The sequence below is a fragment of the Devosia sp. Soil_C_22 genome, from assembly GCF_057657195.1.
Genome location: NZ_JBDGIY010000001.1, coordinates 1235772 through 1345857, shown reverse-complemented (window position 1 = coordinate 1345857; position 110086 = coordinate 1235772). Strand labels below are relative to the sequence as shown.

Below are 110086 nucleotides of genomic sequence, written 5' to 3'. Positions count from 1 at the left end.
GCCTGAGCGAAGACATCCTGCGCTTCATGACCATCCGCGTCGATGAGCTCGAGGAAGGCCCGTCGGCCATGATGCAGAAGCGCGACCGCGACGACGACCGCGGCGACCGTCCGGGTGGCCCGCGTGGCGATCGCGGCGGCTTCGACCGCGGCAGCCGTCCGCCGCGCCGGTTCTGATACTCGGAAGGATAGAGAAAAATGGCCATCAAAGACCTGACCACGACCACGGCCCGCCGTCCGTTCCAGCGCCGCCGCAAGACCTGCCCGTTCTCGGGCCCGAACGCGCCCAAGATCGACTACAAGGACGTCCGCCTGCTGCAGCGTTACGTTTCCGAGCGCGGCAAGATCGTCCCCTCCCGCATCACCGCGGTTTCCGCCCTGAAGCAGCGCGAACTGGCCAAGGCCATCAAGCGCGCCCGCTTCATCGGCATCATGCCCTACGCCGTTCAGTAACGGTCTACGGGATTGGCTGGGGTGGCCGGATAGCCGGCCGCTCCTAACTGCCTGCATGGCAGGACAGCAAAGGACAAAGACATGAAAGTCATTCTGCTCGAGCGTATCGGCAAGCACGGCCACATCGGTGACGAAGTGAGCGTGAAGGACGGTTTCGCCCGTAACTTCCTCCTCCCGACCGGCCGTGCTCTGCGCGCTACCGAAGCCAACCGCAAGCGCTTCGAGCGCGACCGCGAGGACATCGAGAAGCGCAACCAGGAGCGCCGCGAGGCCGCTGCCGGGATCGCCGAAGGCCTCAACGGACACACCGTGGTGATGATCCGCCAGGCCGGCGAAACCGGCCAGCTCTACGGCTCGGTCGCCTCGCGCGACGTCGCCGAGGCGCTGATCGCCGATGGTTTCAGCGTGACCCGCTCGCAGGTCGATCTCGCCACCCCGATCAAGACGGTCGGCGTGCACCAGGTGCCGCTGCACCTGCATGCCGAGGTTGCGGTCTCGATCACGGTCAACGTCGCCCGCTCGGAAGACGAGGCGACCCGCCAGGCCGCCGGTGAAGATCTCACCGCGATCAACTACGACGACGCCGCGGCCGAGGAATTCGCCGCCGGCCAGGCCGAGGCCGGCTCTGCCGCGGCCGACGCCTACGAGAGCGAAGAGTAAGCTTTCGCCATCAGCCGAAGTGCAAAGGGCCGGGAGCAATCCCGGCCCTTTTTCCGTCTTGACCGCATTGTGGCGAAGCCGTCACAGGTCTGCCACCAATTGCCGGCTACGCATTCTCCGCCAGTTGGCATCGTTATCATAAGCTGGCATCGCTTACTCATATTTGAGGAGCTTATTGCCATGAATCGTTTGTTCATCCTGTCTGCCGCCGCGAGCCTCATGACGGGTTCGGCGATGGCTGCAGACCTGATCATCCAGGAGCCGGTCGCCGACATAGCTGTGCCACCCAGCTTCTACGCCACCTTCTTTGCCGGCGGCTCCTTCGCGACCGGCGATACCTCCGTCACCGACGGCATTGGTCTCACCGTCGAAACCGAGCTCGACCCCGGCTTCATCATCGGCGGCGCCATCGGCACCACGGTGTACGAGAACCTGCGCGGTGAAGTCGAGTTCTCCTACATCCAGGCCGACGTCGACACTGTCGCCGGCGTTGCCATTCCGGATGACATCGATGCGACCAGCACCGGCTTCAACGTCCTCGCCAACCTCTGGTACGACTTCGAGAACGACACGGGCTTTACGCCCTATCTCGGCGCAGGCCTGGGATACGGCACGGTCGAGGTTTCGACTGACGGCCTGCCGGGCGACATCAACGCCAGCGGTTTCCTCTACCAGCTCGGCGCGGGCATAAAGATGGACGTCGCCGACAATATCGCGCTCGACCTGGGTTACCGCTATCGCGTGATGATGGATGCCGACACGGAAGTCGATGGCATCGTGGTTCCGGCCGGTGTCGACGTCACGACGGACGCGACCAATCACATCGTGCAGGCGGGCGTCAGCTTCAGCTTCTGACAAAACAGCGCATAGACCAGTTTGGGCCGGGAGCAATCCCGGCCCTTCTGCTTTTGCACTCAGCTGCGTTCGGCGAAAGCCTTGATGCCCGCCAGCCAGCTGGCGATCTGGCGGCCCAGTTGCGCATCGTCCAGCTGCCGCGCGGCGATCGGCGCGTTGATCGACTCCTCGGCCGAAACCAGCGTTGCCCCCTGCCCCGCCGCCTCGAACCGATAGACATGCACCGCCTCGAGCAGGCCGGGAACCGCCGTGGTCCAGGTGAGGAGACGGCCCGGCTCGACGATGGCGAAGCGCGACTGCACGGCAATGTCGCCGGTCGACCACGAAAAGCTGCCGCCAGGTGCGGCTGGGCCGACGCTGGCGATGTCATGGATATCAGAGCGAAATTCCGGCCACTTGGTCACGTCGGCCAGCGCGGCCCACACAAGATCCGGCGCGCGGTTGACGACGATGCTGCCACGGGCACGCACCGGCGCCGCCGGGTCCACCTCGCCGCGCTTGGCGCAAGCCTCAAAGCCCGGGATCTGTTCGCTCATCGGCTCATCTCCTATCGATACGCAATATCGATACATTGTATCGATATTGCGTATCTGTCAAAGGTCGACGTTCCGGGCGATAGTCGGCGGGCACAACGGACGGAGTCGGGAGTGGCCGGCCGCACATCTGATGCCTCCCTGGCGGAGACGATCGCGCTCCTGTGGAGCGACCACAGCCGGCCGGTCGGCCGCACCGGCCTCAGCGTCAGCGACTTCGTGGCGGCCGCAACCGAACTGGCGCGAGCGTCCGGCATCGATGCGCTATCAATGCGCGCCATCGCCGAAAAGCTCGGCGTGCGGACCATGGCCACGTATAATTTCGCCCCCGGCAAGGCGGCGTTGCTGGCGCTCATGGTCGACCATGCCTATCGCGACCTCTACCCCGGGGCGCTTCCGGCCGGCGATGGCTGGCGGACGCGACTGACGCACGTCGCCAGAGCCAATCGCGCGCTGCTCCTCGCCAATCCCTGGCTGCACGCGGCGCGGCCGGCGCGCTCGCTGATGGGGCCGCATGAGCTCATGAAGCACGAGGTCGAGCTCGGCGCGCTCGCCGAGATCGGCCTCACCGATGTCGAGATGGACCAGACCCTCGCGGCGATCCTCAACCACGCCGCCCATATCAGCGCGCTCGAATCGCAGCTGCGGGCCGAACGGCGCGGCAGCGGGCTCGAGGATCCGCAGTGGTGGGTTGAGGTGATGCCGCAGCTCGAGCGTTACGCCGATGCGCGCCGGTTTCCGCTGGCCGCCCGCATCGGCCGCGCCGCTACGGCGGCTCGTGACGGCGAGTTCTGGGGCGAAGAGGCGTTCAACTTCGGCCTCGAACGGCTGCTCGACGGCATCGAAGTGCTGATCCGCAGCCGCTAGGCGCCTACACCCGGCCGACGCCCATGCGTGCCAGCAGGTGATCGCGGCGGATGAACTGGTGCCAGAGCGCGGCGCCGACATGCGCCACCAGCAGCGCCAGCATCGCCTTGGTACCGACGCCATGCACGGCTCGCGGCAGCAGCGTGTTGAAGTCGGGCAGCAACCCGCCCGCGAGGATCACCGGCAGCGCGCCCGACAGCACGATCGTCGCGATGCCGCTGGCGGCCGACGCCAGCACGACCAGGTAGAGGCCGACATGCACGGCCCGTGCCGCCATCGCCTGCCAGCCGGGCAACCCGGATACGGCGCCGGGCCGACGGTCGGCGACCAGCCACCACACGATGCGCAGCAGCGTCAGCAACAGCACCCCTGCCCCGAGCGGCACGTGGGCACGCACCAACGCCAGCTTGGCCGCAGGATCGGCCTGGCCGGCCGCCAGGAGGCCGGTTGCGAACAGGGCAACGATCAATGCCGCGGTGAGCCAGTGGATGGCGATGGCGACATCGCCGTAGCGGGTGGCGGAACTCTTCAGAGCCATCACGATCTCCTTGTCTTTGGCTGCCCCGGCGGATTACATAGCACACTATGGATTTACATAGCAAGCTATGCATATGACCTATGATCGCGATGTCTCAGCCGGCTATCTCACTAACTGGGCGGCGCGGCTGTTCGCCCGGGCGCTGGAGCGGCGGCTGGGGGCCGGCGTCGGGCCGATGCCGGTGTTTTTCGCGCTGCAGGGCGGCAAGGCGCTGACGCAGAAGGAGCTGGCCGTCTCGGCGACGGTGGAACAGCCGACCATGGCCAACACGCTGGCCCGCATGGAGCGTGACGGACTGATCCAGCGCCGGCCCGATCCCAACGACAGGCGCAGCGCGCTCGTCAGCCTTACTCCGCTCGGCGTCGAGAGGGCGGAAGCCGCCTTCGAGCAGGCCGTCGCGCTCAACGCCGCCGCCATGTCGGTGCTCACACCGGCCGAGCGCGAACAGTATTATGACATGCTGCACCGCATCATTTCGGTGCTCGAGCGCGACGGGAACTGACCTCGGCGGCCAGGCGCCACGACTCGGATGCCGCGCGGCGTACGATTTGCAAACGCGGCGCCTTGGTTTCCCCCGCTTTCAACAGTACCCACAGGGCCTTCGAATCGTCACCGAGTCGTCGCAGTTTGATGACACGGCGCCGACCCGATGGCTGGTAAACCAATCCTTACCACTTTGGGGGACAGTCCGAGTCGCCATGGCCGACAACAACGTGCATCGCCTGCGTCCGGAAGACGAAAAGTCCTTCCGCATCGCGCCCCACAACGTGGAGGCGGAGCAGGCCCTGCTGGGCGCCATCCTGGTCAACAACGAGGCGTTCTACCGCGTCTCCGACTTCCTGCTCCCCGAGCATTTCTACGAGCCGATCCACCGCACCATCTACGAGGTGATGGGCAAGATCATCCGGGCCGGCAAGACCGCGACGCCGATCACCGCCAAGACCTATCTTGGTGACCAGCTCACCGCCGAAGTGACGATGCCGCAATACCTGGCGCGGCTCGCGGCGGAAGCCACCACCGTGCTCAACGCCGCCGATTACGGGCAGGCCATCTACGACCTCGCCATCCGCCGCGACCTGATCCAGATCGGCGAGGAGGTGGTGCAGACCGCCTATGATTCCGATGTCGAGACCACCGCCGGCAAGCAGATCGAAGAAGCCGAGAAGGCGCTCTTCGCCATTGCCGAAAAGGGCCGCGCCGATGGCGGTTTCCAGAGCTTTTCCACAGCGCTGACCGAAGCCATCAAGATGGCGGGCGAGGCCTACAGCCGCGACGGCTCGCTCTCTGGCACCGCCACCGGCCTCAACGATCTCGACCGGCTGATGGGCGGCCTGCAGCGAAGCGACCTGATCATCCTCGCGGCCCGTCCCGCCATGGGCAAGACCTCGCTCGCCACCAACATCGCCTTCCACGTGGCCAAGAGCCACAGGTCCGAAGTGCAGGCCGACGGGCGCATGAAGACCATCGATGGCGGCGCGGTCGGCTTCTTCTCGCTCGAAATGAGTGCCGAGCAGCTCGCCACCCGTATTCTCGCCGAGCAGGCCGAAATCTCGTCCTCCGATATCCGCCGCGGCAATATCCACGAGAGCCAGTTCAACCGGCTGGTCGATACGTCCAACCTGATGGCGCAGGTGCCACTGTTCATCGACGATACCGGCGGTATCTCGGTGGCCCAGCTCGCCGCCCGCGCCCGGCGTTTGAAGCGCCAGAAGGGCCTCGACCTCCTGATCGTCGATTACCTGCAGCTCCTCAGCGGTTCGTCCAAGCGCGCCAACGAGAACCGCGTGCAGGAGCTCACGGAAATCACCACCACGCTCAAGGCGCTGGCCAAGGAACTCGAAGTGCCGATCATCGCGCTCTCCCAGCTGTCGCGTCAGGTCGAGAACCGCGACGACAAGCATCCGCAGCTTGCCGATCTGCGCGAATCCGGCTCCATCGAGCAGGACGCCGACGTGGTGCTGTTCGTCTATCGCGAGGAGTACTACCTCAAGAACAAGGAGCCCAAGGAGGGCACTCCTGAGCATCTGGCGTGGCAGGGTGAAATGGAACAGGTGCACGGCCGCGCCGAAGTCATCATCGGCAAGCAGCGTCACGGCCCCACCGGCACCGTGCAGCTGAGCTTTGAGGCGCAGTTCACGCGCTTCGGCAACCTCGCGCGCGCCGACTACCTGCCCGAGAGGATGGAATAGTGATGGCAGCACCGGCCATTGCGACCGGCTATGGCGGCCGCCTGACCGTCGACCTGGGCGCGCTCAAGCGCAACTGGGTGGCGCTCGACAAGGTGAGCCGCGGCGCGCTGACCGGCGCGGTGGTGAAGGCCGATGCCTATGGCACCGGCATCGTCCAGTCCTCGCGCGCCTTCTACGAGGCCGGCGCGCGCTTCTTCTTCGTCGCGACGCCCGACGAGGGCATCGCCGTGCGCGCCGCCCTGCCCGAGGACAGCCATATCTTCATTCTCGACGGGCTGTTCCCCGGCGCCGCCGCGCTCTATGTCGGCGAGCGGCTGATGCCGTGCCTCGCCTCGATCCCCATGCTCGAGGAATGGCTGAAGGCCTGCCTCGAGTCCAACCAGGCCCTGCCGGCGGCGCTGCATTTCGACACCGGCATCAACCGGCTCGGCTTCCGGCTCAACGAGACCTCGATCGTCCGCCGTCTCATCGAGCAGGTCGGCTATGCGCCGCAGATGATCATGAGCCATCTCGCCTGCGCCGACGTGCCCGGGCACGAGAAGAACCGCACACAGCTGGCGCTGTTCACCTCGGTGATGGCGCAGTTCCCCGGCATTCCGGCCTCGCTCTCGAACTCGGCCGGGCTGATGACCAATCGCGAGAACCATTTCCAGATGGTCCGCCCAGGCATCGCGCTCTACGGCGGCCGCGCTGTCGCCGGCCGGCGCAACCCGATGGCTCCGGTGGTGACGCTGGAAGCGCCGATCCTGATGACCAAGGACGTCAAGACCGGCGAGACCGTCGGCTATGGCGCGCTGCAGACCATGTCGCGCGACAGCCGCCTCGCCATCGTCGCCATCGGCTATGCCGACGGCTTCTTCCGCGCGCTCAGTTCGTCGAACAACCATCGCGGCACCAACGTGGTGGTGCGCGGCCAGCTCTGCCCGGTCGTCGGCCGCGTCTCGATGGACATGATCGGCATCGACATCACCGACCTGCCGCAAATCCCCGCACCCGGCGAGATGGTCGAGATCATCGGCTCGCAGGTCACCGTCGACGATCACGGCGATGCCGCCGGCAGCATCGGCTACGAGATCCTCACCAGCCTCAAGGGCCGCTACACCCGGCACTATGCGGAAAGCGGCAGCACCGCAGGCTGAGTTTTGTTCTTGTTTTGTTCTTGACCTGAGATGGTCGTGGATGCTTCCCTGTCCGGCCCAGGAGAAGCACCATGTCCGTCGACCAGCTACCGCTATTCGCCCCGCCCGCCCCTGTCGCGAAAGTCGCGCGCCTGCCGCCGGGGCCCGGCCGCGATCCGACGTTCTTCGCCATATTGGTCGGTGACCGGCTCGACGCTGAACTCACGGCCCTCGCGGGTGCCGAGCGGCAACGCCGCGGCATCGCGGCGCCCCTGCTCGGCCCGGGCACGCGGCACATCTCGGTCACCGGCGTCGGCTATCATCAGGAGCTGACCGCCGACGATCTCGAGCTGGCAAGCGCGGCCGCCGATGCGGTCGCCTTCATGCCGTTCGCACTGCGGCTCGCCCGCCTGATGAGCTTCAAGCCTCGCCCCGGCGGACCATCGCCGCTGGTCCTCTTGCCGGAAGACGCCGCGCCGCTCGCCGAGCTCGAGCGGCAACTGCGCTGGGGCATGCTGGAACGCGGTTTTGAGCCCCGCTCGCTACCGATGACGCAATTCCACCTGACACTGCTCTACGACCGCGTACAGGTGCCCAAGACACGGCTGCCCAAACCGCTGCCTCTGCAGGTGGAGGGCTTCGCCCTGGTGCGCAGCCATTTTGGGCAGAGCCGATACGAGGTGCTTGGGAGGTGGCCCGCGAGGTAACCGAACTAGGGAGCTTGGAGGGGGTGGGCCAATGCTTCAGCCAGGGCATAGGCCCCACCCCACCCAGTTCCGCTAGGCCGCAAGCGGCCAAGCTCCACTACCCTCCCCATCAAGGGGAGGGACACCGCGCAAGAACCGAAGCCTCTAAGCCTGTACTGGGGTTCTCGCCGGCCTCTCAGTCGGCTCTCCCTCCCCCTTGTGGGGAGGGGGGACCCGCGAAGCGGGTGGGTGGGGGTGGCCCCGCGCACTGGACCTGCGGAACAATCTTATCCCCCCTCCCTCGCCACCCATCATATCCTCCCCCCGTCCGCTGCACCGAAGCGAGATCATGACGAGTGGTTGGTGCGGTGGAGATTGGGTGGGTTGGCAGTCGTGCCGGTCCAGGCCCAAAGCACGTCGGCACGATCCGGTTCGCCGGGGACGCCGCTAGCAACGCGAGGAGATGCTCGATGCGGAGCGGGCTCCAGGGTCGAGGCTGCCACGCACAAGGCAGCCGCAACGTCGTGGCGGTGGGGCGGATGCCAGCCGTTACGGCCTCGCACGATCAGAAGCGATGCGGCACGGGATGCGCCCGGGCCCACGTGCCATAAGCCCAAAACCCCGATCGGCCGGCGAGGCGTGAGCCTCAATTACATTGCGGACTAACCGCGAGGGCAAACGCCTCGCCGGCACGTCGCTTGGTTCTTTGACATCCTCCGGGGCCAATGGCCGCCGGATGCATCGGCGTGGCCAACAGTTCGTCACGGACCATGCCACTCCGCCTCCCTCCCCCTTGCGGGGAGGGATCGAGGGTGGGGGTGGTGCGGTGATCACCGATGGACCCCCACCCCCAACCCCTCCCCGCGAGGGGGAGGGGAGCCTGCCGGTTCATGTGCACGATCGAAAGCCAGAGCCTCGACTCTTCACCTCCCCCATTATGGGGGAGGCCGGGAGGGGGCTGTCTGCCTCAGTGACGCACCGAAACCATCGCGTAAAAACTTATCCCCACCCCATCGTTCGCTTTTTGTTCTTGCCTTCCCCGCTACACTGGGGCTAACTGCAGGCCAATTCCGGGGCACTCGATGGCGCGTACCAAAACCTCCTATGTCTGCCAGGCCTGCGGGGCTGTTTCGGCCCGCTGGCAGGGGCGGTGCGAGGCGTGCGGCGAGTGGAACACCATCGCCGAGGAAATCGTCGACTCAGGCGTCGGCGCCGGGCCGAAATCGGCGACCGCGGCCGGCCGGCCGATCGAGCTCCTGCCCCTCGCCGGCGAAACCGAGACGGCGTCGCGCGTCGTCACCGGCATTGGCGAGCTCGACCGGGTTACCGGCGGCGGCTTCGTCATGGGCTCGGCCGTGCTGGTCGGCGGCGATCCGGGCATCGGCAAGTCCACCCTGCTGCTGCAGGGTGCGGCGGCGCTGGCCAAGTCCGGCAAGCGCGTCGTCTACGTGTCGGGCGAAGAGGCCGTGGCGCAGGTGCGCCTGCGGGCCCAGCGCCTCGGGCTCGGCGACAGCCCGGTGCTGCTCGCCAGCGAGACCAATGTCGAGATCATCCTCGCCACGCTGCAGAACGGCCCTGCCCCCGACCTCATCATCATCGATTCGATCCAGACGCTGTGGACCGACCGGGTCGAGAGCGCCCCCGGAACCGTCACGCAGGTGCGCACCTCGGCGCAGGCGCTGACCCGTTTCGCCAAGAAGTCCGGCGCCGCCGTGGTGCTGGTCGGCCATGTAACCAAGGACGGGCAGATCGCCGGCCCGCGTGTCGTCGAGCACATGGTCGATGCCGTGCTCTATTTCGAGGGCGACGCCAGCCACACCTTCCGCATTCTGCGCGGGGTGAAGAACCGGTACGGCGCGACCGACGAGATCGGCGTGTTCGAGATGTCGACCGGCGGCCTGCGCGAAGTCGCCAACCCCTCGGCCTTATTCCTCGACCAGCGCGACAAGGACGCTGCCGGCTCCGCCGTGTTCGCCGGCATGGAGGGCACGCGCCCGGTGCTGTGCGAGATCCAGGCGCTCGTCGCCCCCTCGCCGCTCGGCACGCCGCGCCGCGCCGTGGTCGGGTGGGATTCGTCCCGCCTCTCCATGGTTCTCGCCGTGCTCGAGACGCGCTGCGGCGTGCGCATCGGGGCCAACGACATCTACCTCAATGTCGCGGGCGGGCTGAAGATCAACGAGCCGGCCGCCGACCTCGCGGTTGCTGCCGCGCTGATCTCGTCGCTGATGGGCTCGCCGCTGCCCTCCTCCAATGTCTATTTCGGCGAGATTTCGCTCACCGGCGGTGTTCGCCCGGTTGCCCACGCAGCGCTGCGGTTGCGCGAGGCACAAAAGCTCGGCTTTGCCGGGGCGGTCACCGGACGGCTGGGCAAAGGCGATGTACCATCGGGTATCGCGGTGGGCGAGTATGCCGAATTGGCCGACCTCATCGGCAAGATCGCGGCACGGGCGCAGCGGCATGCGGCGGAGTAGCCGATTGGCCACGCTCGCCGCTTTCCGTGGACATCGGCGCACGCGTGCCCCGGAGGCGACTTGGCTTTGCCGGAATTAGCGGCTAAACGGGATTTCCAAGCGGGTCCCCAGGGGCGGATTTCTACATGTTGACTGCATTCGACGTCGGCATCGGCGTGCTCGTGCTGATCTCGGCGATCCTGGCGACGGCCCGCGGGTTCACGCGCGAAATCCTGTCACTCGCCACCTGGGCCGGCTCGGCCGCGATCGCCGCCTACGCGTATTTCAACCACAAGGAAATCGCGCGCGGCTACATCCAGGAAGAGCTGGTCGCGGACATCGTGACGGTGGCCGGCGTGTTCATCGTCGCCCTGATCATCCTGCACCTGATCACCATGCGCATCGCCGATTTCGTCGTCGACAGCCGCATCGGCCCGCTCGATCGCACGCTGGGCTTCGTGTTCGGCGTGGCGCGCGGCATCCTGATCGCCATCGTGATCGTCGTCTTCGGCCTGTGGCTGATGCCGTCAAACCTGCCAGACTGGGCGGCCAATTCGCGGTCGCTGCCGATCCTGCGCGACCTGGGCGACCGGCTGATCGCAACGCTGCCGCCCGATCTCGAAAAGCAGGTCACCGACATCCTGCAGCGCGGCTCAGGCAGCGACGCAGACCTGCCCGACGAGACCACGCCGCCAAACGGGCTGCCGCCGGACAACAGCACCGACGTGCCGGAAGACGACTCGCCGCAGGACGCGGCCCCGGCGACGAGCATCTGATGAAATTCAGGTGACGACATTGCAAATCCGTGACAAGGACCGCACATCGCGGTCCTGTCTGTTTTCGGGCCGAGACATCGAGGTAGCGACGTGACCCAGTCCGCCAAGCCACTCAACGAATGGGAATATGACACGCTGCGCGAAGAGTGCGGAGTGTTCGGCATTCTGGGGCATCCCGAGGCCGCCACGCTCACCGCGCTCGGGCTCCACGCCCTGCAGCATCGCGGGCAGGAAGCGGCGGGCATCGTCAGCTTCGACGGCCGGCAGTTCCACTCCGAACGCCAGCTCGGCCTCGTCGGCGACCACTTCACCGATCCCGCCACGGTCAAGCGTCTCCCCGGCCACATGGCCATGGGGCATGTGCGCTACTCGACCACCGGCGAAACGATCCTCCGCAACGTGCAGCCGCTGTTTGCCGAGCTCGAAGTCGGCGGTATCGCCATTGCGCATAACGGCAACTTCACCAACGGCCTGACGCTGCGCCGCCAGCTCATCGCCCAGGGCGCCATCTGCCAGTCGACCTCGGACACCGAAGTCGTGCTGCATCTGATCGCCCGCTCGAAGAAGGTCGCTTCGTCCGACCGCTTCATCGATGCGCTGATGCATCTCGAAGGCGCCTTCGCGCTTGTTGCCATGACCCGCACCAAGCTGATCGGCGCACGCGACGCCAACGGCATCCGCCCGCTCGTCCTCGGCGATCTCGACGGCAAGCCGATCTTTGCGTCCGAGACCTGCGCGCTCGACATCATTGGCGCCAGGTTCGTGCGCGATGTCGAGAACGGCGAAGTGGTGATCTGCGAGATCCAGCCCGATGGCCGCTACACCATCGACTCGGTCAAGCCCTTCGCGCCGCGTCCCGAGCGCGTGTGCCTGTTCGAATACGTCTATTTCGCCCGTCCCGACTCGGTGGTCGCGGGCCGCCCGGTCTATGCGGCGCGCAAGAAGATGGGCTTCAACCTCGCCGGGGAAGCACCAGTCGAGGCCGATGTGGTCGTGCCGGTGCCCGATGGCGGTACCCCGGCGGCGATCGGCTTTGCGCAGGCGAGCGGCATCCCGTTCGAGCTCGGCATCATTCGCAACCATTATGTCGGCCGCACCTTCATCGAGCCGACCCAGTCGATCCGTGCCTTCGGCGTCAAGCTCAAGCACTCGGCCAACCGCGCCGAGATCGAGGGCAAGCGCGTCGTGCTGATCGACGATTCGATCGTGCGCGGCACCACTTCGGTGAAGATCGTGCAGATGATGCGCGATGCCGGCGCCCGCGAGGTCCACATGCGCGTCGCCTCGCCGATGATCTTCCACTCGGACTATTACGGCATCGACACGCCCGACCCCGAGCACCTGCTCGCCAACCAGCACGACTCGCTGGAATCGATGTGCCGCTATATCGGCGCCGACTCGCTCGCCTTCCTCTCCATTGACGGACTCTACGACGCCGTTGGCGGGATCAAGCGCGACGCGGCCAACCCGCAATTCACCGACCATCAGTTCACCGGCGACTACCCCACCGGCCTCACCGACCTCACCGGCCGCGGCAAGAGCGCTCCCAAGACGCTCTCGCTGATGAAGGAAGCGAGCTGAGCGGACAGGAAGGCGACGATCTCTCCTGCTCCCCTCCCCCCTTGAGGGGAGGGGTCGGGGGTGGGGGTCCATCGGTGATCCACCGCACCACCCCCTCCCTCATTCCCTCCCCTCAAGGGGGAGGGAGGCGATCGCCGCAAGGTCCGTGGCTACCGCGACACCTTTCCCCTTCCCGCACGCGGCCTCCCCCGCTAGAAGCGCGCGAGCCTAATCGGAACCGTTCAATGACCACCTCCCCCACCCTCGCCAACAAGATCGTCCTCGTCACCGGCGCCTCGCGCGGCATCGGCTACCAGGCGGCGCTGGAGGCGGCGCGGCGCGGGGCGCATGTGGTGGCGGTGGCGCGCACGGTGGGCGGGCTCGAGGAGCTCGATGACGAGATCCAGGCCGGCGGCGGTTCGGCGACGCTGGTGCCGGCCGACCTGCGCGATGGCGACGCCATCGACCGGCTCGGCCTCGCCATCTTCGAGCGCTGGGGCAAGCTCGACGGGCTCGTTGCCAATGCCGCCATGCTCGGCGTGCTGTCGCCGGTGGCGCATTTCGAGCCCAAGGATTTCGACAAGGTGATGGCGCTCAATGTCACCGCCAATTACCGGCTGATCCGCTCGGTGGATCTGCTGCTGCGCCAGGCCGAGGCCGGGCGCGCCGTGTTCGTCTCGTCCTCGTCCGCTCGCTCGGCCCGGGCCTTCTGGGGCCCTTATGCCGCCAGCAAGGCGGCGCTCGAAGCGCTGGTGAAATCCTACGCGGCCGAGACCGGCGGCGTCACCAGGGTCCGCGCCAACGTGTTCTATCCGGGCGCCGTGCGCACCGCGATGCGCGCCCAGGCCGTGCCGGGCGAGGACCCGAACTCGCTGCCCCCGCCGGCGGCAGTGGCGCCGCAGCTCATCGACATGATCGAGCCGGGCTTCGACCACAACCGCATGCTCTACGACTGGTCGGACAAGGCCCTGACCGCGCTCTGACAGGCCTTACGCTCGGTGTCATCCCCGCGAAAGCGGGGATCTTCGTTTGGCCGCACACTGCGAACAGAGATTCCCGCTTTCGCGGGAATGACCCGGTGGCTTCGAGCCAGCGGCTAGTTCAGCCGCGACACCAGCACCTTGTCGATGCGGCGGCCATCGAGGTCCATCACCTCGAAGCGCCAATGGCCGCGCTCGAACACCTCGCCCACCTGGGGCAGGTGGTTGAGCTCGGCGAGCACGTAGCCGGCGACCGTCTCGAACTTGGCATCCTTGGTGATCGGCACGCCGATCCGATCCTCGAACTCGTCGACCTGCATCCAGCCCGAAACGAGATAGGTGCCGTCGTCGCGGACGACGAAGGGCTTTTCGTCGCCCTCCTCCTCCTGGAAGGCGCCGGTGATCGCCTCGAGGATATCGCCGGGCGTGACGATGCCCTCGAAATGGCCGTACTCATCGAACACCAGGGCCATGTGCACCAGCGAGCCGCGGATGGCCTTGATCGCGTCGAGCGCGCTCGAGCGGTCCATCACCACGGGCGCCGGCCGCACCAGCGCGCGGATATCGACGGCCTCGCCGACCAGCAGCGCCTCGACCAGGTCCTTACGGACGATCACGCCGGTGATCTCGTCGACCCCGCCGTCCTGCACCGGCACGACCGAGTGGCGCATGACGCGCAGCCGCTCGAGGATTTCCTCCTGCGTATCGCTGAGGTCGATCACATCGACATCGAGACGCGGCGTCATCAACCCACGGGCGGAGCGGTCGGCCAACCGCATCACCCCCGAGATCATGTGGCGTTCCTCAGTCTCCAGCACGCCGGCGCTCTCGGCCTCGGCAATGATGGTCTTGACCTCCTCGTCGGTCACCTTCTCCTCGGCTTCGCCGGCCTGGCCGAGCAGGCGCAGCACCAGCTTGCCCGAAATATCGAGCAGCCACACGACCGGCGCCGCGATGGTCGCGATGAACGCCATGATCGGCGCGACCCGCGCGGCCACGCCCTCGGCGTCGCGCAAGGCAATCTGCTTGGGCACCAGTTCGCCGATGATCAGCGACAGGTAGGTGATGATGATGACGACGATACCGACGCCGAGCGGCATGGCGATGCCGGGCTCGATGCCGGCGCCGACCAGGGCCCCACCCAGGCGGTCGCCGAGCGTGGCGCCGGAGAAGGCGCCCGACAGCACGCCGACCAGGGTGATGCCGATCTGCACGGAGGAAAGGAACTTGCCGGGATCGTCCTGCAGTTTCAGCGCGACCTGGGCGCCGCGCTTGCCTTCGGCGGCGAGCACCTTGAGACGCGCCGGCCGCGAAGACACCACGGCCAGCTCACTCATCGCCAGGAGGCCGTTGACCACGGTCAGGATGGCGACAATCAGAATTTCGAGAAACAATGTCGTATCAATGTTGCGGCCCCGCACTCAGCATCGGGTCGCTCTGGACGGCGCGGAGTATAGCGGCGATCACGGGGCGCGCAATGCGCCGTGCGACTGTGTCGCAAGACGCGGCTCAGTCGTCCTTCTTGTCGAACGGATTCTTGCCGCCACGCAGCCACAGCCGGATCGGCGTACCGGGCAAGTCGAAGGCCTCGCGCAAGCCGTTGACGAGGTAGCGCTGATAGGCGGCCGGCACGACGTCGGGCCGCGAGGCAAAGATGATGAAGCTCGGCGGCCGAATCTTGGCTTGCGTCATGTAGCGCATCTTCAGCCGGCGACCGGAGACGGCCGGCGGCGGATGGCCTTCGATCATTGCGCCGAGCCAGCGGTTGAGCCTGGCGGTGGAGACGTGGCCGTTCCACCGTCGTTCGATGGCGAAGATCGCCTGCATCAGCTTGTCGAGATTGCGGCCCTGCAGGCCCGAGATGGTGACCAGCGGGATGCCCTTGAGCTGCGGCAGGTAGCGCTCGCACTGCTCGCGCAATTCGGCCAGCTTCTCGTTCTTGTCCTCGATGGTGTCCCACTTGTTGACCGCGATCACCATGGCGCGGCCCTCGCGCTCGACGAGATCGGCGAGCGCGAGGTCCTGCTTTTCGAACGGGATCTGCGCGTCGAGCAGCAGCACCACAACTTCGGCATACTGGATGGAGCGCAGGGAATCGCTCACTGCCAGCTTCTCGAGCTTTTTCTCGATGCGCGCCTTGCGCCGCATGCCGGCCGTGTCGACGAGGTTGATGACGCGGCCTTCGTATTCCCAAGGCACGAGGATCGAATCGCGGGTGATGCCCGCCTCGGGTCCGGTCAGAAGCCGCTCCTCGCCCACCATGCGGTTGATCAGCGTCGACTTGCCGGCATTCGGCCGCCCGATGATCGCGACGTTGAGATGGCGGCTGGGGTCCCAGCGCTTGGTCACCCCCTCTTCGGTCGATCCGTCATCCTCGGGCAGGTCGACGTTGACCTCGGGCATCTGGTCGAGCTCGGCCGGCAGCGCTTCGGCCGCAGCCTTCTCGGCAGCAGCATCGACCGCTTTGGACACGATGGCGTGGAGGTCGGCCAGACCCTGGCCATGCTCGGCCGAGATGGCGACAGGCTCGCCGAAGCCGAGGCTGTAGGCTTCCATCAGCCCAGGGTCGGCGGCCCGGCCCTCGGCCTTGTTGCCGATCAGGTGCACATCCTTGCCGGCGCGGCGCAGCACTTGGGCGAAGCGCTCGTCGAGCGGGGTCACCCCAGCCTTGGCGTCGATCATGAACAGAATGACGTCGGCGTCGCGGATGGCGATCTCGGTCTGCTGGCGCATCCGGTCCTCGAGGGAGCCGTCGGTGCGGTCCTCGTAGCCGGCGGTGTCGAGCACCTTGAAGTGCAGGTCGCCGATACGCCCGTCGGCCTCGCGGCGGTCACGAGTCACGCCGGGCGTGTCATCGACCAGCGCGATCTTGCGGCCCACCAGCCGGTTGAACAGCGTGGACTTTCCGACATTGGGGCGGCCGACAATGGCAACGGTTACGGTCAATGGCGGCCCCAATGGCTCAGGCGATACGGCTCAGTTGGCCGGCGCGGTTTCGGGGGCAGGCGCGTCGGCGGCCGGAGCGTCAGCGGCGGGCGCAGTGTCCATGGCCGGTGCATCGCCGACCGAGGGCTCGGCAGGCGCATCGGCAGGCGCCGCTGTGTCGGCATCGTCAGCCGGCGGTGTGGCGCCTTCGGCGATGAGCTGCGTCAGGTAGATCTGCAGGCGCTGCCGCTGCTGGCTGCTCGCCAGCGGATCGGCAATCACTTCCTCAAAGCTCGCACGCGCGCCGTCGAGATCGCCGGCCTTGTACTTGGCGAGCCCCAGAGACTCGCGGGCCGCGTTGCGCATCGCGCCGTTGCCGCTGATCAGCCCGCCGACACGCTGCTCGACCTGGGCAACGTCACCGCCATCGACCAGCAGGTTGCCGGCCAGCGCCAGGGCCAGTTCGCGCAGGTACTTGTTGCTCTCTGCCGTGGCGATCGCGTCATACGCGGCGACGGCCTCGGTGGCCTTGCCGTCCTTGGCGAGCAGCGCCGCAGAGCGGAAGCGCGCCAGCACCGGGTAACCGCCGTGGTTTGCCGCGATCACCTTGTTCAGGGCGTCCTGGGCGGCGGGGATGTCGCTGCCCTCGGCGAGTTCGAGCGCGCTGTAGAACTGGTCGGACGAGGCCGACGAATTGGAGTTCTGCCACCACTGCCAGCCTTCGTTTACCGCGACAGCGAGCACAATCACCACTGCGGCAGCGATCACCCAGACGCCGAAACGCCGCCACAGGTTGCGCATGCGATCGGAGCGGAGTTCCTCATCGATCTCGCGAATGATGTTGTCGTTGGACATGTCGCCTTAGGTAAAACAGGGCTGGAAATTGGCGCGCACCATATTCATGCGTACCCGCGAATGCAAACGCCGAGATTACGGGCTGCCGGGAGTTTCGGGCTCATGTCGCGACGGTTCGGGACGCGATACCACATACCAGGCGCAGCCGATGAAGATGGCGAGCACGAAGAGGTTCACCCACACGTCCGGCCGCGCGCCAATGAGGAAGGCTGCATAGCCCACGATCATGCCGATCACTGCCAGCACCTTACCGCGCCGTGGAATGGCCCGTTCGGTGCGCCAGGCAATGATCATCGGTCCGAAGCGCTTGTGCGCCAGCAGCCAGGTCTCGATGCGCTTGTTGGAGCGCGCAAAGCAGGCGGCAGCGAGGATCACGAAGATAGTCGTGGGCATCAGCGGCAGAAAGGCGCCGATGATGCCGAGGCCGAGCAGCACGAAGCCGGCGACGAGATAGGCAAAGCGGAGCGCGGCCGCCCGCGTTCCCGACCCTTCTTCGCCCGGCTCGCTTATTCCCACTCGATGGTGCCCGGCGGCTTGCTGGTCACGTCGTAGACGACCCGGTTGATGCCGCGCACCTCGTTGATGATGCGGGTGGCGGCGCGGCCGAGGAAGTTCATGTCGTAGGGGAAGAAATCCGCCGTCATGCCATCGACCGAGGTCACGGCACGCAGCGCGCAGACGAACTCGTACGTGCGGCCATCGCCCATCACGCCCACCGTCTGCACCGGCAGCAGCACGGCAAAAGCCTGCCAGATCTTGTCGTAGAGGCCGGCTTTCCGGATCTCGTCGAGGTAGATGGCGTCGGCGCGGCGGAGGATATCGAGCTTCTCGCGGGTCACGCCGCCCGGCAGGCGGATGGCGAGGCCGGGGCCCGGGAAGGGGTGGCGGCCGACGAAGCGCTCGGGGAGGCCCAGTTCGCGGCCCAGCGCGCGGACCTCGTCCTTGAACAGTTCGCGCAGCGGCTCGACAAGCTGCATATTCATGCGCTCGGGCAGGCCGCCGACATTGTGGTGCGACTTGATGGTGACCGAGGGGCCGCCGGAGAAGCTGACGCTCTCGATCACGTCCGGATAGAGCGTGCCCTGGGCGAGGAACTGGGCGCCGCCCATTTTCTTAGCTTCTTCCTCGAACACCTCGATGAACAGCCGGCCGATGGTCTTGCGCTTGGTCTCGGGGTCGGCCTCGCCTTCCAGCGCGCCGATAAATTTGTCAGCCGCATCAACGTGGACGAGCGGGATGTTGTAGTGGTCGCGGAACATCGAGACGACTTCGTCGGCCTCGTTCATGCGCATCAGGCCATGGTCAACGAAGACGCAGGTCAGCTGGTCGCCGATGGCCTCGTGGATGAGGATCGCGGCCACCGAACTATCGACGCCGCCGGAGAGCGCGCACAGCACCCTGCCCTGCCCGACCTGGGCGCGGATCTTCTCGATCGCGCGCTGGCGGTAGGCGTGCATGGTCCAGTCGGATTTCAGCCCGACGATGTTATGCACGAAGGCCTGCAGCAGCTTGCCGCCATCGGGCGTGTGCACCACCTCGGGGTGGAACATGGTGGTGTAGTAGCGCTTCTGCTCATTCACCGCGATGGCAAAGGGCGCATTCTCGGAGGTGCCGACGACCTTGAAGCCGGCCGGCAGCTCGGTGACGCGGTCGCCATGGCTCATCCACACCGGATAGCGGCCACCGACCTGCCAGAAGCCCTCGAACAGCGGCGAGGCTTCCTTGATCTCGACATCGGCCCGGCCGAACTCGCGGGCATGGCCGCCCTCGACCACGCCGCCCTGCTGCAATGCGAGCGTCTGCTGGCCATAGCAGATGGCGAGGATGGGGATGCCGCTGTCGAACACAGCCTGCGGGGCGCGGGGGCTGCCTTCGTCGGTTACCGAGGCAGGGCCACCGGAGAAGATTACGCCCTTGGGCTGCAGCCGCTCGAAGGCCTCGCCGGCGCTCTGGAACGGGTGGATTTCGCAGTAGACGCCGGTCTCGCGCAGGCGGCGCGCGATCAGCTGCGTCACCTGCGAGCCGAAATCGATGATGAGGATGGATTCAGCGGGTACGGCAGCGATGTCTTGCATGGGCCGGCAATAGAGAAGCGCCGCGGATTCCGCAAGTCTCCGCCGGTGGTGGAGCAGCTATGCGGCCCGAGGTCGGCGCGTTTGCCGACTGAATACCAGGCCGACGATATCACCGCGCTGACACTGCCGCGGTGGTCAGGCGGGAGCGGTGTTGGCCTTGGCCAGCTTGCCCACCAGGTTGGCGTTGAAGCTGGCATCGAGCGCCTGGCGCAGGTCGCCGTCGGTCTCCACTGCCGCGCGCAATCGCCGCTGGTCGAAGGCGAGGTAGCGCATGGGCCGCGCCGCCACCGCAGTGGCCGAGGCCACGCCGCCCGAAACGAAGCTCATCTCCCCCAGGAAGTCCCCTGGGCCGCAGACGGCGACGATGCGCCCGTCCCGCTCGATCTGGGCGACGCCGTCGGCGATGAACATCAGGTCGTGGACCGCCTCGCCTTCCATCGTCAGCTTTTCACCTGCCTCGATATGCCTCAGCCTGGCCAGGCGCAGCAGCCGCCGAACGGTACGACGTTCGATATTGGCCGGGATGATCGAGGCCAGCCGCTGCTCGTCCTCGCTGAACCTGTGGCGCTTGGCGTAGTACCAGAGGATCGCGAGCTGAATGACGTTCACGGCGACGAAGATCAACTCCCAGACCACGATGACCAGATCGACCTGGATGAAGGCCCGGTTGACGATGCGGATCACACCGGCGGAGATCGCGATGCCGCGCAGCCAGCCCATGTCGTTCATCATCATCGAGATGACGAGCAAAGCATAGGGTAAGTGCGTGAGGAAGTGGGCCGGGTCGAGCATCGCGGCCGCGAAGTCGGATATCGCCATTCTTTCCAACGCCCAAAGCAATCACACAGTTAGCAACCACGTCACTGCGATCGTCAATCGCTGGATGCTGTAGATCGGGCTAGTTGAGAAGGGCGATGGAGAGATTCAGGACGCTGGCGAAGCCGACCCAGGCGGCATAGGGCACGAATAGCCAGGCCGACAGCCGGTCCCGGCTCCAACGCTGGGCGATGAAGGCGAGGGTCAGGGCCAGGATGCCAAGGATCACCGCGAAGGCAAGCCAGGTCTGGTGCAGGCCGAACCAGAGCGGCGACCACATCCAGTTGAGCAACATCTGGCCGGCCCAGAGCTTCATGCCGCTACCGGTCGGCTCGGCAAGGAAGGTGCGCCAACCGGCTATGGCGATCAGCACATAAAGCGCGAACCAGACCGGCCCAAAAACCCCGTTGGGTGGGGTGAAGAATGGCTTTTCGAGCTCAGCGTACCAGCTGCCGGGAGCCGTCGCGATGCCAATCAGCGTGCCGACGCCGATGACGACGGCGAGAAATACCACCAGCGCGACAAGGGATCGCCGCGACTTCAGGTCGGACAGGGTCAGCGTGCTCATGCGGGTGCAACGCACCGATGCGGCACCGGTTCACTCGGTGAGCGTGCAATCGTGCTGCAAGTTCAACGGCAGCTTGCGACCTGCGCCATCGGAGGCAGCATAGACGAGCTCAACGGATTGCTCGTCGGCGGCCCATATCGGCGAGGCATTCGAAAAGAGCGGCGTGTCGCCCGCCAGGTCGACCGCGCAACCCCGGCGCGTCGCGCTGCCGTCGGCGGCGGTGAACTCGGCAACGATGCGGCGCATGCAACCGGCCTCGTCGCAATATTCGTTCACATGCAGGGCGGTGCGGCCCGAGGGCGAGGCGAAGCGGTGCTCGGTCTGCGGATCGGGGATCATGAACCAGGCGGCGGTGCCGGCGGCAAGCGCGATGACGATCGCGGCAGTGAGCAGCAGGCCGGCCGGCAGTTCCTTGCGCTCGAGCGCCATCACGCGGCCTTCTGCATGGCGATGAAGTAGAAGCCGTCGGTACCGGTGCTGTGGGGGGTCACCGCGACGCCGCCCTCGGGGGAGAAACGGGCGCGTAGCTTGGTGCCGGCGAAATGGCTCATCCACAGCTTGTTGCCGGCAACCGCGGTGAAATCCGGGTTGGCGGCGAGGAAGGCTGCCGCCTGCTGTGCATTCTCCTCGGGCAGCACCGAGCAGGTGATGTAGGCGAGCGTGCCGCCGGGACGGAGGAAAGTCGCGGCTTGAGCCAAGATCGCGCGCTGCTCCTCGACGCGTAGCGCCAGCTGGTCGGGCGTGAGCTTCCACTTTGCGGTCGGCTGGCGGCGCCAGGTGCCGGAGCCGGTGCACGGCGCATCAAGCACGACGCGATCGAGCTTGCCGACGAGATCGTCGAGAGCGCCTTCGCCGGGCTGGCGCACCTGCACATTGCGGACGCCGGCACGCTTCAACCGGTCGTAGATCGGGGCGAGCCGGGTGCGGTCGCTGTCATAGGCGAAGATCTGGCCGCGGTTCTGCATCGCGGCGGCCATGGCGAGGGTCTTGCCCCCTGCCCCGGCGCATAGGTCGAGCACCTGCTCGCCGCCGCGCGGGCTGGCGAGTGCCGCAACGATCTGGCTGCCGAAATCCTGCACCTCGAACCAGCCCTTGAGGTAGCCCTCTTCACTCTGGACGTTCGGCGTGCGGCTGTCACGCTCGCCGGCCGGGAAGCGCACGCCTTCGGTAAGCCGCATCTCGGTCTCGGGGGTAAAGCGGGAGAGCCCCCGCAGTACCTTGTCCCGTGCCGCCTTGAGCGTGTTGACGCGCAGGTCGAGCGGCGGCCGATCGGCGAGGGCGTTGGCTTCGGCGACCCAGTCGTCACCAAAACTGCCGGCAAGATGGCTGACCGTCCATTCCGGCACGTCGCCGCGCACGTGGCCGGGGGCGCCGGCGAGCGGATCGGCGGCGGTCAGGCGGACGGCCTCGTCGTCGGTAACCGGGGCCGGCGCAAAACGATCGCCGCCAAAACTGTCGTTGAGCCCCTCGACCGTCTCGCCCCACTCGCGCACGGCGACACTCAGCACCAACGCTCGCGGTTCGTCGGAGCCCATGGCCCAGGCGTGCGACAGGCGACGGCGCAGCGCATCGTAGACGAGATTGCCGATGGCGGCGCGGTCACCGGCGCCGGCGAAGCGATTGTTCAGCCCCCAGGCCTTCAGCGCCTCCGCCACCGGCCGCTTATGCGCGTCGATATCGGCGAGCACCTCGATGGCGGCGGCGATCCGGCCCGGCAGGCGCATCAGTTGCCGCCGCGATAGTTCGGGCTCTCGCGGGTGATCGACACGTCGTGCACGTGACTTTCCGACAGCGCAGCGCCCGAGATCTTCACGAAGGTGGCGTTGTCGCGGAAGTCCTGCAGGTTATGTGCGCCGGTATAGCCCATGGCGGCACGCAGGCCGCCGGCAAGCTGGTGCAGCACCGTGCCGGCCGGCCCCTTATACGGGACCTGGCCCTCGATGCCTTCAGGCACGAGTTTCAGGCTGTCATTCACTTCCTGCTGGAAGTAGCGGTCGGCCGAGCCGCGGGCCATGGCGCCTACCGAGCCCATGCCGCGATAGGACTTATAGGAGCGGCCCTGGTAGAGATAGACCTCACCGGGGCTCTCGTCGGTGCCGGCGAGGAGCGAGCCGACCATCACGCAAGACGCGCCGCCGGCCAAGGCCTTGGCCATATCTCCTGAGAACTTGATTCCGCCGTCGGCGATCACCGGCACGCCCTGCTTGGCGGCCTCTTCGGCGCAGGACATCACGGCCGCGAGCTGCGGCACGCCAACGCCGGCGACGATGCGGGTGGTGCAGATCGAGCCCGGGCCGATGCCCACCTTGACGGTGTCGGCACCGGCATCGATCAGCGCCTTGGTGGCTTCGCGGGTCGCGACGTTGCCGGCCACGATGCGGGTGGAGTTGCTCTCGCGCTTGATGCGCTCGACCGACGTCAATACGCCCGCCGAATGGCCGTGGGCGGTGTCGATGACGAGCAGGTCGACGCCGGCATCGATCAGCGCCAGCGAGCGCTCATAGCCGGCATCGCCCACACCGGTCGCGGCCGCGACGCGCAGGCGGCCCTGCGCGTCCTTGACGGCATTGGGGTTGAGCTGGGCCTTCTCGATGTCCTTGACGGTGATGAGCCCGACGCAGCGGCCATCCTCGTCAGTGACCAGCAGCTTTTCGATGCGGTGGGCGTGGAGCAGGCGCTTGGCCTCTTCCTTGCTCACCCCGTCGCGCACCGTGATGAGCTTCTCGTACGTCATCAGCTCGGAGATCGGCTGGTTCGGGTTCGAGGCGAAGCGTACGTCGCGGTTGGTCAGGATACCGACCAGCCGGCCGAGCCGGCGGCCGCCCTTGCCGCCATTCTCCACCACGGGAATGCCCGAGATGTTGTTGGCGCTCATCAGCGCCAGCGCATCGGCGAGAGTCGCTTCGGGACCGATGGTGATGGGGTTCACCACCATGCCGCTCTCGAAGCTTTTCACCGCCCGGACCTGCTCGGCCTGCACGGCGATGTCGAAATTCTTGTGGATCACCCCGATGCCGCCGGCCTGCGCCATGGCGATGGCCATGCGGCTCTCGGTGACCGTGTCCATGGCCGAGCTCAGGATGGGAATATTGAGCGAGATGTCCTTGGTCACCCGCGTGCGGATATCGACCTGGGTCGGCAGCACGTCGGAATGGGCAGGCTGCAGCAGCACGTCGTCAAACGTCAGCGCGCTTTCGCCGGTGATGGAGGTAATGATCTTCGCCAAGGGGTGGGCCCTTCCCTTCTGAGCATCAGAAAAACGGAAGCCCGCAGCGGGTACGACTCGACGTCCGACTGCGGGTTGGCGAGGGTCAATAGCACCGGGTCCCGAGGTTGGGAAGCGGCAATCGATGCCGCTTTGCTCATGGCTCGCATGCGCGCCGCAATGGGCGTAAGCTGACCTCGCGGACGCGCCTCACGGTGCGATTTTGGACACGCACCGGGGAGGGTGACGCCAGCCAAGCAACAGAACAGGAGGAGTAGATGGCTAGTCAGAACGGCAGACAAGCCGGGCCCCGGTGCATTGCGCTCGTGGGTCCATTCGCGAGCGGCAAGACCTCGCTGCTCGAGGCGATCCTGATGCGCACTGGGGCCATTACCCGGCAAGGCAATGCCAAGGACGGCAACATGGTTGGCGACGCCGCGCCCGAGGCTCGCGCCAATGCGATGAGCGTCGAGCTCAATGTCGCCGAGTGCGAGTACATGGGCGATCGCTACACCTTCCTCGATTGCCCGGGCTCGGTGGAATTCCAGTACGAGGCGCTGGCCGTGCTCGCCGGCGTCGACATGGCGGTGGTGGTGGCCGAGGCCGACCCCAAGAAGGTCGCCGCCCTGCAGCTGATCCTGCGCGATCTCGAAGCGCGCCAGCTGCCGCACCTCATCTACCTCAACAAGATCGACAAGCTGTCCGGCTCGGTTCGCGACGTGCTCGCCATGCTGCAGCCGGCGAGCAGCGTGCCGCTGGTGCTGCGGCAGTTGCCGATGGTGAAGGGCGGCGTCGTCACCGGATGCATCGACCTCGCGCTCGAGCGCGCGCATGTCTACCACGAGGCCAAGGAGAGCGAGATCGTCGCCCTGCCCGATGGCGAGCGCGCGGCGGAGGTGGACGCACGAACCGCCATGCTCGAGCAGATCGCCGACTATGACGACGTGCTGATGGAGCAGCTGCTCGAGGACGTGGCGCCGGAAACGAGCCTCGTGTTCAATGACCTGGTCGAGGAGATGCGCGCCGGCAAGATCGCGCCCGTGTTCATCGGCTCGGCCGAGCATGGCAACGGCATCACGCGGCTGCTCAAGGCCATTCGCCACGAAGCGCCAGCAGTCAGTGCCACGCGCGAGCGGCTGGGCCTCAAGGACGGCGCCGGTACCGTGGTGCAGGTGATGAAGACCATGCAGACCGCACGCTCGGGCAAGATGTGCATCGCCCGCGTGCTGTCAGGTTCGGTCAGCGACGGCATGAGCCTGCGTTCCGCCGATGGGCGCGAGGCCAAGGTATCGGGCCTGTTCCGCGTCATGGGCCAGGAAACGACCAAGCGCGACACGGCCCGCGAGGGCGAGACGGTCGCGCTCGGCAAGGTGGAAGCGGCGTGCACAGGCGACACGCTCTCGACCGGCATGGCCGCCGAGCTCGCCCCGCTGCCCGACAGCATGCCGATGATGTCGCTCGCCATCGCACCGCGCGAGCGCAAGGACGACGTCCGGCTCTCGACGGCGTTGCAGCGCATCCTCGAGGAAGACCCCTCGCTCCGCCTCGTGCATGTACCGGAAACCGGCGAGACGGTGCTCGAAGGCCATGGCGAGATGCATCTGCGCGTCGTCATCGAGCGGATCACCAAGCGATATGGCGTGCCGGTTACCACATCGACGCCGCGCATCGCCTATCGCGAGACCATCCGCAAGGCGGCCAACGTGCGCGGCCGGCACAAGAAGCAATCGGGCGGGCACGGACAGTTCGGCGACGTGGTGCTGACCATCAAGCCGATGCCGCGTGGCTCGGGTGTGGGGTTCGATGAGAAGATCACCGGCGGCGTGGTGCCGCGCCAGTATATCAGCTCGGTCGAGGCCGGCGTGCGCGAGTATTTCGACGCCGGCGGCCCCCTCGGCTTTCCGGTGGTCGATGTAGGCGTGACGCTGACCGACGGTTCCTACCACACGGTCGACAGCTCCGACATGGCGTTCCGGCAGGCGGCACAGATCGGCATGCGCGAAGGCATGCCGCAATGCGAGCCGGTGCTGCTGGAACCGGTCATGAACGTCACCGTCCGCTGCCCCACCGAAGCCACCGCGCGCATCAACGCCATCCTGCCCCGCCGCCGCGGCCAGATCATCGGCTCGGATGCGCGCGAAAACTGGCCCGGCTGGGACGAAATCCACGCCCTGGTCCCCGCCTCGGAGATGCAGGACCTGATCATCGAACTGCGGTCGGCCACCGCCGGCGTCGGCTCGTTCGTGCAGGAATTCGACCACCTGGCCGAAGTCGGTGGGCGACTGGCGGAGGAAGTGGCGAACAAATACGGGCGAATGGCGGTTTAGCCTCAAGACAACGCGTCCCGATGCCCATCAACGACGTCGGGATCGCCTCACCCGAGATCTCATGGGCGACGAAATACTGTCTTCGCACAGCACCCGTGATCCACGTTCCCGCACATTCATCATTCTTGCGGTTCACCGCATGTATGGCTAGCCTCATCGTAAACGAAGTGTTACTGACGATCCGTGGGGTGCGGTAAGCGTTCTTCTGATGAGTGAGGGTCTTAGATGAATATGTTCAAGGCTCTGCTGATTGCTGCAGGGTTATTTACGGCTTCGGCATCCGCCGCAAGCGCAGTTACGTATGCAAATCTGGTCGACTACAATCAGGGCTCGGGGATCACCGATCCCGGCCGGACGATTGAAAGCAACGCCTACGGAGCACCGAACGGGACGTTCCTCTCGCTCGGCCTCGGTGGATCAGCGGTGTTTTCTTTCGGCACCGCGTTCACCGGGCCGTCCGCGATCATCGAGATCACCAATGGTGATCGTTCCGGCTACGTGGAAACCGCCAGTGTCTATGGCGGTGTGAACTACGACCCGCTGGTGGGCGATGTCTCCAGCTTCGTATGGCTGGGCGACATCATCAACACGTCGGCCACGTCGATCGTGAACTTCATCGGCATCTACAACTTCCTCTACATCCTCGACACTTCCAGCGGCGCAGGCCGTGATGGCTTCGATATCGATTCCATCAGTGTCGCGGCGGTTCCGGTGCCGGCGGGTGTAGTGCTGCTCGGTTCCGGCCTCGTTGCCCTGGGGTGGCTCGGCCGCCGTCGCAAGCAGGCCATCGCCTGACCGGTTCGATCGCTGGCTCAAGCAAGAAAGGCCCGCTTCGGTGGGCCTTTTCTTTTGGCGGCGACCTACGGCAGCCGATCGCCGATTGCCGCCAGCCATACGGCGACCGCTGCCGCGCCAGCGTCCGGAAAGCCCTGCGCGCGCTCGCCGAGGTAGCTGGCCCGGCCTAGTTTCGGAAACATCGCGGTGGTAGCCGCAACGCCGCCGGTGGCGGCTGCAACGCCCTGGCGGAACGCCGCGGTGGCGGGCTGGCCGGCCGAAAGCGCTTGAGCCCATGCTTCGGCGGCCGGGCGCAGCGCATCGACCATGGTGCGGTCACCCTTGCGGGCGCCGCCCAGTTGCTCGACCGCATCGACGGCGGCCGTAAAGGCAGCGCACCAGTCGGTTGCGGTGGGATTGTCCCTGCCTTCCAGCACTTTCGCGGCACGAACCAATCCGACGGCGTAGAACGGGCCGGAGCTGCCCGCGATGGCACGGCGCAGGGCGTCGGCGACGGCCGCGAGCGCGCCGCTCGGCGTGTTGAAAGTGCCGTCCGGCAGCGCTCGGATGGCTTCGGCGCCGCGCACCATGGAGGAGCCGAGATCGCCATCGCCAGTCTTGCCGTCGAGATCGGCGAGCTCTGCCTCGGCCTCCACCAGCCTTGCGGCGATCGCCTCTGCGACGGCCCGGATGGTGGCCGACTGCGGGCCGGGCGTAGACTGGATTGCCGCGGCGGTCGTGCGCGGGGCAGTAATCACGCGCCGGCCGGCCGCGACGCGCCCACCACCGGCCCACGCCCGTGCCTCGGTGGGCGCATCGAGGGCGGCGAGCAATTCGTCGTCGAGCGCCAGCAGGCTGAGCGAGCAGCCGGGCATGTCGAGCGCCGAGAGGAACACGCCCGACCAGAGCCGTTCGACCACCAGGCCCCGCTGCCGCGCGTAGGCCAGCGCGTGGCGGGCGACGACGGCGAGCTCGATGGGCGGGGTGGCGCCGAGGCCGTTGACCAGCACGGCGACGCGTCGTCCGGCACCCAGCTGCTTGTCGAGCACGATCATGTCGACCATGCGCTCGACCAGGGCGTCAGCGCTTTCGAGCGGCAGGCGCCGCACGCCCTTTTCGCCGTGGATCCCGAGGCCGAGCTCGATCTCGCCATCTGCGAGCTCAAAGCCCGGTTTGCCGACAGCCGGGACGGTGCAGGCACCAAGCGCCACGCCGATGGTGCCCACGGCGTCGGCGGCACGACGCGCAAGCGCCGCGACCTCGGCGACCGAAGCTCCGTTGGCGGCCGCGTAGCCCGCAACCTTGTGGACGAAGATGGTGCCGGCAATGCCGCGGCGGCGCTCGGGCGCGACCGTATCGCGCAGGGCGACATCGTCGGCCACCACAACGATCTCGGTGGGGATGCCCTCGGCAGTGGCCATTTCGGCGGCAAGACCGAAGTTGAGGCGGTCGCCGGTGTAATTCTTGACGATCAGCACAGCGCCGCGCGGGCCGGCCACGGCCTTGATGCCGGCGAGGATGGCGTCGACGCTGGGTGAGGTGAAGACGTCGCCGGCAATCGCGCCGGCGAGCATGCCCTGCCCCACATAGCCGGCATGGCCGGGCTCGTGCCCGCTGCCGCCGCCGGAAAGCACGGCGACCGGCCAGTCGGCGAGCGCGCCGATGGGGTCGCGGACGACGACGTTCTCGCTGTCGAGCAGCGCCAGCCCGGGCGTGGTGTCGACCAGCCCCTCCAGCACCTCGCGCACCAGGTTGCGCGGCTCGTTGATCAGCTTCTTCATGACGGGGCCTCCTCCGGAACGCGCCAGCCCTAACCCGGACGGCAAGCCACCGGCAACCCAGCAAAAAGGCCCCGGGCGCCCCTCAACGCCCGAGGCCCGCCGACGATGCTAGCGCACCGTCAGGACTTCACTGCACCGGCGGTCAGCCCGGCGATGATGTGCCGTTGTGCGAGGAAGAACACGATGATGGTGGGCAGGATGGTGAGCGTGATGAACGCCAGGATCAGCTGCCAATCGGTCATGAACTCGCCCTTGTAGACCATGATGCCGAGCGGCCAGGGATAGTTCTTCTCCGAGTTCAGCATGATCAGCGGCAGGATGTAGCTGTTCCAGCTGCCCACGAAGGAGAGGATGCCGACCGTGGCGATGATCGGCCGAGCGAGCGGTAGCGACACGTGCCAGAAGAACCTCAGGTATCCGCAGCCATCGACGAAGGCGGCATCGAACAGTTCCGAGGGCATGCCGCGGAAATAGTTGCGGAACAGCAGGATGCTCATCCCCAGCCCGAAGGCCACCTGCGGCAGCACCACGCCCCAATAGGTATCGAGCAACCCCAGGTCGCGGATGCGGATGAAGAGCGGCAGAATGGCAGTGGCGGCCGGAAACATCAGGCCGAGCAGGAAGTAGTTGAGCAGCATGCGCGAGCCGAAGAAGCGCACATGGGCGAAGGCGAAGGCCGCCATCGCGCCGCAGGCGAGGGTCAGTGACACGGTGACGACGGCGATGAGCAGCGAATTGCCCATCTGCCGCCAGTAGCGATCACCGGTCAGGATGTCGGTATAGTTGGACCACATCCATTCGCGCGGCAGCCCGAAGGCGTTGCTGCGCAGATCGCCGAGCGTCTTGAAGCCACCAAGCGCGGTGGTGAGCAGCGGGATGATGACGATGGCCGCGACGATGATCATCGAGGCATAGAGGTAGGTCTGCGTGCCGGCATCGAGCCGGCGGCCCGACTCGAGCGCCTTGCGGCCCTGCACGGGCAGATCGTTGGGTGCGAGCGCGTCAGTCATGGCGCATGAATATCCTGCGGTAGGAGAAGGCGAGGGTCACGCAGATGATGAACAGCACCACGCCGACGGCGCTGCCGAAACCAACCTGCATGCGCATCACCCCGAAGGAATAAAGGAACGTGACCATTGTCTGGGTCGCGTTGAGCGGACCGCCACCGGTCAATGGCATGATCATGTCGAACAGCTGCAACGAGCCGACGACGGCGAAGAACAGCGACAGCCGCACGGTGGAGCCGAGCATGGGCAGCGTCACCTGGCTGAACTTCTGCCAGCCGGTGGCGCCGTCGATCTCGGCGGCTTCGAGCACTTCGCGGTCGATGGCCTGGAGGCCGGCGATGAACAGCATCATGTGGAAGCCGAAATACTTCCACACGATCACGCCCAGCACCGCAGCCATGGCGGTGCCCTTGTCGGCGAGCCAGAACGGGGCGTCCTGTCCGAAGGCTTCCCAGATGGAGGCGACGAGGCCGAATTCGCCGTCGTAGACGAAGCGCCAGATCATGCCGGCGGCGACGTCGGCGAGGACGTAGGGCAGGAAGAAGATCAAGCGGAAGCCGACAGCCCCCTTGACGTTCTTGGTCACGAGCGTCGCCAGCCACAGCGCCAGCGGCACCTGGATGCAGATCGAGATGAGGATGATCAGGCCGTTATTGATCAGCGCCGTACGGAAGGCGCCGTTCCTGAAGATCAGCTCGAAATTCTTGAGCCCGACCCACTCGGTGGGGAGGCTGTAGCCGTTCCAGTTGTACAGCGAATACCAGGCCGCCTCGCCCATGGGCAGGATCACGAAGATCGTGAACAGCAGCAGCGCGGGCGGCAGAAACAGGATCAGCACCGGGAGCTTGCCCTGCGCACCCATGCGCGCGGCCTTGCGGCGCGGCGCGGCTAGCGCAGTGGTGGCATCCGACGCGATCGGCAGGGTGGTGCTCATAAGCTCACCGAACCTCCCCTCGAGGTTGGCCGAAGATGGAAATAGCGGTGCCGCCGAGCCAGCACGGCCCGGCGGCGTCCATGGGCTGGACTACATTTCCATCGCGTGGGCGTCTTCGATCTGCTGCGAGCCTTCCTCGGGGGAGATTTCGCCCGAGATGATGCCCACCGCCATGTCGTTGACGACGCGGCCGACGTTCGGACCGAGGTCCTGATCGACATAGTTCTGGTGCCAGGTCGCCTTGGACATCTGGGCCACGGCATCCTGCATGCTCGGATCGGTCACGCCGGACTCGGCGCCCTTGATCACCGGCAGGTCACCGAGGGCAGCCATGCGCTTCATGTTGTCGACATTGGTCATGAACTTGACGAAGTCCTCGGTCTCGGGCGGGGCGGCGGCAGTCACCACCCAGCCGTTGAGGCCGCCGAAATCCTCGGTCACGAGACCCGCGCCGCCCGCGATGGTCGGGAAGGCGAAGCGGCCGATATTGTCCTGGGAAAGACCCTTGCCGTCGGTCGCATTGGCGGCCTGGCTGGTCGGGGTGGCCATGTTCTCAAAGCCGAGGATCATGGCGGCGCGGCCGTCGTCGAATACCGGCACGGTCTCGGGCCAGGTAGCGCCCTGCCAGCCATCCTGGCACGGCTCCATCTTGCCGAGGTCGGCGAGCTTCTGGCCGGCCTTGATGAACGGCTCGGCCATGAAGCCGCCGTTCTCGCCGTTCTTGGCTGCATCGAACCCGGCCTGGCCGGCTTCGCGCATGCTCAGATAGCTCCAGTAGAAGTGGATCGGCCACTTGTCGCCGCCACCGCAGGCCAGCGGGGTGATGCCGGCATCCTTGAGCTTCTGTATGGCACTGGTGAAATCGTCCCAGGTCTTGATGGCGGTGCCATCGACACCGGCCTGCTCGAACAGCGCCTTGTTGTACCAGAACGAGACCACGCCGCTCTTGAACGGGGCGGCCCAGACCTTGCCGTCGAAGGTCATGCCGGAGATGGCGCCCTGGCTCAGCTCGTTGCGCCACTCGCCGTTATTGGCGTCGAGCGCGGCATCGATGGCGCGGATCTTGCCGGTCTCGGACTGCTCTTTCAGCACGCCGCCGCCCCAGGTGTAGAACAGCGAAGGCGGATCGTTCGACTGCAGGAGCGTGGGCAGCTTGGCCTTGAACGCCTCGTTCTCGAGGAACTGCAGCTCGACCGTGATGCCGGCATGCGCGGCTTCATACTGGGTGGCGATATCCTCCATCACGGCCAGCCGGTCCGGATTGGTTTCCAGATGCAGCCACTTGATGGTGGAGTCCGCCAGGGCTCCGGAGGCCCCCATGGCCAGAACCGATGCGCCCAGCGCCAAAACGGCACGGCGCGCAAGATGTACGTACCTCATTGCAATTCCTCCCAAACCGCCGGCAGCCTCGGCTTCCGCGCGTTCCCTAGCTTTTCGAAGATGCCGCGGCTTCCTCCTCCTCGGCAGGCTGGGATGTTAGAGTAGCCCACAGGGGTGTCAAGCTGTCGCACCCCGAGGCCGCGCACGAATGCGTGCGCAAGCGCAGTTACCCCGGGCAATCGCTGCTGTTTTCGGCAGTCGTGGAAGTATGGAGGCCGAAACGCTATTCTGCTCCCGGCTCCTATGAGGAACAGGTTGCAGGTTCGTCGCGGGCAGCAGTCAGTCCGGCTGATTGCGCCGAACGATCTTCATTATCAGGAGGATCACGCCAGCCACGAGCAGAACAACGCCGACCGTGCCCAGCCAGGTCACGCCAACACTGAAGCCATATCCCGCCAGTATCAGGCCGAAAACCACCAAAGCCAGACCGGCAAGCTTCTTCACCAGAAGCGCCGACTTATCATCCGCAATTGCCATAACAGGCCGCTCCCGCAACTCGGCCGCGATTAAGCTACTCGCCATCGCGCAAGTTGCCAAGCACTGTGGCGCAATCGGCTGCTCAGGCAGACGACTACCGCAAGGACTTAGGGAGGATTGGCTGGGGAACCTGGATTCGAACCAAGATTAACGGAGTCAGAGTCCGTAGCGAAAGCCCGGTTTTCCGGGCCTTTCACCCCGCCATGTTGCATCCATGTTGCGTCGAAAGTCAGACCGCGAACAGTTTCGCCTCGGCGGCGGCCATCGCGTCCTGCTCGTCGGCGGCTGGGAACAGGTGGCCGTAGACGTCAAATGTGACCGTGATCGACGAGTGGCCCATGCGGCTCTGCACCGCCTTGGCGCCTAGCTCGAGGCCGCCGTCGACTTGCCGGTTGATGCACCATGAGGCGTACCAATGCCGCAGGGCATGGAAGCCGGAATACTTCGGCTTCATCACCGGCTGGCCCTGCTCGTCGACCTTGTGGCTGGCGACCACGACGCCGGCCGCCTCCCACGTAGGCCACAGCCCGCGCTGCAGCATGTTCTGGTGGAATTCGACGCCGCCCTCGGTGTTGGGGAACACCAAGTCCAGATCCCCCTTGGGGCACGCCAATTTCCATTCCTTGAGCGTGTTGACCACCAGCGGGGTGAGCGCCACGTCGCGATGGCCCGAGCCCGTCTTGGGCTCGCCGATATCGCGGTAGCGATCGGCTCGCTGGCTGACCGACAGTTGCTTCTTCACGAGATCGACGTCCGACCAGCGCAGGCCGCGCAGCTCCGACGCGCGCAGGCCAGTGAAAACGGCGGTGATCAGCAGCGGCCGATAGCGACCATCGGCGGCGCGAACGAAGGCGGCGATCTCTTCCATAGTCGGGATATCGATCCCGTACTTGAGCCGCTGTTTCTGGCGCGCTTCCTTGCTGGCCGACTTGGTCTTTTTCATCAGCCGCACCGGGTTCGCCATGGCGGCGCCATCCTCGATCGCGTTGGCGATCAGCGAGCCGAGGCTCACGGTCGCGCGCTTGATCATCGCCGCGGATCGGCCGCCCTCGGCCAGGTCGTCCTGCCATGCGCGGATCATCGGCACGGTCAGCTTGTTGAGCTTGGTGGCTCCGATGAATGGCACGATGTGAATGTCGAGATGCTGGCGGCGCTGGTCGATGGTCGTCCGCTCCAGCCCCTCTTTTTCGCCGGCCTTGATCCAGTTCGCGCCCGCCACCTTGACGGTGATGGTCTGGCCGTCGGCGACGTGGGTGCCCTGACCGACCTCGACGGTGGTCTTGGCAGCGAAGCTGTCGGCGTCCTTTTTCTTGGCGAACGACTTGTGGCGGCGCTTGCCGGCGGCGTCGACGTAATCAACGGCCCACGCCTCTTTTTCGATACCGCCGGTGGTGGTCCACTTCCGCTTACGAACGCTCATTGCAGACTCTCCTCACCATCCTTGGCATCGCCGGTAGGCTTGGCAACCGCCCAACCTAGGTGACGGAGGTACTGCGCCACGCGGTTGAGAGGACCGTCGAGGGCCGCAAGCATCTTGTTGGCGAGTTCTTCTGCGCGTTTCTCGCCGAGCACGTCGATGATGGTCATTTCTCGTTCGATCCGGTCAACGTCAGGAAGGGGGAAAAACGACAAATATGCCATCGCCTCCCATTCGGCGGCCTGTCGCTCTGCAGCATCTGTTGGCAGGCTCATCGCAGCCAGCAGGCGCCCAACCACGATTTCGGGGTTGCGTCCGCTCTCATTGGACGTGACCTCGCGTAGCCGCCGCAAGGCGTCAAAGCGCTCTTGTTGGGTGCGTCTCAACTCGGTGTGAAGCCACTGGTTGGCGTTATCCGTCACCCAGCGATAAGCATCCAGTCGGGCGATGATCTCGGCATTCATGGAACGCTTGTTGCCAGCCGCCCACTCTCGTATTTCGTCGCGCATGCCCCTGGGCAGCCGGAGGACAAACTTCTCCATGTCGGCTGCAGCTTCCTCGGGCTGCTCTTCCCGCGCCGACTTCGCCATCTCCGTTTTCCCCACTATCCGATTTCTGTGGTGGCACAATGCCATCCCATCGCTTGACCGCGATAGTGGCACTATGCCATATGATTTGCAACGGCTCCGATCGGAGGCGGGTTTTTCCCACTTATCTCTACCGCTTAGCGGTTGGGTATAGCGGTGACAAATCGGCCCTTACCATTTTCGAAGTCGGACAAAACAGGTACATAAGGCGTACCAAACTGGATCGCGATCAACGCGGCCAGGTCCAAGGGAAAAGCGTACCACCGACAGCAGTTCGGGGGCGTCCTTGATCGAGCGGGTAGCGCCGGACGGATGGAGAGACAGTGGTCAAGAATGACAGAAAGGTCATTTAAACCTTGAACTCGAAAATCTCTGAACCTCTGGACTTGGTGTGGGGAGCATCCGCAATAGCGGCGGTGCTCAACCTCAAATCCCGACGCAAAGTCTTCTATATGCTCGAGACCGGCAAGATCCCCGGAATGAAGGTCGGCCGCGAGTGGGTCGCCTCCCGGGAGGCCCTGCGCAAGCATTTTGAAAGCCTCAGCGATGAGGCCGCTGCGTAATGACCTTGAAATCGTCGGGGACGTCCAAGCTCTTGTCGAAGTCCGGCAAGAGGAAGCGAGCGGCTGCCGATAGCGATACCGGCATCCTCAGAAAAACACCACAATGGCGGTGGAACCACGCCAACATGGACGCCCGGCGCGCCCATGGTGTCGTCCGCACGGCCATCCGGAATGGCACGCTGAAACGCGAGCCGTGCCGCGTCTGTGGCAGCCTGCGAACCGACTTTCACCACCCCTTCCATGACTACCGCCGCCCGCTGGTCGGTCTCTTCTTGTGCCGAAAGCACCACAAGGAGGCCGAGGCCGCCGAGCGCGAACAGCCAGGGCCGAAATGACCAGCAAGCTCATCGCCACCTTGAAGAAGAACAGCATCGAGCAGTTGCATGTCAGCATCGACCATTACGCCGGCCATGAGATCGTCAACCAGCGCGTCTGGTTCAAATCCGGCGAGGAATGGCGGCCCGGCAAGCAGGGATTGGCCGTTCGTGTCGAGCAGCTTCCCGAACTGATTGAGGCCCTGCAGAGGGCAGCGCGGGAGGCTGGAGTATGAAGGCTGTCTTTCGCGGGGATCGGAGCGGCAAGGCCAAGGGCAAACAGTCCTTCGTCATGCTGACCCATCAGGTGTTCCACAGCCCTGCCTATCGGCACATCGACTGTCATGGCAAGGCGCTCTACGTCGAGCTGCGATCTCGGTATAACGGCCACAATAACGGGCGGATCGCGTTCTCCGCCCGCGACGCGGGTGATGCGCTGAACATCAGCAAGTCTGCCGCCAATCGGGCCTTCCTGCAGTTGGTCGATCACCTGCTCATTGAGCGCCAGGGCGGCGGCACCCTGCTCGGTCGGCTGGCGAACGAGTGGGCGCTCACTGAGGTGAGAAACGACGTCACGAACGAGCCGCCCTCCAAAGCCTTTCTTCAATGGCGACCGACAACGCCGCCGGCGAGGCGCTCGAAAAAACAGAAGCCCGTCCCGCCGGTGGGAAGCAACGTCCCACTCGTGGGACACAACGGTAACGGGCTACCGCAAACACTGGATTTGCGTCCCTCTTGTGGGACGCAAGAGCTGGAAATGGCCGAAACCCCGTCCCACGGGCGGGACACATATAGATATCTACCAGTCCACAGCGATAGCGCGCCCTCGCGCAGCGCCTCCACACAGCAAGCAAGCGAGGGGGCGCGGGCCAGCAGCACGAATCCATCGGATGAGGGCTTGCGGCCTCTCGCCGACGCGCTTGCCGGTTTGAGGGCGGGGTTCGAGCGGCGGGGAAAGGCGTGACTATGTCCGACCTCGTGCTCTTTCCTCAATCGCGCAGGCTAGGTCGAGCTCGGCACGTCGCAATGATCTGGCTTCGTCGCCGGACAGTCCGCGAGCGCGACATCTACTGGCGCCGCATCGTTGCCGACGAGGAACGCATCCTTCGCCGCCTGGGCTTCGCCGACGCCATCGTCGAGCGCGCCCTCGGGGATCTAGCCGCTGCCGTAAATCACGAAATCGGGCTCGTCGAGGCAGGTTCGCCCCGCCGGGCAGACGTCACCCCTGACAATCCTCCCGGAGCAGCCTGATGAACTATAGAGCCGCCAATCGCAAGAACGCCAACCATGTCTTCCGGGACACAAAACCGAAGGGCGACCAACAGCGGCAGACGGTCCTGCTGGTCATAACCGCGTGGAAGGTCGACATTGATCACGTGACACGTGATATCGAGCGCCTGTCGGTGCTGATGGGGCCAGAAGCCAGCGTCAAGCGCGCCATGCACGCGAACCGGATGATATCGTTCGTGGTCATTACCACCGACACTTCGGCAAAACTAAAGGCGCACCTCGCCGACGCAGCTTTGCAGATGGGCCTGATCGAGAGCCTGTGGGTCATGCCCGCAAGCGACGCTATCGCCAGCCTTCACCCCTTAGACGCCCTCGATCACCACGTGCAGGCCGCATGGCAGCAGGTCCACGACCACAATAATCCGCCTAGACGCCCGTCGAAAACCGAGATCATCCAAAGGCATGTGCGACCAGGCGGCGACCTCGCAGCGGCAGTGCGCGCCGGCATGCAGAGGAAGTTCCCGAGTTGAACACCTTCCCCGGCATTGTCTTTACCAGCGCCCCCGGCGGCTATCGGCTGAAACTGACAGCCCGTGCCGATCTGGCCCGGGATCGACTTCGCCTTCCGCGGAATTCCGCGGATGTGGCAGTGATCGAGACCGCAAGCCGAGAAATGGCTCAGCGTCTCCGCCGAGTGCTGGAACAGGTCTTTTGCCCGTCCGGCGGCGCTGGCCTGTTTCCCAGCATCACCGCCGTAGACGATGCTGTCGGTCGGTGCCGCAGAATGGGGTTCACCAGCCATAGAGCAGGCGAAGAACCCAAGCAAAGGCGCCCCGTGGTCGGATGGCGTCAGCCGATAATCGAGCGGCGCCGCGTTCCCGATCCGAGCATGACGCGGGCCACGCTGTTGCACGAATTGGAGCAGAACCCCGACGCCCGCTGGGCCGGCTACCAGCGCGCGGACATTTCCATGCGCGAGTTGATCGGCGGGCTGGCCGGCGTGAGGAGGCGGACCGAGGTGCAGACGCAGGCCGCAGCCGAATTCCGCAACCTGGCGGAGCGCGCGCAGCTCGGCGCGGGCAAGGCGACCGACTATAGCGACGTGCGGGTCGACGTCAGCGCCCATGCCGGCAACCCCGTGGCCGATATCGGACAGGAGGCGCGCGAGAAGTACGGCCGGGCGCGCAAGCGGCTTGGGGATCTAGCTTCGCTGGCCGAACGCATCATCGTCGACGGAGACTCGATATCGGAGACTGCCGAACGGCTGGGCCTCGGGAAGGGCGGCGCGGCGCGCGACAAGATCACTCGCGCCGCGCTGAAGGCTACCGACGTCCTCGCGGCCGAGTTCGGGTTCGTTGCCAAGGGCAAGCCGGGTAACGGCATCACGCAATGGACCGATGGCAGCCAGCAGATGTTTACGGCAAATGGCACTGCCACGGTCATCTCGACGCGGCGCCATGCCATCCCGTGAGCGGTAATTATTCTCTTGGCGGTATCGGCGCCAACCGAGCGATGCGCGCCGGTTGGACGTAGATCGTAAATACGATCTGTTCGACAACATCCATAAGCACCTCCAGGTCTGCTGCTGGAGGTGTGTAACCGCGATGCATCGCGGCGTGGCCCAGTTCCAGCACCGAACTTTGAAGTACTTCCCGTTGGCCCGCGCCCAAATAGCCCGCGTCGAAGAATGCCCTCACGTTCGCCGCGAAGGAGCGATGGTCGCCAACCTTGTCGATCATAATGTGCTCGACGAGCGCTCGTATTCCCAGTGCAGCGAGTTTGGGGAGAGAATTTTGAAGCGCCACGTAGATCTCCTCGAGCGTAGTGCGAATGGGATGCTCTCCCAGCCAAAACGGCCCATCGAAGCCGCCAAGCCAATCCGGCCGACGACGGGCGTACGCAGGAGGTAGAAATTCGACCCTAACTATTGGATCACCGTCCCCATCGGTATCCTCGGAGAACGTGCTATCGTGCCTGAAATGTATAGTTCCGCACCCGGCACACTGCAGGACGTAGTATCTGTCCCAGCCCCCGATATATCGCCCAGCATCGACCTCTTCGTCCCAGCTAGTCTCGTGTTGGTTCAACACGATGTGCGATCGGACGCCGCCGCAGCGGTTGCAGTGCGACTCCGAGGGGAGTTTCCCATGAGTTCGTGGCGGTTGTCGTAGTGGCACCATGCTCGGCCTCCAGCCTCAAAAGTGAACCACGTCGGAAGCAATCGTATCGACAAAGCGGAGGTGGTCTGTGCCTTGTACGGTCGCATCGAGTGAGACAATGCCATGCACATCAAGCTGACGGTACTGTGCCGCTACAAACCGTTTCGCAACGGCCGGGATATCCGCCTCGGCGATCTCGCCTTCCAGCACAGCGAGGATGATGCTCTGGATCGCATCCATCCTAATGTCGCGCGGCACGTGCGCAGGCACCGCCGTCTTGGCCGCTGCGAATAGCGCGTTCTTGCCCAGGGCGACCTCTAGGGCTTCGCCAATGACCGCGAGTGTCGGAGACCTCCGGCGCGCCTTGACCCGAATTAGGTACTGACGCTGGTAATCACGCCGCTTCTCAGGGTGTGCCAGCCACCAGCGTTTGATGATGGCTTCGGCTTTCCCGGGATTCCTCTCACGCCAACGCCGGCACGTCTCCGTGTTGGCCTCCGGATGCGCTTCGTCGTACTTGCGCCGGCTCTCGCGAACGCGGTCGGGGTGTCGCTCGCGATAACGCTTCGCCGCAAGACGTCGCCGTACCTTGTCGGCCGCGATCTTGTCTTCTTCGACCATCGAGGTATTTCCTCTGGTCAATCAACCAGTCGGCTGCCTGCCATCCAGCAGTTGCACAAATCGGCGTCCGCGCGAGGTGATGTGAGTTTTATCTGGTCCGGCCATCACGTAGCGCTTGTCCCAAAGCACTTTGAATGCCTCGTAATCCACCGCACACGGGCCGCTCGCATCTATCCGGCGCAACTCAGCCAATGCGGCTTCGGGTAGGTCGTTCTCCATACCGATCTTTATACGCCGAGTCGCGCCGCGACCGTCGCCGATCACACACGTTGGCGAACATCGACCAGCCCGTCACCCTCGCATGCGGGGCACGATGTGCTGCCGACATATCCACTGCCCTGACAGACTGAGCATGGGCCCCAATCGTCGTTGCTCAACCGGGAGCCATAGACGCCCCGGCATCGCGTGCCGTCATAGAACTGGCTGCAGCGCTCGTTGATCATGGCGACGCTATGTTGGTGGTGCCCACAGACCTCGCAGACGGCTACTGGCTGACGCATAACCTGCTCCCATTGTTCAAATCGCGTTGACAAATCAGGCAGCATAGGACACAAATCAGGTGTGGTCGCGTTGCTCGACCGGACAAAAGCCCCTGCCCTAACCGGCGGGCTTTTGCATTTCAGGACAAAGGCGGCCAATGCGGCGGCCATTCGTGCTGATTGTCGGCAAGCACATCGACCACACCGTCCCATCCCGGCGTCAGGCCAATGTCCCGTTCCACCAACGCTAGCGCCTCTCTGATGGGCATAGCCTGGCTCCAGTAGGTCAGGTGGGGCATGTGTAGCTGGACGCTCTTGGCACCGTCCCTGCCCACCACCAGTCGTAGCAAGGGTCGAGTGTCGCCGTTGTCCTCGCCGTCCGCCATCCAGCGCAGCGCATAGTTCTTCATGGTAGTAGCTCCAAACCACCCGATGCGGGCGACATCGGCAAGACTTGCCAAATCAGGCAGAGACTGGCACAAAGTAGCTATTGTGGCGCTTAGCGCCTACAAGGCCGTCACACTGCCCTCGCTCCAGCGGGGGCTTTTCTATTTCAGCCCGACAAGTTCGCGATCATAGGAACCTGATCCGGCCCCGCAGCCCCCTTGGCAGCTTCCAAAGCATCGAACAACACGGGCTGATCGTCATCACCGGCGAGTTGCATCGCCGTTCCGCTGATCCGAAAGCGGCCGCAGACCGGGCAATCGTATTCCACGAAGTCGCCGGTAGATGGCACTCGGGTGTCCGGTGCGCCCGAGATTGGGCATGCGTTAGTGATCTTCATCCTCTTCATCCCCGTCGATGGGATCGTACATCCGATAGATCCAGGTCTCGTCTTCAACCTCATCGTAGACCTTGGCTCGTAGAGTTCCTGGGTAGCCGTAATCTTCACAGCAGAGGTCATCGCTGCCGGTCACCTGCTTTCCTGCTTCCACGGGGTCGTCGGCCTCGGTCCTCACTTGGGTGATAGGCAATCCGGTTGGGGTTACGACCTCAACAACGAAGGCTTTCATGGCATGCTCGTCAATCGGTGTGTGCGTTAGCCGGGTCTGAGGACTGAACCCAGGTCGCAAAGCCCGGTTCCGATGCTCGAGCGCTAACATGGATTCAGCCGGAGAATCCGATGCCGATCAAGCCGCCCAACCAGCGTGGTACTGCTCGCAAGGCAATTGTCCGCCGCGGCGGACAAACCACCAGCGAGCGCGGTTATGGCTGGCTCTGGCAGCAATTGCGCCGGCGTGTGCTCGCGGAGGAGCCGCTGTGCCGCATGTGCTGGGAAGGCGGTGGCCTCGTCGTGCCGGCCCAGGAAATCGACCACATCGACGGGAACAGCCACAACAACGAGCGCGACAACCTGCGCCCGCTGTGCACCGCCTGCCACCTGCAGCGCACGGCTCGTGATCAGGCCTTCGGCAACGTTATGTGGCGGCCCGACTGGCTCAAGCCCTCGACCATCCCTCTGGTCATAGTCTGTGGCCCACCAGCCAGCGGCAAGAGCCACTACGTGCACCTGCACCGAAGCGTCAGGGACCTCGTCATAGATCTCGACGTGATCGCTGCCGGCATGGCAGCCAGCACGCTGCACGGGTGGGATCGGGGCATGTACCTGCGGCCCGCCATCCGCAAGCGCAACGAGATGCTTGGCGACATCGGGCGAGACACCGCGCGCTGGCCAGCCGCCTGGCTGATCGTCAGTGAGGCGAAGGCAGAACATAGGCAATGGTGGGCAGACACCCTCGAGCCTGACCGCATCGTGGTGATGGAGACATCGCCTGAGCTGTGCAGACAACGCGTGGTCGAGGATCCGCTGCGCCCGAGGGACAGGACGCAAGAGGCCATCACGCGCTGGTGGCAAGACTACAGCCGGCGAAGGGGCGACGTGATCGTCACAACCACATCCGCAGGAGCGGGCTAGGCCGCGGGCAAATCAGTCGTTTCGGGCTGCGAATGTCGCGGGCGGGTATGCTTCGACCAGCGCGGCCTTGAGCGGGCCAGGCTTCATATACTTCAATAGGCGAAATTGGGTCAGAAGCTCGCCGAAATCCTTTGAGACTGGAGAGAGCCCGTTCAACGCAGCGAGGACTAGCTCGTCGCTATTGAGCTGACTACGTAGCAGGTTTCCGTATTGAGTTTTTTCCTGCGGCGTCAAAACGCGGTCTCGGCGTAATCGATCGAGCATCGTGTACATGACCCGGAAGTAGGGCGCCAAGCCGGTCTCGGCCTGCTGAAAAATGTGTTCCTGATACCATGTCTTCAAAGCGTCGACTGCTGTAGCCTGTGACGCTCGGTCGTCAATGGTAATCTCGTCCTGCAAACTTTCTACCGCCAAAGCGAAGGCGGCCAGTGATGCTGCCGGCGGGGTCGTTATCAACCGATCATCGTATTTGTACCTGACCCCCTCACGGAGTTCTCTCATCAGCTTGAGCAGCTCGAAGAAGGAGGACTCGAATCTATGGCGATGGTTCTCCTCGGTCGCCTGCTTCAACTCCCTGCGCTGATGGGAAAGCGTCAGCACAATAGCCACGAAGGCCGCTCCGCTGAACATGGCGTTGAGGGCACCGAACGTGTCACCCCAAGGTCCCGGCTCGATATTGCTCTGTGACAAGAAGGCGGCCAATTCGGTTCCCCAGAGCGCGACTGCCAACCACAGGCCAACGGCCGCTATGGCGACCGACGTCACAAGTATCCACCGCATGTTCTCTCCCCCATGGCTGAAGCTAAGGGGTGGGCGGCTCAAAAGTCCAGAGCGACCCGTCTCCTGACCGGCGGGCCAAGCAAAAATATGCGCGTGCACTTTAAGGTCCGCGTCCAGGAAAAACTCACATGCAACGTGGTCCCAAGGCCCAGTTGCCTTCTGAGAAGAAGGCGAAGGGCACGTATCAGCCTGTGCGTGATGGCGGTCGGGTCGAAGTCATCGAACCGATGTCGACGCCGCAGCAGCCCGACTGGCTGACAGCCGAGGCGCAGGAAGTCTGGCTCGACGATGTCGGCCGGGTTCGCCTTGCCACCGAGGCGGATAGCAGCTTGTTCTCGAACTACTGCTCGCTGCAGGGCGCCATTGTCACCGCGATCCGCAAAGGCGAGACTCCGCCGATCGCAGCCTTCACCGAGGTGCGCAAGATGCAGGAAGTCCTCGGCATTGGTGGTGCTCGCAGCCGCGTCGGCGTGAAGCCGGAGAGCGGCAAAACCGGTAACGTGTTCGGCCGGAATGGCGCTCAGAACCGGTAGCGATACCGGACACGCGCGAGACTACGTCGCCATCGCCGAGCGGTATGCCCGGGATGTGGTCGCCGGCAGGATCGTGGCGTGCAAGTGGGTCAAGCTCGCATGCAGGCGACACCTTCGGGACCTGAAGCGCCCGAGGAAGTGGGGGTACTACTTCGACGTCTGGCACGGCAACGACGTCTGCGACTTCATCGAGAAGCTGCCGCACTGGGAAGGCCGGTGGAAGACCGAGACGATCTTCCTCGAGCCGCCGCAGATTTTCATTCTCACCACCATCTTCGGGTGGCGGCGCGTCGAAGACGGCGGGCGCCGCTTCTCGGTCGTCTACATCGAGATGGCGCGCAAGGGCGCCAAGTCGACGTTGACGGCCGGGGTGTCGCTCTACTGCCTCTGCTGCGAGGACGAGCCGGGCGCGCAGGTCATCATCGGCGCCACGACCAACGCGCAGGCGCAGAAGGTGTTCATGCCGGCGCAGCGCATGGTGCGCCAGACGCAGGACCTGCAGGATGCCTTCGGCCTGACGGCCTGGTCGAAGTCGATCACGTGCTCGGTGAACGCCGGGTACATCCAGACCATTAACTCTAAAGGCTCGACGCAGGACGGTCATAACCCGCACCTCGGCGTGCTCGACGAGTTGCACGCTCATCGGGATCGGTCGCTGTTCGATGTCATCGCGTCGGCGCGTGGCGCGCGATCGAACCGGCTGCTGTGGATCATCACTACCGCGGGCTTTGACACCAACGGCGTCTGCTACGAGCAGCGGACCTACCTGACCAAGATCCTCGAGGAAGTGTTCGAGGCCGAACACTACTTCGGCGTCATCTTCACGCTCGACGAGGAAGAGCTCGACGATAAGGGCAAGGTCGTCCGGCCGGCCGATGACCCGTTCGATGAGAAGGTCTGGATCAAGGCCAACCCGATGCTGGGCGTGACGCCGAGCCTCAAGGACATGCGCGAAGGCGCGGCCGAGGCAAAGGCGTCGCCGGCTAGCGAGGGAAACTTCAAGACCAAGAACCTCAACATCTGGCTGAACGGCGTGTCGCGATGGTTGCCGATGGCGAAGTGGAACCAGTGCGCCGACCCGTCGCTCGACTGGTCGGACTTCGAAGGGCTTGATTGCTGGGTCGGCGGCGACTTGGCGGACAAGGACGACATCACGGCGCTGGTGCTGGCGGCATTCGACGCCAAGGGCCGGCTGATCTTCAAGCCGAAGTTCTATCTGCCCGAGGCGGTGCTCGATGACCCGAAGCACGCCCAGGGCAAGGGGCCGGCTCCATACCGCACCTGGCACAAGCAAGGCCATCTGCAGCTGACGCCCGGCGACTGGGTCGACCATGGCGTCGTCGAAGACCAGGTCGTCGAATGGATCGAGCGGTTCGGCGTGCGGCGCTGCACCTTCGACCAGTTCGCCGCAGCGCAGGCCATGGCCAGCCGGCTCAACGAAGATCACAGCGACGGGTCGAAGCCCATCGCGGAAATTCTGCACAAGAAGGCCGCGTCGGTCACCGATCCGGCCAAGGAGCTCGAGGCGCGCGTGAAGAGCGGCCCCGATCGGCTCCGGCACGACGGCAACCCGGTGATGAACTGGATGGCCTCCAATGTCGTCGTCAGCCGCCGGCGCGACGAAACCATCCTGCCGATCAAGGAGTCGGAGATGAGCCCGAACAAGATTGACGGCATCGACGGGCTGATCAACGCCATCGCACCTGCCGTCGCCGCCGCTGCCGAGGTCACCCACGATCTAGGCGACTATCTCGCCGGCATGAGGCACATGGCATGAATCCTCTGAGCTGGCTTTGGGGCTGGGCGTCCAACCCGAAACTGTCCGGTCGCGATGACAAGGAGACTATGGCGGCCTATGCGAACCGGGCATCGCTGCGGCCATCAATCGACCAGACGCTGTCATTGTCGACCGCCTGGGCGTGCATCCGCCTGCTGTCGGAAACCTCCGGCACCCTGCCGCTGCCGCTCTATCGCCGCATCGACCAGAACTCGCGGGTCGTGGCCGATAGCCATCCGCTGTACGGCCTGCTCCATGACAGCCCCAATGGCTGGCAAACGGCGGCGGAATACTGGGAAGGGGTGGTCGCGTCGGTCTGCGGCTGGGGAAATTCCTACTCCGAGCAGAAGTTCATCGGCGATCGGCTGGTGGCCCTGGAGCCGTTGCCGCCGATCACTGGTGTCACCCGCGATGACAATGGGCAGTTGCGCTATCGCGGCACCGACAGGGGCAAGCGCTTCGACCTGCCGGCCGCCAAGGTGTTTCACGTCCGCGGGTTCGGCTTTGGCGGCGACGTGGGCCTGTCCCCGGTGCGGTACGGCTGGCAGACCCTGCGGGGGGCGATCGCTGCCGAGGATGCCGCGGTGCAGTTCATGGAAGGCGGCCTGCAGGTTGCCGGCTTCGCCAAGGAAGGGCCAACCACCAAGTCTAGCAGCGAGCAACGCAAGGAGCTGATGGACCTGTTCGCGGCCTTCATGGGCTCGAAAGCGAGCGGCAAGGTGATGCCGTTGCCGAATGGCTGGGACTATCAGCAGCTCACCATGAACCCCGAGGACGCGCAGCTGATCGAGGCGCGTGGCTTCTCGGTGGAGCAGGTCTGCCGCATCTATCGTGTGCCGCCCTTCATGGTCGGCCATACACAGAACTCGACCAGCTGGGGCACCGGCCTCGAGCAGCAGAACATCGGCTTCCTGACCTATTCGCTGCGCCCCTACCTGGTGCGCATCGAGCAGGCCGTGAAGAAGCAGCTGCTGAAGCCGGCCGACCGACTGAACCACTATGCCGAGTTCGTGCTCGAGGGCCTGCTGCGGGCCGACAGCTCCGGCCGTGCGGCCCTGTACGCCTCAGGCGGCCAGAATGGCTGGATGACCCGCGATGAGATGCGGCGCCGCGAGAACCTGCCGCCGATGCCTGGCGGCGACGTCCTCACGGTGCAGTCCAATCTCGTGCCTCTCGATCAGCTCGGCTCCGGGGCCGCTACACCCGGCGAGCAGGTGCGCTCGGCGTTTTCTGCGTGGCTCGGCCTCGAGGATCTCGCGGCTTCCATCAAGCAACTGGCGGATGCCTCGCGCCGCCCCGGATCGGAGAACGATCAATGAAAATGAAGCACGCCATGATGGCGGTCCGCGACTTCGACCTCGAGGTGAAGGATGTCGGCGACGACGGCAAGTTCTCGGGTTACGGCTCGGTGTTCGGCGTCGTCGACAGCTACCAGGAGGTTGTCGCCAAGGGCGCCTTCAAGGAAAGCCTGCGCGAGATCAAGGCCAAGGGCCGGCCGGTCCCTGTGCTGTGGCAGCACCGCTCCGACAACCCGATCGGCGTGTGGGACAAGCTGGGCGAGGACGACCGCGGTCTTTACGGCGAGGGGCACCTCCTCGCCGATGCTGTATCGCAGGCCAAGGAAGCGCACGCGCTGCTGAAGGCCGGTGCCGTCTCAGGCCTTTCGATCGGCTACTGGGTGCGCAACTCGTCCTATGACGAAAAGACCGGTATCCGGACGCTGACCAAGCTCGACCTGGTCGAGATCAGCCTTGTCACTTTCCCCGCCAACGACGCCGCGCGCGTCGATGCGGTCAAGATGAAGCTGGCCCATGGCACGCTTCCCACTCTTCCCGAGTTCGAGGGCATCCTGCGTGAGGCAGGGTTCTCGAAATCGCAGGCCGCGGTGATCGCCAACCGCGGCTTGAAGCATCTGCTCGATCGGAGCGAGTCCGAGGGCGCCGGCGATGTGGAGGCCACAAAGGGGCTCATCGAGCACCTCGGCCAGTTCAAACTCCCCTCGCTCTGAAGGAGCATCAAATGAAGAAGTTTCTGATCCTCGGCCTCGCGGCCGTGGCGATGCACGCGACTGCCCATGAGTTCGGCCGCAAGAATGGCGGTGGCGGCGGCGACGACATCGACATGAAGACCCTCGCCGCCAACCTCAAGACGGCGACTGACGAAGTGAAGAGCTTCGCCGAGAAGGCCCAGACCGAGATGAAGAACCTCGGCAAGGTGACCGAGGACACCAAGAAGTCGGCCGACGAAGCCCTGATCAAGCACAATGAACTGTCGGCTCGCATGACCGAGCTCGAGCAGAAGATGGTGCAGCCCAAGGGCGAGCCGGAAGGCCGCAAGAGCATCGGCCAGATGGTGGTCGAGCACGAGGATCTGAAGGCGTTCCTCAAGTCCGGCGGCAAGGGTCGTGTCAGCATCCCGGTGAAGGCCATCATCTCCGCGCTGACCACCGATGCCAACGGTTCGGCCGGCGACCTGATCGTGCCGCAGCGTCTCCCCGGCATCATCGCGCCGCCGCAGCGCCGGCTGACCATGCGCAGCCTGATCATGCCCGGCCAGACTTCCTCCAACGCGATCCAGTACGTGAAGGAAACTGGCTTCACGAACAGCGCCGCGACGGTGTCGGAAACTTCCGGCCCCACCAAGCCGCAGTCCGAGATCAAGTTCGACCTCGTGACTGCTGCGGTGAGCACGATCGCTCACTTCGTTCTGGCCACGAAGCAGATCCTCGACGATGTGCCGCAGTTGCAGTCCTATATCGACGGCCGCCTGCGTTATGGCCTCGCCTATGTCGAGGACAACCAGATCCTGAACGGGTCGGGCACCGGCACCGATCTGAACGGCATCTACACTCAGGCGACTGCCTTCTCGGCGCCTATCACCATCCCGGCGCCGGTGACCAAGATCGACGTGATCCGCCTGGCCATGCTGCAGGCGTTCCTCGCCGAGCTGCCGCCCGATGGTATCGTCATGAACCCGATCGACTGGGCGACCATCGAACTGGTCAAGGATACGACCGGTCGGCACATCATCGGCAACCCGCAGGACGGCACCGAGCCGCGCCTGTGGCGCCTGCCGGTCGTGGAGACCCCGGCCATGACCGCCGACAAGTACCTGGTGGGCGCCTTCTCTACTGGCGCTCAGCTGTTCGATCGCGAGGAAGCCAACGTCGAGATCTCGACCGAGGACAGCGACAACTTCCGCAAGAACCTCGTGACGATCCGCGCGGAAGAGCGCGTCGCGCTCGCGGACTATCGCCCGGAGGCGTTCATCAAGGGCGACTTCTCGGACAGCATCACGGCCGCCACCGCAGCCTAATCGGTCGGCTGATCATGAGCGGCAGCGCTTCGGTGCTGCCGTTCCCATGAGCCGAAGGAGAACGCAGATGAAGCTCTATGCCATCGACCAGGTCAGCATCTCGTCGGTTAGCCCCGACACCATCAAGCCCGGTACCGAGTTCGCGGTGTCGGACTCGCTCGGGAACGATCTGCTGAAGAAGGTTCCGCACCTCGTTTCCAAGGATCCTCCGAAGCCAAAGGCCGATCCGGTGCCGCCCAATAAGGCCGCGCCGCCTCCGCCGAACAAGTCGCAGGCGGATGCCGAGGCCAAGGCGAAGGCGGAAGCCGAGGCCAAAGCGAAGGCGGATGCCGAGGCCAAGGCGAAGGCGGATGCCGAGGCCAAGGCGAAGGACGCAAAGTAAATGTCGGTTGTCGTCGTCACGCCGCCACAGCCGTTCGTTTCCTACGAGCAGGCCAAGGCCCAGATTCGCGGCGACGACGATGCCGAGCGCGATCTGATCGAGTCCTACATCCTCGCGGCCATCCAATGGCTCGACGGCCCTACCGGTTGGTTGGGCCGGTCCCTAGGCGAACAGACGCTCGAGCTCTCCGGCTGCGCCTTGACCAACCGCATTCTGCCCTTTGGGCCGATCATCGCGGTCGAAAGCGTCATGTACACCAACCCGGTAGGCGTGGAAGTCACCATGCCCGCCGAGGATTACCGTCTACTGCCCGATGGCACGCTCTATGCTACGGCCTGGCCGGCGGTAGGAACTGACCCGTACGGCGTTCGTGTCCGGTATCGCGCGGGCTATGCCGACCAGGTCACCCCGGCGGAAGGCGAGCAGCCAGAAGTGCGCGTCTCGACCGTGCCGGCGCCGATCAAGCAGGCGGTATTGCTGCTCGTGGGCCATTGGTTCCGCAACCGGGAGACAGTGGTGACCGGGACCATTGCCACGTCCCTTCCGTTCGCGGTCGACGCGCTTCTCTCGCCTTACAGGCGGTGGGCCTGATGTCGCTCGCCGGCGGGGAGAGGAACCGCAAGATCACGTTGCAGGGTCGCAGTTTGTCCTACGACGCGCACAACCAGCCGATCGATGGCTTCGCCGATATCGACTCGCCAGTGTGGGCGTCCTGGCGGCGTGCTAGCGCCGGCGAGCGGCTCGCTTCCGGGCAGGTGACCGCGCAGTTCACCGACGTGTTCGAAATCCTCTGGTCCGCTGGGGCCAGTGCACTTGATCCCACCGGCCGCGTGATCTTCAAAGGTCGTCTGTATGACGTGATCGAGGTGACCGAAATCGGCTATCGCGAGGGTCTGCTGATCCGCGCGGCTGCCAAGGCCGAGACGACGCCGTGAGGGGCAGAAACGTGAGCGTCTCGGTGTCGGGGCTCAGGGAGCTCGATGCCAACCTGGCGCAGCTGAGCAAGGCCACGGCACGCAACGTATTGCGCCGGGTGCTGACCAAGGCTGGGCAACCGATCGCAGATGCTGCGGCGGCGCTGGCACCGGACGACCCGGCGACGAGCGAGCCGGACCTGAAGTCGTCGATGCTGGTCACCAGCCGGCTGAAGAACGAAGTCGGTAAGTCCGAGTTCGCCGCGGTGATGCAGGCCGGTGGCACCAAGGCCGAGGCGGTGCAGGCGATGCGCGATGCCCGTCGGGCGGCCAATGGCGAGGGGAGTTTTGCCGAGGTGTATGTCGGGCCGAGCGCCGACATCTTCTATGCCCACCTGCAGGAATTCGGCACGGCGCACCATGGCCCTCAGCCGTTCCTGCGCCCGGCCTTTGACCAGGAGGGCGGCAAGGCGCTCGAGATCATCAAGTCCGAGCTCGGCAGCGAGATCGACAAGGCCGTGCAGCGCATGCAGCGCCGGGCGGCGAAAAAGGCGGGGAAGTAGATGCAGCTGGTGCTCGCCAATCTTTGCCTGGCCTACGCGCCGCTGTCGGGGCTGATCGTCAACCGCATGCATTGGGACGAGCTGCCGCAGGGGCTTGGCAATCCGTCCATTGTCATGCACCTGATCTCGAGCGTCGGCGGCTACACCTATCAGGGCCGTGACGGTCTCGAGCGGTCTCGCGTGCAGTTCGATTGCCGGGGGCGAAGCGCATCCGAGGCGCGTGCCGTGGCTGACGCGCTCGATGCGCGGCTCGATGGCTTCAAGGGACAGTTCGATGGCGTGCTGTTTCAGGGGGCGTTTCGTGAAGCCCGGCAGACCCGTTCCGACAAGGACGGGGCGGACGCCTGGTTCACCGCCCGCACCGACTACCTGATCTGGTGGGCCTCGGCCTAACCGCAAACCTCTCAACCCGCAGGAGACTGACATGCCCGATACCGAGGCATTGATCGGCTATGGCTCTGTTTTCGAAATGGCGCCGGCCGAAACCCCTACCGTGTTCACCGCGCTCGGCGAGGTGATCAACATCACCCCCGGCGAGGATGATGACGAAGAGGTCGAGGCTACGCACTACCAGTCGCCGGACCGCACCCGCGAGTATATTCCCGGCCTTACGACGCCGGGCGAATGCACGGTCGAGGGCAACTACATCCCCGGCTCGGCGACCGACACCGCGATCATCGCTTCGCGCGGCAAGAAGAACCGGGGTCGGATCACCTTCCCCAATGGCCAGCGCATCACCTTCCCGATCGTTCGCCGCGGGTATGACCAGGCGATTCCGCTCGACGATCGCATGACCTTCACCGCCACCTATCGCCGCGCCGGCGCCTCGACCCGCGATGTCGCCACCGCCCCGATCAACGGTGTGCTGCCGGCGATCTCGGGCATCGCGCAGGTGGGCGAAACCCTGACCTGCTGGCCGGGCGTCTGGGCCCCGTTCGGCACGTTCACGTATCAGTGGAAGAACGAGGGTGTGGATATCCCCGGCGCCACTGACCAGACCTATGTGCCGGTGGTTGGAGACGTTGGCGACAATCTCACCTGTGAGGTGATCTGCACCAATACCGGCGGCGCCGTGGCGGCCACCTCGGCCGAGACCACGCCCGTGATCGCGGCGTAAGGGGGAAAGCCGTGGCAAATCCCCTTCGCGGCGAAGTCGAGATGCAGGTGGGCGATAAGACCTACCTGCTTCGCCTGTCCGTCAACCAATTGATCGCGGTGCAGAAGCTTACCGGCCTCGGTCTGGTGCAGCTCGAGGCGGCGCTCGCCGATACGGCAAACTTCATGATCGAGCCATGGCGCGCTGTGTTGTGGGCCGGGCTGCAAGAGCGCCATCCCGAGATCGACCTCGAGGCCGCAGGCGACCTCATCGGTGAGGCGGGCGTTGCTCTGGTGACGGTCAAGGTCGGCGAGGCGTTGCAGGCGGCCTTCCCGCAGCCGACGCGGGGTGGTGCTTCGGCAAACCCTCGGAAGTCTCGCCGTGGGACTGGGAAGCGCTCTTCCTAGATTTCCTGGCGCTGGGATATCCCGGCGAGACCTACTGGACCCTGACGCCTCGGCAACTCGATGCCTACCTCGAGGCCGGCGACCGGCGGCTTGTCCGTGAGCACAACCTCAACGCCTGGTTGGCGCACACCACGGCCCGGCTGATGCGCGCGAAGCAGCTGCCGGAACTGAAGAAGCTGCAGAAGCAAGATCGTCGCGGTGCTCAAAAGCCGCGGCGCCAGTCGTGGCAAGAGCAGATGGCCACGGTGGCCGGCTGGTAATCACACCCAGGAGACTGACGGATGGCGAGCGTTATCGGCAGCCTGCGTGTTCTGCTCGGCCTCGACACGGCCCAGTTCAACACCGGGCTCGCCAACACCAAGCGCGGCATCGACAAGTTCGTCGGCACCGCTAAGCTCGGCTTCGCTGCCGTAGCGGCTGCCGGCGCCGCAGCATCGGCGGCCGTGGCGGGCCTTCTCGCCGGCGCGATCAATCGCGCGGATAGCCTGAACGACCTGTCGGAGGCGGCGGGCGTTTCGGTCGAGACGCTGTCCCGCCTCGGCTACGCGGCCAAGATGTCCGGCGCGGATCTAGAAACGATCAGCGGCGGCATCATCAAGCTGACCAGGGCCATGGAAGCCGGCGTCGGTGCGAAGGGCAGCACGCCGTTCAAGGTGCTCGGCATCGACATCGCTAACGCGCAGGGGCAGTTGCGCAACGCCGACGATGTCATGCTCGATATCGCCGACAAGTTCTCGCGGCTGGAGAACGGCTCGACCAAGACGGCGCTGGCCCTGCAGCTCTTCGGCAAATCGGGCGCGCAGCTGATCCCCTTCCTCAACCAGGGGCGGGCGGGCATCGCCGAGCTCACGGCCGAGGCCGATCGGCTGGGCATCACCATAAGCACCAAGACGGCGCAGGCGGCCGGGCAGTTCAACGACAGCGTCGATAAGCTGTCGCTGGTTGGTCAGGCCTTCGGCAACATGCTGCTCGAGCGCGTGGCGCCCGCACTGGCCAGCTTCGCCAGCGAGGCAACGGACGCTGCATTCAACACCAACATCCTGCAGGGCGCCGTTGACCTGGTGGTGATCACCCTCAAGGGATTGGCCTCGGTCGGCATCGTGGTGGCGGGCTCGATCAATGTCGTGACCAAGTCCATTTCGGTGCTGTGGAACGGCATCAATGCCCGCGCTGCCGGTGTCGATCGCGACACTGTCTGGGAGATGATGTCGACCGGCTTTCAGGAAGTCGACACCGACATTCGTTCGACCATCAAGATGGTCGAGGCATTGTGGGACGGCACGCGCGCCAAAGAAGAGCAGACCTATGCCGACCAGGTCCGCGATGGGCTTTACAGCATGATCCCTGCCGCCGAGGCGGCAACCAACAAGTTCGTGCCGTTGACGAGCGCACTCGACCATCTGACGCACACCTTCGACGACTTCGTCAGCACCACGGCCGGATCTGCGTCCTCTGCACTGAGCGGCATCGTCAAAGACGCAATCGCGGGCAAGGATGCGATCAGCGGCCTCATCGGCAAAGTCGGCGATTTGGGCGGCAAGCTGCTCGACATGGCGGCCGACCAGGCGATTCAGGGCCTGTTCGGCTGGCTCGGAGGCCTGCTTGGTGGTGCGATCGGTTGGGGCAATTCGACCGGCGGCATCCTCAACAATTTGCTGGGCGGCGGGCCGGTACGGCTGGGCTTCAACCTGCCCGGTTTTGCGAATGGCGGTTCCGGCTTTGTCGGTGGTTCGGGTGGTACCGACAGCCAACTGTTCATGGCGCGCGCGACGCCCGGCGAGGCCTTTGCTTTCGGCGACGATGCGATCAACGGCATGGGGGGGAAAACCTCGCCGGTGCTGAACGTCAAGGTCGACGCGCGCGGTGCGCAGGTTGGGGTGGCCGAGCAGATCGACAACTGGGCGCGCATGAAGTTGCCTTCGCTGGTGCAGAAGGCGGTCAACGACCCGTACGCGGTGGGAGGCTGATCCGTGCCGGCGATCACCTTCCCTATGTCGGCTGCGATATTCGCCGACCTTCTGCGCGTGCGCTCGGTGAGCTGGCGCCTGGCCAATCGGCAGGAACTGTCCGAAGCCGGTGGCGAGCAGCTGGCTGCCGATCTCGGCCCACGCCTGTTCGAGGCCGATATCGAAACCGTGCCGATGGAGCACGTCGAGGCCGACCAGCTGCAGGTCAAGGTCGACGCCCTCGATGGCGCATTGCAGAGCTTCTACCTATGGAACCCGCGCCGCCCATATCCCCAGTCCGATCCAGACGGCACCGTCCTGGGCGAGGCGGAGATCGAACTGCTGTCGCTCGGCGTCGACAACAAGAGCCTCGCGCTCACTGGCCTGCCTGCCGGATACGTTGTTACGCCGGGCGACATGTTGGCTGTGGACTATGCCTCGCCGGAGCGGCGGATGCTGTTTCGCTTCGTCGAGGGAGGCGCAGCCAGCGGCGCTGGCGAGACGCCGCAGCTCGAGGTGCGCCCGCATCTGCGCCCAGGCATGGTGGTGGGTGATCCCGCTTTCCTCGCTAGGCCCGCCGGCAAGATGGTGATGGTGCCCGATACCGCCGAGGTGGTGCAGGTCAGCATGGTGCATTCGGTGTTGCGCTTCACCGCACGTCAGACCTTGAGGGCTGGCTGATGGTGCGCGCTCTCGATGTCGCCACCCAAGGCGCTATCCGCAACCGGGGCACCCTGGTGCCGCGCAACTTCGTGGTGTTCACGACCAAGATCCGCACCACCGGGTTGCCAGTGATCCGCGGCCTCTGGGACGACGCGGAATCGGTGACGGTCAACGTCCTGTCGGGCGAGACCGGCACCGTGGTTAGCCGCAACTTCGACGGCGATGGCGCGATCGCTTCGATCGACCCCATCCCCATGCGGATCGGCCTCGAGGTGCGCACCATTCAGATGGTGCTGAGCCCTCTGCACTCGACGGTCGAGGCGATCCTGCGCACCGACGAGCCGCGCGGCGCCAAGGTCGAAATCTACCGCGGCCTGCTCGACCCCGCGACGATGCTGCTTATCGCCGAACCGCGCATCCGGTTTCTCGGCAAGATCAACGGCGCACCTATCGACACTCCGGCTATCGGCGGGCAGGCGCAGGCCACGATCAAGATCGTCAGCCACACCCGCGAGCTGACTCGCACGAACCCTGCCAAGAAGGGCGACGAGACCCAGCGCCTTCGGTCCGGCGACCGCTTCCGGCGCTACACCGGCGTCGCTGGCGAGTGGCCGATCTGGTGGGGCGAGGAGAAGAGCGACTAAATGCCCTGGCTGATCAGTGCCCTCGTCAACCTCGTCATCGGGGTTGCGCTGTCGTTTGTCGGCAGCCTCATTCAGCAGGCGACCGCGCCGAAGCAGAAAGAGCCCGGCGTCAAGGGCAACATCACGGTCGGTGGCGCCGAGCCGCTGAGCTTCATTCTTGGCCGCTATGGCACGGCCGGCCACCTCGAGTATGTCGGCACCTGGGGCAGTGCCGGTGACACCCCCAATGCCTATCTGACGCACGTCATCTCGTTCTCGGACCTGCCGATCCGCGGGTACAGCCGGTTCTACGTCTATGGGGAGCCGGTGACGCTCGGCGACACGCCGCACCCGACGCGGGGCTATCCGGTGCTCGAATACCGCAAGGGCAGCAAGGATCACCTGTGGGTCAAGATGTACGACGGCACCCAGACCGTCGCCGACCCGCTTCTGCTGAGCTCGTTCGGGTCGGATCCTGACCGGCCGTGGGGAGCCGATATGATCGGCCGGGGCGTGGCCTATTGCGTGTTCACGGCCAAGGTGAACCGCGAGCTGTTCTCCGGCTTTCCCGACTACTTCGCAGAGGTGGACGGCTTCGACCTCGGCGATGCCGCGTTGCACGACAATCCAATCGCACTCATTCGGCAGACGCTGGCTGGGCTCGCCTATGAGGGCGATTGGCTGTGGGGCCTGCAGGGGCTTCCGGCGAGCCGCACCCCGGCAACCAACTGGGATGCCGAGATCGCCAAGTGCAACCTCGATATCGACCTGCTCGGGGGTGGGACCGAAAAGCAGTTCCGCGCCGGCGTCGAGGTGAGCGTCGACCAGCAGCCGATCGAGGTGATCAACGAACTGCTGAACTCCTGCTCCGGACGCATCGCCGAGATCGGCGGCGTCTACAAGGTGCTGGTTGGCGCGCCCGGCATGCCGGTGGCATCGTTCACCGACGAGGACATCGTCATCACCGAGGGGCAGACCTACGAGCCGTTCCCCGGCCTCGAAAGTACCTATAACGGCGTCAATGCCACCTATCCCGAGCCGGCTGAGAAATGGGGCATGAAGGACGCGCCAGCCCTGCGCGACATCGAGCTCGAGGAAGAAGACGATGATCGGCGCCTGCCGGCGACGGTGACATTCCCCTACGTCTATTCGGGCACTCAGGTGCAGCGGCTGATGCAGGCCATGCACCGAGAGAGCCGGCGCTTCCGCAACCACTCGCACACGGCTCCGCCGGAGTGGTGGGAATACGAGGTGCTCGACCCGGTCGAGTGGAACTCGGCCCGCAACGGGTATGACGACAAGGTCTTCCTGATTACCCTGATGGACGACCTGCCGAACGGCAACCAGTTCGTCGGCATCAAGGAACAGGACGCGACCGACTACGACTGGACGCCCGAGGTGGACGAGCGGCCATACTTCACAGCGCCGCTGGTGATCGTACGCCCCGCCCCGCAGCCGATGACTGGCTGGAGCGTGGCGCCGGCCTATATGCCGGACAATGACGGCGCGCCGCGCTGGCCCTCAATCGAGGTGAACTTCTCGGCCGGGCTGGTCGATGTCCGCGCCGTCCGCGTCCAGGCGCGCCTGGCGGGAGCGGCTGCGCCCGTGTTCGACGGCGAGCTGCCCTACGATCCGGACGATACCGAGCCCTCGGCGTTGCTACAGGCCACCTGGCCGGGCGACACCGACTATGAGGTGAGGGGCAAGTACCTGCCGCAGTCGGGCCGCGCCACGCTCTGGTCCAACCAGGACGAGGATGGCACCGATGGCCCGTGGTTCGCGGTCACCACGCCGCCGGACATTCCCGCCGAGCTGCCGCCGATCGCGCCGGAGCATCTTGGGCCCGAGCTCGCCGCCGACCATGGCTTCCTCACCGAGACCGAACCGGGCTCGCTCGATGCACTGATCGCGGCGTTTGAAGCCCAGCTCGACGTGGTGGCCGGGGCGGTCACGACGGCCAACATGACCGCCAACGTCATCCGCGAGAGCCTGGTGGCGAAGTTTGGCTCGGCCACGGCCGCCATTCTCGAGGAGAAGCTGGTTCGGGCGAGCGAGACCGCTGCCCTGGCGACGCAGATCGCCAACGTGCTCGCCCAGGTCGACGAGGTGATCGCCGATGGCTACCTGCGCTTGGATGCCGAGGTGGATGGCGGCGGCGCCCTGACGACGATCACGGCGAAGGCGAAGGCCTCGGCCGGCGCCGCCTTCTCCCAGGCGGCGTGGGTGCTGCGCGCCGAGGCGAACCTGGAAGGCGGCACTGACGCCTATTTCGGGGTCATGGGAGCCTTCTACGTGTTCCTGGCGGACGGCACGCCTGTGCCGGCCTTTGCCGTGGATGGCGTCACCGGAAGGATCAGGTTCAACGACTGGGACAGCATCGCCACCACAGCCGGCGGTACGCCGATCATCCAGATGCATGGTTCGACAGGCTATTTCGGCATCACGGTGAACACGCCATGACGGAGACGGCGTTTCGCGCATTCCCCGATGCCGTTCTGGTGGCGCTCTTCGACGAGGCACCCGGCGGCGGCGACCCGACCGACATCAACTCGCTACGGAACCGGCCGGCCCTCGATCCCGAGGCATGGCTCGCCAACGTCTACTTCCACACTTCCCTCGACAACATGGAGGTGATCCTCGACCAGGTCGTGACCATCAACCATGCTTCCTTCGGAGCCATGGCCGACGATGGCCAGAACAACGGGGCGGTGCCCGAGGGCTATTATGGCCCTGCCGCCTCGCTCGTGACGCACGACCTCGTGACCTTCGCCGACCTCGGCTACGAGCCGTTCGCACTGGTGACGATCGGGGACAATGCGCTGACGCCGGGTTATCCCGTGCAGGTGCCGGCCATCGTCAACGGCTCCGGTCGTTACTGCTGTCCGGTGACCACCTCAACCAAGGTGCAGCTCAGCGAAGCACGGGTGCAGTGCTCGGTCGGCCTCGGCGCAGTCAGCATCGACTACCGCGTGATGGTGTTCCGGAGGCAGCGCCCGCCGTCCACAGACAAGCTGATCGAGTTCGATCCGCCCACCGGCGGCAACGTGTCGATGGGTCTCGATCGCTTCAATTCGCTCCGTCGCTACCTGCAGGTCGTGCCGGGCGGTACGCCCTTCGGCCTGACTTATGGCCGCAGCATGGATGCGAACAACGGAGCACCGCGCCTCGTTGCGCCATCGGGCACGATCTACGATCCGGTGCCGAGCGATGCCACCTTTCGACTGGTCTGGGGACCGGACCCTGGCCCGAGCGCGCCGTACACCTATGGCGGCACGTTCACCGGCGATGAGACCATCCTGGTGCAGGCGCCATGAAGGGTATCGAGTTCGATCCCCTGGGCCGCATCACCATAGTAGAGGGGATGCGGACGGTGACGACGACGGACGGCACGCTGGTGTGCCTGCTGTCGTCGCTGCAGACCTTCGACGATGTCACTCTCGACTATGCCGATCCGCCCAAGAGCGAGGTGCGGCCCTGGACAGGTCACCAGGAGTGGACCGCCGACATCAGCACTGACCATTACCTGCAGCGCCAGACCATCCAGCACTTCTACTGCCGCAGCCCCCAGGAGCTGGAGACCTATGTCGAACTGATGGACGCCCCGGATGGGGCAGACATTTTTGTCGGCCATGTCCGTCTCGAGCGCACGACCTCGCCGACCCATAACTGGTGGGGGCAGCCGCTCGTCGCGTTGCAGCCACAGAATGTGTGGGTGCCCTGGAACGGCTCCGGGATGATGGAGCACGCCTATGGCGTCACCCGGCTGCTGCATCTGGAGATCGCCTACCCCGACGATGCATCCAGGATCGCACGGATGAACGGCAAGCTGCGCCTGGCGCTGCAGCAGTCGGTCGGTCCCAAGGTCGGTGGGGCGGGAACGCAGAGCGGCATCCAACCCCCCAATCAGCTGTTCCGCCGACGCACGGAGGGCAACAGCTACGTGCTGCAGGATTTCAACAATGCCGGCGTCCTCGTTTGGACGAGCAGCAGCAGCCCTTATCGAGCGCAGAAAAGCAACACCTTCAGCGGTGGCCTGACCGTGTTCGTACCCCAGTTCGACGACTGGCACCCGACGCTAGGCACCTACCCGGCCGCCGCCGATCCGACCAACTATCGGTCCGTCTACAGCGCGGACGTCAGAGGCTATTTCGGCCGCAGGAGCTAAGATGACCGAACTCTACTCGACCGGCACGGTCGCCGTCTCGGAAGGCAGCGTCGACTTCGTCGGCACCGACACGGCCTGGCTGCCGGTCAACGCCAAGGCCGGCGATACCCTCAACGTCGCCGGCCATGTCGTGCTGATCGCGGAGATCTCCGACCCGACGCACGGCAAGTTCGCGATCCCTTATCCGGGCGAGACCGCTGCCGGGTTGCCCTATGCCATCGCCAAGACATCGTCGGAGTGGGGTACGAACCGCACGCTGGCGCTGCAGACGGCCGAAATGATCCAGTTGCTCACCACCATCGTGGTGGAGCGGACGGGCATTGCCTTCGACGCTTATGGCAGCCTGGCCGGCAGGGATGCGCACGACGACAAGCCGGCCGGCTTCGTCTACCTCGCCGTCACGCCGGCGCCCTGGACGCTCTACATCAAGCTCAGTGGCGACACGGCCGACTGGGACGCTGGGCAGGCGATGGAGGGTGCACCGGGGCCTTCTAACGTCCTCACCATCGGGACGGTAGAGGATGGCGAGGACGCTGATGCCACGATCACGGGAGCATCACCGGACCAGCAGTTGAACCTGGTGCTTCCTCGGGGTGCGGCAAGTACTGTGCCCGGCCCCGCCAACGAGTTGGCCATCGGGACGGTTGAAGGTGGGGTGACCGCCGATGCCACCATCACTGGCGAGGCGCCTAATCAGGTGCTCAATCTGCAGCTGCCGAAGGGCGACACGGGCGATGCTGCCACGGTGACCGTGGGGACAGTGACTACGGTGGAGCCGACCGAGCCTGCCACGGTGACCAACACTGGCACGCCCGGCGCGGCGGTGTTCGATTTCGAGATACCCAAGGGACCACCCGGGTCGGGCTCTGTCGACAGCGTCAACGGGGACCCGGGCCCAGATATCGTTCTCGACGCCGACGACATCGACGACGCTGCCACAACGCACAAGTTCGCTACTGCAGCTCAGCTCGCTGCTGTGGATGCACTCGGCAGCGCCTCGACCAGGAACACCGGAACCGGCGCGGGCAACGTGCCGGTGCTCGATGGCGCTGGTCTACTCGACGAGAGCATCCTGCCGGCGCTGGCCATCACGGACACGTCTGAGGTCGCCAACCAGACGGCAATGCTGGCGCTCACAGCCCAGCGCGGTGACATCGCTGTTCGCTCCGACATCAACAAATCCTTCGTCCTGAAGGCCACCCCCGCAAGCACGTTGGCCAACTGGGTCGAGCTGCGCACTCCAACGGACGCCGTCCTGTCCGTGATCGGACTGACTGGCGCAATCTCCCAGAGCGCCCTGAAGGCGGCGCTGGCGATGGCGAAGGCCGATGTCGGCCTCGGCAATGTCGACAATACGTCCAACGCAACCGAGCGGGCGGCCACTGCGACCCTGACCAACAAGCGTGTCACGCCACGCGTAACCACGATCGCATCGAGCGCGACGCCGACAGTGAACACGGACAACTGCGACGTGGTGGACATCACCGCCCTCGCAGCCGCCATCACGTCGATGACGACCAACTTGAGCGGCACGCCAACGGTCGGGCAGGTCCTCATTTTCCAGATCAAGGACAATGGCACGGCGCGGGCCATCACATGGGGAGCAAGCTTCGCCGCGATGGGCGTTGCCCTGCCAACCACCACTGTGCTGTCAAAGCGGCTCACCGTTGGCTTTCTCTGGAACGGTACGACCTGGGGCTGTGTCGGATCGGCTCAGGAGGCGTAAGATGAGCCAGCACATGTACCGGATGCTTGCGGCGCTGATGCCAAAGGCGGTTGCCGATATTGTGCCGATCGATGAGGGCTTTTCTAACCCGGACAGCGGTGGCGGTACAGCAACGCAAACCTGGAGCGCGCGCGTCAGTTCGAGACCGGTAACGGTATTAGTTCTCTACTATCGGCAGACATCTGTCAGGACCCTAACCAGCGTCACCTGGAACGGAGTTGCGGGAGAGATAGCTGTTCAAGCGCAGAACGGGACGACCAATGTCTTGAGCGTTGCCATCATTATTTTCGCAGGCACGTTCTCCGGCGATATCGTTGCAACCTTCTCGGGCACCGTGGCGACTTCCGTTATGAGCCAGATTGCCTTGGAAAACGTCATCAGCCCCACCCCAGTCGACACCGACATCGGAACTCCCAACGACTTGGCGGCGCTGTCGTCGCCGGGTGTCGGCGGAATTCGAATAGCGGGATACTGCAACCAAACCACAGGAACCGCTTGCACATGGACGAATGCAACGGAAATCGCGGACGCCAACTGGAACAATATGCGGATAAGTGCCGCGTGGGACTTGGGAGACGATGCCTCGACGATTAGCCCGGCGTCGGCAACCGGTGTGAGCCGCCAATCTGTGGGAGTGTCGATCAGGTAGCGCCAAACGCGATCGGGGCTCGCTGTATTCCTTCCGGGGAAATAGTAAATCCCGTAGCCGCCGCATCCTGCCACCGCAGTTGGGCCAATTGCGCCCCAAGCGCCGGCCATGGCGCTGGGCTTCCGTCCTTCCTGTGACGACCAGAATGCCAGCGCATGAAGTGAAGGTAGAGATACTCCATCTCACCGTCTTGCGTGTTGGTCAGTCTTCCGCCCTTCCAGAGCCACGTTTGCGGCCATGGTCGACCAGTGTCCCACCAATCCAGTTTTGGGGTCCAGGTGCTGTAGCGCTCGACAAACAGGGACTTCCAGAACATGCTCTTGTAGGCGCGTGTGATCGGGTTGCTGGAAGTAAAGACGCGGCGATAGGGTCGCTCATCGATCGCCAAATTCTCTGATTTGGTGGCAAGTTCTGCCCACCTATGGATGCGGCGGTAGCTCTGTCGCAGCCTAGGTGTGTTTCTAAACACCGCCAGGTGCCCGGTCACGCGCCCTTTGCCTGCAGAGATGACGTCGTAACGATCCAGTACTTCGTCGGTGTAAAAGTGTCGAATGCGGCCAAACATGACGTCGATGTCGGCGTAGCCGTAGCTGCGATATCCGGTCAGTTCGTCCTCGAAAGAGTGCCCAAGCGCAGGCTTCAGGTCGCACAGTTTGTATGGCTGTTCGATGTGAGACAACGCCAGCCCGGTCGCATCGCCTATCCGACGCAACACGTCCCCGAACGGCATCACTAACAATCTGACGTTCGGTGGCAGGTTCTCTGGCGGTGGCTGGTCGGTGACAAGTAGCCAGTCTACATCTGCGTTCCAACGGCAGGTCTCGAGGTAGAACTCAATCCACCTCGGCCACGGGCCGAACCACATCGAAATCAGTATCAACGGCTTCAATAGCCGATCCCTCCTCTAGGCGGGCAAATATCTGCGCGGCTTCGCCCGTCTAGTCAATTTCTGCGCCTAAGCGCTAGCGCCATTCCCCCTCATCATCGGAGACGACCAATGACCCCCAACGTGCCCACTGGCGCGGAGCTTTGCTATGCGTGAAACTCTGCCCGTCGCCCTTCGGCTGATGTTCGGCCACGAGGGCGGCTACTCCAATGCCAAGACCGACAGCGGCAACTATCTCGATGGCAAGCTCGTCGGAACCAAGTATGGGATTACCGGCAAGACGCTGGCGGCCCATCTCGGAAGGCCCTCCGTTACGGCGGAACGCGTGCAGGCGATGACCCTCACCGAAGCCGAAACCATCTACCGCAAAAGCTACTGGACCCAGGCCGGCGGCGATGTGCTGCCCAAGGGCCTCGACTATGCGGCCTTCGACTTCGGCGTCAACTCGGGCCCGAACCGCGCGGTGAAGACGCTGCAAGCCGTGCTCGGCGTGAAGCAGGACGGCTGGATTGGCGAGAATACCCTGCGCGCAGTGACCGACTATCCCGGCGGCACTGCAGCCCTGATCGTCGCCTATTGCTCTGCCCGCATGGCCTTCCTGCGCCAGATCAAGGGGGCGAGGGGCTGGAGCGCGAACGGCCGCGGCTGGACCATCCGGGTCACTGGCAAGGATCCGTCCGGCAAGTGGAAGGCACAGCCCGGCGTGGTCGGCAATGCGCTCAAGCTCGCCGCCGGCGAATTCGAGCCTGTTGCCGATGCGCCCAACGACTATGACGGTGCGCCGGAGGGAGGCGATGCCAAGGCGGAACCGCCGCCCAAGAACCCTTGGCTTGATCCGGGTGTGATCTTCTCCGGCGCCGGGGGCATCCTCGGCAGTCTCGGTGCGCTGTTCTCCGGTTCGGGCCCGGTACAATGGGCTCTGGCGGGCGCGATCCTCATCGGCGTTGGTGTCGGAGCTATCCTGCTGGTCCGCAAGCTCGGACAGGTGCAGCCATGAGGTGCGGTCTCGACGTAACCTGCCATCTCTGGGCTTGGTTCTGGGCACTGCCGTGGTGGGTGCATTGGGGTCTGGTCGCGTGCCTAGCGCTTGCCCTGTGGGGCGTGGCTGCGCGGCTGTGGTCGATCGCCAAAGCATTCGGGGGCTGGCAAGCTGCAACGGCCGCCGTAGGTGCCCTGGCGCTCATCCTGGCGGCCGTGTTCCTGCGCACGAAGCCGAGGCCCGCGGAGCCTGAGCCCGACGACCCGGACTTCGCACCTCCACCGCCGCGGCCTCGCCCGACAATCCAGGCGCCCCGGCATCGCGAAACCGTCTCCGACTGGTTCAAGCGAGTGACGGGTCAGTAGTCATCCCCGCGGCTTCGGCTGCGCCTCCCGGCGGCTACGGCTGCCGGGGTTTTGTTCCAAGCGTCACCTCCCCCACATCCCCACGAAAGGTCTGGCGCATGTCGGATGCCTTCACTGCCGAGCAGCTTGCTCAACTGTCGAAAGTGGTCAAATCCGCGATCCGTGAAGAACTGGCGGATGCCGGGCTCCGGCTGGACGATGCGGACCACCAAGACGACGCGCGCCGGGACTTCATGTTCCTCCGCTCCATGCGAACAGGCGTGAACGGCGTCGCTGCGAAAGTCGGATGGGTCTGCATCGCAGCGGCTCTAGGCGGGGTTGTGTGGGTCGTACAGCTCGGGCTCAATGCCTGGAAGCATCTGCCCTAGTTGAAAGGGGCAGCCCGAAGGCCGCCCCCTTTGTAAGACTTTACCCCTTCGGGAAGTCCGCCGGCAACGCAGCGGCAGGAGGGATATTGGGGTATTTGCGCCCCTTCATCACGTCCGCGATGCGGCCGAAATTCAGGCCACGATAATAGCCGGAAATCCACGCATACGGGATATCCAACTGCCTGGCCTTCTTGATAACCGGAACCATCTCTGGAGTGAGAGGACGGTCTTTCATGGAGTTGTTACCTCATTGGTTTGTGACCAGTGAGGGCTTGATCGATGCTAGAGACTCTGTATATTCCGAGCTGTGCACAAATCGGAGCCCTCACCGGCTCAGGCGGTCCAAAAAACCGGCTTAGGCGTCCTACCGCTTGGGCCGGTTTCGTCTATCCGGGAATCGGATACACCGAGCTAATATAGCGCTGCCGTAACGAGTCGTTAACCCCTTGATAGTGATTCAGTTTTGACCGCTTGGTCAGTTCTTTGGACGCCCGAGCGCCGGGTTCGTAGACTGAATCTCCTGCGCGACGCCGCGCGAGCACTGGCCCCGGCCTCCCCATCGGAGTGCCGGGCCTTTCCTTTTTGTCCGGCCGCACCCAGGCTGATTGCTCAGGCTTCGTCGTCCGCAAGCTGGCGCAATTCCTTGATGGAAATCTCATCGCCCGTGCGCGTAACCACGATTTTCACAACAGTTCCGCCGCCGCCTTGGATAAGGCTCAGCGCATGAAGTGCCGCTTTGGCGGAGATGGCCCTATGGACGGTGGTGCCTAAGATCAGGCGATACGATATCGCGTACAAAGGTGACGAGCCCCCAAGGCAAAGTCGAACAAAAACATAAGCATCTCTCAGGCGTCGGCGGGCCGAACCTTATCCTCGTTCAGCCCCATCGTGTCGCGATGCCCGCTTGGCAGTTCGATGGTGATCTGAGTGATTTCCTTGAGCCGCGGATGCGGTGCCAGCCGCGTGACCTTCGCCTTCACCCACACCTCCTTGCCGACCTCATAAGGGGGCTTGCCCGGTCGCCTCGCCATACTCGATACTCCGCTAAACGCCGCGAGGACAGAAACACCGGCGCGGCGGCAAGGTTGCGCGCGTTACGTGATGAGACCACGTCGCGCTCAGCTCGGGGGATGTCATGCTCAGAGGTCGCAGGGGACCGATCTGGTTCGTTGTGGGGTGGGCCGGCGTCTGCGCTGCGATCATATTGCTGGTCGTGCTGGTGCGGATGCGTGGAGGCGGTATCGGCTAGCCCATGCCCAAGATCACCATCGTCTATGGCGTGCTCGACGAAAATGAGGGCCGGTTCAGCGTGTCGTTTCCCGATGCGCCGAAGGTCACGGGCTATGGGACATCGCGCGAGGCGGCGATAGAGAATGGCGCACAGCTGATGCGTAAGCATGTGGCGGCTATGGAGCGTGACAGCAAGGCATTCTCGCCACGCACGACCAAGCAGCTGAGTTACGACGACGCGGTACGGGTGGCGCTGCAGCTTGGGATGGAGATGGTGGCGGTCCCGCTCTAGTGGCTCTCGGTGCGGCAACACCGCAATCCGTCGTGGCTTGTTCTCATTCTGTTCACGGGGGTATTCTTGCGCGATGAATGCGCCCGACCCCAACGACTTCTCCGGTCAGCTTTCCGACTATCGCTTCAAGCACCTCGATATCGCCTGCGGGCCGTGCGGCCGGTTCGGGCACTACAAGGTGACGACGCTGCGCACGCTGCTGTTTAACCCGCCCCTCAGCGAAGTGCCGCGGCTGCTGGCTATCAAGGCTGGCTGCCCGCTTGCCGTTCGCTATCCCGGCCACGAGTGCCGTGCCTGGTTCGCCAGCAAGGACAACGCGAAGGCGAGCAAATATCTCGGTGATCGACGCTTCGAGGGTTGGGAGCTCCTGCTCGCCTGTCAGCGCACTCACCAGGGCCTGAAGTCGACGAAGCCGTGCAAAGGGGTGTTCGAGCTCGATCTGTCGAGCCTCGTCGCCGTGCTGGGCCATACCTTCGAGGTCGACCAGCTGCCGCGCCGGCTGGTCTGCCCCGGTTGCGGCAGCCATCACCACAACCTCTCCTGGATCGCGCCGAAGGCACCGCCGGCGGAACCGATTCCGCTCAAACGGGCCGGTTGAGGTTTGCCGGCCTATCATTTGATGTATCCTCATCACGCTCACCGCCCTTAACTGGGCAGGAGAGGTAAAGCGTCATGCTCCGTGGCCGCCGTGGCATTTTCTGGTTCATTGTCGGCTGGGCCGGCGTTTGCGCGCTCATAGCCCTGCTGGTCATGGCTGTGTGGCTTTCCAGCAGAGTGGCTGCGTAAGAGGCTACGAAACGACGGTGATCACGGCTCGAGAGGCGATGCTGATCATTAGAAGCGCCAAGCCGAGTAGCCCCCACAGCGGATCGGCATCTTCGCGGCCGACCAGCGGCAGTTCCTTGGGAAGGCCAAATCGGGCCATGATGCCCGCGCCGATCAGGTTCATGGCAATCAACACCCATGGTACGATCTGCATCTGACGACGCCCCCTTTGCATCCCCGCTTGATGAGCGGTGCAATGCCGAGGGGCCAAGTAAGTTGCTCAGATCACGAGAGATTTAGGGATCGCTCAGAACAGGCTGGGCTCCGCCGCAGGCGGCTCGGGATCTTCCTTGTTCCCGATCGAGACGATGCGGAGCACGCCCGGCGGCAACGGCCGCTGCAGCTTCTTGGCCTCATCCCACGGCGCGGTGAGCCATGTCTCGATCTCGTCGGGCGTCGTCAGGATCACCGGCATGGAATCGGGATTGACCGCGCCGACGACGTCGTTTGGCTCGGCGGTGAGGAAGGCGAACAGGTCCGTGGTGATCAGCCCCTCGGATGTCTTGCGCACGCTGGTCCACTGCGGCGCCCAGATGCCGGCGAACCACCCGAGCGGCCGGTCGGCGTCGTAGGCGAACCAGGCATTGCCTTCCTTCTTGCCATCCGGCCCGATCCTCGAGCTGAACTCGGCGAAGCTGGTGAAGGGCACGATGCAGCGGAATTCCGGCGCCAGCCACCGCGTCCAGTGCAGGCTCTCGGTATTGCGCACGTTGTGGGTGCCGCGGTCAGGCTCCATGCGCACGAGCTCGGCGAACTCCTCGTCGCTCAGCGCTTGGCCGCGCTTCTTGGTGATCGCCTCGGCCCGCTTCTTGGCGTTGAGGTAGAGCGCCCGCGCCGAGCTGGGTAAGCCCCAGCGCACCTTGACCAGCTCGCGGAAGCCCTCGGGCGTGTTCCGTATGATCGGCGCCAGCATGTCGGGGTAGACACCGGTCTGCGGCGCCAGGTTGCCGATGTTGTAGGCGACCTCGAAGGTGAAGCGCAGTCGGCGCAGGGCCTCGAGATTGGTAGTGATGGAGTAGGCGTGACACATGACCGGCACGCTACTTTCACGTCGCGGCTGTGGATAGCCGGATTAGCGAGGAAAGGAGTCAGCGCGGATTTCTCAAGGATACGAGAAAAGCGCAGGCTCGCGCGAGAGGTGCGAGTCATGCGACTGAGCCACGTTGCCCGTGGCGCCTTAGCTGCCGAAAACGGGCGCCGCCAAATGATGCTTCGCGGGTCAACGCCTAACGGGCACCCCCTTTGGGACCGAGACGAAACCGGCACTCTTGTAAATCGGCATCCTGACTACGATGCAGCGGTCCGAATCAACACGCGGCGCACAAGGGTCGCTCACTACGGCAAAGCGGGACGGCTTGGGATAACTAAGCCCGTTCATCGATGGTCGGACAATGAAGTCCTGCGTCTCCATCGCCTGTTCGCATCGTCCCCCAAGGAGGAACTATTAGCGGCCCTTCCGGGTCGAACTTGGTCGGCCATCTGCAGCCGGGCAAACGGAGACGGCCTTCGTAGGAAGCGCAAAGAGCCCCTGACCGGTATCCTTATCATTGATCAGATATTGGTGAGACGGCGCCGGTGGAACCTGTCGCTAAGCGACCTTGATGCCATGTGTTTCTCAGCAGGCTATTTTCAGAACCACAAATGGCGACGCCGCCTGGATGGCCGCGTCCTGGCCCGCGCGGTTGCTTTACTAGGGGGCGAGATAAGGGCTAAGGCGAATGCCCGCTAACCCTTGGAGTCCCGCGGAGGACGATCTCGCCAGGCAGGCCTTACCGCTCGAAATCATCCGACGGTCGCTGCCGGGGCGCTCGCTGTACGCTATCAAGAACCGCAGGAAACGCCTGCTGCTGACGTCCAAGCCTCCCGCCTTCTTCGTCCCTCGATGGGGTGCGGTAGAAGATCGGATCATCAGGGAGATGTATCCAAACTATGAAAAGCTGCAGGCGGCCCTGCCGCAGCGAACGCTCTCTGCTATCCGGTCTAGAGCCAACTATATCGGCGCCGTCACGCACCTCAGACCATGGACGATGACAGACCTTCGGAAAGCGACGAGCCGGTCATCCGACTTCGATGTACATAAATGCGCGGCGGAGATGGGGAGAACGGTGACCGCCATAAGGAAGGTCCGCTGGGAGGCGGGAGTTCTCGTCCAGCTCCATAACCAGCATGGGCCTATTCCACGGCTACTGGAGGACCTTCGAATGCTCGTTCAGGCAGATGGCGAGAGCTTCGTGGGCGCCGCGCGGCGCGCCGGTGTCAGCCGTGGGACGCTGTTCGCGAAAAGGAAGCTGCAGAACTACAGAGCACTTTTTCGCATTGCCGAGCACTTTGGTGCAGAGCTTTACGTCGACTGGAGCGACTAAGGCGTACCCGGCCGCTCCTCGGAGGATTTACCGAAGCGGCTTCCTCGTCGCCCTGATCAGTTATCGCCCTGGCCATCATCGGCGCCGGCTTCTGGGCATGGATCGGGCGGGAAGCCACCTGGCTCATAGGAAAAGCATCGCCCTCCCCGGTGGGGTGGGTCCTTGCATTCTTAACCAAACGGGTTCAGCATCACTTTTGGTGCCTCAGAAACACCCGCAGCGGTCCCTTGCCGGGGATGGCGCTGCAATCGCGATAGGCGGGCTGCGGCCTTGCCGGGCCTCTCGCTCGCCGAAGTTGCCAACGCGCCACGCGACCGTGGCGGCGACCGGCTGCATATTGCCGGGTGTGCCGCGGTTATACAAGACCCTTTTGGGGAAGGCCGTGGCGCAGGTTTCGCGACCTGTTTCTGAGCACCCGGTGCCAGCCTGCTGCTGGCGATCCCGGCCTCAGAAACCGGAAATCGCGAGACCAAAATGAACTTCATCAAAATCGACGTGCATCGCGCACTGTCTGACTTGGACGACCCGCGGCGCGGCATTGTCCTCAAACGCAATACTGCCATCGACCTGGTTTCGGCGCTGATCGATTTCCTCGACGACACCGAGGGCGACTGCGACCTCGAGGATGTCGACCCGGACCTCGAGCCCAGCCTTGCCTCGCCGGAGCCACGCTACGCCACCGCCCCGTACTGGAACGGCATCTGGCCGACCGAGCGGCTGTACGATCCCGCCGAGCCGATTGGCTCACAAACGCGATGGGCATCTGCTGGCGGATGGACCGATCTCGAAGACGAGCACGATGGCATCGAGCCCGAGAACGAGCACGGCCCGTCGTGGACCGAGCGGTCCGCGCTCCACGGGATGCTCCACGCATACGGCGACGAAGACATCGAGCCGAGTCTGAGCCTGACCGAGCACGTCAATCAGGCTACGCGGATCAGGGCGGACTACGACCAGCGCTTCATCATCGACGGCGAGGCCGATTACGCAACCGACCCGGCCCGCGGTTCCAGTCGGGCTCGGAACGCGGATGACGAGCCTTCGCTCGGCTCGCCCGAGATCGGCCCGCAACAGTCGTATTGGATGGGGACAGGCGGCACGTACCGCTTCCACGGCTCGCAGGCGTTCTGGGCAAACGGCCGGGGCACCATGGAGGAGGAAGCGGTGAACGAGGACGGCGAGGAGGAAGGGATATGACCAAGCAGATCCTACTGGCCCGACTAGCCGATCAGATCGACCGCGTGAACTACCTTGCGCTCGCCGCGCTGATGGCATGCGAGACGGTCGGCGGCGAGGAAGGGAAGGCGCTGCAGTCGCTCTTGGGGCTCGTTAAGGGCGGCGTCGATGAAGCCCGCCAGATGCTCGATACGCTCGACGAGGAGAAGGCGGCATGAACCGGCGTCATCTGATCACCGGCGTGGCTGCTGCCAGCGCGGCTGTCACCCTGCCCGCCTCTACGGTCGCTGCCGATCCCAGCGAGCGCATCGGTGAACTGTTCGAGGAAATGGCCGCGCTGCTGCCGCACGTCGCTGGTGGCCACTTCGCAGCGGTGGTGCTGCCGGACGGTCGCTATTGGCTCACCACCCGAGTGGCATACAAATGACCGCGCGTCTCATCTGGAACCTCGCCATGGCGGTCCGCCGCCTACTATTGATCGTCGATCCCGACAAACCTGCCGCCGTGTTCGCCAAGGCCGTGCTCGACGAGGCCGAAGGATTCCTCAAACGCTGACAAAAACCTTCGGGCTCCGGCTTCGGCTGGGGCCTTTTTTGTTGCGTTCATGTTGCGCGGAGTTGCCGGGTGTCCGGCGAAACCCTTGGAAATCCTTGGTAGTCCGTTGCAACATGGTTGCAACATGAACGGCACAAAACTGCCTCGCCCCGAGGGCGTAACGCCTTGATTTATCAGGAGAAAGTGGCTGGCTGGGGAACCTGGATTCGAACCAAGATTAACGGAGTCAGAGTCCGCTGTTCTACCATTGAACTATTCCCCAAGCGCCCGGCCTGGGAACGCGGGGCCAGGGCCCTCGGCGTTCGGTGGTGGCTTCTAGCGGCAATCGCCTTTGGGATCAACACCCGATTTCGCGGGTTCCGACAGGGTTCATCGGCGCGGCAAATCGGGGGCGATTTGCGGCCGAATGTGGGCGTTGCGCTCGGACCCATCCTCCTCTACCCTTTGCGCTGACACTAGAAATGAGCCCGTGTGCGGGCGCCCCCGGTTCAGGCCGGCTGGAGCGACCGCGCGGGAGATGGAGAACAGGTTGGCCGATCCCGATCGGTCCGCCGCCGTAGCCGAGCCCTTGGGCGCGGAGCGGCACCGTGGGGGTCAGGGCGCAAGCCCCGGCCCATCGACCGCCAAGGCCGGGGGGCAACCGGCACAGGGCGGAGCGGAGCGGCGGACGCATCCCCATGCCAATGCGCAGCGGCGCCATCGCGGACCGCTATACGCGGCGCTCGACCTTGGCACGAACAATTGCCGCCTGCTCATTGCCCGGCCACATGAAAACAGTTTTCGCGTGCTCGATGGCTTCACCCGTATCGTGCGGCTCGGCGAAGGCCTGAGCACGACTGGGCGGCTTTCGGACGCCGCCATGGAACGCACGATGGAGGCGCTGCGGCTGTGCCGCAACAAGCTGCGCGAGCACGAACCGGCGCGCATGCGGCTCATCGCCACCGAAGCCTGCCGTTCGGCCAGCAATGGCGAGGAATTTCTGGCCAGAGTCGAGCGCGAGCTGGGACTCAGGCTCGAGATCGTCGACCGGCAAACAGAGGCGGCGCTCGCGGTCACCGGTTGCGCCGACCTGATCGAAGGCGACTCGGCCGGGGCGCTGATGTTCGATATCGGGGGCGGCTCGTCGGAGCTGGCCTGGCTCGATTTCCGCGGCGGCCGGCCGCGCCGACAAGGGCGCATGTCGTCATCGATCCGCTCGTGGCAATCGCTGCCGGTCGGCGTGGTGTCGATTGCCGAAAAGTTCGGCGGCGTGGATGTCACAGCCGACACGTTCGAGGACATGGTGCAGTTCGTCTCCGGCCACCTGCGCCAGTTCCGCGGGCGCGACAAGCTGCGGCAGATGATTGCCGAGCATCCGGTGCACCTGATCGGAACCTCGGGTACGGTGACGACACTTGCGGGGCTCCATCTCGGCCTCGAGCGTTATGAGCGCCAGAAGGTCGACGGGCTGTGGATGAGCCGGCTCGATGTCGACGTGACGATCAAGGCCCTGCTCGGCATGACCTTCGACCGCCGCGTCGCACACCCCTGCATCGGCAAGGACCGGGCCGACCTGGTATTGCCGGGCTGCGCCATTTTCGAAGCGATCCGGCGCGAGTGGCCGGTGGATCGGGTGCGTGTGGCCGACCGCGGGCTGCGCGAAGGCATTCTTATTTCGCTGATCGATGCAGACCGCGCCGAACGCGCCAATATCCGCAGGAGTCGCTGATGCCGAAGGGAAGTGGCGACGGAATCGGACGCCGGTCGGACCGCGACCTCAAGGTTCGCGTGAAGACGGCCAAGGGGCGCAAGATCGGCTCGACGCTGTGGCTGCAGCGCCAGCTCAACGACCCGTATGTGGCCAAGGCCCGGGCCGAGGGCTACCGCTCGCGCGCCGCCTTCAAGATCAAGGAACTGGACGAGCGCTACCACCTGTTCAAGAAGGGGCAGCGTATCGTCGACCTCGGGGCGGCGCCGGGCGGCTGGTCGCAGATCGCGGCGCCGATCGTCGGCTCGACCGCGGAGAACCCGCTGATCGTCGGTATCGACTATCTCGAGATGGATCCGATCGACGGCGTGATCCTGCTCCAGAAGGACTTCAACGACGAGGATGCGCCGCAGGCGCTGATCGACGCACTGGGCGGGCACAAGGCCGATATCGTGATGTCCGACATGGCGGCGCCAACCACGGGGCACAAGGCGACCGACCACCTGCGCATCATCGCGCTGGTGGAGCTCGCCGCCGACTTCGCCGTACAGGTGCTGGCACCAGGCGGCACCTTCATCGCCAAGGTCTTCCAGGGCGGCACCGAGCATGAGCTGCTGCATATGCTGAAGCAGCATTTTGCCACCACGATGCACGCCAAGCCCAAGGCCAGCCGGCAGGATTCGGCCGAGACCTACCTGGTGGCGCGGGGGTTCAAGGGGCAGTAGAAAGTAGAAGTTAGAAGTTAGAAGTTAGAAGGCAGGAAGCAGCGGATGGTCGCTGTCCCCGCCTAATTTCTACTTTCTAACTCCTACTTTCTTTTGCCCTACTCTGCCGCCTCGCCGGTGGCGCGATGGCTGTGCATGGTCGCGGTGCGCGGGACGCGGGCGAAGATGGCGGCCGAGATGATGGTGACGGTCGCCATGATCCAGAAGGCCCAGTGGAAATCCGCCAGGAGCGGCTCGCCGCCATGCATCAGGCGGAAGCCTTCGAGAATGCCGCCGCCTAGCGCCACGCCGAAAGCCAGCGACAGCTGCACGCCCACCTGGCTGATGACATTGGCCTGGCCGGCATCCTTGTCGTCGACATCGGCGAAGATGAAGGCGTTGGTGGCGGTCCAGAACAGCGACTGGAAGAAGCCGGTGATGACGAGGAAACCCATCATCAGCGGGCCGGGCGTATCGGGCGTGTAGATGCCCATGCCGAGGACGCCGGCGGCAGTGATGGCGCAGGCAATCATCAGGGCAAGGCGGAAACCGAGGCGCTCGATGATGCGCTCGGCGAAGAATTTCAGCGCGAAGGCGCCGATAGCCGAAGCGAAAGTGACCATGCCGGTTTCGAACGGGCTGAGGCCGAAGGCCAGTTGCAGCATCAGCGGGAAAAGGAAGGGCATGGCGCCGGTGCCGAGCCGGAAGATCGTACCGCCGATGAAGGTCAGCCGGAACAGCGGGCGCCTGAAAATGCGCAGATCGAGCAGCGGGTGCTCGGTGCGGCGGAAGTGGAACCAATACGCAATGGCCGCTACCACGCCAAGCAGCATGGAGCCGTAGCCGAAGCTCGCCGGCAGGGCCGGCAGGGTCAGCACCGAAATGCCGAAGACGAGGCCGGCAAAGCAGATGCCGGCTAGTAGGAAGCCGGTGAAATCGAGCTTGCGCGGCTCGTTGCGGTGCCAATCGGGCAGGTATTTGTTGACCAGCAGCACGCCGATCAGGCCGATCGGCACGTTGATCAGGAAAATCCAGTGCCAGCTGGCAAAGGTGGTGATGAAGCCGCCGATCGGCGGCCCAAGGATAGGGCCGATCAGGCCGGGGATGGACAGCCAGGCCATGGCATCGACGAGCTGGTTGCGCGGCGTCACGCGCACCAGCACCAGGCGTGCCACGGGCGTCATCATGGCGCCGCCCATGCCTTGCAGGAAGCGCGAGAGCACAAAGGTGAGCAGCGAATCCGAGATGGCGCAGCAGACCGAACCGAGGATGAAGACGACAATGGCCCAGCGGAAGACGTTCTTGGCGCCGTACTTGTCGGCCATCCAGCTCGAGATCGGGATGAAGATGGCGAGCGCCACCATGTAGGTGGTGAGCGCCAGCTTGAGCGCGATCGGCTCGGTATTGATGTCGTGCGCAATGGACGCGAGCGAGGTCGCGATGACCGTCGAGTCCATATTCTCCATGAACAGGGCGACGGCGAGGATCAGCGGGGTGATGCGGAGGGCGGACATGTGCTGCGGGGCGCGGGGATGGGACTTGCTCTATTACGTCGGCAGCGCTGGGGCTGCGGTACTTACAACTTAACTGCCAGGCTCAAACTGCCGCCGGCTGCGGCGCTTTCACCACCGCCTTGACGCGGTGGCCGGAGACGTCGCTGCCGGCATCGGGAGGCTGGCGCATGAAGACGAAGACGCTGCATGCCGCCACCGCGGCAACGGCGAACCAGGCGATGTGGAAATCGCCCAGCGTGAGCTCGCCGCCATGCATGTGCGACACCGCCGCAAGCACGCCGCCGCCGATGGCGACGCCGCCGGCGATGCTCAGCTGCTGGGCCACGGCATTGATGGCGGTAGCTTGGCTGGCGCGGGCCTCGTCGACATCGGCGAAGACCAGGGCATTGACGCCGGTGAAGAACAGCGAGCGGGTGAGACCGCCGAGCAGCAGCGCCGCCATCAGCAGCCAGTGCGGCACCTCGGGGGTGAAGAAGCCGTTGATCGCCAGCGTGAAGCAGCCAAGGACGCCCATGGCCATGAGCACGCGGGGGAAGCCAAAGCGGGCGTAGAGGCGCTCGGCGCCAAACTTGGAAAGGATGGCGCCGATAGCCGCGATGAAGGTCGTCATGCCCGATTCGAACGGGCTGAGGCCGAAGGTCAGCTGCAGCATCAGCGGCATCAGGAACGGGAAAGCGCCGATGCCCACCCGAAAGAACGAGGCACCGATGATGGCGTCGCGGAACAGCGGTAGCCGGAACATTTTCGGATCGAGGATCGGGTATTGCGCCCGCTTGGCGTGCCGCAGGTAGAGCACGCCCGAGATGACGCCGACGACCACGGACGCATAGCCGGCGGGTGCCGGGATAGCCGGAAGGCTGATGACCGAAAGGCCGAACAGGATGCCGGCAAAGGTCACCGCAGACAGGAACAGGCCAACGAGATCGATCGGTCGCTCGTTGCGGGTATCGGCGGCGTGCAGGTACTTGGTCACGAGGATCAGACCGACGATACCGATCGGGATGTTGATCCAGAAGATCCAGTGCCAGGTGAGATAGGTGGTGAGGAAGCCGCCCAGCGGCGGACCGGTGATCGGGCCGATGAGCGCCGGGATCGTCAGCCAGGCCATCGCCGCGACCAACTCGTTGCGCGGCGTATTTCGCACCAGCACGAGGCGGGCGACCGGCGTCATCATCGAGCCGCCCATACCCTGCAGGAAGCGCGATAGCACGAAGGTCAGCAGCGAATCCGAGAAGGCGCAGCAGATCGAGCCGGCCATGAACACGACGATGGCGATGCGGAAGACGTTCTTGGCGCCGTATTTGTCGGCCATCCAGCCCGACAGCGGGATGAAGATGGCGAGGGCCACGAAATAGGCGGTCAGCGCGAGCTTGAGCGAAATCGGTTCGGTACCGATGTCGGCAGCAATCGCGGGCAGCGACGTGGCGATGACGGTCGAGTCCATGTTCTCCATGAACAGGGCGACCGCGAGGACGAGCGGAATGATGCGCAAGGGCGGCAATGGCCCGGGCTACCGGGTATTGTTAGGATCAAAGCGATTGCAGCAATACGTTGCCGCAAGGGGCATGGCAACATGGCTCGCTCACAAATTAGCCCTGCGCCCCGCCACAGGTTGACCCTTTACGGCCGGCCGTGGTGAATAGTGGCAATATTTCGGCGGGATTCAGCCATGAAGAGCTTTTCATCGTCCAGCTTTGCCGGGGGCCACACAGAGGCGCTCGACCTTGCCTTCGCCGCCGTGCAGAAGGACCCGCTGGCACTGTTCACCAACTTCCAGTGGTTTCTTTATACTGGCCACGACACCATCTTCTTTACCGCATTCTCCAAAGAACCGTTCGACCAGGCCAAGCTCAAGGACCTGGTGCGGCAGGTGGTCGGGCTGGCGCCGCAGCTGACGCACGGCTTCATCGGGGCGCGTCCGGGACATCCATTTACCGAGACACAGCTCGACGCGATCACCTCGGTCGAGACCGTGGACAGCTTCGATGGCTATCCGGACAAGTGGATCGGCAAGAGCGCCGACATTTTCGACCATCCCGACCTGCCGCTGTTCCGCTTCATGGCGGCGACGCGCGCCGGGGGACCGGACGAACAGGGCCGTGTCTCGATCATTCAGGTGCGCGCCGCGCATTGCGTGCTGGAAGGGTCGGATTCGGCGTTGCTGTCGCGCTCGCAGACCGCGAGCCACGGCATCCAGAAGGACAAGAACAACAAGGTTTCGATGGGCGACCGTATCAAGGGCGCTCTCGGGGCGGGGCTTGGCGCGGCGATCCATCTGTTCTTCGCCCATGTGATGTCGCCGCAGGAAAAGCCATACGGGTACAAGACCCTGGCTCTCGAACGAGGCCGGTTGCGTGGTCTGGCAAACAAGCTTGGCGTGCGGCAGCGTTCGCTCTACTTCGCCATCGTCACCCACGCGCTCCATTCGGAGACCGATCGCCGGTACAACGCCGAGGTGATCACGGCGGCCTACACGATGCTCGACACGCGCCGGACCGAGATCGACGACGATTTCTTCCGGGTGCGGGCGCTGATGGCGAAGTTTCCGTACAAGGGCAATTTCATCGACTATGTGCGTTCGGTCGACAAGGTGGTCGACGAGATCGAGAGCAAGGACATCACCTCGTTCCAGACGCGGGTGCTGGCGATGTTCGCGATGCATCGCAAGATCGCGTCGTGGTTTCCGTTCCTTTATGGCCCGCGCTTCTGGCGCTTCTCAGGTCGCACCGACACCGTGCTGACGCTGGTGCCGCCGCACCGCACGTTCGGGCCGGTGACCGAGTGGATGATCGAGCCGATCTATTGCGGCGCCTACCACCCGGCGACCAACATCTGCACATTCTGCCCCGGCCGTGACTACATGACGCTAAACTTCATCATGGAGCAGCGCCACATCGACATGGTCGAGCGAATCGAGCCGCTGGTCGCCGAGATCGAGGCGATGGACATCCCGGCCCTGCCCAGGAAGGCGCCGATCGAGGCCTGAGCTAGGGCCGGACCGAACTGTAGCGCGGGGCGGTTTCCGGTTCGAGCAGGATGGCGCGGAGTTCGCTGTCGCCGGCAGCATAGTCTGCGCTGGAGTGCTGAGGCGTAGCGACGAACTGTAGGCCGACCCAGACGGCGACGGCGCCACCCGCGAGCAGGCCGGCGGCCGGCAGGCGAAAGGCTCGCAGGCGCTTGGCGATCCGGCGCGGCAGAAGCACCAGCCAGGCAATCGGGACAAGAACGAGCAGAAGCAGCAGTTCCATGGCAGGAACTCCGGATGCACCCGTGCCAAGGATAGGCCGACGTGGTTAACTGGCGGTGAAGCCCGCAAGCGCCGCCAACGCCGGCGAGGGTACGCAACCGGCGCGCCGGTCTGCGCGTTGTGATCGGTTGCGGTGAGTTGCCGCTTGAAGCAGCGCGGTGAGTGACTATGTTCCGCCGCACAAAAGTCGGAGTGCACGCTCAATCATATCGGCCTCACCGTGCAGGTCCCACGAGAGTCCTCCAGACAGTCCAAGCCCCCGGGAGCTTCAAAAATAGACGCGATTGAACGCGCCGACATTCTGCCGGAACTGCGACCGGCATCCGAAGGCCGACTGGCCGTGCTCATGGCGACTTGCCAGGGCGAACGATTCATCGATGAGCAACTGCGCTCGATCGAGGAACAGGACTGGGCCGAGATCGACATCTGGGCCTCGGACGATTGCTCCACCGACGGCACGGTGGCGGCCCTGCAGCGCTGGCAGAAGCGCTGGACGCGCGGCCGCTTCACCATCCTCAAGGGGCCGGATCGCGGCTTTGCCGACAATTTCCGCTCGCTGCTGGCCAACCCGGACATCGAGGCGGACTATGTCTGCTTCTGCGACCAGGACGATATCTGGCTGGCCGACAAGACGCGCGCCGCGGCAAATGTGCTGTCGCGCAGCGGCGACCGCCCGGCGCTCTATTGTGCGCGGACAATCATCGCCGATGAAACGGGCCACGAGCTGCTGCGCTCGCCGCTGTTCCGGCGGCCGCCGGAGTTCGCCAACGCGCTGGTTCAATCGATCGGCGGTGGCAACACCATGGTGATGAACCGCGCGGCGCACCGGATGCTGAAGGAAGCGGCCCGGCGTACCGGCTTTGTGAGCCACGACTGGTTCAGCTACCTGATCGTCGCCGGCGCCGGCGGGGACGTGACCTATTCGGAAACGCCGCATGTGCGCTACCGGCAGCACCCGGGCAATCTCGTGGGTTCCAACCACAGCACCCGGGCGCAGCTGAAGCGCCTGCTGGCGGCGTTCAGCGGCCGGTTCTCGCGCTGGAACGAGGACAATGTGGCGGCGCTGGTGGCCTGTCTCGACATGCTGACGCCGACGGCCAAGGAAACGCTCGAGGTGTTCCGCAAGGCGCGGTCGGGACCGATGCTGGAGCGGCTCGCCAACCTCAGGAGATCGGGGGTCTACCGACAGTCGGCGCTGGGCCAGGTATCGCTCTATGCGGCCGGGCTGCTCGGCAAACTCTAGGTGCGGCGACGCCGCGATTGCGGCGCCCTTGAGGCGAGCCCCCAGTTCCTCTACAAGTCCACGAATTCTGGCGCGCTCCCGGGGCGAGGGCTCGCCCAGTGGGAAGTTTATTCCCGCGATCGCCATCAACTGGCTGCTCGCGGCGCCGCCGATCCTTCGGGCCGGGATCGTGTGGGTGCGTGGGCTCATAAGGCGGAGCCGCCCCGGCTCCGTGGGAACAGACCTAGCATGTGGCTGTTGCGCCGCGCCGTTATCGGCATCATCCGTACCCTGATCCGGCTAGTCTTCTTCCCGTATTTCGCGTTCCTCGACTGGCAGAAGAGCCGCGAGCTGAAACAGCACGGCGACCTGGTGAGCGAGCGCAAGCTGCGCGACGCCAGCACCGGGATCTTCTGCATCTTCCACCTCTATCCGCGGCATCACCTACCCAGGTCGGTGATCCGGGCGCTGACCGTACTCGAGCGGCTCGGCGCCAACCTGATCATCATCAGCAATGGCGCGATCCCGGAGGGCGACCTGCCCTTCATCGATTCCATCGCGCACACGGTGATCATCCGACGCAATATCGGCCGCGATTTCGGTGGCTACCGCACCGGCGTGCTGCACGTGATGGAACGCTACCAGCCGAGCCGGCTGCTGGTGGTCAATGACAGCGTCTACTTCCTCGAACACGGCCTCGAGCCCTTCTTCCAGGCGCTGTGCGCGCCGCACGACTATGTGGGTGCGGCCGAGAACCACGAGTTCGGTTATCATGTCGGCAGCTACGCGCTGGGCTTTGGCCCAAAAGTGTTCAACAACCCGCATTTCAAGGCGTTCTGGCAGAATTATGAGCTGAGCGAGCTGAGGCCGAAGGTGATCCGCACCGGCGAGATCGGGCTCAACCGCGTGGTGATCGGCAAGATCGGCGCGACGCCGCACGTGGTCTATTCGCCGCGCCGGCTGGGCGACGCGCTGGCAAAGCTGCCGACAACCGAACTGATCGCCACCGCCTCACGCATGCCGGCGGCATTCCCCGAGCGCGACGCGCTGCGCAAGCTGCAGGTCGCGACATCGCAGTGGTTCGACCCGAGCGCGCCACAAAGCCGGACCGGCGCGGCGATGCGCTCGATCGACGGGGCGGCGGCGCTGGCGGAGACCAGCCAGGCGGCGATGCTGAAGTTGGTGTCCGCGAACTACCGCCAGCAGCTCGAGCGCAGCCTGATGGATTTCGTGTTCCGCGGCAGCCAGATCCACTGGGGCGCCCTGCCCTTCGTGCGGCACCTCGACTGCCCGATCATCAAGGCCGACCTGGTGCTGCGCGGCATCTATGGCGTGGGCGAGCTCTCCGGCTTTGCCGACTCGATGTCGGTGGAGGAGTACGAGGAGTTCTTCGCCATGTGCACGCGGCGCGGCGTGCCCGACCAGCATTGGTCGCCGGTGCAGCGCATGATGCTGGCTGTAGGCTATATCTAGCTGCCGGACCCGGCCAGCGGGGTGGGCAGTCCGGCCGGTACGGCTTGCTTCGGGGCTGGGGTGACGCCAAGCGCAGCGAGCGCCTCGGCGCCGTAATAGTCCAGCGCCGAGGTGAAGCGCTTGACCCGGCCGTGCTCTAGCTCCAGCACCTTGTTGCAGGTCCGCGCGATCAGATCGTTCTGGTGACTGGCGAGAATGATGATGCCCGCCTTGGTGGCCAGCTCGTTCATCCGGGTCTTGGCCTTCTCCTGAAAGGCCGCGTCACCAGCGCCGATCCACTCGTCCATCAGCAGGATCTCTGGCTCCAGCGTGGTGGCGATGGAGAAGGCGAGGCGCGCGCCCATGCCCTGGCTGTAGCTCTTGAACGGCATGTCGATGAACTCGCCGAGCTCGGAGAACTCGATGATTTCCTCGGTCCGCGCCTCGATCTCGTCCTCGCTCCAGCCGTTGATCAAGCCGCGCAACAGGATGTTGCGGCGGCCGGTCGCCTCGGAGCGAAAGCCGAGGTTGATGTTGAACAGCGCGTCGACCCGGCCGCTGATATCGACCTGCCCCGCAGTCGGCTCGTAGATGCCGTAGAGCACCTTGAGCAGCGTGGTCTTGCCGGCGCCGTTCGGGCCTACGAGACCGAGGCGGTCGCCGGCTTCGAGGTCGAAGTTCACGCCTTCGAGGGCTGTGACATAGTGGCGGCTGCCCGACCCGGAGATGGTGCCGCCGGCCTGCGGCAGGCGACGGTCGCGCAGCTTCAGGCTCAGCCTCTCGCGAACCTGGTAGACGAGGCTCAAATCGCGGGCGGAGATCGCAACCATCAGACGATCAGCGCCACGCGGCGGCGCAGCGTACCCAGGAGGAGAATGGCCAGCGCCCATAGCGCTACCGTGAGGAGCACGGCCACGGCGAAGGAGTTCCAGTGCACGGTGCCGTTGACGATGGGTTGGCGCACCATGTCGATGAAATAGGTGAAGGGGTTCCAGTAGTAGAACGCGCCGCGCAGGCCGCCCTCGCCCTCGTGGGTCCAGAAGATGGGCGTGGCGAACATGGCGACGCGGACGAGGTTGGTGACGATGAACTGGCTATCGGGGAAGAAGACGCCGAGGAAGCCGAACACCGCGACGACGGCGGGCGACCAGAGCAGCACGATCAGCAGGCCCAGCCCGGCCCACAGCCATTCCATGGTGACCTGCACCTGGGCGAGCAGCAGGATGATGGCACAGCCGAGGACGGCGTAGGCGCCGCGGATGACGTTCTGCAGCGTGGTGCGCATCACATAGGCCGACAAAGGCAGGTTGGTGCCCTTGATGAAGCTTTCCTCGCGCTCGAACAAGGTGACCGATTGCGAGATGGTGTCGCTGATATAGGTCCAGACCAGGAGCCCCGTCGCGACATAGATGGCGAATTCACGCGTGGGCGTCGCGGTGAACACGAAGATGAAGGTGCCGGCGAAGGCGAAGTAGTTCACGAGCAGCCAGAGTGGACCGAGCGTGGTGCGCCGATGCTGGTCACCGATATCCTCGGTGGCCAGCGTGATCCAGACGCGGCGGCGCGCATAGCCGGCGGCCATGTCGGCAAAGGCGTTGGCGAGAATCTTGTACATGCGTGGTCAGCTTCCGTGCGGCGCTCGCCCTAGCACAGGCGGCTGCCGACTCCAACTCCGACGCCGCCTATGCAATGACCGCCCGGTCAGCCATGCGCCGCCAGTTCGTGCCGTCGGAGAAGGCGATGGTGGCACCACCCGCCTCATTCGACACATGTATCAGCTGGCCGACTGCGGTGGCGGGCGGCACGCCGGCCACGGTGTAGGATTTTATCCGCACCGGACCATCGACATCCAGGCGGACGCTCGGGCTCGCAAGGCCGAGGCCGACGTTGCCGCTGCCATCGATCACCATGGCTTCGGTCCAGGCGGAGCCATCGGGGCTGACCTTGATGTGCAGCTTGTCGTCGCCGGCGGTGCCGAGCTCGGCGCGGCCGGAGAAGCCCGTCTGGTAGAGCAGCGACGCCGTATCGGCGGATGAATGCTTGTTGAGCTTGATTTGAACGCCGGCTGACGCATGGCTGAACAGCACGGCATCGGAGGCGACGGCCAGACGATTGGTGCTGTCGGGCGTGGCGTTGAGGCCGAGCATCGGCGCCCTGCCGCCGAGCCCGAGGGTGGTCACCCAGGCACCGCCGCTCCAGGCGAGGAGGCCATTTTCGTCGAGGACGAATGCGAGCCAGCCGGGTTCGGGGGCATGGAAGAGCCAGGCGGCACCGTCCCAGGCTGCGATTTGATCCGCCTTGTCAACCCAGGCGCCGGTTGGGGCCACGCCGACGATGTAGCGGTCACCCGTGGCCGGACTTGCGGGCGGGGTATTGAGGTCGCGATCGAGTACGGCGAGCTGGGTCAGCGTGTCGAGGGCGGCCAGGGCCTCGTTGTGGGTGATGTGCTTGCCGGCCTGGGCCGGCAGGATGAAGGGCAGTTTCAGGTGCGTGCTGTCGGTCATGGCGTATCCCCCGCGTGATTGGCCGCGAGGATAGGCGTGGTGACCGGGCGCGGGGATAAGTGACTGCCTAGGCCGGCTGGAGCTCGGGCTTGACCTCTTCGAGCTCGATCAGCGTGCCGTCGAAATCCTTGGGATGAAGGAAGAGGACCGGCAGGCCGTGAGCGCCGGTCCTGGGCTTGCTGTCGCCGAGGATGCGGGCGCCCGCTTCGACCAGCGTGCGGGCGGACGAGGCCAGGTCGGCGACCTCGAAGCAGATGTGATGCATCCCGCCGGAGGGATGGTCGGCGAGGAATTTTGCGATCGGCGAATTGTCTCCGAGCGGGGTCATCAGCTCGATCTTGGTGTTCTCTAGCTCGACGAAGACCACGGTGACGCCGTGCTCGGGCAGATCGTGCGGGTGGTGCACGTTGGCGCCGAGCTGGTCGCGATACTTTGCGGCCGCCATGGCGAGGTCGGGCACGGCGATGGCGACGTGGTTGAGGCGGCCGATCATCGGTTACTGAGCCTCCCCTCGATCTGGTTGAGCACCGAAAATGCGGCTTCGAGCACGTTGGTGCCGGGGCCGAAGATTTCGGCGACGCCGGCTTCGCGCAGGAAGGCGTAGTCCTGCTCGGGGATGACGCCGCCGACGATGACGGTGACGTCGCCGAGGCCGCTGCCCTGCAGCTCGGCGATCAGTTCCGGCACGAGCGTCTTGTGGCCGGCGGCGAGCGAGGAGACGCCGACTGCATCGACCTTGAGCTGCGCCACGTGATCGGCGACCTCCGGCGCGGTTTCGAACAGGTCGCCCATGTGAACCTCGAAACCGAGGTCGGCGAAGGCGGTGGCGATCACCTTGGCGCCCCGGTCGTGCCCGTCCTGGCCCATCTTGGCGATGAAGAGCGCCGGCGGGCGCTTCTCCTTCTCTCTGAAGGCAGCAATGCGATCAGTGACTTGGGCAAATTGCGGGTCGTTGGCGTAGGTCTCGGCGTAGACGCCGGAGATGACGCGGGTGATGGCGGAGTGGCGGCCGAACACCTCTTCCAGCGCGACGGAGATTTCGCCGAGGGTGGCGCGAACGCGGGCGGCCGCGATGCTGTAGGCTAGGAGGTTGCCACCGGACTTCGCGGCCTCGCGCAATGCCGTCAGGGACGCTGCGACGGCATCGTCGTCGCGGGTGCGGCGGAGCTCGACGAGCCGGGCGACCTGCTCGTCGCGGACCTTGCGGTTGTCGATCTCGCGGATGGCGATGGGGGGCTCGTTGTCGAGCCGGTAGCGGTTGACGCCGACGATGACATCCTCGGCGCGATCGACACGGGCCTGCCGCAGTGCGGCGGCCTTCTCGATCTCGAGTTTTGGGCCACCGGCCTGGACTGCGGCGGTCATGCCTCCGGCGGCCTCGACCTCGACCACCAGGGCTTCGGCGCGGGCGACGAGATCGGCGGTCAGCGCCTCGATGTAGTAGGAGCCGCCGAGCGGGTCGACGACGTCGGTAACGCGGCTTTCGTGCTGCAGGATCAGCTGCGTGTTGCGGGCGATACGCGCGGAGGATTCCGTCGGCAGGGCAATGGCTTCGTCGAAGGAGTTGGTGTGGAGGCTCTGGGTGCCGCCGAGCACGGCGGCGAGCGCCTCGATGGTGGTGCGGACGATGTTGTTGTGTGGGTCCTGCTCGGTGAGCGAGACGCCGGAGGTCTGGCAATGGGTGCGCAACATCTGCGATTTCGGGTCTTTAGCCCCGGCCTGGACCATGAACTTCTGCCAGAGCGTACGCGCGGCGCGCAGCTTTGCGACTTCGAGGAAGAAGTTCATGCCGATGCCGAAGAAAAAGCTCAGCCGCGGCGCAAAGCTATCGATGTCGAGACCACGCGCCTGGGCCGAGCGCACATACTCGATGCCATCGGCGAGGGTGTAGGCCAGCTCCTGCACGGCCGTCGCCCCGGCCTCGTGCATGTGGTAGCCCGAGATCGAGATCGAGTTGAATTTCGGCATGCGCTCGGCGGTGTAGGCGATGATATCGCCGACGATGCGCATGCTGGGCTCGGGCGGGTAGATGTAGGTGTTGCGGACCATGAACTCCTTGAGGATGTCGTTCTGGATGGTCCCGTCGAGCTGCGCTTGCTTAACCCCCTGCTCTTCCGCTGCGACGATGAACATGGCGAGCACGGGCAGCACTGCGCCGTTCATGGTCATCGAAACCGACATCTGATCGAGGGGGATGTCCTCGAAGAGCAGCTTCATATCCTCAACGGAATCAATGGCTACGCCGGCCTTGCCGACATCGCCGGTGACGCGTGGATGGTCGCTGTCATAGCCGCGATGGGTGGCGAGATCGAAGGCGACCGACAGGCCCTTCTGCCCGGCGGCGAGGTTCTGGCGGTAGAAGGCATTGCTCTCGCGCGCGGTGGAAAAGCCGGCATATTGCCGGATGGTCCAGGGGCGGCCGGCATACATGGTGGCGCGGACGCCGCGGGTGAACGGGGCGGCGCCGGGGAGCCCCGGGTCAGGGGCATCCTCGGGGAAATAGGCGGGGCGGACCGGGAGGTCGCCGTAGTCGCGGTTCAGCGCTTCCACCGGGGTGTCGCGGAGGTCGCGTTGGGCGAGCTTGGCCCAGTCGGCGAAGGTGGGGGAGCTAGACATCAGCAGACGCCCCCCTCCCGGCCCCCCCCACAAGGGGGGAGGTGCAGGGGCGAGTTGGTGGCGCTATCGAGCCTGACGCACCGGCGGGGCACCTCCCCCCTTGTGGGGGAGGTCGGGAGGGGGGCGTCTGTATCAGTCAGCACCCTCATACCGCCTCGAACTCCAGGATCACTTCGTCGACGGCCAGGACGGATCCCGGCTTCACGCGTATCTTGCTGATCCTGGCGCGCTTTTGGGCTTTCAGCACGTTTTCCATCTTCATCGCTTCGACGATGGCGAGGGTCTGTCCGTCCTCGACGATATCACCTTCGGCAACATCGATGCGGACGATCTGGCCGGGCATGGGGCAGAGCAGGAACTTGCTGAGGTCGGGCGGGATTTTGACCGGCATCAGCGGCATGAGGTCGGCGACGCGCGGGAGGAGGACCTTGGCGACGAGGTCGGCGCCGCGCCAGCGTAGGCGGAAGCCGCCGGTAACCCGCTGAATCTTCACGTGATGCAGTTGGCCATCGACGCGGGCGATGCAGAGGCTGTTGCCGGGCTTCCAGCCGGTTTCGACCAGCAGCTTTTTGCCGTCGGGAGCGGTGAGCCAGTATTCGATGCCATCGGCCTTGACCGAGAAGTCCCAGCGCTGGCCGTCGATCAGCACGGCGCGGGGCTCGGGGGTGGCGGGATAGTTCCGTTTTTCGAGCGCGAAGGCCGAGGTGCAGGCGAGCGCGGCGAGATGTGTCAGAGATTCTGCGTCCAGCTCTACGCCGCTGAAACCGTTGGGGAATTCCTCGGCGATATACCCGGTGGTGAGGCGGCCGGAGCGGAAGCGTTCCTGCTGCATGACCGCCGACAGGAACGGGATATTGTTGCCCACGCCTTCGAGCTCGAACTCGTCGAGCGCATCGGCCATGGCGTCGATCGTCTCGATCCGGGTGGGAGCCCAGGTGCAGAGCTTGGCGATCATCGGGTCGTAATAGGTCGATATCTCTGACCCTTCGGCGACGCCCGTATCGTTGCGGATGAAGGGTATCTGAACGAAATTTTCGGCCGGCGGGTTGTAGCGGGTCAGCCGGCCGGTCGAAGGCAGGAAATTGCGGAACGGATCCTCGGCATAGATGCGGCTCTCGACGGCCCAGCCATTGATGCCGACATGGTCTTGCGTGATCGGCAACTTCTCGCCGGCGGCGGCGAGGAACATCAGCTCGACGAGGTCGAGGCCGGTGATCAGCTCGGTGACCGGGTGCTCGACCTGCAGCCGGGTGTTCATCTCGAGGAAATAGAAGTTGCGGTCCTTGTCGACGATGAACTCGACGGTGCCGGCGCTGGTGTACCCGACGGCCTTGGCGAGGGCGACGGACTGCTCGCCCATGGCCTTGCGGGTGGCCGGATCGAGGAAGGGGGACGGGGCCTCCTCGATGACCTTCTGGTTGCGGCGCTGGATCGAGCATTCGCGCTCGTTGAGCCAGAGCACGTTGCCGTGCTGGTCGCCGATCAGCTGGATCTCGATATGGCGCGGCTCGGTGACGAACTTTTCGATGAAGATACGATCGTCCCCGAACGAGCTCGCGGCTTCGGACTTCGAGCGCTCGAAACCCTCGCGGGCCTCGGCGTCGTTCCAGGCGATACGCATGCCCTTGCCGCCGCCACCGGCCGAGGCCTTGATCATCACCGGGTAGCCGATGGACTGGCTGATGCGGACGGCCTCGTCGGCGTCGGCGATCAGGCCCATGTGGCCGGGCACGGTGGAGACGCCGGCTGCGGCAGCGAGCTTCTTCGACGTGATCTTGTCGCCCATCGCCTCGATGGCCTTCACCGGCGGGCCGACGAAAATGATCCCCTCGGCCTCAAGCGCGGCGGCGAAGTTGGCGTTCTCGCTCAGGAAGCCGTAGCCAGGGTGCACGGCTTCGGCGCCGGTGGCCCTGCAGGCGGCGACGATCTTTTCGACCGAGAGGTACGAGTCGCGGGCGGCCGCACCGCCGATATGCACGGCCTCGTCGGCGAGCTTCACATGCAGGGCGTCTCGGTCGGCGTCGGAATAGACGGCGATGGTGCGGATGCCCATGCGCCTGGCGGTGCGGATGACCCGGCAGGCGATTTCACCGCGGTTGGCGATCAGGAGAGAAGTGAACATGGGCGACTTGGTGCGATCTCTTCACGGGTTGCAGGCATTTGCGACAAATGCCTGACGAGCAATGTCAGGGCCGTCACAGCGTTGATGTGCAAGCGGTGTGCACCCGTAATGAGGAGGCCACCATGATCCGAATGATTCCCAAAGCCATCCTGCTCAGTGCTACCGCACTCACGCTCGTCGCCGCTCCCATCCTGCTCAACCAGTCCGGGCTGACCGACATTTCGGCCTATGCCGCGAACAACGGCAAGGGGAAAAGCGAAGGCAACGACAAGAGCGACAAATCAGACAAGAGCGATAAGTCAGACAAGAGCGATAAGTCAGAAAAGAGCAGCAACAAGAGCAGCGAGAAAAGCAAGGGCAGCAAGAAGGTCGCGTCAACGGTCGACGAGCGCGTCGCTGCAAAACCCGAGAAGGCAAAGAACCTGAACGCGCAGCTCGGCCGGCTCAACTCGCTCAACCGCAACATCAACGGGCTGATGAACAGCTCGAGCAAGAACATGGCGCTGGTACGCGAATACGTGCAGGCGGGCGCCGACCTGCAGGCCGCGAGCGACGAGCTGCTGCTGGCGCAGGGCGATCTGGACCTGGCGGAGGCCGCGCTCGACCAGGTCGTGCTCGATGCGACGGTCGGGCTGGTGGCCTATGACGGCACGGACGTGTATGCCGCGCCGACACTGGAGAGCCTCAACGACCGGCTGGCCGTGCTCAACGATCCGGTTCTGACCGACCTGACCGACCCGGCTGCGCAGGCGGAGCTGGATGCCCTGGTTGCGGCGCTCGATGCGATCGACGCTAGCCCGGAGGCCGTTGCAGTCGCCGACCAGCAGGCGATCGTCGATGATCTGCAGGCCGAGGTCGACGGGCTCACCGATGCAACCAGCGAAGAGTCCCTGCGCGCGGCACTGCTCGCCGCGGCGAATGCAAACCGCGTGGAGGCCGCTGGCGGCGATGCGTATCTGACCCCGGAAATCATGGACTGGGCCACGGTGCGGATCGACGCGCTGACGGATGCCTATATCGCGCAGCAGTAAGACGAACGGGGGCCACGCTGGTGCGTGGCCCCCGAGCCGGCACCGACCAACAGGCCGGCTGCACTGGATGTCCTTGCGCGACGAGCGCCTCGTTCAAGCTCGGCGCGATCTTTTTCGCCCGGCAAGGCCCAGCAAACCGACGGCGGCTGCCAGAAGCGGCAAGGTTGCCGGGAGCGGCACCGCCGCGACTTCTCCCGCACGACCCATGAAGACAATGTCCGGGTCGGAGAAGGCGCTGCTGCCGAGAATATTGCGGATCGTGACCGTCGACAGAAGGTCGCCGATCGACAATCCGAATACAGCAGCGGTCAAGTCGAGGATGACCCTGTTCTGGTAGTTGGCACTGATTGCGGTCTGATGAACTCCGTAGGTACGGGCATCGACATACGTCCCGCCATTCACCGAAACCTCGTAGTATCGCCCTTCATCGTCGGTTCCAGCATTGCTGCTGGCCTGTTCGTAAATGGCGAAAAGAGACGCCAGACCAGCGCCCAGGACCACGCCCGGACCGTAGTGCAGGGTGAGAAACTGCTGGGTAGAAGCATTGCCCAGAGTTATCTGGTCCCCGAGGTCGTCCGGATAGAAGCTTCCGCCCGGCGCGCCCGCCAGCTCGCCTACTGTGTACCCATCCACCCCAGCCGCGTTGTCGAACAAGACGCCGTTCTGAAAGGTCGAGTTTGTGGTTACGTAGGCGCCGGCAAACTGGTCCAGATCGAAGGTCAGCTCCTCGATGCTGACCACGGCCGCATTGGCAGAAAGCGGAAAGCCAATCGCCATCGCTCCGGCAGCCAAAATCGTTCTGATTTTCATATTCCCCCCCAAGGACTTGAAACCAATCGATGCGTGCGGCCAGAATATCTCCGCGAAATACTACGCATTAACCATGATATTTTGCATGATTACTGGAGTCAACGGCCCGACGGGGCGGGATCACAACGGAATGTTGCCGTGCTTCTTGACCGGGATCACGGCCTTCTTGCCCTTCAGCATCTCGAACGAGCGCACCACGCGCCGCCTCGTTTCCCGCGGCATGATGACGTCATCGATGAAGCCGCGTTCGGCGGCAACGAAGGGGTTGGCGAAGCGGGATTCGTAGTCGGCGGTGCGTTTGGCGATCTTGTCTTTGTCGCTGAGTTCGGAGCGGTACAAAATCTCCGTCGCGCCCCTGGCGCCCATCACGGCGATCTCGGCGCTTGGCCAGGCGTAGTTCACGTCGGCGCGGATGTGCTTTGAGCTCATCACGTCATAGGCGCCGCCATAGGCCTTGCGGGTGATGACGGTGACCTTGGGGACGGTGGCCTCGGCGTAGGCGAAGAGGAGCTTGGCGCCGTGCTTGATGATGCCGCCATACTCCTGCGCGACGCCGGGCAGGAAGCCGGGGACGTCGACGAGGGTCAGGATGGGGATCGAGAAGGCGTCGCAGAAGCGAATGAAGCGGGCCGCCTTCTTGGATGAGTTGATGTCGAGGCAGCCGGCGAGGACCAGCGGCTGGTTGGCGACGACGCCGACGGTTGAGCCATTGAGGCGGATGAAGCCGACGAGGATGTTGCCGGCGTGGTCCTTCTGGATCTCGAGGAAATCGCCTTCGTCGGCGAGTTTCTCGATCACCTCGCGCATGTCGTAGGGCTTGTTGGCGCTGTCGGGGATGATGGTGTCGAGGCTGGGCTCCTCGCGGTCGATGGTGTCCTCAACTGCGACGACGGGTGGCTTCTGGGTGGCGCTGAGCGGCAGGAAATCGAACAGGCGGCGGACTTCGAGCAGGGTCTCGATGTCGTTGTCGAAGGCGGCATCCGCAACTGACGACACCCTGGTGTGGGTGCCGGCGCCGCCGAGTTCCTCGTGCGTGACGATCTCGGAGGTGACGGTTTTCACCACGTCCGGGCCGGTGACGTACATGTAGGACGTGTCCTTCACCATGTAGATGAAGTCGGTCATGGCCGGGGAATAGACGGCGCCGCCGGCAGTGGGGCCCATGACGACGCTGATCTGCGGGATGGCGCCGGAGGCCTGGACGTTGCGCCAGAACACTTCGGCGTAGCCGCCCAGCGCCGCGACACCCTCCTGGATGCGGGCGCCGCCACTATCGTTGAGGCCGATCACCGGGGCGCCGTTCTGCACGGCGAGGTCCATGATCTTGCAGATCTTCTGGGCGTGGGTCTCGCTCAGGGAACCGCCGAAGACGGTAAAATCCTGGCTGAATACGTAGGTGAGGCGGCCATTGATGGTGCCCCAGCCGGTGACGACGCCGTCGCCCGGGATGATGGTGTCGTCCATGCCGAAATCCACCGCGCGGTGGGTGACGAACATGTCGTATTCTTCAAAACTGCCGGGATCGAGCAGGACATCGAGCCGCTCGCGGGCGGTGAGCTTGCCCTTGCCGTGCTGGGCATCGATACGCCGCTGGCCGCCGCCGAGGCGCGCATCGGCTCGCCGCTGTTCGAGCGCGGCGATGATCTTCTGCATGTAGTCCCCTGCCCTTCGGGTTCTTGTATTGGGCGGAGAATGGGATGGGTTGGGGGAAAAGGCAACGGAGGGGGGCGTGGGGGTTACCGTGGTGCGGAAGTTGGGCGGGGTGTCGCGCCATGCACCAGCGTCACCCTGCGAAGGCAGGGGTCCAACTCGCGGCCCGCGCTGGCGGAGAGATGGATCCCTGCTTTCGCAGGGATGACAGGCGGTGGTGAGGTTCGATCGAGGCAATCGTTCGCCAAGAACCGCGACTCTTGCCGCCCCCTCCACCAGCTTTGCTGGTCCCCCTCCCCAGCCACGCGGGGGAGGATGAAGCGGGTTCACTGATGCCACACGTATGTCAGCAAATCCGGTGCAACTGCCCCCTTGGGCAGGCGGTTTCAACTTGCTTTGAAAGGGCCGATTCTCTATCGCTGATTGACGATGAATACGATGCACGACGAGGATCTGGCGAATGTGATGCGCGCACTGGGGCACCCGGTGCGGCTGAGCATTCTGCGCATTCTCGCCGAGCAGAAGACCGACTGTTGCTGCACCGACGTGACCCAGTCCCTGCCGCTGGCACAATCGACCGTGAGCCAGCATATCAAGGTGCTGCTCGATGCGGGCCTGGTCGAGCGTCATGCCAAGGGCACACGCAACTGCTACAAGTTGCGCGCCGACCGCCTGAGCGAGTTCGGTTTGGCCTGGTCGGGGCTGTTCGCCGGCCTCACCACAACTAGCCCACAGATCAAAGAGCTAGCCTGATGTCTTCCGCCGATGAGGCGCCGAAACGTCCGACGATCAACGCGGACGAAGGCGGCCTATTTTCTACCGTCAAGAACCTCTGGGGCTATATGTGGCCGGCCGGACGGCCGGACCTCAAGTTCCGCGTCATCCTCGCCATCGGGGCGCTGCTCGTCTCCAAGGTGGCGACGACGCTGGTGCCGTTCGTCTACAAGTGGATCATCGACAGCCTCGATGGCAGCGCGCCCGATGCCGGGCTGATCCTCGGGATCGCCGTGCCGATCGTGCTGGTGGTCGCGCTGGGCGTCGGCAACGTGATCGATGCCGGCTTCCAGCAGCTGCGCGACGTGCTGTTCGCCTCGGTGGGGCAGCATGCGGTGCGCAAGCTGGCGCTGCAGACCTTCGAGCATTTGCATCGGCTGTCGCTGCGCTTCCACCTGGCGCGGCGAACGGGCGGTCTCAGCCGCGTGATCGAGCGCGGCACCAAGGGCATCGAGACCGTGGTGCGGTTCACGATGCTGAACACGGCGCCGACGGTGGTCGAGTTTCTCATCACCGGCGTGATCTTCATCTGGATGTTCGGGGTGAGCTACCTGAGCGTGCTGGTGGTGACGGTGTGGCTCTACCTGTGGTTCACCATCAAGGCCTCGAACTGGCGCATCTCGATCCGGCGCGACATGAACGAGAGCGACACCGACGCCAACGGCAAGGCGATCGATAGCCTGCTGAACTTCGAGACGGTGAAGTACTTTGCCAACGAGAAGATGGAAGCGGCGCGGTTCGACGAGTCGATGGCCAAGTACGAGCGCTCGGCCGTGCGCATCTGGACCTCGCTGGGCTTTCTCAACTTCGGCCAGGCGGTGATCTTTTATGCCGGCACGATCGTGATCTCGATCATGGCGGTGATCGGGGTGATGAACCGCACGCTGACGCTGGGCGATTTCGTGCTGCTCAACACGTTCATGATGCAGATCTACCGGCCGCTGAACTTCATCGGTTTCGTCTACCGCGAAATCCGGCAGGGGCTGACCGATATCGAGGAGATGTTCAAGCTGCTCGACCGGCCGCCGGAAATCCAGGACAAGCCGGGGGCCGAGCCGCTCAAGGTGACCGGACCGGTGGTGCGGTTCGAGGATGTGCATTTCCACTACGATGCCGACCGGCCGATCCTCAAGGGCGTGAGCTTCGAGGTGCCGGCGGGCAAGACCATTGCCGTGGTGGGTCCGTCGGGCGCGGGCAAATCGACGATTTCGCGGCTGCTCTACCGCTTCTACGACGTGATCGAGGGGCGGATCACCATCGATGGGCAGGATCTGCGCGATGTGACGCAGGAGAGCCTGCGGGCCGAGATCGGCATGGTGCCGCAGGACACGGTGCTGTTCAACGACACCATCGCCTACAATATCCGCTATGGCCGGCCGGATGCTTCGGATGCCGAGGTGCGGCAGGCCGCGGAGCTGGCGCAGATCGGCACGTTCATCGAAAGCCTGCCCAAGGGGTTCGACACCCCGGTGGGCGAGCGCGGGCTGAAGCTGTCGGGCGGCGAGAAGCAGCGCGTGGCGATTGCGCGCACGATCCTCAAGGGGCCGGCGATCCTGATCCTCGACGAGGCGACGTCGGCGCTGGACAGCAAGACCGAGGAAGATATCAAGTCGGCGCTCGACGTGGTTTCGGCCAACCGAACGACGCTGGTGATCGCGCACCGGCTGTCGACGGTGGTGAATGCCGACGAGATCATCGTGCTGCGCGACGGGCAGATCGCCGAGCGCGGCAGCCACATGCAGTTGCTGCAGCGGGCCGGGCTCTATGCGCAGATGTGGAACCGGCAGCGCGAGGCCTCGGAAGTCGAGGAGCTGGCCCGGCGCGTGGCGAATGACCCGGAAGGCTTCGTCAAGCGCGGCGCTTCGGCGGCCGAGTGAGTTTTGCCGGAACCGGACGGGCCGCCGGCCCGTTCGGGTGTTGCCACCACTACGTCCGCGTCAATGTCACCAGCGTCCTCCCCTGCCCGTAACGCATCGCTCGACGCCCTGCGCGTGCTGAGCCTACTCGGTGTCGTGACCCTGCACGTGGCGAGCGGCGGGTTCGCGCAGATGAAGCCGGTCGGGTTCGTCATCGACGAGCTCAGCCGGTTTGCGGTGCCGGTATTCTTCCTGATGTCGGCCTATTTCTGGAAGGACGCCGACCTCGCCTCACCACTTCGGCTGGCGCTGAAGGTTGCGCGGCGGGTGTTGCCGGCGTTCTTCGTCATCCTCGCGGCGACGATTGCGGTGCGGTTGCTCGAGGGCCAGGATCTCGGTTTCGAGCTGACGTCTGAGGGGGTTGCGCTGCTGCTATGGACCGGCGGGCCGGCCTTTCACCTGTGGTTCCTGCCGGCACTGGTGGTCGGCAGCGCGCTGGCGACGCTGCTGATCCGGCGGCTGGGGCTGGGCGGGGCGATGCTGGCGGCGGTCGTATTGTTCGTCATCGGAACGCTCGTCGGCAGCTATGCGCGGCTCTGGCTGGGGCACGGGTTTCCGTTCTGGGTGGATCGCAACGGGCTGTTCTTCGCGCCGGTGTTCCTCGTCGGTGGTGTGCTGCTGCGGCGGGAGCGCGAGGCGGTCGCCGCACTGCCGCTGGCGGCGGTATGGACCGGCCTCGTGGCGTTCGCGCTGCTGCAGCTGATCGAGGGCTATTTCATCGTCGGCCGCTACCCGATGGGGCACGATTTCTCGCTGGCGACGCTGGGCTATGGTCTTGCGGTGGCGGTGCTGTTCATGCGGATCACGCTACATGGCACGGTGTGGTCGGTGCTGGGACAGGCTACGTTCGGCGCCTATCTGATCCACCTGCTGGTGTTGCATGCGCTCAGCTCGGGCCTCGGGCTCGGCAGCAACTCATGGGCGATGATCGCGCTGGGGTTCGGGATCAGCCTTGCGCTGGCGGTGGCGGCACGGGTGGTGCGGGCGCGCGTGGTGGCGGCGCGGGCTTAACGGCTACGGCGTCTTGTAAGGAATGGCTCGGCTGCGCAGCCACTCATCAAGCACTGCATGCTTGAACGTGCCGCCTTCGATGTTCCCATAGATGAAGTCGATTGCCTCCTCCTGAGAGGCATCGATGCCGAGTCCATTCATTGCCATAAAGACAACCATGGACGCGTAGGCGACCCGCTTGTTGCCGTCGGTGAAGCCGTGGTTCATCGTCAAGCTCTCCCAAAGAGCTGCCGCTTCAGCGATCAGGTCTGGATAGTACCCTGTCTGGGGTCGTAGCAGCGCAGACAGAACGAGACCCTGGTCACGAACTCCTGCTGCGCCGCCGTAGGTTTCAATCTGATCGGCGTGGATGAAGAGGGTGTCGTCCAGCGTCAGATAGACGATTGGGTTGGTCACTTATTTGGCCAACGCTTCATAGACCTTCCCCCAGCGCTGCTTGCTCTCCGCATGCAGCTTGGCCACCAGCGGGTTTACTCGCGGCTGCACCTGCGCTTCCTGCATCTGCCTGAACTGTTCCGGAGAGACGAGAACACCGACCTCCCGACCATTTTTCTGAATGTGCACGGGTTCGGTACGAGCCATTTCGAGCAGCTCGCCGAAGCGGTTCTTGGCATCAGTCGCGGTCATCTCGGTCATTGGAAGTCTCCTTTATGGCTAAAATAGCCAATATGGGCGATAGCTACAATAGCCAATTCAGCTAAAATAAAAGGCCTGGGTTGTGCACCCAGGCCTTGTTTTATCGCGTTTGTGGTCGCCCCCTCCACCGCCTTCGGCGGTCCCCCTCCCCCGTTGCACGGGGGAGGATCAGGGAGAGGCCGGTGCTTTACTCCGCGGCCTGGCGGCTGACGACGGTGACGCCGTCCTGCTCGGTTTCGACCAGGCCGTTGCCGTCGGTCTTGATGAAGCGCTTCGAGCTGTCGACGTCGGCCGGGATCTCGACCGTCTGGCCATCCGGGGTGACTGCCGTGGCCTTGCGGCCGCGGAAGATGCCCGAGAACAGGTTGGCCAGCGCGGTGGCGATGCGGCCGCGACGGATGACCGACGGGGCGGTGATCATCACCGGCACCATGACCAGGGTCAGGGCGGTGGAGACGAACAGGCCCGAGACCAGCGCCGCCGACAGGTGGGTGAACCACGAACCCGCGAGACCGCCCCACACCACTTCGCGGCGGATGAAGTCGAACTCGATGTTGATCGCCATCGGGATCACGCCCAGGGCCGTCACCGTGGCGGTGAGCAGCACCGGACGGACACGCTGGCTGGCCGTGATCAGCATGGCCTTGATCGAGTCGACGCCTTCGTCGCGGTTGTAGTGGTTGTAGGTGTCGATCAGCACGATGCCGTTCTTCACCACGATACCGGCAAGGGCCACGATGCCCAGGCCCGTCATGATGGCCGAGAAGCTCATGCCGGTAACCGTCATGCCGAGCAGCACGCCGCCGATCGACATGACGACGGTCGAGAGCGTGACCAGCACCTGGTAGAAGCTGTTATACTCGAGCAGCAGCACCAGGAAGATCAGGAACAGGGCGCCCATCAGCGCGGTCACGATGAACGCGTTCGTGTCGGCCACCTGCTCGTCGGCACCACCGAAGACGATTTCCGTCGTCGCCGGGATGTCGGCCTGCGCAATGAAGGCCTGCAGCTGCTCGGTCTTGGCCTGCACCGCGGTCGGGTCGTTGGAGATCGCCGGGGTGTAGTTGGCCGCCACCGCCATCTGGTAGTTGCCATTCTTGCGGCTGATGTTGGCGACCTTGGGCACGGCCTCCCGCTTGATGAAGTTCGAGACCGGGACCAGGCCCGACTGCGTGACGATACGCAGCGAGTCGAGGCTGTTGAAGCTGCGTTCCTCGAGCGGCAGGCGCACGCGGATGTCGAGCTCGTCATCGGCGTCAGACGGGCGGTAGGAGCCGATCTCGACGCCCTGGGTGACCAGCTGGACATAGGGCGACAGCTCGCGCACGCCGATGCCGTACTTGGCCGCGGCCTCGCGATCGATCGTCACTTCCCAGTCGATGCCCGGGGAGGGACGGCCGTCTTCGACGTCGATGGTGTCACCGAGATCGTTCTCGATGAAGTTGCGCAGCTGGGCCACGACCGGGATCAGATCGTCGTAGTTCGAGCTCTCGACGCTCAGGTTGATGGCCTTACCGGCCGGCGGACCGTTCTCGAGCGCGGCGATCTGCACCTCGAGCCCAGAAATATCGGCGACGCGGTCGCGGATATTCTGGAAGATCTCCTCGGCCTTGACGCGCTCGTTCCACGGCAGCAGCTGCAGGTTGAACTGGCCGATGGTGTCCGGCGGGCCGCCGGCGGAGAAGGCGTCGCCGCCCGAGCCGGCAAAGGTCATGATCGAATCCTGGACGCCCTGCACCTGCAGGATCTCGTTTTCGACCTCGGCCAGCATGTCGCGGATCTCGACCGGCGAATAGTTGCCGCGCGCGACCACGTTCACCGTACCGAACTCGGGCTCGGAAGCCGGGAAGGCTTCCACGCCGGTCGGGTTGGAGATGTAGAGCGCGAACATACCGATGACGATCGAGAAGCCGACCACGAGCGTCAGGATGGGATGCCGGATCAGGTGCTGGAGCGTGCGGACATAGATGCCCGTGGCGCCCTTTACCTTCTTCACATCGAACTTGTCGGCATACATCACCACGTCGGCCGCTTCCTTGGCCTTCTGGTCCACGTGGCTCGAGGCGATGATCGCGCCGATCACGGGCATGAAGACGAGGGCGGAGACGAGCGAGGCCACCATCACCACGATAACGATGATGGGCAGGTAGCTCATGAACTTGCCGATGATGCCCGGCCAGAACAGCAGCGGCACGAAGGCGCCCAGCGTCGTGAAGGTGGCGCCAACCACCGGCACGAACATCTTGCGCGCCGCCATGATGAACGCCTCCTTCTTGGAGACGCCCTCCTGCAGCTTTCGTTCGGCGTATTCCACCACCACGATCGGGTCGTCGACGAGCACGCCCACGGCGAGCACGAGACCGAACATGATCATCATGTTGATGGTCATGCCGAGCATCTGCACGACGAGGAAGGCGATCATGAACGAGATCGGGATCGAGGTACCGATCATGAGGGCCGGGCGGACACCAAGGGTGGCCACGCAGACGGTCATCACCAGCGCCACGGCGGTGAGCACCGCAGCCTCGAGCGAGCGGAACAGGTTCTTGGTCGTATCGGCCTGGTCGACGAGGAAGGAGTGCTGGACGCCTTCCGGCCAGTCGGCCGTGAACTTCTCGGTGACGGCACGGACCTGATCGGAGAGGTCGATCACGTTCGAGCCGAGCTCCTTGATGACGCCGAGCGTGATGGCCGGCTGGCCGTTCACGTGGGCGTACTCGGTCGCATCCTCGAAGGTCCGGGTGACGGTCGCGACATCGCGGAAGGTGACGACATTGTCGCCAACGGCCTTGATGGGCAGCGAGTAGACGTCCTCGGCCGTGGTGATGAGGCCGGGCACCTCGACGTTGAACGAGCCCTGCCCCGTGTCGAGCGTACCGCCCGGCACCACGAGGTTGTTCTTGGCCAGGGCGTCGAACAGCTCGGCCGCCGTCAGGTTGTAGGCTTCGAGGCGGTTGAGATCGATGGTGACGGCCAGCATCTCGTCGCGCGAACCGGAGATGGTCACGGACTGGACGATACCGATGCCTTCGAGCTCTTCCTGCAGGTCCTTGGCGCGCTGCACCAGGGTACGCTCGGGCACGTTGCCGTAGATGGCGACCGAGAGCGAGGGCATGTTGGAGAACGAAATCTCCGTCACGCTCGGCTCGGTGGCGTCGTCGGGCAGCTCGCTGGCAACGCCGTCGAGCTTGGCGCGGATATCCTGCAGCGCCTTGTCCTTGTCGGCATTGACGTTGAACTCGAGGAACACCGACGCGTGGCCGGTGGTCGAGGTCGAGGTGTAGTTCTCGAGTCCGTCGATATCCTTGATCCGGTCTTCGATCGGCTTGGCCAGCAGACGCTCGGCATCGCGGGGCGACACGCCGGTCTGGCTGGTCGAGACATAGAAATACGGGATGTCGATGGCCGGGAAGCTTTCCTTGGGCAGCGACATGTAGGCGCCGAAGCCGGCGAGGAGCAGAAGCGCCATCACCGTCAGCACGACCCGCGGCATGCGCAGGACGCGTTCGAGGAAGTTCATCATGACGTCTTACCCTCAGCAGCAGTCTCGGACTCGATGGATTCCGGCGCCCCAGTCACGTTGGTGGCATTCACCTTCTGGCCCGGAACGACATATTCCTGGCCCATGGTGATGACGTCGACGCTTGCCGGCAGGCCGGTGACCCAGACGCCGTCGCGGCTGTCCGAAATGATGGTCACCGGGTAGAATTCGACGACGCCGTCCTTGACCGAACGGACACCGAGTTCGCCGGCATCGTTCAGCGTCAGCACCGACTGCGGCAGGCGATGCGCCGGCACGGTGCCGAGGCTCACCACGGCGGTGGCGGTGATGCCCGACAACACCTTGCCGTCGGCATTGGGCAACTCGATCTCGATCGGGAAGGAGCGCGTGCCCTCATCGGCGATCGAGGAGATGTAGCTCACCTTGCCCTCGACGGTCTGGCCGGTGACCGTGGTCACCCTGGCCGGAATGCCGAGCTCGGCGCGCGAGATATTGGCCTCGGGCACGTTGGCGACGAACAGCATCGGGTTGAGCTCGACCACCGTGGCGCACGGGGTACCCGGCGCCAGCACGGTGCCGACGGTGGCCACCGGATCCTGCACGACGCCGGCCACCTTGGTGGTCACCCGGGCGCGGTCGAGTTCGAGCTTGGCCTGATCGAAGGCCGTCTGCGCCTGGCGCAGCGTCGCTTCGGCCGAGACCGCGGTGTTGGACGGCGACAGGCCGCGCTCGATCAGCTGCTGGTTGGTATCGAAAGCCGTCTGCGCGGAGGCGAGGCCGGCTTCGGCCTGGGCGACAGCGGCGGCGCGGGTGCCCTCGTCGAGGGTGCACAGCACGTCGCCGGCGGCCACGGTCTGGCCCTTCACCACGTTGACGGCGGTGACGACACCCTGGGTCTCGGGGGTGATGGATACCAGCGAGGAGGCCTTGGTGCGGCCGCGCAGCGGCACTTCCAGCGGGAAGGGCTCGACGGCGTAGGTCTCGGTGCGCACCGACTGGGCCGTGCCACCCTCGCTCGTCGCCTGGGCGACGCGCTCGGCGATGGTCAGGTGCGGATCGATCGCGCCCTCGGCGGCATGGTGCTCGCCCTCGGCGCTCGGATCGATGAAAGCGATGATGGGACGCTCGCCATTACCGGGGCCATTGCCGCCGGCAACGAAGGTACCGCTGCCCAGCCACAATGCCCCAATGACAAGAATCACGCCGGCCGTGCCGTATGAGTAGATCGCACGCATAATCGAAAAGTCCCTCTATTCAGCCGCCGCTGCACTGTCCCGGTCCGGACGTGCGAGCGCGATCAGTTCGGCCCCGTGGGCGTGGATGTAGTTGCGGGCCGCCTGCATACAAGTGCGGCCATAATCGATCACCCAGGTGTCGCCGGGGTGATTATGCTCTTTCTTCAGTCGGTCGAAGTCGGCGAGTGTCGCGTCGACCTCGGCGAGTCGCTCGGTGAGGCGCTGCTCGACCAGTGATTGCGGAAGCTCGGATGCAAAGCGCAGGAAGAGCAGAAATTCGCTGCGGAATTCATCCTCACCCAGCTTTTCAAACAGTGACTGAATGAACGCCGAGCGCCCGGCCTCGGTGATCGAGTAGACCTTCTTGGCAGGCTTGCCATCCTGCGGCTCGACCCTTGAAACCACGAGCTTTTCCTGCTCGAGGCGGGCAAGCGCCGGGTAGATGGAGCCGTAGCTCGCATCGATGAAATAGGAGTACTCCCCTTCGACGGAGAGCTTCCTGATCTCATATCCGGTGGCGTCACCATCATAGAGGATGGCGAGGCAGATGGTTCTGACGTTCATGGCTTCCTATCCGCCCGACATATATCGGACCAGCATATGCCGGGCCTATATATGGAGCGTCAGGAAAGAGCAACAAGGGTTGCGCAGGGGCAGCCATGCGATTTTTTCATGGCGGCAAACACTTGAATTCTAATGATTAGTGGCCAAGCGCTGCGTTTTGGGCGTGGGACGGTATCGTCGTGCATGGCTCGGCGTGGAAGGCCGATGGGGAGATGTGGTTAAGGGAGGGTTGCGGTTTTGGGGGCGTAGGGATCGCGGGTGGGGGGCCTCCCCAGCCCCCCTCTCTTGCGAAAACTAAGGACTTAGCTGCGCTAAGCCCAAGTTTTCGCTTTCTCCCCCGCCAAGGGGGAGAAGCTCACCGCAAGCACTGTGCATGTGGGAGGCACCCTCTCCCCCTTGGCGGGGGAGACGCGAGACTTACGAGCGTAGCGAGTTAGTCGCAGCAGAGAGGGGGTCGTTGGTGGCGCGCTCAGGCGTGCCGGCGCATCTCTTCGAGCGCGCGCTGCGCGAGCGCTTCGGTGGCGGCGGCCACGAACCAGCCGTTGAGGAAATTCTGGTCGGGATGGCCGCAGGTCAGCGGAGCGCCGTCGAGGCGGAGGACGACGCCGCCGGCGGCCTGCAGGACGGCCTGGCCGGCGGCGGTGTCCCACTCGGAGGTGGGGGTGAAGCGCGGATAGAGCTGGGCGACGCCGCGCGCGAGGAGGCAGAATTTCAGCGAGGAGCCGACGGAGACGTCCTCGGTCACCTGCAGCGCCTCGCAGAGGTCGGCGAGCGCCGCGTGGCCGTGCGAGCGGCTGGCGACGATGCGGAGCGGGCCGGTGTCGAGGGCCTTCAGCGTGCGCACGTCCTGGATCGCGCCTTCGACCACCCGGCCGTAGAAGGCGCCTTCGGGGCCGCCCCAGTAGATCTCGTCGGTGGCCGGCGCGAGGACGACGCCGCGGACCGGGGCGCCGGCTTCGCAATAGGCGATGTTGACGGTGAACTCGCCGTTGCGTTTCAAAAATTCCTTGGTGCCGTCGAGCGGATCGACGACGAAATAGCGCTCGCCCAGCACGGGGATGCGGCCGGCCGCGACGCTTTCCTCGGCCAGCACCGGCAGGCCGGTTTCGGCGAGATGGGCGAGGATGATGCGCTCAGCCTGCTCGTCGGCGGCGGTGACAGGCGAGCCGTCCGCTTTGGTCGCGGCCTCGAAATCGCGGCGGTAGACGCCCAGGATCGCCTCGGCCGCCGCGATGGCGGCGCGGTTCATCAGGTCGGCGAGGTCGCTCATCGGATTTCGACGTCCAGGCCGAGGTCGAGCGGCCTGGCGCCCACGGTGATCTGGCTCGACGAGATGTAGTCGACGCCGGTTTCGGCAATACCGCGGACATGCTCGAGGGTGACGCCGCCCGAGGCTTCGAGCCGGGCGCGGCCGTCGTTGAGGCGCACGGCGGCTTTCAGCAGCTCGTTGTCCATGTTGTCGAGCAGCACGATGGTGGCGCCGGCTTCGAGCACTTCCTCGAGCTCGCTCAGGGTGGTCACCTCGATCTCGATGGCGACGAGATGGCCGGCGGTTTCGCGGGCGGCGGTGTAGGCGCGCCCTGCCCCGCCGGCGACGGCGATGTGGTTGTCCTTGATCAGGATGGCGTCGCTGAGGGCGTAGCGGTGGTTATGGCCGCCGCCGCAGCGCACGGCGTATTTTTCGAGCGCACGCAGGCCGGGGATGGTCTTGCGCGTGTCGCAGATGCGGGCGTTCGTGCCTTCGACGGCGTCGGCGAAGCGGCGGGTGAGCGTGGCGATACCGCTCAGGTGGTTGAGATAGTTGAGCGCGGTGCGCTCGCCGGCCAGCAGCTGGTGCGCGTCGCCCGAGACCACGGCGACGATGTCGCCCTTTTCGACACGATCGCCATCGCCGAGTTGCGGATCGAAAGCGACGGCGCCACCGAGCTGGCGGAAGGTTTCGAGGGCGAGCGGAAGGCCGGCAATGATGCCGGGCTCGCGGGCCGAGAGGGTCGCGGTGGCGGTGCTGCCCGGGCTGATGGTGGCGAGCGACGTCAGGTCGCCGGCAAGGCCGAGATCCTCGGCGAGGGCACGGCGAACAGCGTCCTCGACGATCAGGGGCGGTAGGGTGAGCAGGCGAGCCGGGTCGATCATGGGCGGACGATTACGCGGTGGCGGCGGCGGAGTCCATCGTGGAGCGGCGTAGATGCCCGGCTAGTCGTTGGTCACCAGCGGCAGGTCGAAGATCTGGCCGGGGAAGATGCGCGAGGGACGGCGGATCTGGTCACGGTTGGCCTCGAAGATGGTACGGTAGTGGATCCCTGCGCCGTAATAGCGGTGCGCCAGGGTCCACAGCGTATCGCCGCGCCGGATGATGGCCTTGCCGCCGGTGAAGCGGCCATTCACCGGATCGCCGAACGGCACGAGCTTGAGCACAGTAACCGGCTCGCCGCGCCGTCGGGGCGGATCGAACTGGGCGAGGATGGCGGGTTCTCGCGGCGGGAGGGTCGTGATCGAGCGGCTGTCGCCGGGCGCGCCGAGGATGGTGACCGAGGCGGTTTCGCGTTCGGGGTTCTTCGGCAGGAGTTCGGGAAGCGGCTCGGCAGCCGGCTCGGGCGCATCGGCCGGTTCCGGCACCACCGTCGGCTCGGGCTCGACCGTCGGCTCGGGCTCGGGGAGGCTGTCATCCGGAACGATCGGCACGTCATCCGGCGCAGTGGTGCCGGGCTGCGGATCGGGGGCAGGCTGAGACGGCTCCGGGTCGGCCGGCTTGGCGGGCGGATCGGATAGCTGCGGGAGTTCAGGCGCCGGCGCTTCCGGATCGGGTTCGGCCGGGGCGGCGGCGGGGGACGAGGCCTTCGGTTCGGAAGGCGCGGAATCCGACTCTGGCTCGATTTCGACCGTGATGACGGTCTGGCCAAGCGACTTGCCGCTGTCGGGATCGACCGCCTCGATCTTCAGCTCGCGCCTGGGCGACGTGAGCAGCGGACCGGTCTCGACCAGCCAGCGGCCTTCCTCGACCGGGCTCTCGCCGATCATCTCGTCATCGGCGAACAGGCGCATCACCGCGCCGGCAGGACCTGAACCGGAAACGAAGCTGCGCGTGCCCTCGAGCTCGATGGCGTCGATGGTGGGCGCCAGCGCGATCGGCGCGGAAATCTTCGGTTGCTGCTGGACCGGCGGGATTTCGGGTCCGGCGGCGACCGTCATTTCAGCCGGGGCCGCAGGGGGCGCGGAGGTCTCGGCTGGCTGGCCGGGCGGCGGAAATACCGGTGGCGGAGGCAGCGTGTAGGGCGTGGCAGGCAACGGTGCCGCCGCAAGGGTGGGCGGCTCGGACTCCGGCGGTGCGGGGGGCTCCGCGATATCGACGAAGACATCGGCAGTCGGCGCGGGCGGGATCGTCTCGGCCGGCGTGGCCGCCGGAGCCGAGGCTGGCGGCGACGGGGTCCAGGACGGCGGCATGGGGGAGGGCGGCTCCACCGGATCGGGGCGAAGATCGGCGACGCGCTCCGGGGCGGGTGGGATGTAAGGACCACCCTGCCCCGCCGTCGGCTTGGGCGGCTCAGGCAACGGCTCGACCTCGGCCACGGGCGCGGGTGGAGCCGGCTCGGCGGCGGCGATCGGAGCAGATGCGGTGGGCGCTGGATGGACCGATATCGGCGCGGTGACGGGGGCCGTTTGCGCGGTCGGCGAACGCGAGGGCTGCTGCGGCACTTCGCCCGGCAGGTTGAAGCGGCGATCGACCATGTCGCGGAGGCACGTGACGAGACCGCGATCGTCGGTCGCGCAGGCGTCGACGGCCGGCACCGCGATGATGCCGATGACAACCGCAAGCGTTGCCCCCGCGGCACCGAGGGCAATGGCAAGCGTACGGCGATCGTCGGCGTGGCTCAGCGGCTCCCCCGGGAAAGTTACGGAGGAGCTGGCCCCGCCCCGGCGCCTCAGGCTGCCTCCGACTTCATCAATTTATAGGTAATCGACTCGTAAAGCGCCTCAAATGAGGCATCGATGATGTTGGGACTCACACCTATCGTGTACCAGCGCTCGCCGGTGCCGTCGCGGCTTTCGACCAGCACACGGGTGACCGCGCCCGTGCCGCCGTCGAGAATACGCACCTTGAAGTCGACCAGTTCCAGATCGGCGATACGGTCGGAATAGACGCCAAGGTCCTTGCGCATGGCGAGATCGAGGGCGTTGACCGGGCCGTTGCCTTCGGCCACCGACATCAGCCGGTCCTCGCCGACCACGATCTTGACGATCGCCTCGGTGACGGTGATCTGCTCGCCGCTCGAGTTGTGCCGGCGCTCGACGCTGGTGCGATAGCTCTCGACCTCGAAGAATTTCGGCAACGTGCCCAGGATCTCATGGGCGAGGACGACGAAGCTGGCATCGGCACCATCATAGGAATAACCGGCGGCCTCGCGCTGCTTCACCTCGCGCAGCAGCCGGTCGACGCGCGGATCGTCCTTGCCCAGCACGATGCCGTGGCGGTTGAGCGCGGCGAGCAGGTTGGATTTGCCGGCCTGCTGGCTGACCATGATGTTGCGCTCGTTGCCGACGCTTTCGGGCGGCACGTGCTCATAGGTCGAAAAATCCTTGGCCAGCGCCGAGGCGTGGATGCCGGCCTTGGTGGCGAAAGCGGCCGTCCCGACATAGGGGGCCTGCCGGGCGGGAGCGCGGTTCAGCAGTTCATCGAAGGCGCGCGCCACCTGGGTGATGCTGCCGAGCTGTTCGGGCGAGATGCCGAGCTCGAAACGATCGGCATATTCCGGCTTCAGCATCAGGGTGGGGATGAGGGTCACCAGGTTGGCGTTGCCGCAGCGCTCGCCGATGCCGTTGAGCGTGCCCTGGATCTGGCGCACGCCGGCATCGACTGCGGCGAGCGTGTTGGCGACGGCCTGGCCGGTGTCGTCATGGACATGGATGCCGAGCTTGTCGCCCGGCGCGACCTTGGTCACCTCACGCACGATTGCCGCGACCTCGCTGGGCATGGTGCCGCCGTTGGTGTCGCACAGCACCACCCAGCGGGCGCCGGCGGCAAGCGCGGTCTCGACGAAGCGCAGGGCATAGGCCGGGTCGTGCTTGAAGCCGTCGAAGAAATGCTCGCAATCGACCAGCGTCTCCTTGCCGGCGGCGACCGAGGCCTCGATCGTTTCGCGCAAGCCGTCGAGGTTCTCCTCGGGGCTGATGCCGAGGGTAAGTTCGACCTGCTTGGAGGACGACTTGCCCACGAAGCAGGCCGCGTCTGATACGGCGTTGAGGATGGCCTGCACGCCGGGGTCGTTGCCGACCGAGCGCCCGGCCCGCTTGGTCATGCCGAAGGCGGTGAAGGTCGCGTCGCGGGTGCGGGATTCGGCGAAGAACTGGTCGTCCACCACGTTGGCGCCAGGGTAGCCGCCCTCGATGTAATCGACGCCCAGCCGCTCGAGCAGCGCGGTTACGGAGATCTTGTCCTCGAGCGAGAACTCGATGCCGGCCGTCTGGGCGCCGTCACGCAGGGTGGTGTCGAAGATGTAGAGGCGTTCCTTGGCAGTCATGCTCGATACTCAGTTACGGGGTGGCCATTCGGCCGTGTCGTGGTCGGGATGTTGGTGGTTGGAGGCCCGGACGCGCTCCACCGCCTCGACGCCATCGCCGTCCTCGGTGGTGCCGACCTGCTCGGCGCCGGGGACGGGCCTGAGATCGGGGTGCCGGCCTTCGAGGCCCATCTCGTAGCGGATGGGGATCAGATGCGCCTCATCGAACGAACCGATGGTCATCGAGACGTGCGGGCCACCGAGCGAGCGGTAGTAGAGCGGCGTGCCGCAATTGCTGCAAAAGCCACGGGCGGCGACGTCGGAGCTGTTGAACTCGCTCGGCTTGCCGCGCGTCCAGGTCAGGTGCTCGTGGCGGATGCCCACGAGATCGATGAACAGGTTGCCGGCGGCCTTCTGGCACATGCGGCAATGGCAGAAATGCGGGTTGTCGCGCAGTTCTGTCGCGTGCCAGCGCACGGCGCCGCACTGGCAGCCGCCGGAATATTCGCGGAAGCGATAGCTGTCGTGCGTCATGCCTGTCCTCCGCCGCGCGGCGACCATTCGGCCGTATCGTGATCGGGATGCTGATAGTTGATCACACGGGAATTGAACTCAGCCTCGAGCTCGACCCTCATGTGGTGCTGCACCGCCGACAGACCATCGAAGAAGGGCTGCCGTCTCGCCACGTTGATCTGGAGGACCGGGGCCACTGCGGGCGGGTCATCGAAAGCGCCGCCGGCAAGCTCTATGCCGCCGTCGTTGTCATGGAGATAGCAGAGCGGTGTGCCGCATTCGGCGCAGAAGCCGCGCCGGGCCAGGTTCGACGAGCGGTAGAATTTTGGCGCGCCGCGCGTCCAGGTCACGCCTTCGACCATCACGAGCGGGCCGAAATACGAGCCGAAGGCCTTCTGGCACATGCGACAGTGGCAGATGGTCGACTTCTTCACGGTGGCGACATGGAAGCGGACGGCGCCGCACTGGCAGCCACCGGACAGGCTGTCTGCGTGTTGGTTACTCACATTCCGCCTCCCGCGAACCGGTCGGTCGCTTCGATCAGGTGGTGCAGGATGCCGGGCTGGCTCATGGCGTGGCCAGCGCCCTCGACCATGATGAACTCGGCCTCGGGCCAGGCCTGATGCAGATCCCACGCCGTTTGCGGCGGGCAGGCAATGTCGTAGCGGCCCTGAACGATCACGCCCGGGATGTCGCGCAGCTTTTCCGCATCGCGGATCAGCTGGCCGTCATCCATCCAGCCGGCATTGACGAAGTAGTGGTTCTCGATGCGGGCAAAGGCGAGCGCGTAGTCCTCGCCGTAGAACGGGTCGCTGATGGCCGCATCGGGCAATAGCGTGATGGTCTCGCCCTCCCAGCGCGCCCATTCGCGGGCGGCGCCGAGGCGGATGTCGCGATCGCCGGAGGTGAGGCGCTTGCGGTAGGCGCCGATCAGGTCGGTGCGCTCCTCGGGCGGGATCGGGGCGATGAAGCGTTCCCATTTGTCGGGAAACAACAGCGAGGCGCCGTGCTGGTAGTACCAGCGCAGCTCCCATTTGCGCAGCGTGAAGATGCCGCGCAGCACCAGCTCGGTGACACGCCCGGGGTGGGTTTCGGCATAGGCGAGCGCCAGGGTCGAGCCCCACGAGCCGCCGAAGACGAGCCACTGCTCGACGCCGACCATTTCGCGCAGCTTCTCGATATCGGCGACGAGGTCCCAGGTGGTGTTGTGCTCGAGCTCGGCGAAGGGCTTTGACTGGCCGCAGCCGCGCTGATCGAACAGCAGCACGTCGTAGCGGGCCGGATCGAAGACGCGGCGCTGCGACGGATTGATGCCGCCACCGGGGCCGCCATGCAGGAACACCGCCGGCTTCGCCCCGGGCGTGCCGATGCGCTCCCAGTAGATCGAGTGGCCGTCACCGACATCGAGGTGGCCGGCGGCGTAGGGTTCGATCTCGGGATAGAAGCTTCGCAGGGCGGTCACGTGGGGAAGCCTCCTTGGGGCGGCCAGGTGTCGGTGTCGTGGTCGGGGTGCTGGTGGCTCACCACCGGCGCGCCCTTGCGCCGCTCGACGAAGGGGCGGGTGGCGGCCGGCTGGACCGGCAGGTCGGCGAGCTTGAGGGAAAAGCTCAGCATGTCGTGCGGGTTGAGATGGCGCGATGGCGGCGCCCATTCGGGATCGTCGAGCGCGCCGAGGGCAAGCTCGAGGCTGCCGTCGGGCTCGTGCGTGTCATAGGCGAGCGGCGTGCCGCATTGGGCGCAAAAGCCGCGGCGCACAACGTCGGAGCTCTGGAACCAGCTGGGCTCGCCGCGGGTCCAGACGACATCGTAGCCGGTCACATAGGCGCCGAAGATCGAGCCGAACGCCTTCTGGCACATGCGGCAATGACAGATCGCAGCGCCACCGAGGCGGGACGCGGAGAAGCGCACGGCGCCGCACTGGCAGCCGCCGGTGAAGGGGGGAGCAAGCGCGCTCACCGCGCCAGCTCCCACTTCGTCTGCCTTGCGCCGGTTTCGTCGCGGGAGTCCATGAGCTGGATGCCGCGGGTGAGGAGGTCGGCGCGGATGGCGTCGGCGGTGGCGAAGTCCTTGGCGTTGAGGGCGGCGAGGCGGCGGTTCACCGCTTCCTCAATGTCGACGGCCGCGTCGGCCGAGAGCGAGGCGGGCTGCAGGAGGGTATCGAGGCCGAAGCCGAGGAATTCGAGGGTGGCGCCGAGATCGTCGGCGGCGGCCTGCTCGCCCTTACGGGCCTCGCGGGCGAGGCTGTCGAGGGTGAGGGTGACGCGGTGGAAGTTGAGGTCGTCGCTGAGCTCGGCGACCACGGTGGTGTCGGGCGGCAGCACCGCGCCCTTGGTGGCAGCCGCGGCGGCGCGCTGCCAGTCGCGGAGCTTGCCCTCGGCTTCTTCGAGGCGCTTCACCGAGAAATCGATGGGCTCGCGATAGTGGGTCATCAGCATGGCGAGGCGCAGCACTTCGCCGGGCCACTTGCGGCCGCCGAAGGCTTCGGTCTCGAGCAGGTCGTGCATGGTGACGAAGTTGCCCAGGCTCTTGCTCATCTTCTGGCCTTCGACCTGCAGGAAGCCGTTGTGCAGCCAGTAGTTGGCCATGGCGTGCGTGCCGTGGGCGCAGCGCGACTGGGCGATCTCGTTCTCGTGGTGCGGGAAGATGAGGTCGAGGCCGCCGGCATGGATGTCGAAGACCTGGCCGAGATAGCGCTCGCTCATGGCCGAGCACTCGATGTGCCAGCCCGGACGCCCCCTGCCCCATGGGCTTTCCCAGCCAGGCTCGCCCTGGGTCGACTGCTTCCAGAGCACGAAATCGGCGGGGTTCTTCTTGTGCGCATCGACGGCGACGCGGGCACCGGCGACGTTATCCTCGAGGTTGCGGCCGGAAAGCTGTCCGTAGTCGGGCATGGAATCGACGGCGAACAGCACTTCGCCGGCCGCCTCGTAGGCATGCTCACGCTGGAGCAGCGAGCCGATCAGGGCCTGCATCTCGGCGATGTTCTCGGTGGCGCGTGGCTGGTGCGTGGGCTCGAGCGTGCCGAGCGCCGCGACGTCCTTCAGATACTGCGCCGCCGTCGCCTCGGTGACCTTGCGGATCGCCTCGTTGAGCGGCAGGCCGGGATAGTCGCGGGCGGCGCGGGCGTTGATCTTGTCGTCGACGTCGGTGATGTTGCGCACATAGGTGACGCGCTCCGGCCCGTAGACGTAGCGGAGCAGGCGGAACAGCAGGTCGAAGACGATGACCGG

Annotated in this window: 118 protein-coding genes and 1 tRNA gene (2 of these 119 only partly in view); 61 read left to right on the top strand and 58 right to left on the bottom strand. The window is 65.1% G+C overall.

Annotation, left to right across the window (positions count from 1 at the left end; all coding sequences use genetic code 11):
* The 4 genes from rpsF to AC3A6I_RS06360 all read left to right on the top strand — a co-directional run.
* Positions 1–176 carry the 3' end of a 30S ribosomal protein S6 gene (rpsF, locus tag AC3A6I_RS06375; protein ID WP_487542689.1) on the top strand. It extends 238 nt beyond the left edge of the window, so only the last 176 of its 414 coding nucleotides appear in the window; the start codon falls outside the window, past its left edge; it ends in the stop codon at positions 174–176.
* A 21-nt stretch (positions 177–197) separates the two neighbouring features.
* A complete protein-coding gene (gene rpsR, locus AC3A6I_RS06370; protein ID WP_055048535.1) occupies positions 198–452 on the top strand; it encodes a 30S ribosomal protein S18 in 255 nt (84 codons plus the stop codon).
* 81 nt (positions 453–533) lie between these two features.
* A complete protein-coding gene (gene rplI / locus AC3A6I_RS06365; RefSeq protein WP_487542687.1) occupies positions 534–1112 on the top strand; it encodes a 50S ribosomal protein L9 in 579 nt (192 codons plus the stop codon).
* Positions 1113–1292: 180 nt separating this feature from the next.
* Complete coding sequence (locus AC3A6I_RS06360) at positions 1293–1967, top strand: outer membrane protein (RefSeq protein ID WP_487542685.1); 675 nt, start codon at positions 1293–1295, stop codon at positions 1965–1967.
* Positions 1968–2026: 59 nt separating this feature from the next.
* On the opposite strand, the gene AC3A6I_RS06355 is transcribed toward AC3A6I_RS06360, so the two are convergent.
* The gene (locus AC3A6I_RS06355; protein ID WP_487542683.1) at positions 2027–2503 is read right to left on the bottom strand and encodes an SRPBCC family protein; all 477 of its coding nucleotides are present in this window, start codon (positions 2501–2503) and stop codon (positions 2027–2029) included.
* 111 nt (positions 2504–2614) lie between these two features.
* On the opposite strand from AC3A6I_RS06355, the gene AC3A6I_RS06350 reads away from it, so the two are divergent.
* Positions 2615–3367 (top strand): TetR/AcrR family transcriptional regulator, encoded by a 753-nt coding sequence (locus AC3A6I_RS06350; protein WP_487542682.1) that lies wholly within the window; start codon positions 2615–2617, stop codon positions 3365–3367.
* Between the two features lie 4 nt (positions 3368–3371).
* Here AC3A6I_RS06350 and AC3A6I_RS06345 read toward each other — a convergent pair whose 3' ends face one another.
* A complete protein-coding gene (locus tag AC3A6I_RS06345) occupies positions 3372–3905 on the bottom strand; it encodes a cytochrome b (RefSeq protein ID WP_487542680.1) in 534 nt (177 codons plus the stop codon).
* 73 nt (positions 3906–3978) lie between these two features.
* On the opposite strand from AC3A6I_RS06345, the gene AC3A6I_RS06340 reads away from it, so the two are divergent.
* From AC3A6I_RS06340 to AC3A6I_RS06305, 8 genes are all read left to right on the top strand, one after another.
* Entirely contained in the window at positions 3979–4407 is a 429-nt protein-coding gene (locus AC3A6I_RS06340) for a MarR family winged helix-turn-helix transcriptional regulator (protein WP_487542678.1), read from the top strand.
* Between the two features lie 196 nt (positions 4408–4603).
* Positions 4604–6094 (top strand): replicative DNA helicase, encoded by a 1491-nt coding sequence (locus tag AC3A6I_RS06335; protein WP_487542676.1) that lies wholly within the window; start codon positions 4604–4606, stop codon positions 6092–6094.
* A 2-nt stretch (positions 6095–6096) separates the two neighbouring features.
* Entirely contained in the window at positions 6097–7233 is a 1137-nt protein-coding gene (gene alr / locus AC3A6I_RS06330; protein WP_487542674.1) for an alanine racemase, read from the top strand.
* 71 nt (positions 7234–7304) lie between these two features.
* Positions 7305–7919: a 2'-5' RNA ligase family protein gene (locus tag AC3A6I_RS06325; protein ID WP_487542672.1), complete on the top strand. Its 615-nt coding sequence runs from the start codon at positions 7305–7307 to the stop codon at positions 7917–7919.
* A gap of 1061 nt (positions 7920–8980) precedes the next feature.
* Complete coding sequence (gene radA / locus AC3A6I_RS06320) at positions 8981–10369, top strand: DNA repair protein RadA (RefSeq protein ID WP_487542670.1); 1389 nt, start codon at positions 8981–8983, stop codon at positions 10367–10369.
* 125 nt (positions 10370–10494) lie between these two features.
* Positions 10495–11124 carry a CvpA family protein gene (locus AC3A6I_RS06315; protein WP_487542668.1) on the top strand — a complete coding sequence of 210 codons (630 nt, stop codon included), beginning with the start codon at positions 10495–10497 and terminating at the stop codon, positions 11122–11124.
* A gap of 90 nt (positions 11125–11214) precedes the next feature.
* Complete coding sequence (gene purF, locus AC3A6I_RS06310) at positions 11215–12705, top strand: amidophosphoribosyltransferase (protein WP_487542666.1); 1491 nt, start codon at positions 11215–11217, stop codon at positions 12703–12705.
* Positions 12706–12929: 224 nt separating this feature from the next.
* Complete coding sequence (locus AC3A6I_RS06305; RefSeq protein WP_487542664.1) at positions 12930–13667, top strand: SDR family NAD(P)-dependent oxidoreductase; 738 nt, start codon at positions 12930–12932, stop codon at positions 13665–13667.
* Positions 13668–13780: 113 nt separating this feature from the next.
* Here the strand turns inward: AC3A6I_RS06305 and AC3A6I_RS06300 are convergent, their stop codons facing one another.
* From AC3A6I_RS06300 to guaB, 10 genes are all read right to left on the bottom strand, one after another.
* Positions 13781–15043, bottom strand: a complete 1263-nt coding sequence (locus AC3A6I_RS06300; RefSeq protein ID WP_487544990.1) for a hemolysin family protein — start codon at positions 15041–15043, stop codon at positions 13781–13783.
* 130 nt (positions 15044–15173) lie between these two features.
* Positions 15174–16610 carry a ribosome biogenesis GTPase Der gene (gene der, locus AC3A6I_RS06295; protein WP_487542662.1) on the bottom strand — a complete coding sequence of 479 codons (1437 nt, stop codon included), beginning with the start codon at positions 16608–16610 and terminating at the stop codon, positions 15174–15176.
* Positions 16611–16640: 30 nt separating this feature from the next.
* Positions 16641–17444 carry a tetratricopeptide repeat protein gene (locus AC3A6I_RS06290; protein ID WP_487542661.1) on the bottom strand — a complete coding sequence of 268 codons (804 nt, stop codon included), beginning with the start codon at positions 17442–17444 and terminating at the stop codon, positions 16641–16643.
* 75 nt (positions 17445–17519) lie between these two features.
* Entirely contained in the window at positions 17520–17960 is a 441-nt protein-coding gene (locus AC3A6I_RS06285; RefSeq protein ID WP_487542659.1) for a YbaN family protein, read from the bottom strand.
* Positions 17951–19519, bottom strand: coding sequence for a glutamine-hydrolyzing GMP synthase (guaA, locus tag AC3A6I_RS06280; RefSeq protein ID WP_487542657.1), 1569 nt, complete (start codon positions 19517–19519; stop codon positions 17951–17953). The genes AC3A6I_RS06285 and guaA overlap by 10 nt, the downstream gene beginning before the upstream one ends.
* A 135-nt stretch (positions 19520–19654) precedes the next feature.
* Entirely contained in the window at positions 19655–20338 is a 684-nt protein-coding gene (locus AC3A6I_RS06275) for a cyclic nucleotide-binding domain-containing protein (protein WP_487542655.1), read from the bottom strand.
* A gap of 79 nt (positions 20339–20417) precedes the next feature.
* Positions 20418–20903 (bottom strand): TspO/MBR family protein, encoded by a 486-nt coding sequence (locus AC3A6I_RS06270; protein WP_487542653.1) that lies wholly within the window; start codon positions 20901–20903, stop codon positions 20418–20420.
* 30 nt (positions 20904–20933) lie between these two features.
* Positions 20934–21332 carry a hypothetical protein gene (locus AC3A6I_RS06265; RefSeq protein WP_487542651.1) on the bottom strand — a complete coding sequence of 133 codons (399 nt, stop codon included), beginning with the start codon at positions 21330–21332 and terminating at the stop codon, positions 20934–20936.
* A complete protein-coding gene (locus AC3A6I_RS06260) occupies positions 21332–22627 on the bottom strand; it encodes an RsmB/NOP family class I SAM-dependent RNA methyltransferase (protein WP_487542649.1) in 1296 nt (431 codons plus the stop codon). The genes AC3A6I_RS06265 and AC3A6I_RS06260 overlap by 1 nt, the downstream gene beginning before the upstream one ends.
* Complete coding sequence (gene guaB, locus AC3A6I_RS06255; protein WP_487542648.1) at positions 22627–24129, bottom strand: IMP dehydrogenase; 1503 nt, start codon at positions 24127–24129, stop codon at positions 22627–22629. Before guaB ends, AC3A6I_RS06260 begins: the two co-directional genes overlap by 1 nt.
* Positions 24130–24386: 257 nt before the next feature.
* Here guaB and AC3A6I_RS06250 point away from each other — a divergent pair, with 257 nt between their 5' ends.
* Positions 24387–26435, top strand: a complete 2049-nt coding sequence (locus tag AC3A6I_RS06250) for an elongation factor G (RefSeq protein WP_487542646.1) — start codon at positions 24387–24389, stop codon at positions 26433–26435.
* 225 nt (positions 26436–26660) lie between these two features.
* Positions 26661–27230, top strand: coding sequence for a PEP-CTERM sorting domain-containing protein (locus AC3A6I_RS06245; protein ID WP_487542644.1), 570 nt, complete (start codon positions 26661–26663; stop codon positions 27228–27230).
* Positions 27231–27295: 65 nt separating this feature from the next.
* Here AC3A6I_RS06245 and AC3A6I_RS06240 read toward each other — a convergent pair whose 3' ends face one another.
* The 7 genes from AC3A6I_RS06240 to AC3A6I_RS06210 all read right to left on the bottom strand — a co-directional run bounded on the left by AC3A6I_RS06240 (position 27296) and on the right by AC3A6I_RS06210 (position 34795).
* On the bottom strand, positions 27296–28990 hold the full coding sequence (locus AC3A6I_RS06240) for a dihydroxyacetone kinase family protein (RefSeq protein WP_487542642.1): 1695 nt from the start codon (positions 28988–28990) through the stop codon (positions 27296–27298).
* A gap of 119 nt (positions 28991–29109) precedes the next feature.
* Positions 29110–29895, bottom strand: a complete 786-nt coding sequence (locus AC3A6I_RS06235) for a carbohydrate ABC transporter permease (protein ID WP_487544989.1) — start codon at positions 29893–29895, stop codon at positions 29110–29112.
* 97 nt (positions 29896–29992) lie between these two features.
* Complete coding sequence (locus tag AC3A6I_RS06230) at positions 29993–30931, bottom strand: carbohydrate ABC transporter permease (protein WP_487542641.1); 939 nt, start codon at positions 30929–30931, stop codon at positions 29993–29995.
* Between the two features lie 90 nt (positions 30932–31021).
* Positions 31022–32311 carry an extracellular solute-binding protein gene (locus tag AC3A6I_RS06225; RefSeq protein ID WP_487542639.1) on the bottom strand — a complete coding sequence of 430 codons (1290 nt, stop codon included), beginning with the start codon at positions 32309–32311 and terminating at the stop codon, positions 31022–31024.
* Between the two features lie 279 nt (positions 32312–32590).
* Positions 32591–32788 carry a hypothetical protein gene (locus AC3A6I_RS06220; RefSeq protein WP_487542637.1) on the bottom strand — a complete coding sequence of 66 codons (198 nt, stop codon included), beginning with the start codon at positions 32786–32788 and terminating at the stop codon, positions 32591–32593.
* A 229-nt stretch (positions 32789–33017) separates the two neighbouring features.
* On the bottom strand, positions 33018–34208 hold the full coding sequence (locus AC3A6I_RS06215) for a tyrosine-type recombinase/integrase (RefSeq protein ID WP_487542635.1): 1191 nt from the start codon (positions 34206–34208) through the stop codon (positions 33018–33020).
* The gene (locus tag AC3A6I_RS06210; protein ID WP_487542633.1) at positions 34205–34795 is read right to left on the bottom strand and encodes an Arc family DNA-binding protein; all 591 of its coding nucleotides are present in this window, start codon (positions 34793–34795) and stop codon (positions 34205–34207) included. The genes AC3A6I_RS06215 and AC3A6I_RS06210 overlap by 4 nt, the downstream gene beginning before the upstream one ends.
* A 353-nt stretch (positions 34796–35148) precedes the next feature.
* Here AC3A6I_RS06210 and AC3A6I_RS06205 point away from each other — a divergent pair, with 353 nt between their 5' ends.
* Genes AC3A6I_RS06205 through AC3A6I_RS06175 form a run of 7 tightly spaced genes read left to right on the top strand, consistent with a single transcriptional unit; the run spans position 35149 to position 38370 of the window.
* Positions 35149–35355 (top strand): DNA-binding protein, encoded by a 207-nt coding sequence (locus tag AC3A6I_RS06205; protein ID WP_487542631.1) that lies wholly within the window; start codon positions 35149–35151, stop codon positions 35353–35355.
* The gene (locus AC3A6I_RS06200; RefSeq protein WP_487542629.1) at positions 35355–35690 is read left to right on the top strand and encodes a hypothetical protein; all 336 of its coding nucleotides are present in this window, start codon (positions 35355–35357) and stop codon (positions 35688–35690) included. The genes AC3A6I_RS06205 and AC3A6I_RS06200 overlap by 1 nt, the downstream gene beginning before the upstream one ends.
* Complete coding sequence (locus tag AC3A6I_RS06195; protein ID WP_487542627.1) at positions 35687–35905, top strand: transcriptional coactivator p15/PC4 family protein; 219 nt, start codon at positions 35687–35689, stop codon at positions 35903–35905. Before AC3A6I_RS06200 ends, AC3A6I_RS06195 begins: the two co-directional genes overlap by 4 nt.
* Entirely contained in the window at positions 35902–36633 is a 732-nt protein-coding gene (locus AC3A6I_RS06190) for a hypothetical protein (RefSeq protein WP_487542625.1), read from the top strand. The genes AC3A6I_RS06195 and AC3A6I_RS06190 overlap by 4 nt, the downstream gene beginning before the upstream one ends.
* 2 nt (positions 36634–36635) lie before the next feature.
* The gene (locus tag AC3A6I_RS06185) at positions 36636–36920 is read left to right on the top strand and encodes a DUF6074 family protein (RefSeq protein ID WP_487542624.1); all 285 of its coding nucleotides are present in this window, start codon (positions 36636–36638) and stop codon (positions 36918–36920) included.
* On the top strand, positions 36920–37429 hold the full coding sequence (locus AC3A6I_RS06180) for a hypothetical protein (protein WP_487542622.1): 510 nt from the start codon (positions 36920–36922) through the stop codon (positions 37427–37429). The genes AC3A6I_RS06185 and AC3A6I_RS06180 overlap by 1 nt, the downstream gene beginning before the upstream one ends.
* On the top strand, positions 37426–38370 hold the full coding sequence (locus AC3A6I_RS06175; RefSeq protein WP_487542620.1) for a hypothetical protein: 945 nt from the start codon (positions 37426–37428) through the stop codon (positions 38368–38370). The genes AC3A6I_RS06180 and AC3A6I_RS06175 overlap by 4 nt, the downstream gene beginning before the upstream one ends.
* A 7-nt stretch (positions 38371–38377) precedes the next feature.
* Here AC3A6I_RS06175 and AC3A6I_RS06170 read toward each other — a convergent pair whose 3' ends face one another.
* The 6 genes from AC3A6I_RS06170 to AC3A6I_RS06145 form a co-directional block, all read right to left on the bottom strand.
* Positions 38378–38704, bottom strand: a complete 327-nt coding sequence (locus AC3A6I_RS06170) for a DUF4145 domain-containing protein (RefSeq protein WP_487542618.1) — start codon at positions 38702–38704, stop codon at positions 38378–38380.
* 390 nt (positions 38705–39094) lie between these two features.
* A complete protein-coding gene (locus AC3A6I_RS06165; protein ID WP_487542616.1) occupies positions 39095–39679 on the bottom strand; it encodes a hypothetical protein in 585 nt (194 codons plus the stop codon).
* Positions 39680–39700: 21 nt separating this feature from the next.
* Entirely contained in the window at positions 39701–39898 is a 198-nt protein-coding gene (locus tag AC3A6I_RS06160) for a hypothetical protein (RefSeq protein ID WP_487542615.1), read from the bottom strand.
* Between the two features lie 400 nt (positions 39899–40298).
* On the bottom strand, positions 40299–40568 hold the full coding sequence (locus AC3A6I_RS06155) for a hypothetical protein (protein WP_487542613.1): 270 nt from the start codon (positions 40566–40568) through the stop codon (positions 40299–40301).
* A 143-nt stretch (positions 40569–40711) separates the two neighbouring features.
* Positions 40712–40942, bottom strand: coding sequence for a hypothetical protein (locus AC3A6I_RS06150; RefSeq protein ID WP_487542611.1), 231 nt, complete (start codon positions 40940–40942; stop codon positions 40712–40714).
* Positions 40929–41171 (bottom strand): hypothetical protein, encoded by a 243-nt coding sequence (locus AC3A6I_RS06145; RefSeq protein WP_487542610.1) that lies wholly within the window; start codon positions 41169–41171, stop codon positions 40929–40931. Before AC3A6I_RS06145 ends, AC3A6I_RS06150 begins: the two co-directional genes overlap by 14 nt.
* A gap of 110 nt (positions 41172–41281) precedes the next feature.
* On the opposite strand from AC3A6I_RS06145, the gene AC3A6I_RS06140 reads away from it, so the two are divergent.
* Positions 41282–42073 (top strand): AAA family ATPase, encoded by a 792-nt coding sequence (locus tag AC3A6I_RS06140; protein WP_487542608.1) that lies wholly within the window; start codon positions 41282–41284, stop codon positions 42071–42073.
* Between the two features lie 12 nt (positions 42074–42085).
* Here the strand turns inward: AC3A6I_RS06140 and AC3A6I_RS06135 are convergent, their stop codons facing one another.
* Positions 42086–42775, bottom strand: coding sequence for a putative phage abortive infection protein (locus AC3A6I_RS06135; protein WP_487542606.1), 690 nt, complete (start codon positions 42773–42775; stop codon positions 42086–42088).
* Positions 42776–42981: 206 nt separating this feature from the next.
* Between AC3A6I_RS06135 and AC3A6I_RS06130 the strand changes: the two genes are divergently transcribed.
* The 20 genes from AC3A6I_RS06130 (at position 42982) to AC3A6I_RS06035 (ending at position 61612) form a co-directional block, all read left to right on the top strand.
* Complete coding sequence (locus AC3A6I_RS06130) at positions 42982–43386, top strand: hypothetical protein (protein ID WP_487542604.1); 405 nt, start codon at positions 42982–42984, stop codon at positions 43384–43386.
* Complete coding sequence (locus AC3A6I_RS06125) at positions 43367–45163, top strand: terminase large subunit (protein ID WP_487542602.1); 1797 nt, start codon at positions 43367–43369, stop codon at positions 45161–45163. Before AC3A6I_RS06130 ends, AC3A6I_RS06125 begins: the two co-directional genes overlap by 20 nt.
* On the top strand, positions 45160–46482 hold the full coding sequence (locus AC3A6I_RS06120; protein ID WP_487542600.1) for a phage portal protein: 1323 nt from the start codon (positions 45160–45162) through the stop codon (positions 46480–46482). The genes AC3A6I_RS06125 and AC3A6I_RS06120 overlap by 4 nt, the downstream gene beginning before the upstream one ends.
* Positions 46479–47171 (top strand): HK97 family phage prohead protease, encoded by a 693-nt coding sequence (locus AC3A6I_RS06115; protein WP_487542598.1) that lies wholly within the window; start codon positions 46479–46481, stop codon positions 47169–47171. Before AC3A6I_RS06120 ends, AC3A6I_RS06115 begins: the two co-directional genes overlap by 4 nt.
* Positions 47172–47182: 11 nt before the next feature.
* Positions 47183–48478 (top strand): phage major capsid protein, encoded by a 1296-nt coding sequence (locus AC3A6I_RS06110; RefSeq protein WP_487542597.1) that lies wholly within the window; start codon positions 47183–47185, stop codon positions 48476–48478.
* Between the two features lie 67 nt (positions 48479–48545).
* Positions 48546–48860 (top strand): hypothetical protein, encoded by a 315-nt coding sequence (locus tag AC3A6I_RS06105; RefSeq protein ID WP_487542595.1) that lies wholly within the window; start codon positions 48546–48548, stop codon positions 48858–48860.
* Positions 48861–49451, top strand: a complete 591-nt coding sequence (locus AC3A6I_RS06100; protein WP_487542593.1) for a head-tail connector protein — start codon at positions 48861–48863, stop codon at positions 49449–49451.
* Positions 49451–49795: a head-tail adaptor protein gene (locus AC3A6I_RS06095; RefSeq protein WP_487542591.1), complete on the top strand. Its 345-nt coding sequence runs from the start codon at positions 49451–49453 to the stop codon at positions 49793–49795. Before AC3A6I_RS06100 ends, AC3A6I_RS06095 begins: the two co-directional genes overlap by 1 nt.
* Entirely contained in the window at positions 49792–50337 is a 546-nt protein-coding gene (locus AC3A6I_RS06090; protein WP_487542589.1) for an HK97-gp10 family putative phage morphogenesis protein, read from the top strand. The genes AC3A6I_RS06095 and AC3A6I_RS06090 overlap by 4 nt, the downstream gene beginning before the upstream one ends.
* Entirely contained in the window at positions 50338–50730 is a 393-nt protein-coding gene (gene gp17 / locus AC3A6I_RS06085; protein WP_487542587.1) for a tail completion protein gp17, read from the top strand.
* A gap of 31 nt (positions 50731–50761) precedes the next feature.
* On the top strand, positions 50762–51454 hold the full coding sequence (locus AC3A6I_RS06080; protein WP_487542586.1) for a phage tail tube protein: 693 nt from the start codon (positions 50762–50764) through the stop codon (positions 51452–51454).
* 11 nt (positions 51455–51465) lie between these two features.
* Positions 51466–51840 (top strand): GTA-gp10 family protein, encoded by a 375-nt coding sequence (locus tag AC3A6I_RS06075; protein WP_487542584.1) that lies wholly within the window; start codon positions 51466–51468, stop codon positions 51838–51840.
* A 281-nt stretch (positions 51841–52121) separates the two neighbouring features.
* The gene (locus AC3A6I_RS06070; protein WP_487542582.1) at positions 52122–53807 is read left to right on the top strand and encodes a hypothetical protein; all 1686 of its coding nucleotides are present in this window, start codon (positions 52122–52124) and stop codon (positions 53805–53807) included.
* A gap of 3 nt (positions 53808–53810) precedes the next feature.
* On the top strand, positions 53811–54467 hold the full coding sequence (locus tag AC3A6I_RS06065) for a hypothetical protein (RefSeq protein ID WP_487542581.1): 657 nt from the start codon (positions 53811–53813) through the stop codon (positions 54465–54467).
* Positions 54467–55093, top strand: coding sequence for a hypothetical protein (locus tag AC3A6I_RS06060; RefSeq protein WP_487542579.1), 627 nt, complete (start codon positions 54467–54469; stop codon positions 55091–55093). Before AC3A6I_RS06065 ends, AC3A6I_RS06060 begins: the two co-directional genes overlap by 1 nt.
* Positions 55094–57532 carry a phage tail protein gene (locus tag AC3A6I_RS06055; RefSeq protein ID WP_487542577.1) on the top strand — a complete coding sequence of 813 codons (2439 nt, stop codon included), beginning with the start codon at positions 55094–55096 and terminating at the stop codon, positions 57530–57532.
* Positions 57529–58386: a hypothetical protein gene (locus tag AC3A6I_RS06050; protein ID WP_487542575.1), complete on the top strand. Its 858-nt coding sequence runs from the start codon at positions 57529–57531 to the stop codon at positions 58384–58386. Before AC3A6I_RS06055 ends, AC3A6I_RS06050 begins: the two co-directional genes overlap by 4 nt.
* Positions 58383–59237 (top strand): hypothetical protein, encoded by an 855-nt coding sequence (locus tag AC3A6I_RS06045; protein WP_487542573.1) that lies wholly within the window; start codon positions 58383–58385, stop codon positions 59235–59237. The genes AC3A6I_RS06050 and AC3A6I_RS06045 overlap by 4 nt, the downstream gene beginning before the upstream one ends.
* A gap of 1 nt (position 59238) precedes the next feature.
* The gene (locus AC3A6I_RS06040) at positions 59239–60963 is read left to right on the top strand and encodes a hypothetical protein (protein WP_487542572.1); all 1725 of its coding nucleotides are present in this window, start codon (positions 59239–59241) and stop codon (positions 60961–60963) included.
* A gap of 1 nt (position 60964) precedes the next feature.
* Positions 60965–61612 carry a hypothetical protein gene (locus AC3A6I_RS06035; protein WP_487542570.1) on the top strand — a complete coding sequence of 216 codons (648 nt, stop codon included), beginning with the start codon at positions 60965–60967 and terminating at the stop codon, positions 61610–61612.
* Here the strand turns inward: AC3A6I_RS06035 and AC3A6I_RS06030 are convergent.
* A complete protein-coding gene (locus AC3A6I_RS06030; RefSeq protein WP_487542568.1) occupies positions 61605–62501 on the bottom strand; it encodes a DUF6625 family protein in 897 nt (298 codons plus the stop codon). The genes AC3A6I_RS06035 and AC3A6I_RS06030 overlap by 8 nt on opposite strands.
* A gap of 145 nt (positions 62502–62646) precedes the next feature.
* Between AC3A6I_RS06030 and AC3A6I_RS06025 the strand changes: the two genes are divergently transcribed.
* Both AC3A6I_RS06025 and AC3A6I_RS06020 read left to right on the top strand, forming a co-directional pair.
* The gene (locus tag AC3A6I_RS06025) at positions 62647–63495 is read left to right on the top strand and encodes a glycoside hydrolase family 108 protein (RefSeq protein WP_487542566.1); all 849 of its coding nucleotides are present in this window, start codon (positions 62647–62649) and stop codon (positions 63493–63495) included.
* Between the two features lie 445 nt (positions 63496–63940).
* The gene (locus AC3A6I_RS06020; protein WP_487542564.1) at positions 63941–64210 is read left to right on the top strand and encodes a hypothetical protein; all 270 of its coding nucleotides are present in this window, start codon (positions 63941–63943) and stop codon (positions 64208–64210) included.
* A 40-nt stretch (positions 64211–64250) separates the two neighbouring features.
* On the opposite strand, the gene AC3A6I_RS06015 is transcribed toward AC3A6I_RS06020, so the two are convergent.
* From AC3A6I_RS06015 to AC3A6I_RS06005, 3 genes are all read right to left on the bottom strand, one after another.
* Positions 64251–64445, bottom strand: a complete 195-nt coding sequence (locus AC3A6I_RS06015) for a hypothetical protein (RefSeq protein WP_487542562.1) — start codon at positions 64443–64445, stop codon at positions 64251–64253.
* 374 nt (positions 64446–64819) lie between these two features.
* Entirely contained in the window at positions 64820–65008 is a 189-nt protein-coding gene (locus AC3A6I_RS06010; RefSeq protein WP_487542560.1) for a hypothetical protein, read from the bottom strand.
* A 47-nt stretch (positions 65009–65055) separates the two neighbouring features.
* On the bottom strand, positions 65056–65241 hold the full coding sequence (locus tag AC3A6I_RS06005) for a hypothetical protein (protein ID WP_487542559.1): 186 nt from the start codon (positions 65239–65241) through the stop codon (positions 65056–65058).
* A gap of 221 nt (positions 65242–65462) precedes the next feature.
* On the opposite strand from AC3A6I_RS06005, the gene AC3A6I_RS06000 reads away from it, so the two are divergent.
* On the top strand, positions 65463–65732 hold the full coding sequence (locus AC3A6I_RS06000) for a hypothetical protein (protein WP_487542557.1): 270 nt from the start codon (positions 65463–65465) through the stop codon (positions 65730–65732).
* A gap of 73 nt (positions 65733–65805) precedes the next feature.
* On the top strand, positions 65806–66330 hold the full coding sequence (locus AC3A6I_RS05995) for a hypothetical protein (protein ID WP_487542555.1): 525 nt from the start codon (positions 65806–65808) through the stop codon (positions 66328–66330).
* A 192-nt stretch (positions 66331–66522) separates the two neighbouring features.
* Here AC3A6I_RS05995 and AC3A6I_RS05990 read toward each other — a convergent pair whose 3' ends face one another.
* Together AC3A6I_RS05990 and AC3A6I_RS05985 are read right to left on the bottom strand one after the other, a co-directional pair.
* On the bottom strand, positions 66523–66711 hold the full coding sequence (locus AC3A6I_RS05990) for a hypothetical protein (protein ID WP_487542553.1): 189 nt from the start codon (positions 66709–66711) through the stop codon (positions 66523–66525).
* Between the two features lie 93 nt (positions 66712–66804).
* Positions 66805–67587 carry an SOS response-associated peptidase family protein gene (locus AC3A6I_RS05985; protein WP_487544988.1) on the bottom strand — a complete coding sequence of 261 codons (783 nt, stop codon included), beginning with the start codon at positions 67585–67587 and terminating at the stop codon, positions 66805–66807.
* A gap of 688 nt (positions 67588–68275) precedes the next feature.
* On the opposite strand from AC3A6I_RS05985, the gene AC3A6I_RS05980 reads away from it, so the two are divergent.
* The 5 genes from AC3A6I_RS05980 (at position 68276) to AC3A6I_RS05960 (ending at position 70651) form a co-directional block, all read left to right on the top strand.
* Positions 68276–68920, top strand: coding sequence for a hypothetical protein (locus tag AC3A6I_RS05980; RefSeq protein ID WP_487542551.1), 645 nt, complete (start codon positions 68276–68278; stop codon positions 68918–68920).
* A 474-nt stretch (positions 68921–69394) separates the two neighbouring features.
* The gene (locus AC3A6I_RS05975) at positions 69395–70117 is read left to right on the top strand and encodes a hypothetical protein (RefSeq protein ID WP_487542549.1); all 723 of its coding nucleotides are present in this window, start codon (positions 69395–69397) and stop codon (positions 70115–70117) included.
* Positions 70114–70314 (top strand): hypothetical protein, encoded by a 201-nt coding sequence (locus AC3A6I_RS05970; protein WP_487542548.1) that lies wholly within the window; start codon positions 70114–70116, stop codon positions 70312–70314. The genes AC3A6I_RS05975 and AC3A6I_RS05970 overlap by 4 nt, the downstream gene beginning before the upstream one ends.
* A complete protein-coding gene (locus AC3A6I_RS05965) occupies positions 70311–70523 on the top strand; it encodes a hypothetical protein (protein ID WP_487542546.1) in 213 nt (70 codons plus the stop codon). The genes AC3A6I_RS05970 and AC3A6I_RS05965 overlap by 4 nt, the downstream gene beginning before the upstream one ends.
* On the top strand, positions 70520–70651 hold the full coding sequence (locus tag AC3A6I_RS05960; protein WP_487542544.1) for a hypothetical protein: 132 nt from the start codon (positions 70520–70522) through the stop codon (positions 70649–70651). The genes AC3A6I_RS05965 and AC3A6I_RS05960 overlap by 4 nt, the downstream gene beginning before the upstream one ends.
* Before the next feature lie 188 nt (positions 70652–70839).
* On the opposite strand, the gene AC3A6I_RS05955 is transcribed toward AC3A6I_RS05960, so the two are convergent.
* A tRNA-Gln gene (locus AC3A6I_RS05955) sits at positions 70840–70913 on the bottom strand.
* A 267-nt stretch (positions 70914–71180) separates the two neighbouring features.
* On the opposite strand from AC3A6I_RS05955, the gene AC3A6I_RS05950 reads away from it, so the two are divergent.
* Positions 71181–72359 (top strand): Ppx/GppA phosphatase family protein, encoded by a 1179-nt coding sequence (locus tag AC3A6I_RS05950; RefSeq protein ID WP_487542542.1) that lies wholly within the window; start codon positions 71181–71183, stop codon positions 72357–72359.
* A complete protein-coding gene (locus AC3A6I_RS05945; RefSeq protein ID WP_487542540.1) occupies positions 72359–73063 on the top strand; it encodes an RlmE family RNA methyltransferase in 705 nt (234 codons plus the stop codon). The genes AC3A6I_RS05950 and AC3A6I_RS05945 overlap by 1 nt, the downstream gene beginning before the upstream one ends.
* Positions 73064–73161: 98 nt before the next feature.
* On the opposite strand, the gene AC3A6I_RS05940 is transcribed toward AC3A6I_RS05945, so the two are convergent.
* Positions 73162–74556 (bottom strand): MFS transporter, encoded by a 1395-nt coding sequence (locus AC3A6I_RS05940; protein WP_487542538.1) that lies wholly within the window; start codon positions 74554–74556, stop codon positions 73162–73164.
* An 82-nt stretch (positions 74557–74638) separates the two neighbouring features.
* Positions 74639–76057 (bottom strand): MFS transporter, encoded by a 1419-nt coding sequence (locus tag AC3A6I_RS05935; protein ID WP_487542536.1) that lies wholly within the window; start codon positions 76055–76057, stop codon positions 74639–74641.
* Between the two features lie 168 nt (positions 76058–76225).
* Between AC3A6I_RS05935 and AC3A6I_RS05930 the strand changes: the two genes are divergently transcribed.
* The gene (locus tag AC3A6I_RS05930; RefSeq protein WP_487542534.1) at positions 76226–77542 is read left to right on the top strand and encodes a hypothetical protein; all 1317 of its coding nucleotides are present in this window, start codon (positions 76226–76228) and stop codon (positions 77540–77542) included.
* 1 nt (position 77543) lies between these two features.
* Here AC3A6I_RS05930 and AC3A6I_RS05925 read toward each other — a convergent pair whose 3' ends face one another.
* Complete coding sequence (locus AC3A6I_RS05925; RefSeq protein ID WP_487542532.1) at positions 77544–77804, bottom strand: hypothetical protein; 261 nt, start codon at positions 77802–77804, stop codon at positions 77544–77546.
* A 345-nt stretch (positions 77805–78149) separates the two neighbouring features.
* On the opposite strand from AC3A6I_RS05925, the gene AC3A6I_RS05920 reads away from it, so the two are divergent.
* Both AC3A6I_RS05920 and AC3A6I_RS05915 read left to right on the top strand, forming a co-directional pair.
* The gene (locus AC3A6I_RS05920) at positions 78150–79046 is read left to right on the top strand and encodes a glycosyltransferase family 2 protein (RefSeq protein WP_487542530.1); all 897 of its coding nucleotides are present in this window, start codon (positions 78150–78152) and stop codon (positions 79044–79046) included.
* A gap of 228 nt (positions 79047–79274) precedes the next feature.
* The gene (locus AC3A6I_RS05915; RefSeq protein ID WP_487542528.1) at positions 79275–80498 is read left to right on the top strand and encodes a rhamnan synthesis F family protein; all 1224 of its coding nucleotides are present in this window, start codon (positions 79275–79277) and stop codon (positions 80496–80498) included.
* Here AC3A6I_RS05915 and AC3A6I_RS05910 read toward each other — a convergent pair.
* The 6 genes from AC3A6I_RS05910 to AC3A6I_RS05885 form a co-directional block, all read right to left on the bottom strand.
* Positions 80495–81307 carry an ABC transporter ATP-binding protein gene (locus AC3A6I_RS05910; RefSeq protein ID WP_487542526.1) on the bottom strand — a complete coding sequence of 271 codons (813 nt, stop codon included), beginning with the start codon at positions 81305–81307 and terminating at the stop codon, positions 80495–80497. The genes AC3A6I_RS05915 and AC3A6I_RS05910 overlap by 4 nt on opposite strands.
* Positions 81307–82092: an ABC transporter permease gene (locus AC3A6I_RS05905; protein ID WP_487542524.1), complete on the bottom strand. Its 786-nt coding sequence runs from the start codon at positions 82090–82092 to the stop codon at positions 81307–81309. Before AC3A6I_RS05905 ends, AC3A6I_RS05910 begins: the two co-directional genes overlap by 1 nt.
* Before the next feature lie 67 nt (positions 82093–82159).
* On the bottom strand, positions 82160–82981 hold the full coding sequence (locus tag AC3A6I_RS05900) for a DUF2793 domain-containing protein (RefSeq protein ID WP_487542522.1): 822 nt from the start codon (positions 82979–82981) through the stop codon (positions 82160–82162).
* A gap of 67 nt (positions 82982–83048) precedes the next feature.
* Positions 83049–83474 carry a methylmalonyl-CoA epimerase gene (gene mce / locus AC3A6I_RS05895; RefSeq protein ID WP_487542521.1) on the bottom strand — a complete coding sequence of 142 codons (426 nt, stop codon included), beginning with the start codon at positions 83472–83474 and terminating at the stop codon, positions 83049–83051.
* Complete coding sequence (scpA, locus tag AC3A6I_RS05890) at positions 83471–85597, bottom strand: methylmalonyl-CoA mutase (RefSeq protein ID WP_487542519.1); 2127 nt, start codon at positions 85595–85597, stop codon at positions 83471–83473. The genes mce and scpA overlap by 4 nt, the downstream gene beginning before the upstream one ends.
* Positions 85598–85742: 145 nt before the next feature.
* Entirely contained in the window at positions 85743–87719 is a 1977-nt protein-coding gene (locus AC3A6I_RS05885; protein ID WP_487542517.1) for an acetyl-CoA carboxylase biotin carboxylase subunit, read from the bottom strand.
* A 122-nt stretch (positions 87720–87841) separates the two neighbouring features.
* On the opposite strand from AC3A6I_RS05885, the gene AC3A6I_RS05880 reads away from it, so the two are divergent.
* Positions 87842–88750, top strand: coding sequence for a hypothetical protein (locus AC3A6I_RS05880; RefSeq protein ID WP_487542515.1), 909 nt, complete (start codon positions 87842–87844; stop codon positions 88748–88750).
* A gap of 93 nt (positions 88751–88843) precedes the next feature.
* Here the strand turns inward: AC3A6I_RS05880 and AC3A6I_RS05875 are convergent, their stop codons facing one another.
* Positions 88844–89560, bottom strand: coding sequence for a hypothetical protein (locus AC3A6I_RS05875; RefSeq protein ID WP_487542513.1), 717 nt, complete (start codon positions 89558–89560; stop codon positions 88844–88846).
* Positions 89561–89680: 120 nt separating this feature from the next.
* Positions 89681–91213: an acyl-CoA carboxylase subunit beta gene (locus tag AC3A6I_RS05870; RefSeq protein ID WP_487542511.1), complete on the bottom strand. Its 1533-nt coding sequence runs from the start codon at positions 91211–91213 to the stop codon at positions 89681–89683.
* Between the two features lie 435 nt (positions 91214–91648).
* Between AC3A6I_RS05870 and AC3A6I_RS05865 the strand changes: the two genes are divergently transcribed.
* The 3 genes from AC3A6I_RS05865 (at position 91649) to AC3A6I_RS05855 (ending at position 94911) form a co-directional block, all read left to right on the top strand.
* Positions 91649–91963: an ArsR/SmtB family transcription factor gene (locus tag AC3A6I_RS05865; protein ID WP_487542509.1), complete on the top strand. Its 315-nt coding sequence runs from the start codon at positions 91649–91651 to the stop codon at positions 91961–91963.
* On the top strand, positions 91963–93861 hold the full coding sequence (locus tag AC3A6I_RS05860; RefSeq protein WP_487542507.1) for an ABCB family ABC transporter ATP-binding protein/permease: 1899 nt from the start codon (positions 91963–91965) through the stop codon (positions 93859–93861). Before AC3A6I_RS05865 ends, AC3A6I_RS05860 begins: the two co-directional genes overlap by 1 nt.
* A gap of 63 nt (positions 93862–93924) precedes the next feature.
* The gene (locus AC3A6I_RS05855; RefSeq protein WP_487542506.1) at positions 93925–94911 is read left to right on the top strand and encodes an acyltransferase; all 987 of its coding nucleotides are present in this window, start codon (positions 93925–93927) and stop codon (positions 94909–94911) included.
* A gap of 3 nt (positions 94912–94914) precedes the next feature.
* Here AC3A6I_RS05855 and AC3A6I_RS05850 read toward each other — a convergent pair whose 3' ends face one another.
* From AC3A6I_RS05850 to cysS, 14 genes are all read right to left on the bottom strand, one after another.
* Positions 94915–95307, bottom strand: coding sequence for a type II toxin-antitoxin system death-on-curing family toxin (locus AC3A6I_RS05850; RefSeq protein WP_487542504.1), 393 nt, complete (start codon positions 95305–95307; stop codon positions 94915–94917).
* On the bottom strand, positions 95308–95547 hold the full coding sequence (locus AC3A6I_RS05845) for a type II toxin-antitoxin system Phd/YefM family antitoxin (RefSeq protein WP_487542502.1): 240 nt from the start codon (positions 95545–95547) through the stop codon (positions 95308–95310).
* Positions 95548–95734: 187 nt separating this feature from the next.
* Entirely contained in the window at positions 95735–99067 is a 3333-nt protein-coding gene (locus AC3A6I_RS05840; protein WP_487542501.1) for an efflux RND transporter permease subunit, read from the bottom strand.
* Complete coding sequence (locus tag AC3A6I_RS05835; RefSeq protein ID WP_487542499.1) at positions 99067–100284, bottom strand: efflux RND transporter periplasmic adaptor subunit; 1218 nt, start codon at positions 100282–100284, stop codon at positions 99067–99069. Before AC3A6I_RS05835 ends, AC3A6I_RS05840 begins: the two co-directional genes overlap by 1 nt.
* 15 nt (positions 100285–100299) lie before the next feature.
* The gene (locus tag AC3A6I_RS05830; protein ID WP_487542497.1) at positions 100300–100848 is read right to left on the bottom strand and encodes a PadR family transcriptional regulator; all 549 of its coding nucleotides are present in this window, start codon (positions 100846–100848) and stop codon (positions 100300–100302) included.
* Positions 100849–101317: 469 nt separating this feature from the next.
* Positions 101318–102118 (bottom strand): 3'(2'),5'-bisphosphate nucleotidase CysQ, encoded by an 801-nt coding sequence (gene cysQ / locus AC3A6I_RS05825; RefSeq protein ID WP_487542496.1) that lies wholly within the window; start codon positions 102116–102118, stop codon positions 101318–101320.
* Positions 102115–102981: a carboxylating nicotinate-nucleotide diphosphorylase gene (gene nadC / locus AC3A6I_RS05820; protein WP_487542494.1), complete on the bottom strand. Its 867-nt coding sequence runs from the start codon at positions 102979–102981 to the stop codon at positions 102115–102117. The genes cysQ and nadC overlap by 4 nt, the downstream gene beginning before the upstream one ends.
* A gap of 60 nt (positions 102982–103041) precedes the next feature.
* Complete coding sequence (locus tag AC3A6I_RS05815; protein ID WP_487542492.1) at positions 103042–104634, bottom strand: LysM peptidoglycan-binding domain-containing protein; 1593 nt, start codon at positions 104632–104634, stop codon at positions 103042–103044.
* A gap of 134 nt (positions 104635–104768) precedes the next feature.
* A complete protein-coding gene (gene cimA / locus AC3A6I_RS05810; protein ID WP_487542490.1) occupies positions 104769–106364 on the bottom strand; it encodes a citramalate synthase in 1596 nt (531 codons plus the stop codon).
* Between the two features lie 9 nt (positions 106365–106373).
* Entirely contained in the window at positions 106374–106877 is a 504-nt protein-coding gene (locus tag AC3A6I_RS05805) for a GFA family protein (protein ID WP_487542488.1), read from the bottom strand.
* Positions 106874–107362, bottom strand: a complete 489-nt coding sequence (locus AC3A6I_RS05800; protein WP_487542486.1) for a GFA family protein — start codon at positions 107360–107362, stop codon at positions 106874–106876. Before AC3A6I_RS05800 ends, AC3A6I_RS05805 begins: the two co-directional genes overlap by 4 nt.
* A complete protein-coding gene (gene pip / locus AC3A6I_RS05795) occupies positions 107359–108318 on the bottom strand; it encodes a prolyl aminopeptidase (RefSeq protein WP_487542484.1) in 960 nt (319 codons plus the stop codon). The genes AC3A6I_RS05800 and pip overlap by 4 nt, the downstream gene beginning before the upstream one ends.
* Positions 108315–108812, bottom strand: coding sequence for a GFA family protein (locus AC3A6I_RS05790; RefSeq protein WP_487542482.1), 498 nt, complete (start codon positions 108810–108812; stop codon positions 108315–108317). Before AC3A6I_RS05790 ends, pip begins: the two co-directional genes overlap by 4 nt.
* Positions 108809–110086, bottom strand: partial view of a cysteine--tRNA ligase gene (cysS, locus tag AC3A6I_RS05785; RefSeq protein ID WP_487542480.1) — the 3' portion only. The gene runs 141 nt beyond the window's last position; 1278 of the gene's 1419 nt are visible here — the last part of the coding sequence; the start codon falls outside the window, past its right edge; its stop codon occupies positions 108809–108811. Before cysS ends, AC3A6I_RS05790 begins: the two co-directional genes overlap by 4 nt.

Bases quoted from the DNA above. Each gene is read 5' to 3' on its own strand.
- rpsR (WP_055048535.1), top strand. From the start codon at position 198: ATGGCCATCAAAGACCTGACCACGACCACGGCCCGCCGTCCGTTCCAG.
- rplI (WP_487542687.1), top strand. From the start codon at position 534: ATGAAAGTCATTCTGCTCGAGCGTATCGGCAAGCACGGCCACATCGGT.
- AC3A6I_RS06360 (WP_487542685.1), top strand. From the start codon at position 1,293: ATGAATCGTTTGTTCATCCTGTCTGCCGCCGCGAGCCTCATGACGGGT.
- AC3A6I_RS06355 (WP_487542683.1), bottom strand. From the start codon at position 2,503: ATGAGCGAACAGATCCCGGGCTTTGAGGCTTGCGCCAAGCGCGGCGAG.
- AC3A6I_RS06345 (WP_487542680.1), bottom strand. From the start codon at position 3,905: ATGGCTCTGAAGAGTTCCGCCACCCGCTACGGCGATGTCGCCATCGCC.
- AC3A6I_RS06340 (WP_487542678.1), top strand. From the start codon at position 3,979: ATGACCTATGATCGCGATGTCTCAGCCGGCTATCTCACTAACTGGGCG.
- AC3A6I_RS06335 (WP_487542676.1), top strand. From the start codon at position 4,604: ATGGCCGACAACAACGTGCATCGCCTGCGTCCGGAAGACGAAAAGTCC.
- alr (WP_487542674.1), top strand. From the start codon at position 6,097: ATGGCAGCACCGGCCATTGCGACCGGCTATGGCGGCCGCCTGACCGTC.
- AC3A6I_RS06325 (WP_487542672.1), top strand. From the start codon at position 7,305: ATGTCCGTCGACCAGCTACCGCTATTCGCCCCGCCCGCCCCTGTCGCG.
- radA (WP_487542670.1), top strand. From the start codon at position 8,981: ATGGCGCGTACCAAAACCTCCTATGTCTGCCAGGCCTGCGGGGCTGTT.
- AC3A6I_RS06315 (WP_487542668.1), top strand. From the start codon at position 10,495: ATGTTGACTGCATTCGACGTCGGCATCGGCGTGCTCGTGCTGATCTCG.
- AC3A6I_RS06305 (WP_487542664.1), top strand. From the start codon at position 12,930: ATGACCACCTCCCCCACCCTCGCCAACAAGATCGTCCTCGTCACCGGC.
- AC3A6I_RS06290 (WP_487542661.1), bottom strand. From the start codon at position 17,444: ATGTCCAACGACAACATCATTCGCGAGATCGATGAGGAACTCCGCTCC.
- guaA (WP_487542657.1), bottom strand. From the start codon at position 19,519: ATGCAAGACATCGCTGCCGTACCCGCTGAATCCATCCTCATCATCGAT.
- AC3A6I_RS06275 (WP_487542655.1), bottom strand. From the start codon at position 20,338: ATGGCGATATCCGACTTCGCGGCCGCGATGCTCGACCCGGCCCACTTC.
- AC3A6I_RS06270 (WP_487542653.1), bottom strand. From the start codon at position 20,903: ATGAGCACGCTGACCCTGTCCGACCTGAAGTCGCGGCGATCCCTTGTC.
- AC3A6I_RS06265 (WP_487542651.1), bottom strand. From the start codon at position 21,332: ATGGCGCTCGAGCGCAAGGAACTGCCGGCCGGCCTGCTGCTCACTGCC.
- AC3A6I_RS06260 (WP_487542649.1), bottom strand. From the start codon at position 22,627: ATGCGCCTGCCGGGCCGGATCGCCGCCGCCATCGAGGTGCTCGCCGAT.
- AC3A6I_RS06250 (WP_487542646.1), top strand. From the start codon at position 24,387: ATGGCTAGTCAGAACGGCAGACAAGCCGGGCCCCGGTGCATTGCGCTC.
- AC3A6I_RS06245 (WP_487542644.1), top strand. From the start codon at position 26,661: ATGAATATGTTCAAGGCTCTGCTGATTGCTGCAGGGTTATTTACGGCT.
- AC3A6I_RS06240 (WP_487542642.1), bottom strand. From the start codon at position 28,990: ATGAAGAAGCTGATCAACGAGCCGCGCAACCTGGTGCGCGAGGTGCTG.
- AC3A6I_RS06235 (WP_487544989.1), bottom strand. From the start codon at position 29,895: ATGATCATCGTCGCGGCCATCGTCATCATCCCGCTGCTCACCACCGCG.
- AC3A6I_RS06230 (WP_487542641.1), bottom strand. From the start codon at position 30,931: ATGAGCACCACCCTGCCGATCGCGTCGGATGCCACCACTGCGCTAGCC.
- AC3A6I_RS06225 (WP_487542639.1), bottom strand. From the start codon at position 32,311: ATGAGGTACGTACATCTTGCGCGCCGTGCCGTTTTGGCGCTGGGCGCA.
- AC3A6I_RS06220 (WP_487542637.1), bottom strand. From the start codon at position 32,788: ATGGCAATTGCGGATGATAAGTCGGCGCTTCTGGTGAAGAAGCTTGCC.
- AC3A6I_RS06215 (WP_487542635.1), bottom strand. From the start codon at position 34,208: ATGAGCGTTCGTAAGCGGAAGTGGACCACCACCGGCGGTATCGAAAAA.
- AC3A6I_RS06210 (WP_487542633.1), bottom strand. From the start codon at position 34,795: ATGGCGAAGTCGGCGCGGGAAGAGCAGCCCGAGGAAGCTGCAGCCGAC.
- AC3A6I_RS06200 (WP_487542629.1), top strand. From the start codon at position 35,355: ATGACCTTGAAATCGTCGGGGACGTCCAAGCTCTTGTCGAAGTCCGGC.
- AC3A6I_RS06195 (WP_487542627.1), top strand. From the start codon at position 35,687: ATGACCAGCAAGCTCATCGCCACCTTGAAGAAGAACAGCATCGAGCAG.
- AC3A6I_RS06190 (WP_487542625.1), top strand. From the start codon at position 35,902: ATGAAGGCTGTCTTTCGCGGGGATCGGAGCGGCAAGGCCAAGGGCAAA.
- AC3A6I_RS06185 (WP_487542624.1), top strand. From the start codon at position 36,636: ATGTCCGACCTCGTGCTCTTTCCTCAATCGCGCAGGCTAGGTCGAGCT.
- AC3A6I_RS06180 (WP_487542622.1), top strand. From the start codon at position 36,920: ATGAACTATAGAGCCGCCAATCGCAAGAACGCCAACCATGTCTTCCGG.
- AC3A6I_RS06165 (WP_487542616.1), bottom strand. From the start codon at position 39,679: ATGGTCGAAGAAGACAAGATCGCGGCCGACAAGGTACGGCGACGTCTT.
- AC3A6I_RS06160 (WP_487542615.1), bottom strand. From the start codon at position 39,898: ATGGAGAACGACCTACCCGAAGCCGCATTGGCTGAGTTGCGCCGGATA.
- AC3A6I_RS06155 (WP_487542613.1), bottom strand. From the start codon at position 40,568: ATGAAGAACTATGCGCTGCGCTGGATGGCGGACGGCGAGGACAACGGC.
- AC3A6I_RS06150 (WP_487542611.1), bottom strand. From the start codon at position 40,942: ATGAAGATCACTAACGCATGCCCAATCTCGGGCGCACCGGACACCCGA.
- AC3A6I_RS06145 (WP_487542610.1), bottom strand. From the start codon at position 41,171: ATGAAAGCCTTCGTTGTTGAGGTCGTAACCCCAACCGGATTGCCTATC.
- AC3A6I_RS06140 (WP_487542608.1), top strand. From the start codon at position 41,282: ATGCCGATCAAGCCGCCCAACCAGCGTGGTACTGCTCGCAAGGCAATT.
- AC3A6I_RS06130 (WP_487542604.1), top strand. From the start codon at position 42,982: ATGCAACGTGGTCCCAAGGCCCAGTTGCCTTCTGAGAAGAAGGCGAAG.
- AC3A6I_RS06125 (WP_487542602.1), top strand. From the start codon at position 43,367: ATGGCGCTCAGAACCGGTAGCGATACCGGACACGCGCGAGACTACGTC.
- AC3A6I_RS06120 (WP_487542600.1), top strand. From the start codon at position 45,160: ATGAATCCTCTGAGCTGGCTTTGGGGCTGGGCGTCCAACCCGAAACTG.
- AC3A6I_RS06115 (WP_487542598.1), top strand. From the start codon at position 46,479: ATGAAAATGAAGCACGCCATGATGGCGGTCCGCGACTTCGACCTCGAG.
- AC3A6I_RS06110 (WP_487542597.1), top strand. From the start codon at position 47,183: ATGAAGAAGTTTCTGATCCTCGGCCTCGCGGCCGTGGCGATGCACGCG.
- AC3A6I_RS06105 (WP_487542595.1), top strand. From the start codon at position 48,546: ATGAAGCTCTATGCCATCGACCAGGTCAGCATCTCGTCGGTTAGCCCC.
- AC3A6I_RS06100 (WP_487542593.1), top strand. From the start codon at position 48,861: ATGTCGGTTGTCGTCGTCACGCCGCCACAGCCGTTCGTTTCCTACGAG.
- AC3A6I_RS06095 (WP_487542591.1), top strand. From the start codon at position 49,451: ATGTCGCTCGCCGGCGGGGAGAGGAACCGCAAGATCACGTTGCAGGGT.
- gp17 (WP_487542587.1), top strand. From the start codon at position 50,338: ATGCAGCTGGTGCTCGCCAATCTTTGCCTGGCCTACGCGCCGCTGTCG.
- AC3A6I_RS06080 (WP_487542586.1), top strand. From the start codon at position 50,762: ATGCCCGATACCGAGGCATTGATCGGCTATGGCTCTGTTTTCGAAATG.
- AC3A6I_RS06070 (WP_487542582.1), top strand. From the start codon at position 52,122: ATGGCGAGCGTTATCGGCAGCCTGCGTGTTCTGCTCGGCCTCGACACG.
- AC3A6I_RS06060 (WP_487542579.1), top strand. From the start codon at position 54,467: ATGGTGCGCGCTCTCGATGTCGCCACCCAAGGCGCTATCCGCAACCGG.
- AC3A6I_RS06055 (WP_487542577.1), top strand. From the start codon at position 55,094: ATGCCCTGGCTGATCAGTGCCCTCGTCAACCTCGTCATCGGGGTTGCG.
- AC3A6I_RS06050 (WP_487542575.1), top strand. From the start codon at position 57,529: ATGACGGAGACGGCGTTTCGCGCATTCCCCGATGCCGTTCTGGTGGCG.
- AC3A6I_RS06045 (WP_487542573.1), top strand. From the start codon at position 58,383: ATGAAGGGTATCGAGTTCGATCCCCTGGGCCGCATCACCATAGTAGAG.
- AC3A6I_RS06040 (WP_487542572.1), top strand. From the start codon at position 59,239: ATGACCGAACTCTACTCGACCGGCACGGTCGCCGTCTCGGAAGGCAGC.
- AC3A6I_RS06035 (WP_487542570.1), top strand. From the start codon at position 60,965: ATGAGCCAGCACATGTACCGGATGCTTGCGGCGCTGATGCCAAAGGCG.
- AC3A6I_RS06025 (WP_487542566.1), top strand. From the start codon at position 62,647: ATGCGTGAAACTCTGCCCGTCGCCCTTCGGCTGATGTTCGGCCACGAG.
- AC3A6I_RS06020 (WP_487542564.1), top strand. From the start codon at position 63,941: ATGTCGGATGCCTTCACTGCCGAGCAGCTTGCTCAACTGTCGAAAGTG.
- AC3A6I_RS06015 (WP_487542562.1), bottom strand. From the start codon at position 64,445: ATGAAAGACCGTCCTCTCACTCCAGAGATGGTTCCGGTTATCAAGAAG.
- AC3A6I_RS06005 (WP_487542559.1), bottom strand. From the start codon at position 65,241: ATGGCGAGGCGACCGGGCAAGCCCCCTTATGAGGTCGGCAAGGAGGTG.
- AC3A6I_RS06000 (WP_487542557.1), top strand. From the start codon at position 65,463: ATGCCCAAGATCACCATCGTCTATGGCGTGCTCGACGAAAATGAGGGC.
- AC3A6I_RS05995 (WP_487542555.1), top strand. From the start codon at position 65,806: ATGAATGCGCCCGACCCCAACGACTTCTCCGGTCAGCTTTCCGACTAT.
- AC3A6I_RS05990 (WP_487542553.1), bottom strand. From the start codon at position 66,711: ATGCAGATCGTACCATGGGTGTTGATTGCCATGAACCTGATCGGCGCG.
- AC3A6I_RS05985 (WP_487544988.1), bottom strand. From the start codon at position 67,587: ATGTGTCACGCCTACTCCATCACTACCAATCTCGAGGCCCTGCGCCGA.
- AC3A6I_RS05980 (WP_487542551.1), top strand. From the start codon at position 68,276: ATGCCCGCTAACCCTTGGAGTCCCGCGGAGGACGATCTCGCCAGGCAG.
- AC3A6I_RS05975 (WP_487542549.1), top strand. From the start codon at position 69,395: ATGAACTTCATCAAAATCGACGTGCATCGCGCACTGTCTGACTTGGAC.
- AC3A6I_RS05970 (WP_487542548.1), top strand. From the start codon at position 70,114: ATGACCAAGCAGATCCTACTGGCCCGACTAGCCGATCAGATCGACCGC.
- AC3A6I_RS05965 (WP_487542546.1), top strand. From the start codon at position 70,311: ATGAACCGGCGTCATCTGATCACCGGCGTGGCTGCTGCCAGCGCGGCT.
- AC3A6I_RS05960 (WP_487542544.1), top strand. From the start codon at position 70,520: ATGACCGCGCGTCTCATCTGGAACCTCGCCATGGCGGTCCGCCGCCTA.
- AC3A6I_RS05945 (WP_487542540.1), top strand. From the start codon at position 72,359: ATGCCGAAGGGAAGTGGCGACGGAATCGGACGCCGGTCGGACCGCGAC.
- AC3A6I_RS05940 (WP_487542538.1), bottom strand. From the start codon at position 74,556: ATGTCCGCCCTCCGCATCACCCCGCTGATCCTCGCCGTCGCCCTGTTC.
- AC3A6I_RS05930 (WP_487542534.1), top strand. From the start codon at position 76,226: ATGAAGAGCTTTTCATCGTCCAGCTTTGCCGGGGGCCACACAGAGGCG.
- AC3A6I_RS05925 (WP_487542532.1), bottom strand. From the start codon at position 77,804: ATGGAACTGCTGCTTCTGCTCGTTCTTGTCCCGATTGCCTGGCTGGTG.
- AC3A6I_RS05920 (WP_487542530.1), top strand. From the start codon at position 78,150: ATGGCGACTTGCCAGGGCGAACGATTCATCGATGAGCAACTGCGCTCG.
- AC3A6I_RS05915 (WP_487542528.1), top strand. From the start codon at position 79,275: ATGTGGCTGTTGCGCCGCGCCGTTATCGGCATCATCCGTACCCTGATC.
- AC3A6I_RS05910 (WP_487542526.1), bottom strand. From the start codon at position 81,307: ATGGTTGCGATCTCCGCCCGCGATTTGAGCCTCGTCTACCAGGTTCGC.
- AC3A6I_RS05905 (WP_487542524.1), bottom strand. From the start codon at position 82,092: ATGTACAAGATTCTCGCCAACGCCTTTGCCGACATGGCCGCCGGCTAT.
- AC3A6I_RS05900 (WP_487542522.1), bottom strand. From the start codon at position 82,981: ATGACCGACAGCACGCACCTGAAACTGCCCTTCATCCTGCCGGCCCAG.
- mce (WP_487542521.1), bottom strand. From the start codon at position 83,474: ATGATCGGCCGCCTCAACCACGTCGCCATCGCCGTGCCCGACCTCGCC.
- scpA (WP_487542519.1), bottom strand. From the start codon at position 85,597: ATGTCTAGCTCCCCCACCTTCGCCGACTGGGCCAAGCTCGCCCAACGC.
- AC3A6I_RS05885 (WP_487542517.1), bottom strand. From the start codon at position 87,719: ATGTTCACTTCTCTCCTGATCGCCAACCGCGGTGAAATCGCCTGCCGG.
- AC3A6I_RS05880 (WP_487542515.1), top strand. From the start codon at position 87,842: ATGATCCGAATGATTCCCAAAGCCATCCTGCTCAGTGCTACCGCACTC.
- AC3A6I_RS05875 (WP_487542513.1), bottom strand. From the start codon at position 89,560: ATGAAAATCAGAACGATTTTGGCTGCCGGAGCGATGGCGATTGGCTTT.
- AC3A6I_RS05870 (WP_487542511.1), bottom strand. From the start codon at position 91,213: ATGCAGAAGATCATCGCCGCGCTCGAACAGCGGCGAGCCGATGCGCGC.
- AC3A6I_RS05865 (WP_487542509.1), top strand. From the start codon at position 91,649: ATGCACGACGAGGATCTGGCGAATGTGATGCGCGCACTGGGGCACCCG.
- AC3A6I_RS05860 (WP_487542507.1), top strand. From the start codon at position 91,963: ATGTCTTCCGCCGATGAGGCGCCGAAACGTCCGACGATCAACGCGGAC.
- AC3A6I_RS05855 (WP_487542506.1), top strand. From the start codon at position 93,925: ATGTCACCAGCGTCCTCCCCTGCCCGTAACGCATCGCTCGACGCCCTG.
- AC3A6I_RS05845 (WP_487542502.1), bottom strand. From the start codon at position 95,547: ATGACCGAGATGACCGCGACTGATGCCAAGAACCGCTTCGGCGAGCTG.
- AC3A6I_RS05840 (WP_487542501.1), bottom strand. From the start codon at position 99,067: ATGAACTTCCTCGAACGCGTCCTGCGCATGCCGCGGGTCGTGCTGACG.
- AC3A6I_RS05835 (WP_487542499.1), bottom strand. From the start codon at position 100,284: ATGCGTGCGATCTACTCATACGGCACGGCCGGCGTGATTCTTGTCATT.
- AC3A6I_RS05830 (WP_487542497.1), bottom strand. From the start codon at position 100,848: ATGAACGTCAGAACCATCTGCCTCGCCATCCTCTATGATGGTGACGCC.
- cysQ (WP_487542496.1), bottom strand. From the start codon at position 102,118: ATGAGCGACCTCGCCGACCTGATGAACCGCGCCGCCATCGCGGCGGCC.
- nadC (WP_487542494.1), bottom strand. From the start codon at position 102,981: ATGATCGACCCGGCTCGCCTGCTCACCCTACCGCCCCTGATCGTCGAG.
- cimA (WP_487542490.1), bottom strand. From the start codon at position 106,364: ATGACTGCCAAGGAACGCCTCTACATCTTCGACACCACCCTGCGTGAC.
- AC3A6I_RS05805 (WP_487542488.1), bottom strand. From the start codon at position 106,877: ATGACGCACGACAGCTATCGCTTCCGCGAATATTCCGGCGGCTGCCAG.